Source organism: Bradyrhizobium sp. SBR1B (assembly GCF_014198205.1).
Classification (GTDB): Bacteria; Pseudomonadota; Alphaproteobacteria; order Rhizobiales; family Xanthobacteraceae; genus Bradyrhizobium.
Window position 1 is genome coordinate 168,143 of the sequence record NZ_JACIHC010000007.1, and the last position, 110,476, is coordinate 278,618.

The 110,476-nt window shown below is 64.9% G+C and carries 106 protein-coding genes, 3 tRNA genes and 1 riboswitch (2 of these 110 cut by a window edge); of the genes, 53 read left to right on the forward strand and 56 right to left on the reverse strand.

Annotated features, from left to right (window positions below; translation table 11 throughout):
- Positions 1 to 46 carry the end of a YggS family pyridoxal phosphate-dependent enzyme gene (locus GGD61_RS20055; RefSeq protein WP_092251309.1) on the forward strand. Its footprint begins 644 nt before the window's first position, so only the last 46 of its 690 coding nucleotides appear in the window; the start codon falls outside the window, past its left edge; its stop codon occupies positions 44 to 46.
- A gap of 162 nt (positions 47 to 208) precedes the next feature.
- On the opposite strand, the gene GGD61_RS20060 is transcribed toward GGD61_RS20055, so the two are convergent.
- Positions 209 to 994: a 2-keto-4-pentenoate hydratase gene (locus tag GGD61_RS20060; protein WP_092251308.1), complete on the reverse strand. Its 786-nt coding sequence runs from the start codon at positions 992 to 994 to the stop codon at positions 209 to 211.
- Between the two features lie 6 nt (positions 995 to 1,000).
- Positions 1,001 to 1,594 (reverse strand): L,D-transpeptidase family protein, encoded by a 594-nt coding sequence (locus tag GGD61_RS20065; RefSeq protein ID WP_092251307.1) that lies wholly within the window; start codon positions 1,592 to 1,594, stop codon positions 1,001 to 1,003.
- A gap of 179 nt (positions 1,595 to 1,773) precedes the next feature.
- Here GGD61_RS20065 and GGD61_RS20070 point away from each other — a divergent pair, with 179 nt between their 5' ends.
- The gene (locus GGD61_RS20070) at positions 1,774 to 2,460 is read left to right on the forward strand and encodes a response regulator transcription factor (protein WP_007598630.1); all 687 of its coding nucleotides are present in this window, start codon (positions 1,774 to 1,776) and stop codon (positions 2,458 to 2,460) included.
- Positions 2,461 to 2,518: 58 nt separating this feature from the next.
- Entirely contained in the window at positions 2,519 to 2,962 is a 444-nt protein-coding gene (locus tag GGD61_RS20075; RefSeq protein ID WP_018323556.1) for a cyclic nucleotide-binding domain-containing protein, read from the forward strand.
- A gap of 31 nt (positions 2,963 to 2,993) precedes the next feature.
- Here the strand turns inward: GGD61_RS20075 and xth are convergent, their stop codons facing one another.
- From xth to GGD61_RS20120, 9 genes are all read right to left on the reverse strand, one after another.
- On the reverse strand, positions 2,994 to 3,809 hold the full coding sequence (gene xth, locus GGD61_RS20080; RefSeq protein WP_092251306.1) for an exodeoxyribonuclease III: 816 nt from the start codon (positions 3,807 to 3,809) through the stop codon (positions 2,994 to 2,996).
- Positions 3,810 to 3,962: 153 nt separating this feature from the next.
- Positions 3,963 to 4,718 (reverse strand): outer membrane lipoprotein carrier protein LolA, encoded by a 756-nt coding sequence (locus GGD61_RS20085; protein ID WP_092251305.1) that lies wholly within the window; start codon positions 4,716 to 4,718, stop codon positions 3,963 to 3,965.
- Positions 4,719 to 4,869: 151 nt separating this feature from the next.
- The gene (locus GGD61_RS20090) at positions 4,870 to 7,347 is read right to left on the reverse strand and encodes a DNA translocase FtsK (protein ID WP_018323559.1); all 2,478 of its coding nucleotides are present in this window, start codon (positions 7,345 to 7,347) and stop codon (positions 4,870 to 4,872) included.
- A 9-nt stretch (positions 7,348 to 7,356) separates the two neighbouring features.
- Entirely contained in the window at positions 7,357 to 8,571 is a 1,215-nt protein-coding gene (locus GGD61_RS20095; protein ID WP_183231038.1) for an aminotransferase class I/II-fold pyridoxal phosphate-dependent enzyme, read from the reverse strand.
- Between the two features lie 315 nt (positions 8,572 to 8,886).
- On the reverse strand, positions 8,887 to 9,291 hold the full coding sequence (locus GGD61_RS20100) for a GFA family protein (protein ID WP_092251902.1): 405 nt from the start codon (positions 9,289 to 9,291) through the stop codon (positions 8,887 to 8,889).
- Between the two features lie 218 nt (positions 9,292 to 9,509).
- Positions 9,510 to 10,958, reverse strand: a complete 1,449-nt coding sequence (locus tag GGD61_RS20105; RefSeq protein WP_018323562.1) for an ammonium transporter — start codon at positions 10,956 to 10,958, stop codon at positions 9,510 to 9,512.
- Between the two features lie 38 nt (positions 10,959 to 10,996).
- Positions 10,997 to 11,335: a P-II family nitrogen regulator gene (locus tag GGD61_RS20110; RefSeq protein ID WP_008142813.1), complete on the reverse strand. Its 339-nt coding sequence runs from the start codon at positions 11,333 to 11,335 to the stop codon at positions 10,997 to 10,999.
- 310 nt (positions 11,336 to 11,645) lie between these two features.
- On the reverse strand, positions 11,646 to 12,809 hold the full coding sequence (locus GGD61_RS20115; protein ID WP_183231039.1) for an ammonium transporter: 1,164 nt from the start codon (positions 12,807 to 12,809) through the stop codon (positions 11,646 to 11,648).
- 131 nt (positions 12,810 to 12,940) lie between these two features.
- A complete protein-coding gene (locus tag GGD61_RS20120) occupies positions 12,941 to 13,279 on the reverse strand; it encodes a P-II family nitrogen regulator (RefSeq protein WP_018323564.1) in 339 nt (112 codons plus the stop codon).
- A gap of 236 nt (positions 13,280 to 13,515) precedes the next feature.
- Here GGD61_RS20120 and GGD61_RS20125 point away from each other — a divergent pair, with 236 nt between their 5' ends.
- Both GGD61_RS20125 and GGD61_RS20130 read left to right on the forward strand, forming a co-directional pair.
- Entirely contained in the window at positions 13,516 to 14,415 is a 900-nt protein-coding gene (locus tag GGD61_RS20125) for a DUF4339 domain-containing protein (protein ID WP_018323565.1), read from the forward strand.
- 32 nt (positions 14,416 to 14,447) lie between these two features.
- On the forward strand, positions 14,448 to 15,317 hold the full coding sequence (locus GGD61_RS20130) for a DUF4339 domain-containing protein (RefSeq protein ID WP_092251300.1): 870 nt from the start codon (positions 14,448 to 14,450) through the stop codon (positions 15,315 to 15,317).
- On the opposite strand, the gene tesB is transcribed toward GGD61_RS20130, so the two are convergent.
- Positions 15,314 to 16,177, reverse strand: coding sequence for an acyl-CoA thioesterase II (gene tesB / locus GGD61_RS20135; protein WP_018323567.1), 864 nt, complete (start codon positions 16,175 to 16,177; stop codon positions 15,314 to 15,316). The genes GGD61_RS20130 and tesB overlap by 4 nt on opposite strands.
- Before the next feature lie 137 nt (positions 16,178 to 16,314).
- Between tesB and GGD61_RS20140 the strand changes: the two genes are divergently transcribed.
- On the forward strand, positions 16,315 to 17,535 hold the full coding sequence (locus GGD61_RS20140) for a ubiquinone biosynthesis hydroxylase (RefSeq protein ID WP_092251299.1): 1,221 nt from the start codon (positions 16,315 to 16,317) through the stop codon (positions 17,533 to 17,535).
- Between the two features lie 230 nt (positions 17,536 to 17,765).
- Here the strand turns inward: GGD61_RS20140 and GGD61_RS20145 are convergent, their stop codons facing one another.
- Positions 17,766 to 17,963 (reverse strand): Trm112 family protein, encoded by a 198-nt coding sequence (locus GGD61_RS20145; RefSeq protein ID WP_007598651.1) that lies wholly within the window; start codon positions 17,961 to 17,963, stop codon positions 17,766 to 17,768.
- Between the two features lie 58 nt (positions 17,964 to 18,021).
- Positions 18,022 to 18,552 carry a TetR/AcrR family transcriptional regulator gene (locus GGD61_RS20150; protein ID WP_177236833.1) on the reverse strand — a complete coding sequence of 177 codons (531 nt, stop codon included), beginning with the start codon at positions 18,550 to 18,552 and terminating at the stop codon, positions 18,022 to 18,024.
- Positions 18,553 to 18,645: 93 nt separating this feature from the next.
- On the opposite strand from GGD61_RS20150, the gene GGD61_RS20155 reads away from it, so the two are divergent.
- The 5 genes from GGD61_RS20155 (at position 18,646) to GGD61_RS20175 (ending at position 23,769) form a co-directional block, all read left to right on the forward strand.
- Complete coding sequence (locus GGD61_RS20155) at positions 18,646 to 18,996, forward strand: hypothetical protein (RefSeq protein WP_092251900.1); 351 nt, start codon at positions 18,646 to 18,648, stop codon at positions 18,994 to 18,996.
- 104 nt (positions 18,997 to 19,100) lie between these two features.
- Positions 19,101 to 19,949, forward strand: a complete 849-nt coding sequence (locus GGD61_RS20160; RefSeq protein ID WP_092251297.1) for an SDR family oxidoreductase — start codon at positions 19,101 to 19,103, stop codon at positions 19,947 to 19,949.
- A gap of 183 nt (positions 19,950 to 20,132) precedes the next feature.
- Entirely contained in the window at positions 20,133 to 20,411 is a 279-nt protein-coding gene (locus GGD61_RS20165; protein ID WP_018323571.1) for a PepSY domain-containing protein, read from the forward strand.
- Positions 20,412 to 20,471: 60 nt separating this feature from the next.
- Entirely contained in the window at positions 20,472 to 21,065 is a 594-nt protein-coding gene (locus GGD61_RS20170) for a cytochrome b/b6 domain-containing protein (RefSeq protein ID WP_177236832.1), read from the forward strand.
- Between the two features lie 199 nt (positions 21,066 to 21,264).
- Complete coding sequence (locus GGD61_RS20175) at positions 21,265 to 23,769, forward strand: EAL domain-containing protein (RefSeq protein ID WP_092251296.1); 2,505 nt, start codon at positions 21,265 to 21,267, stop codon at positions 23,767 to 23,769.
- A 12-nt stretch (positions 23,770 to 23,781) separates the two neighbouring features.
- Here the strand turns inward: GGD61_RS20175 and GGD61_RS20180 are convergent, their stop codons facing one another.
- Both GGD61_RS20180 and trxA read right to left on the reverse strand, forming a co-directional pair.
- Positions 23,782 to 24,459 carry an LON peptidase substrate-binding domain-containing protein gene (locus GGD61_RS20180; protein ID WP_018323574.1) on the reverse strand — a complete coding sequence of 226 codons (678 nt, stop codon included), beginning with the start codon at positions 24,457 to 24,459 and terminating at the stop codon, positions 23,782 to 23,784.
- 35 nt (positions 24,460 to 24,494) lie between these two features.
- Positions 24,495 to 25,418, reverse strand: a complete 924-nt coding sequence (gene trxA, locus GGD61_RS20185) for a thioredoxin (RefSeq protein WP_018323575.1) — start codon at positions 25,416 to 25,418, stop codon at positions 24,495 to 24,497.
- Between the two features lie 275 nt (positions 25,419 to 25,693).
- Here trxA and GGD61_RS20190 point away from each other — a divergent pair.
- Positions 25,694 to 25,768: transfer RNA gene (locus tag GGD61_RS20190), tRNA-Gly, on the forward strand.
- Between the two features lie 142 nt (positions 25,769 to 25,910).
- On the opposite strand, the gene GGD61_RS20195 is transcribed toward GGD61_RS20190, so the two are convergent.
- Positions 25,911 to 26,561, reverse strand: a complete 651-nt coding sequence (locus GGD61_RS20195; RefSeq protein ID WP_244550556.1) for a nucleotidyl transferase AbiEii/AbiGii toxin family protein — start codon at positions 26,559 to 26,561, stop codon at positions 25,911 to 25,913.
- A gap of 3 nt (positions 26,562 to 26,564) precedes the next feature.
- Positions 26,565 to 26,825, reverse strand: coding sequence for a hypothetical protein (locus GGD61_RS20200; RefSeq protein WP_018323579.1), 261 nt, complete (start codon positions 26,823 to 26,825; stop codon positions 26,565 to 26,567).
- A gap of 166 nt (positions 26,826 to 26,991) precedes the next feature.
- On the opposite strand from GGD61_RS20200, the gene GGD61_RS20205 reads away from it, so the two are divergent.
- The 3 genes from GGD61_RS20205 to GGD61_RS20215 all read left to right on the forward strand — a co-directional run bounded on the left by GGD61_RS20205 (position 26,992) and on the right by GGD61_RS20215 (position 30,434).
- Entirely contained in the window at positions 26,992 to 27,978 is a 987-nt protein-coding gene (locus GGD61_RS20205; protein WP_183231040.1) for an NAD(P)-dependent oxidoreductase, read from the forward strand.
- Positions 27,979 to 28,352: 374 nt separating this feature from the next.
- Positions 28,353 to 29,633 (forward strand): sorbosone dehydrogenase family protein, encoded by a 1,281-nt coding sequence (locus tag GGD61_RS20210; protein ID WP_018323581.1) that lies wholly within the window; start codon positions 28,353 to 28,355, stop codon positions 29,631 to 29,633.
- Positions 29,634 to 29,840: 207 nt separating this feature from the next.
- The gene (locus tag GGD61_RS20215; protein ID WP_183231041.1) at positions 29,841 to 30,434 is read left to right on the forward strand and encodes a cytochrome c; all 594 of its coding nucleotides are present in this window, start codon (positions 29,841 to 29,843) and stop codon (positions 30,432 to 30,434) included.
- Positions 30,435 to 30,623: 189 nt separating this feature from the next.
- Here the strand turns inward: GGD61_RS20215 and panE are convergent, their stop codons facing one another.
- The 4 genes from panE to GGD61_RS20235 form a co-directional block, all read right to left on the reverse strand.
- Positions 30,624 to 31,547, reverse strand: coding sequence for a 2-dehydropantoate 2-reductase (panE, locus tag GGD61_RS20220; protein WP_092251894.1), 924 nt, complete (start codon positions 31,545 to 31,547; stop codon positions 30,624 to 30,626).
- Positions 31,548 to 31,669: 122 nt separating this feature from the next.
- On the reverse strand, positions 31,670 to 32,278 hold the full coding sequence (locus GGD61_RS20225) for a 2-hydroxychromene-2-carboxylate isomerase (RefSeq protein WP_026202951.1): 609 nt from the start codon (positions 32,276 to 32,278) through the stop codon (positions 31,670 to 31,672).
- Between the two features lie 103 nt (positions 32,279 to 32,381).
- The gene (locus GGD61_RS20230; protein ID WP_177236831.1) at positions 32,382 to 33,731 is read right to left on the reverse strand and encodes an MATE family efflux transporter; all 1,350 of its coding nucleotides are present in this window, start codon (positions 33,729 to 33,731) and stop codon (positions 32,382 to 32,384) included.
- 84 nt (positions 33,732 to 33,815) lie between these two features.
- Positions 33,816 to 34,412 carry a DUF2239 family protein gene (locus GGD61_RS20235; protein ID WP_092251291.1) on the reverse strand — a complete coding sequence of 199 codons (597 nt, stop codon included), beginning with the start codon at positions 34,410 to 34,412 and terminating at the stop codon, positions 33,816 to 33,818.
- Between the two features lie 165 nt (positions 34,413 to 34,577).
- On the opposite strand from GGD61_RS20235, the gene GGD61_RS20240 reads away from it, so the two are divergent.
- Positions 34,578 to 35,243: a glutathione S-transferase family protein gene (locus tag GGD61_RS20240; RefSeq protein WP_018323586.1), complete on the forward strand. Its 666-nt coding sequence runs from the start codon at positions 34,578 to 34,580 to the stop codon at positions 35,241 to 35,243.
- A 135-nt stretch (positions 35,244 to 35,378) separates the two neighbouring features.
- Here GGD61_RS20240 and ggt read toward each other — a convergent pair whose 3' ends face one another.
- On the reverse strand, positions 35,379 to 37,130 hold the full coding sequence (gene ggt, locus GGD61_RS20245) for a gamma-glutamyltransferase (RefSeq protein WP_092251290.1): 1,752 nt from the start codon (positions 37,128 to 37,130) through the stop codon (positions 35,379 to 35,381).
- Positions 37,131 to 37,230: 100 nt separating this feature from the next.
- Here ggt and GGD61_RS20250 point away from each other — a divergent pair, with 100 nt between their 5' ends.
- Positions 37,231 to 38,616 (forward strand): MFS transporter, encoded by a 1,386-nt coding sequence (locus GGD61_RS20250; RefSeq protein WP_092251289.1) that lies wholly within the window; start codon positions 37,231 to 37,233, stop codon positions 38,614 to 38,616.
- 115 nt (positions 38,617 to 38,731) lie between these two features.
- Here the strand turns inward: GGD61_RS20250 and purH are convergent, their stop codons facing one another.
- The 3 genes from purH to GGD61_RS20265 all read right to left on the reverse strand — a co-directional run bounded on the left by purH (position 38,732) and on the right by GGD61_RS20265 (position 43,712).
- Entirely contained in the window at positions 38,732 to 40,324 is a 1,593-nt protein-coding gene (gene purH / locus GGD61_RS20255; protein WP_092251288.1) for a bifunctional phosphoribosylaminoimidazolecarboxamide formyltransferase/IMP cyclohydrolase, read from the reverse strand.
- 25 nt (positions 40,325 to 40,349) lie between these two features.
- A riboswitch (ZMP/ZTP riboswitch) is annotated at positions 40,350 to 40,431 on the reverse strand.
- A 58-nt stretch (positions 40,432 to 40,489) separates the two neighbouring features.
- Complete coding sequence (locus GGD61_RS20260) at positions 40,490 to 42,208, reverse strand: heparinase II/III family protein (protein WP_183231042.1); 1,719 nt, start codon at positions 42,206 to 42,208, stop codon at positions 40,490 to 40,492.
- A 157-nt stretch (positions 42,209 to 42,365) separates the two neighbouring features.
- Positions 42,366 to 43,712: an RsmB/NOP family class I SAM-dependent RNA methyltransferase gene (locus GGD61_RS20265; RefSeq protein ID WP_092251286.1), complete on the reverse strand. Its 1,347-nt coding sequence runs from the start codon at positions 43,710 to 43,712 to the stop codon at positions 42,366 to 42,368.
- A 189-nt stretch (positions 43,713 to 43,901) separates the two neighbouring features.
- On the opposite strand from GGD61_RS20265, the gene GGD61_RS20270 reads away from it, so the two are divergent.
- On the forward strand, positions 43,902 to 44,111 hold the full coding sequence (locus GGD61_RS20270; protein WP_092251284.1) for a DUF1674 domain-containing protein: 210 nt from the start codon (positions 43,902 to 43,904) through the stop codon (positions 44,109 to 44,111).
- Positions 44,112 to 44,161: 50 nt separating this feature from the next.
- Here the strand turns inward: GGD61_RS20270 and cysC are convergent, their stop codons facing one another.
- The 4 genes from cysC to GGD61_RS20290 form a co-directional block, all read right to left on the reverse strand.
- Complete coding sequence (gene cysC / locus GGD61_RS20275) at positions 44,162 to 46,057, reverse strand: adenylyl-sulfate kinase (RefSeq protein WP_092251282.1); 1,896 nt, start codon at positions 46,055 to 46,057, stop codon at positions 44,162 to 44,164.
- A complete protein-coding gene (cysD, locus tag GGD61_RS20280) occupies positions 46,057 to 47,019 on the reverse strand; it encodes a sulfate adenylyltransferase subunit CysD (RefSeq protein WP_092251892.1) in 963 nt (320 codons plus the stop codon). Before cysD ends, cysC begins: the two co-directional genes overlap by 1 nt.
- Before the next feature lie 5 nt (positions 47,020 to 47,024).
- Positions 47,025 to 48,044 (reverse strand): sulfotransferase family protein, encoded by a 1,020-nt coding sequence (locus GGD61_RS20285; protein WP_092251280.1) that lies wholly within the window; start codon positions 48,042 to 48,044, stop codon positions 47,025 to 47,027.
- 155 nt (positions 48,045 to 48,199) lie between these two features.
- Entirely contained in the window at positions 48,200 to 49,918 is a 1,719-nt protein-coding gene (locus GGD61_RS20290; protein WP_183231043.1) for a methyl-accepting chemotaxis protein, read from the reverse strand.
- Positions 49,919 to 50,100: 182 nt separating this feature from the next.
- Here GGD61_RS20290 and GGD61_RS20295 point away from each other — a divergent pair, with 182 nt between their 5' ends.
- Positions 50,101 to 50,691, forward strand: coding sequence for a thermonuclease family protein (locus GGD61_RS20295; RefSeq protein WP_092251278.1), 591 nt, complete (start codon positions 50,101 to 50,103; stop codon positions 50,689 to 50,691).
- A gap of 56 nt (positions 50,692 to 50,747) precedes the next feature.
- On the opposite strand, the gene GGD61_RS20300 is transcribed toward GGD61_RS20295, so the two are convergent.
- Together GGD61_RS20300 and acs are read right to left on the reverse strand one after the other, a co-directional pair.
- Positions 50,748 to 51,263: a L,D-transpeptidase gene (locus GGD61_RS20300; RefSeq protein ID WP_092251276.1), complete on the reverse strand. Its 516-nt coding sequence runs from the start codon at positions 51,261 to 51,263 to the stop codon at positions 50,748 to 50,750.
- A gap of 435 nt (positions 51,264 to 51,698) precedes the next feature.
- Positions 51,699 to 53,645, reverse strand: coding sequence for an acetate--CoA ligase (gene acs, locus GGD61_RS20305; protein WP_179732414.1), 1,947 nt, complete (start codon positions 53,643 to 53,645; stop codon positions 51,699 to 51,701).
- 400 nt (positions 53,646 to 54,045) lie between these two features.
- Between acs and GGD61_RS20310 the strand changes: the two genes are divergently transcribed.
- The gene (locus GGD61_RS20310) at positions 54,046 to 55,215 is read left to right on the forward strand and encodes a DNA topoisomerase IB (RefSeq protein WP_183231044.1); all 1,170 of its coding nucleotides are present in this window, start codon (positions 54,046 to 54,048) and stop codon (positions 55,213 to 55,215) included.
- Positions 55,216 to 55,328: 113 nt separating this feature from the next.
- On the opposite strand, the gene GGD61_RS20315 is transcribed toward GGD61_RS20310, so the two are convergent.
- A complete protein-coding gene (locus tag GGD61_RS20315; protein WP_018323601.1) occupies positions 55,329 to 55,784 on the reverse strand; it encodes an SRPBCC domain-containing protein in 456 nt (151 codons plus the stop codon).
- Positions 55,785 to 55,885: 101 nt separating this feature from the next.
- On the opposite strand from GGD61_RS20315, the gene GGD61_RS20320 reads away from it, so the two are divergent.
- Positions 55,886 to 56,980, forward strand: a complete 1,095-nt coding sequence (locus tag GGD61_RS20320; protein ID WP_183231045.1) for an adenylate/guanylate cyclase domain-containing protein — start codon at positions 55,886 to 55,888, stop codon at positions 56,978 to 56,980.
- A gap of 89 nt (positions 56,981 to 57,069) precedes the next feature.
- Here GGD61_RS20320 and GGD61_RS20325 read toward each other — a convergent pair whose 3' ends face one another.
- From GGD61_RS20325 to tsaD, 3 genes are read right to left on the reverse strand one after another with little or no spacing between them, the layout of a single operon-like run.
- Entirely contained in the window at positions 57,070 to 57,483 is a 414-nt protein-coding gene (locus tag GGD61_RS20325; protein ID WP_183231046.1) for an EVE domain-containing protein, read from the reverse strand.
- Between the two features lie 2 nt (positions 57,484 to 57,485).
- Entirely contained in the window at positions 57,486 to 58,466 is a 981-nt protein-coding gene (locus tag GGD61_RS20330) for an NAD(P)H-dependent glycerol-3-phosphate dehydrogenase (RefSeq protein ID WP_183231047.1), read from the reverse strand.
- Positions 58,467 to 58,468: 2 nt separating this feature from the next.
- Complete coding sequence (gene tsaD, locus GGD61_RS20335; protein WP_183231048.1) at positions 58,469 to 59,542, reverse strand: tRNA (adenosine(37)-N6)-threonylcarbamoyltransferase complex transferase subunit TsaD; 1,074 nt, start codon at positions 59,540 to 59,542, stop codon at positions 58,469 to 58,471.
- A 150-nt stretch (positions 59,543 to 59,692) separates the two neighbouring features.
- Between tsaD and GGD61_RS20340 the strand changes: the two genes are divergently transcribed.
- The 6 genes from GGD61_RS20340 to GGD61_RS20365 all read left to right on the forward strand — a co-directional run bounded on the left by GGD61_RS20340 (position 59,693) and on the right by GGD61_RS20365 (position 65,963).
- Positions 59,693 to 60,439: a uroporphyrinogen-III synthase gene (locus GGD61_RS20340; protein ID WP_092261502.1), complete on the forward strand. Its 747-nt coding sequence runs from the start codon at positions 59,693 to 59,695 to the stop codon at positions 60,437 to 60,439.
- Between the two features lie 65 nt (positions 60,440 to 60,504).
- Complete coding sequence (locus GGD61_RS20345) at positions 60,505 to 61,716, forward strand: COG4223 family protein (protein WP_183231049.1); 1,212 nt, start codon at positions 60,505 to 60,507, stop codon at positions 61,714 to 61,716.
- A 36-nt stretch (positions 61,717 to 61,752) separates the two neighbouring features.
- Positions 61,753 to 63,501, forward strand: a complete 1,749-nt coding sequence (locus GGD61_RS20350) for a heme biosynthesis protein HemY (protein ID WP_183231050.1) — start codon at positions 61,753 to 61,755, stop codon at positions 63,499 to 63,501.
- A 100-nt stretch (positions 63,502 to 63,601) separates the two neighbouring features.
- A tRNA-Thr gene (locus GGD61_RS20355) sits at positions 63,602 to 63,677 on the forward strand.
- A 111-nt stretch (positions 63,678 to 63,788) separates the two neighbouring features.
- A complete protein-coding gene (locus GGD61_RS20360) occupies positions 63,789 to 65,453 on the forward strand; it encodes a hypothetical protein (RefSeq protein ID WP_183231051.1) in 1,665 nt (554 codons plus the stop codon).
- A 108-nt stretch (positions 65,454 to 65,561) separates the two neighbouring features.
- On the forward strand, positions 65,562 to 65,963 hold the full coding sequence (locus GGD61_RS20365; RefSeq protein WP_183231052.1) for a hypothetical protein: 402 nt from the start codon (positions 65,562 to 65,564) through the stop codon (positions 65,961 to 65,963).
- A gap of 68 nt (positions 65,964 to 66,031) precedes the next feature.
- Here the strand turns inward: GGD61_RS20365 and GGD61_RS20370 are convergent, their stop codons facing one another.
- Complete coding sequence (locus tag GGD61_RS20370) at positions 66,032 to 67,087, reverse strand: polysaccharide deacetylase family protein (RefSeq protein WP_092261497.1); 1,056 nt, start codon at positions 67,085 to 67,087, stop codon at positions 66,032 to 66,034.
- Positions 67,088 to 67,340: 253 nt separating this feature from the next.
- Between GGD61_RS20370 and GGD61_RS20375 the strand changes: the two genes are divergently transcribed.
- The gene (locus GGD61_RS20375; RefSeq protein ID WP_183231053.1) at positions 67,341 to 67,679 is read left to right on the forward strand and encodes a hypothetical protein; all 339 of its coding nucleotides are present in this window, start codon (positions 67,341 to 67,343) and stop codon (positions 67,677 to 67,679) included.
- A gap of 171 nt (positions 67,680 to 67,850) precedes the next feature.
- On the forward strand, positions 67,851 to 68,066 hold the full coding sequence (locus tag GGD61_RS20380; RefSeq protein ID WP_018318984.1) for a cysteine rich repeat-containing protein: 216 nt from the start codon (positions 67,851 to 67,853) through the stop codon (positions 68,064 to 68,066).
- A 39-nt stretch (positions 68,067 to 68,105) separates the two neighbouring features.
- Here GGD61_RS20380 and GGD61_RS20385 read toward each other — a convergent pair whose 3' ends face one another.
- Positions 68,106 to 69,800: an MFS transporter gene (locus tag GGD61_RS20385; protein WP_092261494.1), complete on the reverse strand. Its 1,695-nt coding sequence runs from the start codon at positions 69,798 to 69,800 to the stop codon at positions 68,106 to 68,108.
- A 146-nt stretch (positions 69,801 to 69,946) separates the two neighbouring features.
- On the opposite strand from GGD61_RS20385, the gene GGD61_RS20390 reads away from it, so the two are divergent.
- The 7 genes from GGD61_RS20390 (at position 69,947) to GGD61_RS20420 (ending at position 77,745) form a co-directional block, all read left to right on the forward strand.
- Positions 69,947 to 71,320, forward strand: a complete 1,374-nt coding sequence (locus GGD61_RS20390) for a hydrolase (RefSeq protein WP_092261493.1) — start codon at positions 69,947 to 69,949, stop codon at positions 71,318 to 71,320.
- 35 nt (positions 71,321 to 71,355) lie between these two features.
- Complete coding sequence (locus GGD61_RS20395) at positions 71,356 to 72,726, forward strand: cytochrome P450 (RefSeq protein WP_092261492.1); 1,371 nt, start codon at positions 71,356 to 71,358, stop codon at positions 72,724 to 72,726.
- Positions 72,727 to 72,775: 49 nt separating this feature from the next.
- The gene (locus GGD61_RS20400; protein ID WP_092261491.1) at positions 72,776 to 74,185 is read left to right on the forward strand and encodes an adenylate/guanylate cyclase domain-containing protein; all 1,410 of its coding nucleotides are present in this window, start codon (positions 72,776 to 72,778) and stop codon (positions 74,183 to 74,185) included.
- A 237-nt stretch (positions 74,186 to 74,422) separates the two neighbouring features.
- A complete protein-coding gene (locus GGD61_RS20405) occupies positions 74,423 to 74,911 on the forward strand; it encodes a TerB family tellurite resistance protein (protein ID WP_018318970.1) in 489 nt (162 codons plus the stop codon).
- 225 nt (positions 74,912 to 75,136) lie between these two features.
- On the forward strand, positions 75,137 to 75,916 hold the full coding sequence (locus tag GGD61_RS20410; protein WP_092261490.1) for an SDR family oxidoreductase: 780 nt from the start codon (positions 75,137 to 75,139) through the stop codon (positions 75,914 to 75,916).
- A 121-nt stretch (positions 75,917 to 76,037) separates the two neighbouring features.
- Complete coding sequence (locus GGD61_RS20415) at positions 76,038 to 76,832, forward strand: glutamine amidotransferase (RefSeq protein ID WP_183231054.1); 795 nt, start codon at positions 76,038 to 76,040, stop codon at positions 76,830 to 76,832.
- A gap of 100 nt (positions 76,833 to 76,932) precedes the next feature.
- Complete coding sequence (locus tag GGD61_RS20420; protein ID WP_018318967.1) at positions 76,933 to 77,745, forward strand: enoyl-CoA hydratase; 813 nt, start codon at positions 76,933 to 76,935, stop codon at positions 77,743 to 77,745.
- Between the two features lie 101 nt (positions 77,746 to 77,846).
- Here GGD61_RS20420 and GGD61_RS20425 read toward each other — a convergent pair.
- Positions 77,847 to 77,922, reverse strand: a tRNA-Ala gene (locus GGD61_RS20425).
- Between the two features lie 204 nt (positions 77,923 to 78,126).
- Here GGD61_RS20425 and GGD61_RS20430 point away from each other — a divergent pair.
- Genes GGD61_RS20430 through folD form a run of 3 tightly spaced genes read left to right on the forward strand, consistent with a single transcriptional unit; the run spans position 78,127 to position 79,672 of the window.
- Positions 78,127 to 78,417 carry a YggT family protein gene (locus tag GGD61_RS20430; protein ID WP_018318966.1) on the forward strand — a complete coding sequence of 97 codons (291 nt, stop codon included), beginning with the start codon at positions 78,127 to 78,129 and terminating at the stop codon, positions 78,415 to 78,417.
- A 15-nt stretch (positions 78,418 to 78,432) separates the two neighbouring features.
- Entirely contained in the window at positions 78,433 to 78,777 is a 345-nt protein-coding gene (locus tag GGD61_RS20435; RefSeq protein WP_092261488.1) for a DUF167 domain-containing protein, read from the forward strand.
- 10 nt (positions 78,778 to 78,787) lie between these two features.
- Positions 78,788 to 79,672 (forward strand): bifunctional methylenetetrahydrofolate dehydrogenase/methenyltetrahydrofolate cyclohydrolase FolD, encoded by an 885-nt coding sequence (folD, locus tag GGD61_RS20440; protein ID WP_092261487.1) that lies wholly within the window; start codon positions 78,788 to 78,790, stop codon positions 79,670 to 79,672.
- A gap of 110 nt (positions 79,673 to 79,782) precedes the next feature.
- Here folD and ppa read toward each other — a convergent pair whose 3' ends face one another.
- Both ppa and GGD61_RS20450 read right to left on the reverse strand, forming a co-directional pair.
- The gene (gene ppa, locus GGD61_RS20445) at positions 79,783 to 80,319 is read right to left on the reverse strand and encodes an inorganic diphosphatase (RefSeq protein ID WP_018318963.1); all 537 of its coding nucleotides are present in this window, start codon (positions 80,317 to 80,319) and stop codon (positions 79,783 to 79,785) included.
- Between the two features lie 176 nt (positions 80,320 to 80,495).
- The gene (locus tag GGD61_RS20450) at positions 80,496 to 81,005 is read right to left on the reverse strand and encodes a GNAT family N-acetyltransferase (protein WP_018318962.1); all 510 of its coding nucleotides are present in this window, start codon (positions 81,003 to 81,005) and stop codon (positions 80,496 to 80,498) included.
- Positions 81,006 to 81,272: 267 nt separating this feature from the next.
- Here GGD61_RS20450 and GGD61_RS20455 point away from each other — a divergent pair, with 267 nt between their 5' ends.
- Genes GGD61_RS20455 through GGD61_RS20470 form a run of 4 tightly spaced genes read left to right on the forward strand, consistent with a single transcriptional unit; the run spans position 81,273 to position 84,371 of the window.
- Positions 81,273 to 82,172, forward strand: coding sequence for a dienelactone hydrolase family protein (locus tag GGD61_RS20455; RefSeq protein ID WP_092261486.1), 900 nt, complete (start codon positions 81,273 to 81,275; stop codon positions 82,170 to 82,172).
- A complete protein-coding gene (locus GGD61_RS20460; protein ID WP_018318960.1) occupies positions 82,169 to 82,636 on the forward strand; it encodes a DUF2269 domain-containing protein in 468 nt (155 codons plus the stop codon). Before GGD61_RS20455 ends, GGD61_RS20460 begins: the two co-directional genes overlap by 4 nt.
- 8 nt (positions 82,637 to 82,644) lie before the next feature.
- Positions 82,645 to 83,964, forward strand: a complete 1,320-nt coding sequence (locus GGD61_RS20465) for an SDR family oxidoreductase (protein ID WP_177237397.1) — start codon at positions 82,645 to 82,647, stop codon at positions 83,962 to 83,964.
- Positions 83,964 to 84,371 carry a thiol-disulfide oxidoreductase DCC family protein gene (locus tag GGD61_RS20470; RefSeq protein WP_183231055.1) on the forward strand — a complete coding sequence of 136 codons (408 nt, stop codon included), beginning with the start codon at positions 83,964 to 83,966 and terminating at the stop codon, positions 84,369 to 84,371. Before GGD61_RS20465 ends, GGD61_RS20470 begins: the two co-directional genes overlap by 1 nt.
- Before the next feature lie 175 nt (positions 84,372 to 84,546).
- Here the strand turns inward: GGD61_RS20470 and GGD61_RS20475 are convergent, their stop codons facing one another.
- From GGD61_RS20475 to GGD61_RS20505, 7 genes are all read right to left on the reverse strand, one after another.
- Positions 84,547 to 85,794, reverse strand: coding sequence for an NAD(P)/FAD-dependent oxidoreductase (locus GGD61_RS20475; RefSeq protein WP_183231056.1), 1,248 nt, complete (start codon positions 85,792 to 85,794; stop codon positions 84,547 to 84,549).
- A gap of 148 nt (positions 85,795 to 85,942) precedes the next feature.
- On the reverse strand, positions 85,943 to 87,769 hold the full coding sequence (gene typA / locus GGD61_RS20480; RefSeq protein ID WP_018318956.1) for a translational GTPase TypA: 1,827 nt from the start codon (positions 87,767 to 87,769) through the stop codon (positions 85,943 to 85,945).
- Between the two features lie 237 nt (positions 87,770 to 88,006).
- Positions 88,007 to 88,288 (reverse strand): hypothetical protein, encoded by a 282-nt coding sequence (locus tag GGD61_RS20485; RefSeq protein ID WP_092261482.1) that lies wholly within the window; start codon positions 88,286 to 88,288, stop codon positions 88,007 to 88,009.
- Positions 88,285 to 88,506, reverse strand: a complete 222-nt coding sequence (locus tag GGD61_RS20490; RefSeq protein WP_092261481.1) for a hypothetical protein — start codon at positions 88,504 to 88,506, stop codon at positions 88,285 to 88,287. The genes GGD61_RS20485 and GGD61_RS20490 overlap by 4 nt, the downstream gene beginning before the upstream one ends.
- Positions 88,503 to 89,948, reverse strand: coding sequence for a radical SAM protein (locus GGD61_RS20495; RefSeq protein ID WP_183231057.1), 1,446 nt, complete (start codon positions 89,946 to 89,948; stop codon positions 88,503 to 88,505). The genes GGD61_RS20490 and GGD61_RS20495 overlap by 4 nt, the downstream gene beginning before the upstream one ends.
- Positions 89,945 to 90,661 carry a prolipoprotein diacylglyceryl transferase gene (locus GGD61_RS20500; RefSeq protein ID WP_092261479.1) on the reverse strand — a complete coding sequence of 239 codons (717 nt, stop codon included), beginning with the start codon at positions 90,659 to 90,661 and terminating at the stop codon, positions 89,945 to 89,947. Before GGD61_RS20500 ends, GGD61_RS20495 begins: the two co-directional genes overlap by 4 nt.
- A gap of 82 nt (positions 90,662 to 90,743) precedes the next feature.
- The gene (locus GGD61_RS20505; protein WP_092261478.1) at positions 90,744 to 91,508 is read right to left on the reverse strand and encodes a Crp/Fnr family transcriptional regulator; all 765 of its coding nucleotides are present in this window, start codon (positions 91,506 to 91,508) and stop codon (positions 90,744 to 90,746) included.
- 178 nt (positions 91,509 to 91,686) lie between these two features.
- Between GGD61_RS20505 and GGD61_RS20510 the strand changes: the two genes are divergently transcribed.
- The gene (locus tag GGD61_RS20510) at positions 91,687 to 92,070 is read left to right on the forward strand and encodes a response regulator (protein WP_092261477.1); all 384 of its coding nucleotides are present in this window, start codon (positions 91,687 to 91,689) and stop codon (positions 92,068 to 92,070) included.
- A 3-nt stretch (positions 92,071 to 92,073) separates the two neighbouring features.
- Here GGD61_RS20510 and GGD61_RS20515 read toward each other — a convergent pair whose 3' ends face one another.
- The gene (locus tag GGD61_RS20515) at positions 92,074 to 93,615 is read right to left on the reverse strand and encodes an alkaline phosphatase (protein ID WP_092261476.1); all 1,542 of its coding nucleotides are present in this window, start codon (positions 93,613 to 93,615) and stop codon (positions 92,074 to 92,076) included.
- A gap of 162 nt (positions 93,616 to 93,777) precedes the next feature.
- Positions 93,778 to 95,223, reverse strand: coding sequence for a TAXI family TRAP transporter solute-binding subunit (locus GGD61_RS20520; protein ID WP_092261475.1), 1,446 nt, complete (start codon positions 95,221 to 95,223; stop codon positions 93,778 to 93,780).
- 148 nt (positions 95,224 to 95,371) lie between these two features.
- On the opposite strand from GGD61_RS20520, the gene GGD61_RS20525 reads away from it, so the two are divergent.
- Positions 95,372 to 95,668 (forward strand): 4a-hydroxytetrahydrobiopterin dehydratase, encoded by a 297-nt coding sequence (locus GGD61_RS20525; RefSeq protein ID WP_283806132.1) that lies wholly within the window; start codon positions 95,372 to 95,374, stop codon positions 95,666 to 95,668.
- Positions 95,669 to 95,764: 96 nt separating this feature from the next.
- Positions 95,765 to 96,160 carry a YkvA family protein gene (locus tag GGD61_RS20530; protein ID WP_092261474.1) on the forward strand — a complete coding sequence of 132 codons (396 nt, stop codon included), beginning with the start codon at positions 95,765 to 95,767 and terminating at the stop codon, positions 96,158 to 96,160.
- A gap of 154 nt (positions 96,161 to 96,314) precedes the next feature.
- On the opposite strand, the gene GGD61_RS20535 is transcribed toward GGD61_RS20530, so the two are convergent.
- From GGD61_RS20535 to GGD61_RS20545, 3 genes are all read right to left on the reverse strand, one after another.
- On the reverse strand, positions 96,315 to 97,475 hold the full coding sequence (locus tag GGD61_RS20535) for a TAXI family TRAP transporter solute-binding subunit (RefSeq protein WP_183231058.1): 1,161 nt from the start codon (positions 97,473 to 97,475) through the stop codon (positions 96,315 to 96,317).
- 18 nt (positions 97,476 to 97,493) lie between these two features.
- The gene (locus GGD61_RS20540; RefSeq protein WP_183231059.1) at positions 97,494 to 98,354 is read right to left on the reverse strand and encodes a hypothetical protein; all 861 of its coding nucleotides are present in this window, start codon (positions 98,352 to 98,354) and stop codon (positions 97,494 to 97,496) included.
- 317 nt (positions 98,355 to 98,671) lie between these two features.
- Positions 98,672 to 99,646 (reverse strand): NADPH:quinone oxidoreductase family protein, encoded by a 975-nt coding sequence (locus GGD61_RS20545; protein ID WP_018318945.1) that lies wholly within the window; start codon positions 99,644 to 99,646, stop codon positions 98,672 to 98,674.
- A 218-nt stretch (positions 99,647 to 99,864) separates the two neighbouring features.
- Here GGD61_RS20545 and GGD61_RS20550 point away from each other — a divergent pair, with 218 nt between their 5' ends.
- The 7 genes from GGD61_RS20550 (at position 99,865) to GGD61_RS20580 (ending at position 107,714) form a co-directional block, all read left to right on the forward strand.
- Positions 99,865 to 100,704, forward strand: a complete 840-nt coding sequence (locus tag GGD61_RS20550) for an SDR family oxidoreductase (protein ID WP_092261473.1) — start codon at positions 99,865 to 99,867, stop codon at positions 100,702 to 100,704.
- Positions 100,705 to 100,821: 117 nt separating this feature from the next.
- On the forward strand, positions 100,822 to 101,469 hold the full coding sequence (locus tag GGD61_RS20555) for an invasion associated locus B family protein (RefSeq protein WP_018318943.1): 648 nt from the start codon (positions 100,822 to 100,824) through the stop codon (positions 101,467 to 101,469).
- Between the two features lie 231 nt (positions 101,470 to 101,700).
- On the forward strand, positions 101,701 to 102,903 hold the full coding sequence (rlmN, locus tag GGD61_RS20560) for a 23S rRNA (adenine(2503)-C(2))-methyltransferase RlmN (RefSeq protein WP_183231060.1): 1,203 nt from the start codon (positions 101,701 to 101,703) through the stop codon (positions 102,901 to 102,903).
- Positions 102,904 to 103,067: 164 nt separating this feature from the next.
- A complete protein-coding gene (locus tag GGD61_RS20565) occupies positions 103,068 to 103,562 on the forward strand; it encodes a hypothetical protein (protein WP_018318941.1) in 495 nt (164 codons plus the stop codon).
- An 82-nt stretch (positions 103,563 to 103,644) separates the two neighbouring features.
- Positions 103,645 to 104,421, forward strand: a complete 777-nt coding sequence (locus tag GGD61_RS20570) for a phosphatase PAP2 family protein (protein WP_018318940.1) — start codon at positions 103,645 to 103,647, stop codon at positions 104,419 to 104,421.
- Between the two features lie 93 nt (positions 104,422 to 104,514).
- A complete protein-coding gene (gene argG / locus GGD61_RS20575) occupies positions 104,515 to 105,852 on the forward strand; it encodes an argininosuccinate synthase (protein ID WP_018318939.1) in 1,338 nt (445 codons plus the stop codon).
- Positions 105,853 to 105,956: 104 nt separating this feature from the next.
- Positions 105,957 to 107,714, forward strand: coding sequence for an alkaline phosphatase (locus GGD61_RS20580; RefSeq protein ID WP_092261471.1), 1,758 nt, complete (start codon positions 105,957 to 105,959; stop codon positions 107,712 to 107,714).
- A 66-nt stretch (positions 107,715 to 107,780) separates the two neighbouring features.
- Here the strand turns inward: GGD61_RS20580 and GGD61_RS20585 are convergent, their stop codons facing one another.
- The 3 genes from GGD61_RS20585 to GGD61_RS20595 form a co-directional block, all read right to left on the reverse strand.
- Positions 107,781 to 109,898 carry an OmpA family protein gene (locus GGD61_RS20585; RefSeq protein WP_018318937.1) on the reverse strand — a complete coding sequence of 706 codons (2,118 nt, stop codon included), beginning with the start codon at positions 109,896 to 109,898 and terminating at the stop codon, positions 107,781 to 107,783.
- 186 nt (positions 109,899 to 110,084) lie between these two features.
- Positions 110,085 to 110,327 (reverse strand): hypothetical protein, encoded by a 243-nt coding sequence (locus tag GGD61_RS20590; RefSeq protein ID WP_026202099.1) that lies wholly within the window; start codon positions 110,325 to 110,327, stop codon positions 110,085 to 110,087.
- A gap of 84 nt (positions 110,328 to 110,411) precedes the next feature.
- Positions 110,412 to 110,476, reverse strand: partial view of a VOC family protein gene (locus GGD61_RS20595; RefSeq protein WP_092261470.1) — the 3' end only. Its footprint extends 322 nt past the window's final position; the window shows 65 of its 387 coding nt (coding positions 323–387); its start codon lies beyond the right edge, outside the window; its stop codon occupies positions 110,412 to 110,414.

The following is a 110,476-nucleotide window of genomic DNA, read 5'->3' on the forward strand; positions in this document are numbered from 1 at the left end:
TGCCACCCATGTGCGCGTGGGGAGTGCGATCTTCGGGCATAGATAGTTGTTGTCGTCCCTGCGAACGCAGGGACCCATACCGCGTGATCTCCGATTGATAGGTGGTCTTCGTACCGACGAAACTCAGGTAACTCCCAATCCTCGCCAAACTTCTCCCTGGGGTTATGGGTCCCTGCGTTCGCAGGGACGACGGCGGAGTGGGTCGGGCCTACACAAACCCCACCGATACCTTCCCGAGCACGCCAAAGTCCGCCGCGAGATGATCGCTGGCCTGGATCGGCAGCGGCGGATGGCACGTGCCTGTGGTCACCACCTCCCCTGCCCGCAAGGTCAATCCAAGTCCGCCCAGCTCATTGGCGAGCCAGGCGAGCGCTACGCGGGGATCGCCGAGCACGTTCTTGCCGTGGCCGACATAGCGCTCGCCGCGCAGCGTGATCTGTGGCCGTTCCTCGACCAGATCCATCCCACGCCAGTTCGCAGTCGTCGCCGCGCCCAGCACGAACAGATGCGCGCAGGCATTGTCGGCGATCAGCTGCGCCTCGCCCGCTCCAGCGAAATCGGCAAACCGCGAATCGGGAATTTCGATCGCAGGATGGAAGGTGTCGACGGCGGCGAGCACCTCATCGACGCTGTAGGGCGTTGCACGCGGCGGCAGATCGCGTCCCATGCGGAAGGCGAATTCAGGTTCGCCGACGCGCATCTCGTTGCCCTTGATCGACGCAGTGCCGCCATCGGCGATCACGGTGTCGCTCATGATGCGGCCGGCCAGCGGTCCGGTGACGTTGATGTGCTTCTGTCCTGATACGCTCGTGGCCGCGATCTTCCAGCCGAACAATGTCCCGTGCGACAGTGTTTCGAGCCCGGCCTGGATAGCATAGCCCTCCGTGCGGCTCTGCGGCCGCAGCTGCGACTCCAGCACCTCAAGCTTGGTGCCGTCGCGCCAATGTTGAACGAGGGTGCGCGAGGCGGCCGCGATCTGATCCCTGTCGAGCATGCATCCTCACCCGATGATGATTCTTGTTCGTGGCCCCAATCGCCGCAGCAATTGCAGCATCGCAGATTTCGTCATGGAGACGCAGCCCGCGGTCGGGCCGAAATTGTCGCGGGCCAGGTGCAAGAATACCGCGCTGCCGCGGCCGGCGACCCGCGGTCGCGTGTTGTGGTCGATTTCGATGATGAAGTCATAGAGATGGTCGGCCCGCTTGAGCCGGTCACCGCCCTGCCCCTCGTCGAGCCGGATTCCCTGGTTGTAATGGCGATCCCTGGGGTCCTCGCACCAGGCGTCTTCTGCGGTGATGATCCGGGCGGGCAGGAAGCTCTGCGGACGGCTGTGCCGGTCACCCCGCCACCACAAGCGCCTCGGACGGAAGCTGCCCCTGGGGGTGCCGCCGTCGCCCTCGCGCTTGTTGGCCAGGATGCCGCCCCGCCCCAGCGCAACCGGTATGGTCAGCGATCCCGCCGTCAGCCAGCCTCGGCGCGGATTCCCGGCCGCAGGCTTAACGCGGATCACAGAGAGCGGTCCGGCGCTTCGATTCTTGGTGTAACTAACTGAAGCTGCTTTATTTTTCATGTGAACGTGCAATGTCGAATTCATTACAGGACATTCATCAAACCGGCCTGCTATTCTGAGTTAGAGTGCTTCCGGCTTGTGAATCGGTAACAGCCCACTACTTCAACACGAACAACAATAATAACAGCGACCCCTAAACTTCCCCTCACGGCTGGGTGCAGCATGGATGCGCGCCGAGCCGGACCCCAAAAGGATGACCCCCTATGGCCAATGCCCGCAAGATCCTGATCGTGGATGACGATACCGATCTGCGCGACACGTTGGTGGAGCAATTATCGCTACACGAAGAATTCGAAGCTTCCGCGGTCGATACCGGCGCCAAAGGCGCGAGCGCGGCCAAGGCCAATGCTCCCGATCTCGTCCTGATGGACGTCGGCCTGCCCGACACCGACGGCCGCGAGGTGGTCCGCTCCTTGCGCAAGGGCGGCTTCAAGGCTCCGATCATCATGCTGACCGGGCACGACACCGATTCCGATACGATTTTGGGGCTTGAATCCGGCGCCAACGACTATGTGGCAAAGCCCTTTCGTTTCGCCGTTCTGCTGGCCCGCATCCGCGCCCAGCTGCGCCAGCACGAAGCCAGCGAGGACGCGGTGTTCTCGGTCGGCCCCTACTCCTTCCGGCCCGGCTCCAAGATGCTCACCGCCGCCAATGCGCGCAAGGTGCGGCTGACGGAGAAGGAGACCGCGATCCTCCGCTTCCTCTACCGCGCCGGCCAAATGCCGGTCTCGCGCGAGACCCTGCTCCAGGAGGTCTGGGGTTATAATTCCGGCGTCACCACCCACACGCTGGAAACCCACATCTACCGCCTCCGCCAGAAGATCGAGAAGGATGCCGCCAACCCGGAAATCCTGGTCACGGAAGCCGGTGGCTACAAGCTGGTGCCGTGATACGCTCGAAGGGCGTGCGAATCGTTTTAGATCGCATGCCTTTGAGCCTCGGATCTGAATGTCAATCGACGACGACGTAGCGCTTCTCGAGCGTGTCCCGACATTGCGCCTGTTGGGAGACGCCTCGTTGCGCATGCTGGCGATCGGCTCCGAGCAGCGTAACTTCGTCCGCGGCGATACCCTGTTCAATCTCGGCGACGACGCCGATGCCGGCTTCGTAGTCCAGCGCGGCGCCTTTCGGGTCGATGACGGCGCCGGCGCCGAGATGATCGCAGGTCCCGGCGCGCTGATCGGCGAGCTTGCGCTGGTGGTGCCGATGAAGCGGCCATCGAGCGCGATCGCGTTGGAGCATTCCTCCGTCATTCGCGTCGCACGCAGCCTGTTTCAGCGCGTGCTCGAAAGCGACCCCGCCGCAGCGGTTCGGCTGCGCGATGAATTCGCGGTCCGCTCCAGCCAGATTGCCAGCGATATCCTGATGGCGGGTGCGAAGCTGACGTCGTGAGAGGTTGTCGCTCCATCCGGGCTACGGGAGGTCACACCTCCAGCGTCACCGTCACCGGGACATGGTCCGACGGCCGCTCCCAGCTCCGCGCATCGCGCAGGATCCTGAAATCGCTGACCGCATCCTTCAACGCGCGCGAGACCCAGATGTGGTCGAGCCTGCGGCCGCGATCGCCGACGGTCCAGTCGGCGGAGCGGTAGCTCCACCACGTGTAGACTTTTTCCGACATCGGAATCCGCTCGCGCGCGACGTCTACCCATTCGCCGGCGGCCAGCGCGGCCTGCAGCTTTTCGGTTTCGATCGGCGTGTGCGAGACCACCTTCAGAAGCTGCTTGTGCGACCACACATCGTTCTCGTGCGGGGCGACGTTGAGATCGCCGACCAGGATGTGGCGATCCTCTCCGCGCGGATGCAACGGCTCGCACGCCTTCATCTCGTCGAGGAAGCGAAGCTTGTGGTCGAACTTCTCGTTCAGTGCGGGATCGGGAATGTCGCCGCCGGCGGGCACGTAGAAATTATGCACGACCAGCGGCTTTGCGACGTTGGCCTTCTCGCCGAACGATACGGAGATGTGACGCGAATCCACCTTGTCGCAGAAGGTGCGGATGTCCGTCGATTCGAACGGAATCTTCGAGACGATGGCGACGCCGTGATAGCCCTTCTGCCCGTTCAGCGCGACGTGCTCATAGCCGAGCCGCTTGAAGCGCTTCAGCGGAAAGGCATCGTCGATGCACTTGGTCTCCTGCAGGCACAGCACGTCCGGCCGCGCGCTCTTGAGGAATTTCGCGACCAGATCGATGCGCAGCCGCACCGAATTGATGTTCCAGGTTGTCAGGGAAAAACGCATGGGGGATGCGTCTTAGCATGGATTAACGCGGGGAAAATGCTTGTCCACAGCGCGCTCTCGTAGGGTGGGCAAAGCGAAGCGTGCCCACGTGCCTGCCATGAGGCGAGAGATCGTGGGCACGGCGCAAGTGCGCCTTTACCCACCCTACGAGACCTATCCCGGTGCCGGGCCGTAATTGGTGAAATCGATCTTGAACATGCCGGGATCGAGCTTCTTGCTCGAGTCCAGATTGTAGACCGCGATCGTGGTGTCGTAGCCCTGCGGATCGGTGACGGTCCATTGCTTCAACTGACCGTCCTTGGCGCCGAACATCAAGAGGAGGCGGCTGGTGCCGACCAGCGCCTGCTTCTCCTCGATGGTGACGCTGACGAAGACGTCGTCGGCCGAGACGCCAACGACATTGGTGTCCTTCATCAGGTCGATGCGATCCGACAGCAGGAAACGCAGCGGCGTCTGCGACAGCGGATAGACGTCCTGGGTCGCGAGCTTGCGGTCGCGCACCACCAGCGAGGATCCGTCGGCGACGATGTCGATCGGGCTCGGCGCGTCATATTCGAAGCGCACCTTGCCCGGTTTCTGGATGTAGAAATCGCCTTGCGTCTTGCTGCCGTCGGGGCCGACCTGGACGAAATTCCCGACCAGCGTCGACAGCGACGACAGATAGGCACTGACCTTGGCCGCCTGCGCCTTCTGGTTGGCATCGAAGGTCTGGAAGATGCTGCTAGGCACGTTGCGGCGCGGATCCGGGATCACCGGATTCGGCGGCGCCTGAGTCGCACCGGTGACAGCGGGCCCGCCGGCGGACGTTCCGCCGTCGCGGCCCTTCGGCGCGGGTTTCGGCACCGGAACGTTCTGCGCGAACGAGGACGCCGTCACCATCGCAGCGGTGACGAAAAGCACGCCGGCCACGCGCGCGCTTCGCGCAGCGATGGTGGCAGCGAATCGAATGTCCGGATGTCTGATCAACGCGTCGTCCTAACGTGGCTGGGCGTCTTTTAGCGTGATTTCGGGCAAAAGCAGATAACGATTTCGCGTGAAATGATGTCTGGAGGCGGCTGCCTCACATATGGCTGTCTTCTTCCTCGACCAGAATCTCGCGCTTGCCGGCGTGGTTGGCGGGTCCGACGATGCCTTCCAGTTCCATGCGCTCCATCAAGGATGCGGCGCGGTTATAGCCGATCTGCAGGCGACGCTGGATGTAGCTGGTCGAGGCCTTGCGGTCGCGTTTGACGATCGCAACGGCCTGCTGGAAGAGGTCGCCGCCGCCATCGCCGCCCATGCCGGTGGCGTCGAACACCGCACCGTCCTCGTCCTCGGTGGGCTCTTCGGCCGTGACGGCTTCGAGATATTCCGGCTGGCCCTGCGTCTTGAGGTGACGCACCACCTTCTCGACTTCGTCGTCGGAGGCGAAAGGTCCGTGCACGCGGCTGATGCGGCCGCCGCCCGCCATGTAGAGCATGTCGCCCTGGCCGAGCAGCTGCTCGGCGCCCATCTCGCCCAGAATGGTGCGGCTGTCGATCTTGGACGTGACCTGGAAGGCGATGCGGGTCGGGAAGTTCGCCTTGATGGTGCCGGTGATGACGTCGACCGACGGACGCTGCGTCGCCAGGATCACGTGCAGGCCGGCGGCGCGCGCCATCTGCGCGAGGCGCTGCACCGCGCCTTCGATGTCCTTGCCGGCGACCATCATCAGGTCGGCCATTTCGTCGACGATGATGACGATGTAGGGTAGCGGGTCGAGCGAGAGCTTTTCTTCCTCGTAGATCGCCTTGCCGGTTTCCTTGTCGAAGCCGGTGTGAACCGTGCGCGTCGGCTCTTCGCCCTTGGCCTTCAATTCGAGCAGGCGCGTGTTGTAGCCGTCGATGTTGCGCACACCGAGCTTGGCCATGTTCTTGTAGCGCTCCTCCATCTCGCGCACGGCCCATTTCAGCGCGACCACCGCCTTCTTCGGATCGGTCACGACGGGCGTGAGCAGATGGGGAATACCGTCATAGACGGAGAGTTCGAGCATCTTCGGATCGACCATGATCAGGCGGCACTGGTCCGGACGCAGCCGGTAGACCAGGCTGAGGATCATGGTGTTGATGGCGACCGATTTGCCGGAGCCGGTGGTGCCGGCGATCAGCATGTGCGGCGTGCGCGCGAGGTCGATGATCACAGGATCGCCGCCGATGGTCTTGCCGAGGCAGAGCGGCAGCTTCGCCACCGTTTCGGTGGCTTCCTTGGCGATCAGCAGCTCGCGCAAATAGACCTTTTCGCGGTGCGCGTTCGGCAGCTCGATGCCGATGGCGTTGCGGCCGGGCACGACCGCGACGCGCGCCGACAGCGCGCTCATCGAGCGGGCGATGTCGTCGGCGAGCCCGATCACGCGCGACGATTTGATGCCGGGCGCCGGCTCGAGTTCGTACAGGGTGACCACGGGGCCCGGATTGGCTTTGACGATCTCGCCGCGCACGCCAAAGTCCTGGAGCACGCCTTCAAGCGAACGCGAATTGGCTTCCAGCTCGGCCTTGCTGAGCGGCTGGCGATCGCCGGCCTTGGGCGCGGCCAGCACGGAGACGGACGGAAGCTCGAACTTGTCGGAGGATTTCTTCGCGGCGGCTTTCGGGGCAGCCTTCTTGCGCGGGGCGCGCGCGGCAGGCTCCTCCTCTTCCTCCTCGTCTTCTTCCTCTTCCTCGTGCTGATCCTCATAGTCCTCGTCCTCGGACTGCGGCGAGATCGAGGGGGCCGCGCGGCCGCCGCCTAGATTCGGCTCCTGGCGGCTGAACGCGACGGCCTTGGTCTTCGGGCCGCTCGAGACCAGCGAGCGGTAAGCGGCACCACACAGCCAGATCAGCCGCGCCTTCGTGCTCATCAGCGCATGGAACAGCCAGCCCAGCGACACCGAGCCGCGATCGTTCTCCTCGTCCTCGTCGAGCGGCTTGTCGTCGTCCTCGATCTCCGAGAGCTCGTCGTCGTGCTCGCGGGCGCCAAGACCGCATGCGATCAGGAATGTCGCGGCCATCGCAGCGAACAGGATCGTGCCCAGCACGATGCGATAGATCGTGCCGGCCGGCCCGAAAATCACTGCGGGCGCGCGTACGAGCGCATCGCCGACCACGCCGCCGAGGCCGGTCGGCAGCGGCCAGGCGCCGCCATGCGGCCAGCAGCTGACGAAGCCTGCCGCGATCACCGTGCAGAGAATCCAGGAGCCGAGCCGCAGCGCCTCGCGGTCGAACGGGCGGTGGGTCATCATGCGCCAGCCCCAGACCGCGACGGTCAGGACCAGCATGATGGCGCCGAGCCCGAGGATCTGCATCGCAAGGTCGGCGCCGATCGCGCCGGCATAACCGAGAATGTTGCGGATCGGCCTCGAGGTGGCGTGACTCAGGCTGGGGTCCTGCACCGACCAGGTCATCAGCGCTGCCGAGGCAACGCCCGACAACGCGATCAGGCCGAAGCCGGTGAGCTCGCGCACGCGCCGCGCCAGCCCCTCACGGATCGAGGGCGGCAGATGGCCGACCAGTGGAATGACACGTTCGATTGCCGACATGCTCATGGGCCCCGCCTAACCCAGAGTCTCGACCAGCCGGTGCAGCGCCTGCGCCGTGGTCTCGCCATCCTGCACCAGCGCCAGGCGAATATAGCCTGCACCGGGATTGAAGCCGTCGGGCTGTTGCCGCGCCAGAAAGCTGCCGGGCACCACACGCACGCCTGCTTCCTTGAAGAGTTTCAGCGTCACCGACACGTCATCTCCAATCTCGGACGTGTTGAGCCAGACGCAGAAGCCGGCATCAGGCCGGCGATAGCCGTAGCGGTTGCCGATGATCTGGTCGGCGAGATCGAACTTGATCCGGTAGAGCCGGCGGTTCTCCTCGACATGCGCCTCGTCGCCATAGGCAAAGGTCGCGACATGCTGTAGCGGCACCGGCACCTGCGGCGCCGCGATGTTGCGCAGCTCCAGGAACAGGCCGATGAATTTCTTGTCGCCGGCGGCAAAGCCGACGCGCAGGCCCGGCAGGTTGGAGCGCTTCGACAGTGACTGGAACGCAGCCACGCGGGTGAAATCGGGGCCGGCGCATTCGAGCGCACTGCCCGGCGCTTCGCGGGTATAGATCTCCGAATAGCATTCGTCGCTGAGGATCATGAAGCCATAGCGATCGGCGAGGCTCTTCAGGCGCGTGAAGTAGTCGCGCGAGGCGACCGAGCCCTGCGGATTGGCCGGCGAGGCCAGATAGAACGCCACCGTGCGCGCCAGCGTCGCCTCGTCGATGGCATCGAGGTCAGGCAGGAAGCCGTTCTCGACCGTGGTCGGCAGATAGACCGGCTCGCACGCTGCAGCACCCGCGCCGGCGCCGTAGACCGGATAGAACGGGTTCGGCATCAGGATCGCCGGTTTGCCGGGGCGCGGGCCGACATAGCGGACGGCCGCGATCGCGGCGAGGAACAGCCCCTCGCGGCTGCCATTGAGGACGAGAATCTCGCTCTTGGGGTCGAGCGGTCGCGGCAGCTTGAAGCGCGATGATAGCCAGGTGCTCGCGGCCTGGCGGAACGGGTCGGTGCCCTGGTTCATCGGATAGCGGCCGAAATCGGCGATATGCTTGGCCAGCACCGGGCCGACGAAATCAGGCACGGGGTGCTGCGGCTCGCCGACCGCGAGCGAAATCAAAGGCTTGCCGGGTTGATGCGGCGCCAGCAGCTCGTTCAGCCGGACGAAGGGCGAGCGTCCGGTATCGGAGCTTCCACTGGCCTGTGGCGCACGGGATGAAGCGGTCATGACCATTCTGGGCGCCAGCACTCTCGGAACAGCCGGTCGCGCGAAGGCCCCGGCGGGAAGCGGTTCAGTTCACCATAGATAGGGCGAGGTTAAGACGCGATTAACCATCGGCGGGCGGGTCCGTCCAGAGCAGGAATAATGAGGCCGGATAACAACGGGATGCGAGGCCCCCGACCTCTCCCGCTTGCGGGAGAGGTCGGCGCGTAGCGCCGGGTGAGGGCTCTCTCCTCTTGGGGGTTCTCGCCCGCGGAGGCACCCCCACCCCGCCCTCCCCCGCAAGCGGGAGAGGGAGCGCACCGTCACCTTGGTTTGATTCGAACTTCAGCGCCCCGGCAGCTTCTCGAATGTCTTCATGCCCGCCGGGATCGCATGAAACTCCTGGATGTCGCAGGTGTAGATCGCCATCTGCGGATGGAACTGGGTCGGATCATCCAGCGTGCCGACTTTCACGACCACCGCCGGCAGTCCGGGAACCTTGGTCACCAGATGGGTGCCGCACTCGGCGCAGAATTCGCGCGTGACGGCGCGTTCGAGATCCTTGCGCGTGAACTGCTTGGGCTGCCCCAGGGTGTAGCTGAAGCCGGCCGCCGGCATCGCGATGAAGGTGTTGGGTGCGCCGCCCGAGATGTACTGGCACTCGCGGCAATGACACTGGGCCTGCATCATCGGATCACCTTCGGCTTTGTAACGCACTTCGCCGCAATAGCATCCGCCTTCCAAGCGCATGACGACCTCCCGATTATCGTTTCTTGTGGTCGATATTTCTGCGCCGGCGGTGCGGAATGGCAATCCTTTTCTTGGCTGTGAAATCAAAAAGCACCCTGCCAAAAAGAAAGGGGCTCCAGCTTGCGCTGGAGCCCCTCAACGGTCAGGGCATTGCCGGGTATGTGCCCGAACCGTAGTTCTGGACGTGGTCTCCGAGGAGACCACGCCCGGGAGGAGACTTACATGTTGTAGGCGCGCTCGGTGTGCTCGGTGATGTCGAGGCCTTCACGCTCGCTCTCGACATTGGTCCGCAGCCCAACGATCACGTCGACGACCTTGTAGAGGATCGCCGAACCGATGCCCGACCACACCAGCGTGGTGCCGACGCCCCAGATCTGGGACATCATCTGCGCCGCGAAGTCGTAGTCGCCGACCTTCGGCGGGATCGCGGTGTAGTCCATGACGCCAGCGCCACCGAGGGCGGGGTTGACGAGGATGCCGGTGCCGATGGCGCCGACGATGCCGCCGACGCAGTGCACGCCGAACACGTCGAGGCTGTCATCGTAGCCGAGTGCGTTCTTCACGACGGTGCAGAAGAACAGGCAGACCACGCCGACGATGAGGCCGAGGACGATCGCGCCCATGACGCCGGAGTAGCCGGCCGCAGGGGTGACCGCCACGAGGCCCGCGACAGCGCCGGAGATGACGCCGAGCACCGACGGGTGACCCTTGATGATCCACTCCGCGAACATCCACGACAGCGCGGCGGCTGCGGTGGCGACGAAGGAGTTGGTCATGGCGAGGGCGGCGCCGCCGTTGGCTTCGAGGTTGGAGCCGGCGTTGAAGCCAAACCAGCCGACCCAGAGCAGCGAGGCGCCGATCATCGACATGGTCAGCGAGTGCGGGGCCATCAGCTCCTTGCCGTAGCCGACGCGCTTGCCGATCAGGAGAGCGCCGACGAGGCCTGCGATGCCGGCGTTGATGTGCACCACGGTGCCGCCCGCGAAGTCGATCGCGCCCTTCTTGAAGATCCAGCCGGCGTCGGCATTAATCTCGTCGAGCTTGGCCTGCGCCGCGGTCTTCGCGGCCGCATCAGTGGCGGCAGCGAGCGCCTTGGCCGCATCCTGGATCAGGTCCGGACCCTGCCAGTACCAGACCATGTGCGCGATCGGGAAGTAGATCAGCGTGACCCAGAGCGGGATGAACAGGGCGATCGCCGAGAACTTCATGCGCTCGGCGAAGGCGCCGACGATGAGGGCGGGCGTGATCGCCGCGAAGGTCATCTGGAAGCAGACATAGATGAGCTCCGAGATGTTGGCGTCGACCGAGAAGGTCGCGGCCTTCGTATCGGTGGTGACGCCCATCATGAAGGCCTTGGAGAAGCCGCCGATGAAGTCGGAACCGCCGGTGAAGGTGAGGCTGTAGCCGTACACGGCCCAGATCACGGTGACGACGCAGACGGTGTAGAACACCTGCATCAGGACGGAGAGCATGTTCTTGGAACGGACGAGACCGCCGTAGAACAGCGCGAGGCCGGGGATCGTCATCAACAGCACCAGCACTGTCGATGTCAGCATCCAGGCGTTGTCTCCCTTGTTGACCGTTGGCTCGGCGTAGGCTGCGGTCGCAGCGAACAGGCCGACTGCGAGAGCCGCCAATCCCGCGCCATAGGGACGCTTGAACGTCATATTATTCACTCCTGATTGGATAAAGGTTGAGCGCGAAATCAAAGGGCCGCGGCATCGGCCTCGCCGGTGCGGATGCGCACCGCGTGGTCGAGGTTGATGACGAAGATCTTGCCGTCGCCGATCTGTCCGGTTTTCGCGGCGGACGTGATGGCGTCGATGGTCTTGTCGACCTGGTCGGAGGCGACAGCGACCTCGATCTTGATCTTGGGCAGGAAGCTCACGGCATATTCGGCGCCGCGATAGATTTCCGTATGGCCCTTCTGGCGGCCATATCCCTTGACTTCCGTCACCGTGAGACCGTGAACGCCGATGGCGGTCAGGGCGTCACGGACTTCTTCCAGCTTGAATGGCTTGATAATCGCCATAACAATTTTCATGGGTCCTATCCCCGCTTGGGCCCGGTCCGGACGTGGCCGGGCGTTCTCGACTGGTTCGCCACGAGGGAGAAAGTTCACTACGCGGGCACAGCCTGGACCGTTAGAATCAAATGCCGTGCCAGATCGGGCGCGTTGCCTAACGGGCTATGAAAACGGGTGTTTTCGCGATGAACGCGCATTGCGGCGCAGTGCGCTATTCCGTCGCGCCCAAAACGTGGTCATGCCTGCTCAAAATGCGAGCATGACAGGCTGCCGACACAATATTGCTCATGCGTCGGGCAGTGTAGAGGTAATTAAGTAGCGTCACCGCTTATTGCAGGGCTTCGCCGTGCTGCGAAATATCGAGCCCCTCGAGTTCGTGCTCACGGGATACGCGCAAGGGCACGAACAGGCCGACCAGCTTTAGCAGGATGAAGCTCAGGCCAGCCGACCAGACAAAGGTGACGGCGACGCCATAGAACTGGATCAGGAGCTGCTGCGGGTGGCCCTCCAGCAGGCCGGCGGTGCCGCCGATGGCGCTGGTTGCGAACACGCCGGCGAGCAGGGCTCCGGTCAGGCCGCCGATGCCGTGGACGCCGAACACGTCGAGCGAATCGTCATAGTTGAAGCGATGCTTCAGCCAGGTGCAGGCCCAATAGCAAACCGCCCCCGCAATGATGCCGATGACGATGCCGTGCCAGGGTGCGACGAAGCCGGAGGCCGGCGTGATGGTGCCGAGCCCGGCCACCGCGCCGGAAATCATGCCGAGCACGGACGGCTTGCGCCGCGTCGACCACTCGATCGCGCCCCAGGTCAGCGCGCCGGAGCAGGCGGCAAGATGGGTCGCGATGATCGCCATTACGGCGCGTGAATTGGCCGCGCCCGCCGAGCCGCCGTTGAAGCCGAACCAGCCGACCCACAACAGGCCGGTGCCCATCACCGCGAGCGAAAGATCGAACGGCGAGAGATTTTCGGTGCCGTAGCCGTGACGGCGCCCCATCACCTTTGCCGCAACGAGGCCGCCGGTGCCGGCCGACAGATGCACCACGAGACCGCCGGCGACCAGCGCCACCGTGATGATGGCAAACGTCATCTGATACAGCATGAACAGCGCTTCCGGGATGGTCTTCGCGGCCGGGTTGACGCTGTCCATGGTCATGCCGGCGAGAAACCAGCGGTCGAGCGTGCCGATCCACGGGCCGTCGCCGACGAAGCACAGCGAATAGCCGAACGCGACCCAGAGAATGGAGATCAAAGTCACCGCGGCGAGGCTCTGCGCCATGGTGGCGAGCACGTTCTTCTTGCGCACCATGCCGGAATAGAACAGCGCCAGGCCCGGGATCGTCATCATCAGCACCAGCGCGGTGGCGACGATCATCCAGGCGGTGTCGGCCGTGTTGATCTCGGAGGCCGCGGCGCGCGCCGGCGAAGCCATGATCGACACAAGTCCGATCGGCGCAGCCATGGCAGCTGCGCGGCGCAAATATCCCGCCATGTCGTTCCCCCCGGCATCAATTGGCGTCGCACATTGTGGCGTCGTTGCCCGGTGCGATCGAAGAAGATCAAAGCGTTTTCAAGCGAAGTGGATATCGGTTCGCGTGAAGAAAACGCGTCAAAAACTAAGATCTAGAGCGCGTCGCTGTCGGTCTCGCCGGTGCGGATGCGCAGCGCGTGGTCGATCGGCGTGACGAAGATCTTGCCGTCGCCGATCTGCCCGGTGCGCGCGGTCGAGGTGATCACGGCGACCGCCTTGTCGGCGACGTCGGAGGCGACCGCGATCTCGATGCGCAGCTTCGGCAGGAAGTTCACGACATATTCGGCGCCGCGATAGATTTCGGTGTGGCCCTTTTGCCGGCCATAACCCTTCACCTCGGTCACGGTCATGCCGTGGACGCCGATCGCCGTCAGGGCCTGGCGGACCTCATCGAGCTTGAAAGGTTTGATGATCGCGACGACGAGTTTCATGGTCAGGCCTATTCCCCGGGATGCGCCGCGCCGTATGTCCCCGGCGCAGCGTCAATCTGGCATCTTTCCGGGCAAATGGCACAAAAAAGTTGCAGACTGAAGCGGAAAAACGTTTGAGCTTATGAACGGCCGCCTCTGTACAGGGCATCCGTTCATCCTTCACAATGCATTTTTGGCATGGATGCGGTGAACCCGCGCCTGCCAAGCGGTACATAAGTATTTTGAGGGGACGCTTCATGGCGAGTTGGTTCTACGCATCCGAGGGCAAGCAGCAGGGGCCCTTTCCGGAAGGGCAATTCCGCGATCTCGTCGCCCAGGGCGTCGTGCGCCCGGATACGCTGGTGTGGACCGAGGGCATGGCCGGCTGGCAAAAGGCCGCCGAAATCCCCGGCCTGGTCGGGGGCGGCGGCGCGCCGCCAATGATCCCCGCGGGCGGCCCGCCGATGATGGGCTCCGGTGGTTATGCCGGCGGCGGAGGCGGAGTGGCGGGATCGCTGGCGGTCGATTTCGGCGTCCTCGAGTTCACCTGGCGCAGCATCGTCTTGATGATCGGAATGATCTTCGTCATTCCGGCGCCGTGGGCGTTCGTCTGGTACACGCAATGGATCGTGTCCTGCGTCAAGGTCCCGGGGCGGCCGAACCTCAGCTTCACCGGGAGCGCGATGACGCTGGTGCCGTGGTATTTCGGCTTCATCGTTCTCGCCATCGCGCTCGCCTTCGTCGGCAGCCAGCTGCTGAGCAATCTGCTCTTCATCGTCCAGATCGTCCTCTACTGGCTCCTGATCAAATGGATGGTCGCGAACCTCGCCTCCAACGGACAGCCGCTGGGCTTGAGCTTCACGGGTTCGATCTGGGCCTATATCGGCTGGAGCCTGCTGTTCGGGATCTCCATCATCACCATCATCGGTTGGGCCTGGGTTGCCGCAGCCCAGATGCGCTGGTTCTGCCGCAGCATCGAAGGCACGCGGCGCGAAATCGTGTTCAAGGGCAGTGGTCTCGGCATCCTGTGGCGCGGCATCGTCGCCGCGATCCTGTGCAGTCTGATCATCCCGATTCCGTGGGTGTATCGCTGGATCATGAACTGGTTCGCGTCGGAGACCGTTCTTGCGCCGCGCGGGTCGCAGGCGGCCATGTAATGGCTGCTGGCCGCTTGTAGCGAACGGACAAGATGTCGAACCGCATCTGGTTTCACGCGTCGGGCAGCCAGCAGAAGGGGCCGTTTCCCGAGCCGCAGTTTCGCGACCTCATCGCCCAGGGCATCGTGCGCGCCGATACGCTGGTCTGGGCGGAAGGGATGGCGGGTTGGCAGAAAGCCGGCGAGGTGCCGGGCATCATCTCCGGCGCCGCAGCGCCGCCGTCATTGCCGGTCGGTGGAAGTCCGGGCAGCGACAGCGGCGGTCCGCTATCGGTGGACCTGCCGGTCTGGTCGTTCACGGGATGGTGGATCCTGGTGATGATCGGCAGTCTGCTGGTGATCCCGTCGCCCTGGACCGGGACAGGATATTATCGCTGGCTGTTTCCGCGCATGCACGTTCCGCAGCGGCCGAACCTCGCCTTTACCGGACAGGTTGGAGACATCTGGTACGTCTTCATCGCGATGGGACTGGCGGGCTGTCTGGGCTATATCGACAGCCTCCTCCAGATTTTCGGAGTGCTAGTTCAGGCCGTTTTATCCTGGGTGCTCATTCGCTGGGTGGTCGCCAATATCAGCTCGAACGGTCAGCCGATGCGGATGACGTTCACAGGCAGCGTCTGGGGCTTCGTCGGCTGGCAGATCCTGACGTTCCTCGCGGTCTTCACGATCATCGGCTGGGCTTGGGTCATGGCCGCGTGGACGCGGTGGATTTGCCGCAACGTCAGCGGGACGCGCCGCGAGATGGTCTTCACCGCCACCGGTCTTGATCTGCTTTGGCGCACAGTCGCGTTTTGCCTCGGCTGTCTTTTCATCATTCCGATTCCGTGGCTGCTGCGCTGGTACTTCACCTGGACCATGGCGCAATTCGTGCTCATTGAGCGCAGCACTGCCGCCAATGCCTAAGACTTCCGTTCGCGCACGGAGCCTTCCTGCGCGACAGAGGCGACCAGCGTACCGTCCGGCTTGAAGATCGAGCCGCGGGTCAGGCCGCGGCCGCCGCGCGCACTCGGCGAATCCTGCGCGTAGAGCAGCCATTCGTCGGCGCGGAACGGGCGGTGAAACCACATCGCGTGGTCGAGACTGGCCGGCATCATGCGCTTGTCGAACAGCGTGCGGCCATAGCGTGCCATAATTGCATCCAGCAGCGAGAAATCCGAGGCGTAGGCGAGCGCGCACATGTGCAGCGCTGGATCGTCAGGCAGCTTCGCGGCGGTCTTGATCCAGACGTGGATGCGGCCGTCGTCGATCTTCTGGCCGAAATAACGGCCGAGCTCGACCGGACGCAGCTCGATCGGACGATCGGATTCATAATAGCGGCGGATGAACTCCGGCATCTCCTTGAACATCGGCTGCTTCGCCACCTCCTCCGCCGTGAGCTTCTCCGGCGGTGGCACGTCGGGCATCTTGTCCTGATGGTCGAACGCACTCTCCTCTTCGGCGTGGAACGACACCATGATCGAGAAGATCGCGTTGCCGTGCTGGATCGCCGTGACGCGGCGGGTCGAATAGCTCTTGCCGTCGCGCAGGCGTTCGACCTGGTAGATGATCGGGATCTGCGGATCGCCCGGCAGGACGAAATAGCAGTGCAGCGAATGCGGCAGCCGGCCCTCGACCGTGCGGCAGGCCGCGACCATCGCCTGCCCGATCACCTGGCCGCCGAACACCCGCTGCCAGCTGGTCTTCGGGCTGTTGCCCCGGAACAGATTCACCTCGAGCTGCTCGAGGTCGAGGATCGAAATGAGGTCGATCAGGCTTTTGGACATGGAGTGAGCTTTCTCGCCGTCGTTCCGGGGCGGATGGTCCGGAATGACACAATGGGCCGTTCCGCCCTTGTTTCACCGCACTGTTTCGCCCACCTCAAGTCTGCTAGCAAGACCAGGATTTGACCGGGAATTTGGGTATGTCGGTACAGGGTAGCATTGTCATTGGTGGCGGCGCGTTTGCAGGGCTTGCTCTGGCCCTGGCGCTGCGACAGGGGCTCGGGCCCGAGATTCCCGTCATCGTCGCCGATCCCGCCCTCGCCACGCGGCCGAGCCGCGACCCCCGCGCCACCGCGATCGTGGCGGCCTGCCGCCGCCTGTTCGAGGCGATCGGCGCCTGGGACGACGTCAGGAGCGAGGCGCAGCCGATCCTCCACATGGTCGTCACAGACTCGAAACTCGAAGATGCCACTCGTCCGGTCTTCCTCAATTTTGCCGGCGATGTCGCGCCGGGCGAGCCCTTCGCGCACATGGTCGAGAACCGCCGCCTGATTGATGCGCTGGTGGTGCGTGCCGAGGCCGAGGGCATCGATCTGCGCGCCACCACGGTCGCATCCTACGATGCGCGCGCCGAGGGCATCGACGTGACGCTCGGGGACGGCAGCGTCATCGCGGCCAGCCTGCTGGTTGCCGCCGATGGTGCGAGGTCAAAGCTGCGCGAGCGCGCCGGCATCGCCACCCATGGCTGGGAGTATGACCAATCCGGCATCGTCGTCACGGTCGGCCATGAGCGTGATCACGAGGGCCGCGCCGAAGAGCATTTTCTGCCGGCCGGCCCATTCGCGATCCTGCCGCTCTCGGGAAAACGCTCGTCGCTGGTGTGGACCGAGCGGCGAGCTGAGGCCGCGCGCATCATTGCTCTCAGCGACGAAGAGTTTCACGCCGAGCTCGAGCAGCGTTTCGGCCTGCATCTCGGCGAGGTGAAGGCGCTCGACAAGCCGCGCGCGTTTCCGCTGTCCTATTTCGTCGCGCGCTCCTTCATCGCCACCCGCCTCGCGCTGGTCGGCGATGCCGCCCACGTCATCCATCCCATCGCGGGCCAGGGCCTCAACATGGGCCTGAAGGATGTCGCCGCGCTGGCCGAGGTCGTCGTCGATGCCGCGCGGCTCGGCATGGATCTCGGCGCCGCCGACGTGCTCGAGCGTTACCAGCGCTGGCGCCGCTTCGACACCATGGCGATGGGCGTTGCGACCAACTCGCTGAACTTCCTGTTCTCCAACCAGTCGACGCTGCTGCGCACCGTCCGCGACATCGGCCTCGGCCTCGTCGACCGCGCCCCGCCGCTGAAGAACCTCTTCATCCGCCAGGCCGCGGGATTGACGGGCGAGGTGCCGCGGCTGCTGAAGGGCGAGGCGTTGTAGGTTTTCGCTGGCGCCACACACCCCGTCGTCGTCCCGGCGAAGGCCGGGATCCATACTCCGCAGCAAGAGTGTTGCGAGGACTCGGAGTTACCAGCGCGTACAACAACGCAATTCGGTGGTTATGGGTCCTGGCTTTCGCCAGGACGACACCGAGGATGTTGCGCGGCTATCGCACACCAACTTCGTAGCCCGGATGGAGCGAAGCGTAATCCGGGGCAGTCGTCACGACCTCAATCGATCTTTCTTGCCTCTTCCGGCAGCATGATCGGGATGCCGTCACGGATCGGATAAGCCAGCTTGGCGCTGCGCGAGATCAGCTCCTGCTTTGCGGAATCGAACTCCAGCGGGCCCTTGGTCAGCGGGCAGACCAGAATCTCCAGCAATTTGGGATCGACGCTGGCTTCGGGACGTTCGGTAGGCGCGTTCATTGGGGTCTCCGGCATCGCTTGCCTCTAGCACAGAAATTCGCGTCCGCCCATCGCGGGCTCAGGCTGCGATCATCGTCAAGACCTCGTCGAGCAGGGCCTGGAGCCGTGCTGCCGGCACCGGCGGGCCCGACAGGGCAAAGCCGAGAAAAGTCCAGTACAGGATCTGCGCCCGGGCCTGCGCGGTTGCCGGGGTGAGCCCGCGTTTTTCCAGCAGCCCCTCGATATAGTCGAGCCGGCGGCGGTCGATTGCGCGCACGGCCCCTTGCGCGGCCGCATCGAAGGCCGCCCAATTGCGTACCGCGCGCTCGAGCTCGAGCCGCGCGCCGAATGACCTCCGCAGCAGCGCCTTGAGCGGTTCGTCGCCGGCGGCTTCGACATCGGCGATGATCTGCTCGGCCGCGATCTCGCGCCAGCGCTTCAGCACGGCGGCCTGGAACGCGCCGAGATCGGCGAAATGCCAATAGAAGCTGCCGCGCGACACGCCCATGGATTTTGCCAGCGGATCGGCCTTGAGCGCGGTGAAGCCGCTTTTGGCGAGCGCCTTGAGACCTTCCTTGATCCAGTCGTCGGCGGAGAGCTGTTCGGTCATCTCGGGTTCCCGGAGGCGAACCATACACTAGTGTATTGACAGGCCGCAGGCCAGCGCCTATCTCACCATACATAACTGTATGGAGAGATGATGATGCGTGATCTCTTGCTGCAATCCGCCGGCCTCGCCACCATCGCCGTAGCCCTCATTCATGGCGTCCTCGGCGAGACCAAGGTCTTCGCCCATGCCCGCATCGAGCCTGAACGGCTCCGCACCCTGATCCGCCTGGTCTGGCAGACCTCGACCGTGGCGTGGATCGGCGGCGGCGTCTTGCTGCTCGCGACTCCCTGGATGGCGTCCGAGCCCGCGCGGCACTGGATCGTCATCACGCTCGCCTGCGTGCTCGGTTTCGCCGCCTTCGCCAATGCCTGGGCCACGCGCGGCCGGCATTTCGGCTGGATGGCGCTCAGCGCCGTCGTGGCGATGACGGTCGCCGGCTACTGAGCGCCGAAACGACAAGCCACGCATGACTGCGACCCTGGGCTTCGAACCCGGTACCACGCATTCGCGGCGTCTAACCGCTGCGCAGGATCGATGGGAATAGAGGCATGCCACTGACACTCGTCACCGGCGGCACGGGGCATCTCGGGCAGGACGTCGTCGATCGCCTCCTTGGCGACGGACATCGTGTCCGGATTTTCGCGCGGTCGCGGGGCGCGCGGTCGGATGTCGAATGGGCGATCGGCGATCTCGCTACAGGCGCCGGCTTGCGCGAGGCACTGCGTGAGGTCGATACGGTCATCAATGCGGCGACGGATTCGCCGATCGCACGGCGGGGCGGCATCCGTCCGATGGACTTCTTTAGATCGCCCTCCGCCGTGGATGTTGCGGGTACGGAGCGGCTGTTGTCGCTTTGCGGGGAGGCCGGGGTTCGGCACTTGCTGCACGTTTCGATCGTCGGGCTCGACCAGGCGACCCTGCCCTACGCCCGGGTCAAGCTCGCCGGCGAACGGCTGGTGCGTGCGTCTGCGTTGTCCTGGTCCGTCGTTCGCGCGATGCCATTCTATTACCTGCTCGACCGCTTGCTCGCGGGCCTCGCCTGGCTTCCGGTGTGGCCTGTGCCAACGGCGCTGTTCAATCCCGTCGATACGTCGGACGTCGCGGATCACGTGCTGGCTTGCGCGTTCGACGGGCAGCGCGGCATACGTGCGGAGATCGGCGGCCCCGAAGCTCTCGATCTCGTTGCCTTCGCCCGGCAATACCAGGCGGCGAGGAGATTGCACCGGAAAATCCTGCCAATCGGCCTGTCCGAGGCGAAGGCGCGCGGCATGGGCTTTGTCGTCAGCCAGGGCGTGCGCGGGCGTCTCCGCTGGGCGGACTGGCTGCAGCGCAGGTACCCGGAATGCGAAGTGCGGCCTAGCGCAATTGGCAAAGTCGGCGGTTCATCCCGGCCGTGAGGCGTAAGGCCGCATCGCCCCTGCGAAGGCGGGCTGCGTGCGGACAGCGCTGATCTTTTGGCGGTCGTTAGAACAACTCTAAATCCAATTGGCCCCGTACCGGATTGACTTCACCATCACCTTTGCTTCCTTCAGTCCGGCTTCGCGGCTCGCGTAGCGCGCACGACAGAGGAGGAGACGTTCGTGAAGGTCATTCGTGTTGTTGCCATTGCACTGACGGTTGGAATGGGCATGGGGTCGGCGGCCATGGCCGACGGATTCAAGGACTGCACCAAGCTCGACAAGGCGTCATGGAAGCCGGCCAGCGAGGCCGAAGCCAAGGCCAAGGCGCTCGGCTACGAGGTGCGGCGCTCCAAGATCGAAGGCTCCTGCTATGAGGTCTATGGCGTCAAGGAAGGCAAGCTTTACGAGCTGTTCTACAGCCCCGAAGATCTCAGCCTGAAGCACACGATCGCCAAGTAAACCGCGAAGTAAACTGCGCGAGTTGATCCGCGCAAAGCAAGGCTTGAGGATGGTCTTCGCTTGATCGAAGAAGCGATGCCAAAAGCGCGCGGGGTGTCCGACCGGACCCCCGCGGATCGAACCGCTTCGCGGACGGTCGCGGTCTGGGACCTCCCGCTGCGCCTCTGGCACTGGGCTCTCGCGGCTAGCGTTCTGGCCGCGTGGTTCACGCCGACCGTTTACGACCGGACTCACCGCATCGTCGGCTATGCGGTGCTCGGACTTCTCGCCTTTCGCCTTGCCTGGGGGTTTTGGGGAAGTCGCTATTCGCGCTTCCGCATGATCAGAGTGAGGCTTCGGGCGGCGCCAAGCTATCTCTGGAATCTGCGCCGCGGCATCACCGGCCGCTATATCGGGCTCAATCCCGCCGGCACCCTGATGCTGGTCGCGCTGCTGGCCTCGCTCGCCGTCTCGACGATTACGGGCGCGATGTCGGTTACCACCACCTTCTTCGGCGTCTGGTGGGTCGAGGACACCCATCATTATTCATCGGATGCGGTCATCGTCCTGGTCGTGCTGCACGTGCTCGGTGTGGTGCTGATGGGGCTACTCCAGCGCGAGAGCCTGGTCCGCGCGATGATCACCGGGCGCAAGCGCATCCGCGGCCATTCCTAAATATCATTGCCGATCGTTGCACGCGTCCTGCACCCGGCTCGGGCACGGTCGCCGCATGGCCTCAGGCCGTTCGTCAGATCAAGTTGTACGAGCACCGTTAACATGCCGGTAAGCATGCAATCATGCACGGCACAAAATTAACGTGAATGGCGTCTAGCCGATCCACCATCGATAACAATCGACGATGGAGCGCTGCTGAATGTTCCGCGTTTTCTCCTGCCTTGCGGTCGAGCACGATTGGCGGCTCGTTGTACTCGCTGGTCTGGTCTGCTTCGCTGCAAGTATTGTCGCGGTCAGCATCTTTCATCGTGCGATCGCGACGCGCGCAAGAAGGCGGTGGATCTGGATCACGATTGCCGGCGCGGCCATCGGATACGGCATCTGGGCAACGCATTTCGTCGCGATGCTCGCCTACGAGCCGGGCGTTCCAACGGGCTACGGCATCGTGCCGACCGCGTTTTCTCTCGCTGCGGCAATGCTCCTGACCTCGGTCGGTTTCGGCGTTGCAGTCGGCACCTCCGGCCTGTGGCGCGCGATGGCAGGGGGCATCATCATCGGCGGCGGCATTGCCAGCATGCACTATCTCGGAATGTGGGCACTTGAAGTGCCGGGTCGAGTCGCCTGGTCGGTGGACCTCGTGTTCGTCTCGATCATTCTAGGTATGTGTCTCGGCTGCGCCGCGCTGGCTGTCGCGCTCAGGTACCAGGGCTACCGGGGCACGCTTGCGGCGGCAGTCCTGCTGACACTCGCCATCGTATCGCATCATTTCACGGCCATGGGGGCGGTGCAGATCACGCCAGATCCAACGCGAGCGACGACGGATAGCCTTTCGCTTTCTCCGGCCTTCCTCGCGCTTGCTATCGCCGGCGTGGCGCTGTCCGTGCTGGGAATGAGCCTGATCGGCGTGCTGGCCGATCGTCGCCTGGCGACCCGGACCGCCAGGTTCGAGGAGATCATCAACCAGCTTTCGGTCGCCCGGCAGCAGCTCGAAGGCTCGCAGAACGAACTGCAGGACCAGAAGCTCAGGCTGGATACGGCCATCAACAACATGGTCGAGGCTCTCTGCATGTTCGATGCGGAGAAGCGACTTGTGGTCTGCAACGAGCGCTATGCCCGGCTCTATCGGTTGCCGCCGGAACTGCTGACAACGGGGACCCCGCACGCCGACATCATCAGGCATCGCGTCGTGACCGGCATTCTCAAGAGCGACACCAGCGAGGGCGCAGCCGAGCAGTTCCTGTCGAAATTGGCAGCGTTGCCGTTCGATGCAGTCTCGAGCAGAATCGACGAGTTCGCGGATGGCCGGTTGATCTGCGTGACGCGACAGCCAATGGCCGGCGGCGGGTGGGTGGCCACGCATCTTGATGTCACCGAGCAACGCCGGTCCGAGGCCAGGATCGCTCATATGGCGCAACACGATGCGTTGACCGATCTGCCAAATCGCGTGCTGCTCAGGGAGCGGATGGAGCACGCCATTGCGGTTACGCGTGGCGGCGGCGTCGATCTGGCCGTGCTCATGCTCGACCTCGATCGCTTCAAGGAAGTCAACGACACGCTCGGACATCCGGCGGGCGATTCCCTGCTGCGCGCCGTTTCCGCGCGTCTGCGCGAATGCACCACGGAAACCGCGCTGATCGCGCGACTGGGGGGCGACGAGTTCGCGGTGATCGACTACGTGACCAACCCGGCCGTCGAGGCCGCCACCCTCGCCGAGAACATCAGAAAGGCGCTTTGTGAACCCTTTGATCTCGGCGATCATCGGGTCACGGTGGGCACCAGCATCGGCATTGCCATCGCGCCGCGCGATGGCAGTGATTCCGACGTTCTGATGAAGAGCGCAGATCTCGCCCTCTACTCGGCCAAGAGCGGTGGACGTGGCGCATTCCGCTTCTTCGAGCCGGAACTCGACCAGCTCATGCATGCGCGACGCAACCTGGAGCGCGACATGCGGGATGCGCTTGCTGGTCGCGAATTCGAGCTGCACTACCAGCCATTCGTCAATACCGCGACCGGCGAGATCCGCGGCTTCGAAGCCCTGCTGCGCTGGCATCACCCGAGGCGTGGTCTGGTCTTGCCCGGCGAATTCATTCCGCTCGCGGAGGAGGCCGGCTTGATCGTGCCGCTGGGAGAATGGATCTTGAGGACGGCGTGTGCGGAAGCCGCCAAATGGCCTGCCCATCTCAGGATCGCGATCAACCTGTCTCCCGCTCAATTCAGGAGCAAGGAGCTTGTTCCGGTCATTGTCGATGCACTGGCGAACTCGGGAATTGCGCCACACCGGCTCGAGCTCGAGGTCACCGAGACGGTGATCATGCATGACAGCGAAGCCGTATTCGCGGCACTTGGTCAACTGCGCGAGCTCGGCGTGCGAATCGCCCTGGACGACTTCGGCACCGGCTATTCGTCGCTGAGCTTTCTGCAAAGATTTCCGTTCGACAAGGTCAAGGTCGATCGCAGCTTCGTCAACGAACTGTCCAGCGCAAGGGCTGACGCGCACCATCTCGCGCGAGCCGTCGTTCGCTTCGCAGTCAGCCTCGGCAAGACGACCACCGCCGAAGGCGTCGAAACGAAGGAGCAGCTGGACGTCCTCCGTGAAGAGGGGTGCGTCGAAACGCAAGGCTACTATTTCGGTCGGCCGATGCCTGCATCCAACATTGCGAAAATGCTGAGGCGAGGTACCCAGGCAGCCGTCTGCGCTGCGTGAGTACCCGCATCCTCACTGCAGCGGAGGATCGCCGCTGGTGCGCTTCTTGGCGAGATCCATCTCCGTGACCGCGATCAGAATCTCGGCGCGGGTCTTCAAGTCGGGCGCTTCCAGCATGGCCTGCTTCTCCGCGGGGCCATAGGGCGACATCATCGCCAGCGCGTTGACGAGTGCTTCGTTGGGCGCGCTTTCGACGCCTTCCCAGTCAACCTTGAGATTGTTGGCCTTCAGGAAGTCCGCCAGCACGGCCAGCAGCGCCTCGCGGTCGACCTCGTCCTCGCCCATGCGCGCGGTGAAGTCGTCGACGAAGGCGAAGAAATCCACCTTGCACTGCCGGTAGGCGGTGAGCACCTCGAGCTCCTCGACCACCTTGAAGCGCGAAACGCCGGTGAGCTCGAGGATGTAGCGGCCATCGCCGGATTCGGCGAGCTGGGTGATGCGGCCGACGCAGCCGACGCGGAACAGCGTTGGCTTGTCGGAATTCTTCGGCGAGTGCGCGACATCAGGCTGGATCATGCCGATCAGGCGATGGCCGTCGCGGAAGGAATCATCGACCATCGACAGGTAGCGCGGCTCGAAGATATTGAGCGGCATCTGGCCGCGGGGCAGCAGCAGCGCGCCCGGCAGCGGAAACACCGGAATGATCTCCGGGAGGTCGGCGGGTCCGCGATATTCGATGTTGATCGGCATCTGGTCCCGGTCCCCGCTGACTTGGTCAACCGCGCCTACGAAAACAGGATCGTCGACAAGCGCTTGCGCCCCTCGACGGTTGCATCATCCGTGCCGCCCCAGGCTTCGAAGAACTGCACCAGCTGCTTGCGGGCGCCGTCGTCGTTCCATTTGCGGTCGCGCTTGACGATCGCGAGCAGCTGCTCGGTAGCGGCCGCACGATTGCCTTGCGCGTTCAGCGCGGTCGCGAGGTCGAATCGGGCCTGATGATCGAGCGGGTTTGCGGCGACTTTCTGTTCCAGCTCGGCGACCGGTCCGAGCGATTGCGCCTGCTCGGCGAGATCGATCGCGGTCTGCACGGCCTTCACCGCGGGGTCGCTGCGCTTGGATTCCGGCACCATGGCGAGCGTCTGCTTGGCTTGCTCCATCGCGCCGGAGACGGCATAGCATTTTGCGAGGCCCGCGAGCGCCGCGATGTTGGTGGCATCATGCTGGAGCACCTCGGCGTAGATCTGCGCTGCTGCGGCCGGGTCGCCCTCGGCGAGCACGGCTTCAGCCTCCTGCAGGATCTCGGCGATATTGGGCTCGCCCGGCGCGGTCACGCCTTTTGTCAGCTTTTCGATGAAGGCGTTGAGCTGGCTCTCGGGCACCGCGCCCATGAAGCCGTCGGCGGGCTGGCCGTTGACGAAGGCGATCACGGCCGGGATCGACTGGATGCCCATCTGGCCCGGGATCGCCGGATGCTGGTCGATGTTCATCTTGACCAGCTTGACCTTGCCCTTGGCCGCCTTGACCGCCTTTTCGAGCAGGGGGGTGAGTTGCTTGCAGGGGCCGCACCACTCCGCCCAGAAATCGATCAGCACCGGCTGGCGCTTCGATTCCTCGATGACGTCCTTCACGAAGGTCTGGGTGGTCGTGTCCTTGATCAGATCGGCCGCAGCCGGGCCCGCCGCTCCGTTACCCTGGTCGATGATCGTCACGGGGATCCCCTCGTCTATGTCCGGAATGGCGGGTCTTTAGCACGTTGCCATTTCATATGCTTCGCTGTCGGCTCCTAAATTGGGCCGGGCCGGCCGAATTTCAATCCACCGAGGCCGATTCGCCAGTTCCGGGGCAGTTTCGGGCCATTTGGCCGCATTCAGGCTCCATATGGGGTCCCAAGAACCGAATCTAGGTCGCCGGTAGCTGTTGCATTCCCCTCCCGCTTTTGGCATACGACAGCCGTTGCCGGCGCGTCACGCGACCGACACAGGATGCGGGTGTAGCTCAGTGGTAGAGCACGACCTTGCCAAGGTCGGGGTCGAGGGTTCGAGCCCCTTCGCCCGCTCCAATTTTTCCCAAAGCATCCGAAAGGAATGGGCGATTCCCGTCGGGGCGAGTCGACGCACTGTTTTGTCCCAGGCTGTGAGGGCTGCTCCAGGTCCCAAGGCTGGATTGGGCGCCAATCCGGAATTCAGGGTGGCCGACCCCAGCTATACAGCGCGCGGCAGCTCTTTGGTCCTTTCCAGCGCTACATCCGCGGTCAGCCTATATGGATCTTTGATCGAGAGTTGATTGATCGCCGCACTCACGAAATCAGGCTTCAGGTTTTCGATTGTGGCCAGCGTATTTGAGACGCTGTCGCGATAGCCGGCCAACTCCCTGATAACCGATTCCGCGTGTTTGTCGCTGCCAGCTGCGATGTCAAATATGTCGCGCGGGGCAATGCTCTTGCCCCGGTAATGGATTTTCTTTGCAATGATCTCTGGGATCGTCTCCAGCAGCACCGCTTCGCCTTCAACTGTTGCTCGCGTTGTCGGTGAGGATGTCAGCGACGGTGCGACGATGAAATCGATCTCGCCAAATTCGAAGCCAAGCTTCAGGAGGCGTGCGCCGTCTCCCCTGTAGTCAGTAGGTCTGACCTCGAAATCGAAGTCATGCTTCTGTGGATCCAGGAACGGAAGAACTTGAGGATCCGGGAGAAAGATATCGACATCGTGGCTTATCCGATGATCGATTTGCAGCATCATCGCCGTGCCGCCGCCGAACGTCCAACGATCGATGATTTCTTGTTCGGCGTTCACCTGCCGAATCATCGCGACGGCAATGCGAAACAGTTGCGCCCAATCTGATTGAGCGCTCACCGGCTACGCCGCAAGCGGATAGGTTTGTCCCGAAAACTCTGCAAACGCCTTCGCCGCGGCAACCAATTGCTCGTGGCTGATGCCATGCATCTCAGCGAAGGCGACTTGCAAGTCGGGGTGGACATCCCCAAAAAACGATGACATCGGACCGCAGGCGGCCTTCGCGGAAGAGTGGTCCAGCAGGCAATGAACAAGCTCCTGCACGCTCAGCCTCTTGCGATACGGCGCATTCACGGTTGCCATAACCAGGACGGGGATATTCATCTGCGTCACTATCTGATTGCCTGGTCAATATAGGATCGACTGAACGGGCTTGGCAATCGATTGGTTTCCTCTTTGTTCCGTCCGCAGGGGTGGCTGGCAGCGCGCCTCGCCAGAATTCCTCAGCGGAACGTCCTTCCGCCGTTCAGATAGGGGCAGTTGGGATCACATGACAATTCTGGTCACCGGCAGTGCCGGCCATCTCGGCGAAGCCATCCTCCGCACCCTGCGCGGGCGCGGTTCCCCAGCGCGCGGGATCGACCTGAAGCCCTCGCCCTTCACCGACGCGGTCGGCTCAATCGTCGACCCCGGCTTCGTGCGCAGCCAGATGGACGGCGTCACCGCCGTCATCCACAGCGCGACGCTGCACAAGCCGCATGTGGCAACCCTCGGCAAGCAGGACTTCGTCGATACCAACGTCACCGGCACGCTCAACCTGCTCAAGGCGGCGGCGAGCGCCGGCGTGCGCAGCTTCGTCTTCACCAGCACCACCAGCGCGTTCGGCTCGCAGCTCCGCTCCGGGGCCGGGCAGGCGGCGGTCTGGGTCACCGAGGATCTGCCGCCGGTGCCGAAGAACATCTACGGCACCACAAAACTGATGGCGGAGACCCTGTGCGAGCTGTTCTATCGCGAGCGCGCCCTGCCGGTCGTCGTCTTGCGGACCTCGCGCTTCTTTCCGGAAGAGGATGACGATCCGGCGATGCGCTCGGCTTACACGCTGGAGAACGCGCAGGCCAACGAGCTGCTCTATCGCCGGCTGGATATCGCGGACGCCGTGAGTGCGCATCTGCTCGCCGCCGAACGCGCCCCGAAGATCGGCTTCGCCCGCTACATCGTCTCCGCCACCAGCCCGTTCGAGCTGCGCCATCTCGCCGCGCTTGCGCGCGATGCGGCCGGTGTCGTGCGCGAGCTCTACCCGGATTGCGCGCAGCTTTACGCGGCGCGGGGCTGGAACCTCCTCCCCGAGATCGACCGTGTCTATGTCAACGAACGCGCGCGGCGCGAGCTGGGCTGGCGGCCGGAATTCGATTTCGCGCATGTGTTGCACAGCCTGCGCACGGAGCGCGATTTCCGTAGCCCGCTGGCGCGTGAGATCGGCTCGAAGGGCTATCATGACGCGGTGTTCGACGACGGACCCTACCCGGTCGCCTCTTAGGCGCCGGATTTGCTGTTTTGCTCGACGCGTCAGATGTCTGTCTGGTCTCGCCGGGAGCAAGCCGCTTGAGCCGTTCTACTGTGCATGGGGTTGTTTTCGCGTTTTTGTAGGTCCACCCCCTCCTGCCGGCTGCGAACGATCCGCGCGCCAATTGATTCCGCGCTGCAGCGAGAGCGGTGTCGCGGCGTTCGTCCGTTGACATTCCGTCTCAATTTTTCCGGAGCGCAACGGCGGCGCACGCGGCGCGCTTCTCACCGGTCGCAGATGTGCTAACCTTTTTGCGTCTGTCGTGCCGTCGGACTTAAAACTTCGCCTCTCGACTAGCAAAATAAAATAATGCGCAGCCCTGACGGCTGCCTTAGGGGAGTGACGCGATGAAATTCCATCGATCCGTCTTTCAATCCGTTCTGGCGCTTGCAGCGGTTGCCTTTCTCGCGGGGACCAGCGCTGGCAATGCGCAGCAGCAGGACAAGAACCGGGCGCTGAAGAAATACGAATCCGGCACCAAGGAGTTCTGGACCCATCCGCCCGATGACTGGTTCCTCGGCGACGAGACCGAGGCGCAGAAGGGCCTCGCGCCGCCCTCGGGACCGCCGACCGGCGCGTCCGATGCCGAGCTCGCCAACATCGTCAAGAAGATCAAGCTGCCGGCAGGCTTCAAGATCGAGGTCTACGCCTCCGGCGTGCTGGCCGCGCGGCAGATGGCCTGGGGTGACAAGGGCACGCTGTTCGTGGGCTCGTTCGGCCTCGGCAACGTCTATGCCATCAAGGACAACAACGGGAAGAAGGAGGTCAAGACCGTCCTTAAGGGCCTGAACATGCCCACCGGTCTCGCCTTCAAGGACGGTGCGCTCTACGTCATCGCCGTCGACAAGCTGATCCGCTACGACAATGCGGAGGCCAATCTCGACAAGCTCGGCGACGGCAAGGTCGTCTATGACGACATGCCGTCCTATGCCGCGCATGGCTGGAAATACATCGCGGTCGACAAGGAAGGCTGGTTCTTCCTGCCGTTCGGACCTCCCTTCAACGTCGGCATCCCACCGACCAGCGTGTCGCAGATCCGGCGTGTCGATCCCAAGACCGGCAACGCCGAAATCTGGGCGCTGGGCGTCCGCAACTCGGTCGGTGGCGACGTCGATCCGCGCACCGGCAAGCTCTGGTTCACCGAGAATGCCCGCGACTGGATCAGCGATGATCTGCCCTCGGACAAGCTGAACATGATCAACCGGATCGGCGAGCATTTCGGCTATCCCTATTGCCACCAGGGCAACCTGCCGGACGACAAGTTCGCCATGGGCCACAAGTGCTCCGAGTTCACGCCGCCGGTGCTGAATCTCGGCGCGCATGTTGCTCCGCTCGGCATGAAGTTCTACACCGGCAATCAATTCCCCGCCGATTACAAGAACAACATCCTGATCGCCGAGCACGGCTCCTGGAATCGTCACAAGTACCAGGGCGCGCGCATCGTGCGCGTAATCGTCGGGCCCGACGGCAAGAATCCCAAGCAGGAGATCTTCGCCTCCGGCTGGCTCGAGGGTGACCAGGGCTATCTCGGCCGTCCCAATGACATCCTGCTCGACAAGGATGGTTCGATCCTCGTCGCGGACGACTGGGCCGGCGCGATCTACCGCATCAGCTACAGCAAGAAGTAGCACGGGTACGATACGAGGCTGCGGTGGCCGGAAGGTGCCGCAGTCTCTTTCATTTCAAAGCCACGCTGTCGTTCCGGATTGCGCGCCAGCGCAAGTCCGGAACCCATAACCACGAATCGGGGTTATGGAGTCTGAGATGCGCAATTGCGCATCTCAGCTCGTGCTTCGCACGCCCTGGAATGAGCTAGATAGATCGGAATTCCCACGATGCGCCGCCAGTTTTCTTCGTACGCCATCGGCGCGCTTTCGCTTGCAGCGCTCGCATTCGTCCCGGCTCAGGCTGCGGACAACGCTGCGATCAAGGAGAAGGCAGCCGTCTGCTCCGGCTGTCACGGCGAGAACGGCATTTCGCAGACCGAGAACATCCCCTCGCTGGCCGGCCAGCCTGATCAGTTCATCCAGTGGCAGCTCGTGTTCTTCCGAGCGGGCTCGCGCAAGAACGACCAGATGCAGCCGATCGTCGAGGAGATCACCAATGAGGACATCCGCAATCTCGGCGCCTATTTCTCGCAGCTGACGCCGCCGAAGGGACCGGAGGACAGCGATCCGGACCTGTCGAAGAAAGGTGCGCAAGTTTCCGCCGGCCGTCGCTGCGCCTCATGCCATACGGACAGCTTCGCCGGGACCAAGGGCGTGGCGCGACTGGCTGGCCAGCGCGAGGAATATCTGGTCAAGGCGTTGCGCGACTACAAAGCTGGCCAGCGCGTCGGCGGCGGCGTCGCCGCGATGGCCGATGTCGCCTATCACATGAGCGACGAGGAAATCACCGCCGTCTCGCACTATCTGTCGCATTTGAAATAGCGCGGAGCCGTTGCCACAAGCTCCGCTGTCGTCCCGGACAAGCGAAGCGCAGAGCCGGGACCCATACCCACAGGATGCTGTTTTTGGGAAGAGTCGGAGTGGGAGGGTCGCGTCACACTGCTCCGTCTGGTGGGTCCCGGGTTCGCGCTTAGCGCGCCCCGGGACGACAGCGGAGTGTGTGCCTGCGACCTACCCCGCCCGCTGCTTCTCATAGGCCTTCAAATGCGTGTAGGCGATGCGCAGCTTGGGCACCGGCACCTTGGCGGCATCGGCGCGCGCGATGAGATCACCGATGACGTGATCGGCTTCGACCGACAGCCCCGCCTTGATGTCGCGGAACATCGAGGCCGTCATCGGCGAGCCCTCGGCGGTGAGGTTGCCCTTCACCCGCTCGAAGAACGGCCCGCCCGGCGTATAGCCCGACGCGGTGGCGATGGCGGTGGTCTCGTCCAGCATGCCGAGCAGGAAATCGCGACCGCCGGGCGCGGCGAGGATGTTGCCGACAGAGGTGCGCATCAGGCTGGTGGAGGCCGCAAGCGAGGACAGGAACACCCACTTCTCCCACATGTCCTGCATGATGTTCTGGCTGGCGGCGGCGCCGGTGATGCCGCTCTTGAAGGCCTCGTCGATCGCCTTGACGCGATCTGACAGCTTTCCGTCGCGCTCGCCGTAGTTCAGCGACTGCATCGGTTGGAGCTGCACCACCTCGCGCTTCTCGTTCAGGGTCGCCGCGATGGCGCAGAGGCCGCCGAGCACGCGCTCCTTGCCGAATTTGGCATCGAGGATATCGAGATGCTTCATGCCGTTGAGCATCGGGATGATCGCCGTGTCAGATCCGACCGCCGGCGCAAACGATTTGATGGCGTCGTCGAGATCGAATGCCTTGCAGCTCAAGAGCACGACGTTGAACTTGTCCTTGAGCGCGTCGGCCTGCACGGTCGGCGGATTCTTCAAGGTCACGTCGCCGTTCGGGCTCTTGATGACGAGGCCGGCGCTTGCGAGCTCGCCGGCGCGGCGCGGCCGGACCAGGAAGGTGACGTCGCGGCCGGCCTGCAACAGCCTGCCACCAAAATAGCCGCCAATGGCGCCGGCGCCGACCACGAGGATACGCATGGGATACTCCATTGTTGCTCTTGATTATTGCTGTTGGCGGCCACTTATAATCGTCATTGCGAGCGAAGCGAAGCAGTCCAGAATGTTGCGGCGATCACATTCTGTCGCCGGAGAATGAGCGGCTAGGTCCCGAGCACCATCTCCTCGACCTCGCGCAGCTGCTCCTTGCCGAAGAACATCTCGTTGCCGACGAAGAAGGTCGGCGAGCCGAACGCGCCCCGGGCGACCGCTTCCTCGGTGTTCTTGATCAACCTGCCCTTCACCTCGGGCTCTCCGGCACGGGCAAATAGCTTCTGGGCATCGAGGCCGGAGGACGCCAGCGCCTTCGCCGCGATCTCGGGATCGTCCATCTTCTTCGGCTCGCGCCACATGTGGTGGAAGGCCGCCTCGACGTATCTTTCGAACACGCCCTCGAGCTGAGCGGCGATCGCCGTGCGCATCAGGTTCAGCGTGTTGACGGGGAAATGCGGATTCCAGACATAGGGCTGGACATGGAAGCGCTTGATGAAGCGCTCGGTCTCGACCTGCTGGAATTCACGCTTGTTCTTGATGCCCGCGAGCGTCTCGGCGGGAGACTTGTTGTTGGTCGACTTGAAGATGCCTCCGAGCAGAATCGGGACGTATTCGAACTTGACGCCGATGCGCTGCTCGATCGCGGGGATCGCGAGGTGGCTGAGATAGGCATTCGGGCTGCCGAAATCGAACAGGAACTGCGGGGCTGTGCGGGGCAAATCGTTCTCCGTGACCTAACTTTTTTGATCTGGCTTTTCCCGCATTGTGACGCAGCGTGCCCTGCGGGTCTACCGTTTAATGATGAGCATAATACTTTGGGAATCAGGCCAGCCGCCGGATCGCCCGCTTGCGCCAGACCAGGAGGTAATAGCCCATCTGCAAAACGAACATGGCGCAGAACACGATGGGATAGGCGGCCCACACGCCCGCAAGGCCGATCGTGTGGCTCAGGATCACCGCGGCCGGCAGCTCGATCGCGAGGATCGCGAAGATCGAGAGCAGCATGGGCGTCAATGCGACGCCGGCCGCGCGCATGGCACCTGAGAACACTGTGGCGAGGCCAAACGGCACCGAGCTCCACAGGGCGATGTCGAGCAGGCCTCTTGCCAGATCGACCACGGCGGCATCGGTGATGAAGATGCCGAGGATCGCGCGCGGCGCGAGATAGATCAGCGCCACGAGCCCGCCGGTCAAAACGAAGTTGAAAGCGAGCCCGGTCCGCACAATGCCGTCGAGCCGGGCCCTGTCGCCGCTGCCGACAGCCTGCGCGCCGAGGATCGAGACCGCGATCGAAATCGACATCGCCGTGAACTGCGTGTAGCCCATCACCTGGTTGACGGCGCCATAGGCCGCAGTGGCGTCCGATCCAAACCCGTTGACGAGGCCGAGCAAGACCAGCTCTGCGATCGCCATCACCACCATGCCGATGGCGCTTGGCAATCCGATGCCGAGAATCTTTCCGAGCATGGCGCGGTCGAGTCGCAGGTGACGCAGCAGCGCCGCGTCCGGCGCGAGCGCGTGTTTCTTTCGCAGCAGATAGAACGCCAGCACGATCAGCGTGAGCGCGTTCGATATCGCCGCCGCCCACGCCGGGCTGGTGATGCCGGCCGCCGGCAGTCCGAACGACCCACGGATCAACAACGGTGTCAGGATCAGGCCGATCGCGGTCGACAACGCCAGCGCCAGCAGCGGCGTCAGCGCGTCGCCGACCCCGCGGATCATCGCCGTCATCAGCAGGAAGACGAAGCCGAGCGGCATCGTCAGCAGCATAATCTGCGCATACGCGCTGGCCTGGTCGAGAATGTCCGCGGGCGTGGCGAGCGCCATCATCAGCTGACGGCTGAAGAGCCCGCCGATCAGCGCCACTGAGATTGAAAGCAGAAGGCCGATCGCGAGCGTCGTGCCTACGACGCTCTTGATCCGGCCATGCTCGCCCGCGCCAAAGGCCTGGCCGATCAGCACGGTCGCGCCGGTGCTCAGCCCCATGACGAAGGCGAACAGGAAGAACATCACCGGGAAGAACGTCGAGGCAGCTGCGAGCGCATCAATGCCGATCATCTGGCCGAGATAGACGTTGCTGACGGTGCCGAACAGCGATTGCAGCGCGTTGCTCAGCATCAAGGGTGCGAGGAAGCGGAGGAATGTCGTCCAGAGCGGCTTGGGGGCAGACATGGATTGGCCTTTCATCAGGGCGTGCGAAGCCGTTGCCGCGCAATGCGCGGCTCGGCCGTCGATGGGAACGCGAGACAGAGCGCCTTAAGCGCGGTCGCTGTAGGCGAGCTTGACGATGTGGTCGCGGATATCGGTCGGCCAGTCCGCGATCAGTCCGGTGAAGCGTCGCCGGTCATCGGCAAACAGCGCGCGCGAGGCTTCCTCGAACTGCGGCAGGTTGCCCGCCATGGTCGACATGAAGTGATAGGCCGCATCGCGCGCCTGCCGTTCGCGGTCCTTGTCGCCGCTGGCGCGCCTGGCCTCATCGACGAGCTTGCGCAGCGCGACCGAGGCGCCGCCCGCTTGTGCGTTGAGCCACTCCCAGTGTCGCGGCAGCAACGTCACCTCGCGCGCGACCACGCCGAGCTTCGGCCGCCCGCGCCCGCGCGGCTCGCTCGGCGGCGTGCTCTCCTCGACCGGCGGCGGCACAAGCTTCGCCAACCGCGCCAGGACCTCGCGATCCCCGCCGCGCAGATCGAAGTCGATCGATCGGCCTGTGCCGTCCTCGAAGATAATGATGGGCTCGTCCGGCCGCGTCGCCACCCGCTTGACGACCAGCGCGACCTCGCCTGCCGGCCCGGACACCAGGCGGCGCTGCCCCTGGAAGGCGGTGAAATTCTTCTGCATTGGAATCATTGCCATTTTGACGACGTTGGGCCATTTAATACCCGGGTAAATTATCGACGTCAATATACCCGGGTGAAAATATCCGTCCTGATGGCTCGACATTGTGATCTCGGGCTGGCACGAACGGCGCCGCCGACCGACCACGCCTAGCCACCACGCCTAGCCCCGGGGACCTCGCCAATGCTGACCGTTCACCACCTCAACAATTCCCGCTCGCAGCGCGTGCTGTGGCTGCTCGAAGAGTTGGGCGTGCCCTACGAGATCGTGCGCTATCAGCGCCAGCCGGACATGCGCGCGCCGATGGAGCTGCGCGCCATTCATCCACTCGGCAAGTCGCCCGTCATCACCGACAACGGCAACACCATCGCCGAGTCCGGCGCGATCATCGAATATCTCATCGCGACCTATGGCAACGGCCGGCTGATTCCGCCGCCGAACACGCCGGAGCGGCTGCGCTTCACCTATTGGCTGCATTATGCCGAAGGGTCTGCGATGCAGCCGTTGCTGCTGAAGCTGCTGTTCACGCTGATGCCGAAGCGCGCGCCTGCGCTGCTTCGTCCGCTGGTGCGCAAGGTCTCGAACCAGGCGCTCACCACGCTGGTCAACCCGCAGCTCAAGCAGCACATGGATTACTGGGAAGGCGAGCTCGGCAAGAGCGAATGGTTTGCCGGCAACGAATTCACCGCAGCCGACATCCAGATGAGCTTTCCGCTGGAAGCGGCGCAAGCGCGCGGCGGGCTCGAGCAGGGCCATCCCAAGGCGATGGCGTTTCTCGAGCGCATCCACGCGCGCCCGGCCTATGCGCGCGCGCTTGAAAAGGGCGGGCCATACCAGGTGGGACGGTAGTTAGTCATGCCGTCGAGCGCCTAGCCCGCCGCGTAGGCCCAGTACGTCCGGCGCTCCGGCGTGTTCATGTCGCGATAGCACGCGTGACAGCGAGAGCTAGCGGATCCGCGCTCCCGTGCCATGCAGATGACGTTGTTACTGCCCCGCAGCTTCTGCGCCCCGCGTGCGCGGATCGGGCGCGCCGAGCGGTCCGTTGGGTGTCACGACAATCGAATTGACCGACGTCTGCCCCATCGGCTCGACGATGACGTGGCCCATCGCCTTCAGCTTATCCAGAACATCGCTGGGAAAGCCGCTCTCGACACGCACTTCATCGGGCAACCATTGGTGATGCAGCCGTGGCGCTGCGACGGCGGCCGCAACATCCATCTTGTAGTCGAGCACGTTGACGACGACCTGCAACACGCTTGAAATGATGCGGCTGCCGCCGGGCGAGCCCGTCACCAGCACCGGCTTGCCGTCCTTCAGCACGATGGTCGGTGACATCGAGGACAGCGGCCGCTTGCCGGGGCCCGGCAGATTGGCCTCGAAGCCAACGAGACCGTAGGCATTGGAGGCGCCGATTGCGGCGGTGAAATCGTCGAGCTCGTTGTTGAGCAGCACGCCGGTGCCGTCGGCAACGAGGCCCACGCCGTAGCTGAAGTTCAGCGTATAGGTGTTGCTGACGGCATTGCCGCGTCCATCGACGACGGAGAAATGCGTGGTGTTGCTGCCCTCGCGCGGCGAGGGAGCCGCGGAAACGAGCTCCTTTGACGGCGTGGCGCGCTCGGCGGAGATGCCGGCGCGCAGCTTGGCGGCGTAGTCCTTCGCGACGAGCGTCTCGATCGGTGCGTTGACGAAGGCGGGGTCGCCGAGATAGCGCGCGCGATCCGCATAGGCGCGCTTCATGGCCTCGATCAGAAGATGCAGCGATGCCGGCGATCCCTGCTTCAGATCGGCAAGCTGAAAGCCCTCGAGGATGTTGAGCGTCTCCACCAGCACGACGCCGCCCGACGAAGGCAGCGGCATCGACACGATGTCATAGCCGCGATAGGTGCCGCGCACCGGCGTGCGGGTCACGGCCTGATAGGCCTTCAAATCGGCTGGCGTCATGATGCCGCCGGCGTCCGCCACGGCCTTGGCGAGCTTATCCGCGACCGGTCCCTCATAGAAGCCGCGTGGCCCCAGTGCGGCGACGGCCGACAGCGTTTCAGCGAGATCGCCCTGCACCAGCCTGTCGCCTTCACCGATCGGCGTGCCGTCGGGCCGCGAGAAGATTTTGGCCGAAGACGGCCAGCGAGCCAGCCGCCGGTGCCAGGCCGGCATCGTGTCGGCCATGTCGTCACCGACGACGAAGCCGTCGCGGGCCAGCGCGATGGCGGGCGCGAGCAATTGAGCCAGCGTGAACTGGCCGGAGCCGTATTTTTCCAGCGCGAGGGAAAGACCGGCAACCGTGCCGGGGACGCCGACGCCGAGCGCGGAATCCCGTGACTTCGCAATATCGGGCTTGCCGTCGGCGCCGAGGAAGATTTGCGGCGTGGTCGCCGCCGGCGCCGTCTCGCGGTAATCGATCGTGATGTCTTCGTTGCGGTCCGCGGAATGGATCACCATGAAGCCGCCGCCGCCGATATTGCCGGCACGCGGATAGGTCACGGCCATTGCAAAGCCGGTCGCGACCGCAGCATCGACCGCATTGCCACCGCTCCGCAGGATATCGGCACCGATCTGCGCGGATATCTTCTCCTGCGCTACGACCATGCCGTGCTCGGCGGCGACGGCGCGTACCGTGTCAGGCGCGGCTGGGACATAGGCCCGTCGCGCATCCTGGGCGGCTGCCGGTGACAGACCAAACGCCAGGGCGGCTATGAAGGCGAAAAATGTCCGCCTTGTCGAATATGACGACATCATCAAGCTTCCGCCGTGGCTTCGAACCAGTTCACATGCCTCGCTGCAATGCTATACGGTTTGCCCCAAGAGAGGCAAAACTGTTCGTGATGAGGACTGCGCGATGACGACGATCGCCCCGGATGTGCGCATGGCCGGCGTGGCGCGGACCTATCCGCCGCGCGCCGCCGTCGTCAGCTGGATTTTCTTCGACTGGGCCGCGCAGCCGTATTTCACGCTGATCACGACCTTCGTGTTCGCGCCCTATTTCGCCACCAGCATTGCGCCGAACCCCGCCACCGGCCAATCGCTGTGGGGATTTGCGATGGCGGCCGCGGGCCTTGCGATCGCGTTGATGTCGCCGGTGCTGGGGGCCATCGCGGACGCCTCGGGCCGCCGGAAGCCGTGGATCGCGGGGTTCGGTGCGCTGCTGGTGGCGGCATCCTGCACGCTGTGGATCGGCAAGCCCGGCGATCCCTCCATCATTCCGCCCCTGCTCACCGCAGTCGCGCTCGCCAGCGTCGGCGCGGAATTCGCCACCCTCTTCAACAATGCGATGATGCCGACGCTGGTGCCGCCGGAGCGGATCGGACGGCTCTCCGGCACCGGCTGGGCCACCGGCTATGTCGGCGGGATCGTCAGCCTGATCATCGTGCTCGGCTTCCTCGCGGCCAACCCGCAGACCGGCCGCACATTGCTGGGCTTCACGCCGCTATTCGGGCTCGATCCGGTCAGCCATCAGGGCGATCGCATTGTGGGGCCGCTGACCGGGCTGTGGTTCATCGTCTTCGTGACACCGCTGTTCCTGTTCACGCCGGATTATCCGGCGAAGCGCCCGGTGCGCGAGGCGTTGCGCGAGGGGCTGTGGGAGCTGAGGCAATCGATCAGAGGCTTGCCGCAGCAGAGATCGCTGGCGGCATTTCTGCTCGCCAATATGATCTATACGGATGGTCTGGTGTCGCTGTTCGCCTTCGGCGGCATCTATGCCGCGGGCACCTTCGGCTGGCACACCATCCAGATCGGCACCTTCGGCATCATGCTCGCGATTGCCGGCGCATTTGGCGCATGGTTCGGCGGCAAGCTGGATGATCGTCTCGGGCCGAAGCGCGTCATCGCCGGCAGCTTGCTCGTGCTGCTGCTGTCCGTGGCGGCGATTCTCCTGGTCGACAAGGACAGTGTGTTGTTCATCAAGGTCGCGCCGCCGCAAGCAGACGCTCCCTTGTTCTCGAGCGCGGCCGAGCGCGCCTATCTCGTGCTGGGCTGCTTCATCGGTGCGGCCGGCGGCCCCCTCCAGGCGGCCTCACGCACGCTGCTGATTCACCTCGCTCCGAAGGACCGCATCGCGCAGTATTTCGGCCTGTTCGCGCTGACCGGAAAGGTGACGTCCTTCATCGGACCGTTGCTGATCGGCACGATCACGGCGGTGACCGCGAGCCAGAAGGCCGGCATGGCCGTGCTGGTGGTGTTCTTCGTCGCTGGGCTGGGGCTGTTGATGCGGGTGCGGGATTAGCCGCGGGCCTTCGTAGCCCGGATGAAGCGCAGCGCAATCCGGGAAACCTGTTTCCGTAGAGGCGCTGACCCGGATTTCGCTGCGCTCCATCCGGGCTACGCTTGTGGTGAAAGGCTCAGTGCCGGAAATGCCGCGTGCCCGTGAACACCATGGCGATGCCGTGCTCGTCGGCGGCCTTGATCACCTCGTCGTCGCGCATCGAGCCGCCGGGCTGCACCACCGCGGTGGCGCCGGCCTCGATGCAGGCGAGCATGCCGTCGGCGAAGGGGAAGAACGCATCTGACGCCACCACCGAGCCCTTGGTGAGCGGCTCGGCGAGCTTCAGCTCGCTCGCCGCATCCTGGGCCTTGCGCGCGGCGATGCGCGCCGAATCCACCCGGCTCATCTGGCCGGCGCCGATGCCGACGGTGGCGAGATCCTTGGCGTAGATGATGGTGTTGGACTTGACGTGTTTTGCGACCCGGAACGCAAACTTGAGGTCACGCATTTCAGCGTCGGTCGGCGCACGCTTGGTCACGATCTTGAACGTCATGTCGTCGACGACGGCGTTGTCGCGGCTCTGCACCAGCAGGCCGCCGGCGACCGTCTTGGCGGTGATGCCAGGCGCGCGCGGATCGGGCAGGCTGCCGGCGAGCAGGAGGCGGAGGTTCTTCTTGCCGCCGATGATGGCGATCGCCTCCTCGGTGGCGTCGGGCGCGATGATCACCTCGGTGAAGATCTTTGTGATCTCGCGGGCCGTATCTGCGTCCAGCGGACGATTCATCGCGATGATGCCGCCGAAGGCCGAGGTGGAATCGCAGGCCAGCGCCTTGCGATAGGCGTCGACGAGGTTCGATCCCTCCGCGACGCCGCAGGGGTTGGCGTGCTTGACGATGACGCAGGCGGCGGTGCGTCTGGCGTCGAACTCACCGATGCATTCATAGGCGGCGTCAGTGTCGTTGATGTTGTTGTAGGAGAGCTCCTTGCCCTGGAGCTGCCGTGCGGTGGAGACGCCCGGGCGCTTGTCGGGGGTCGCGTAGAAGGCCGCGGTCTGGTGCGGGTTCTCGCCGTAGCGCAGCGACTGGATCAACTTGCCGCCGAAGGCACGGAAGTCGGGCGCGTCGATCTCGAGCTGGCGATTGAACCAGTTCGAGATCGCGGCATCGTAAGCGCCGGTGCGCGCATAGGCCTTCGCGGCAAGCCGCCGCCGCAGTTTCAGCGTGGTCGCGCCCTTGTTGGCGGCGAGCTCGTCGAGCACGGCCTTGTAGTCATCTGCCTCGACGACAACGGCGACGTCATCATGGTTCTTCGCGGCGGCGCGGATCATCGCGGGGCCGCCAATGTCGATATTCTCGATGCAATCCTCGAAGCCGGCGCCTTTGTCGACGGTCGCCTCGAACGGATAGAGATTGACGACGAGAAGATCGATCGGCGCGATGCCGTGCGCCTTCATCGCGTCCGCGTGCTCCTTATTGTCGCGGATCGCGAGCAGGCCGCCATGCACCTTCGGATGCAAGGTCTTGACGCGACCGTCCATCATCTCGGGGAAGCCGGTGAGGTCGGAGACGTCCTTCACCTTGAGGCCGGCCGCGGCGATCGCTTTTGCCGTGCCGCCGGTCGAAACCAGCTCGACATCATGGGCGGCGAGCGCCTTTGCGAATTCGATCAGGCCGGTTTTGTCGGAGACGGAAAGAAGCGCGCGGGTGACGCGGCGGGGATGGTCAGTCATGAGCAAGATCCTCTGTCGTAAGGAGTGTCTATGCCCAGGCGCGCGGCAGATATGTGTCGCGCTTCCCGATGGTGCTCCATCCAAGGTCGCCAGTCGCGCGAGCGAGGGCTCGATAGCAGTTTTCGGCGTGCTTCACAACGATCAGATAGGGCTGAATCCGTGCGTTTACAGCGGAAGTTCCGGTTCGCGCCGGGCGTTGCGGCGGGCATTGGTGACGGTCGGCGATGCCGTGGAGCGGACAAAGCTCCAGCGGATCGAAGGCGCCTGCCTCGCGTCCTGCCGGATCACGATCTGGGCAGTGCGGCGCGGCCCGTCATTGCCGGCCAGGAACACGCTGTCCTCGAGGTCGACCTTGTCGTCGAGCGCCTCGAAGGTCCAGACGTCGCGGTTCGGCAGCACCAGCATGACGCCGCGCGCATCCGACAGCCGGCTCGCCTTCACTGCCGGATGCAGATGGAAGCGCAGCGCAAAGTCAGCGTCGGCGCCCTTGAAGCGTCCGCCCTGCGGCGGCGACAGCGTGTCCTCGCCGTCGATGCGCGCACCATCATTGGCGATCATCAGCACGCGGCGGTGGATCGCGCCGAATTTGGAAAGATAGCCGTCATGCGAGGTCGTCAGCAGCGTGCCGTTCTGCACGATCTCGCGATAGCTCTCGACCCCGACGGGCCCGCTCGTGACCGGCGAGCCGTGCAGGAGCCGCTTCATCGCCGACATCTCGACGAACTGGCACGACGAAGTATCGTGATAGGTCAGCGTCGAATGCGCCGCGGTGCCGCGGGCGAACGGCCGCCAATTGTCGCGGCCCGTGGTCGGCATGCCGCAATTGGTGACGATGCGGCTGATGCCGGAAGACAGTTCGAACGACAGGCAGCCGGCGTGGGCATCGTGGCTGACGCCGGCTGGCGGCGGCGGGCCGGTGTCGATGATCACAGTGGTCTGGCCGGCATCGAGGCGCTGAAAGCCGGTATGCGGCATGTTTGCCATCGGCGCGCCGTGGGTGTCGTCATAGGCGAGCAGCGTTGCGAGCAGGTCGGACGATGTCGCGCTCATGCCGTTGAACAGCGCGAAATTTCCGTCGCCGTGGCGGAAGAAGCGCAGCATCGGCATCATGCGGTCGATCGCGTTGAGCAGCGCCGGTGGCGGTGCGATGTTGCGCGCAGCAAACGTCTGCCGCAGCGGCAGCAGGTCGATCAGGAGTTCAATCAGCGCCCCCGGATTGCGCGAGATGTGTCCGCCGTCGGGCAGGATCTGCCGCTGCAATTCGTCCGACAGCTTCTTCGATGCGCTGCGGATTTGGCCCGCCTGGTTGGCAAGGCACAAGGCCGCGTAGCACAGCGCCATCAGCACCTGGAGCTTCGGCACCCCGTCGGGAATGTTGACCATGGTGTAGCGCAGGAAGCGGATCTCGCGCGCGAGGGCGCGCAGGTAACGGCGGTAGAACTTGTTGTCGGTCTCGTTGAGCACCAACGGCGCCTGCGACAGCAGCGAGATCACGCGCCGGGCCAGCACGTCGGCACGTCGGGCGACCGGCCGGCGCTTGTTGGCGGGGTTGGCGATCCAGTCCTCGATCAGCGCGCGCGCATTCGCCCGTGTCAGCGCGGTGTCGGCGGCGCGCAAATGGCGCAGCCAGCCGAAGCCGAGCAGCGCGACTTCCCAATCCTCCGACGGCGGCTCGAGATCGAAGATCGAACGGCCGTGGCAATTGACGATCTTGCCGGCGAAGACGAAGCGGCCGGCATAGATTTCAGCGGCGCGAGTCGCATCCGCGGTGCGCAGATCATGCGGCGCGATGATCAGCCGGTCGGTGCGGCCGGGCCAGACCCGCGACAGCGCAACGGAACCGCCGCTCGCGCGCGCGAGCATGTTCCGCGCGAAGCGGTTCATGACCAGCGTCGAGATACGTCTGCGTTGAGCGACCGACACGCTTTGCCTTGAAGGGGGAGAGGATTCCGACGAATCCCTATTAATCCCAAAATCGGACGTCTGACACCACCTTGAACGTGTGCGAATCAGCGTCGCGGCCGCAAAATCCGGTGCAAAATCAGGATTTAATGAGCCGGGTCGCGAAAAACCCGTCGAGCCCGCCGAGCTTGGGATCGGCGTTCGGCAGATGGCTGGGCAGGGTGCGCAGATCGCCGTCCCCTGTGATGATTTCGTCGAGGCCCGCGACTTCCGACGCCTCGATCGGGACGCGGCGAAGCGCGGGTTCGCTTGCCAGCAGCGTGGCCACGGCCTGCTCGCCCTCTTCGGGTTCCAGCGAGCAGGTACAGTAGACCAGCGTGCCGCCCGGCTTGAGCAACGATACCGATTTTCGCAGCAGCCGCTGCTGCAGCACAGTCATGGCGGTGACATCGGATTCCTGCCGCAGCCATGCCACATCGGGATGACGGCGGATCGTGCCGGTCGAGGTGCAGGGCGCATCGATCAAAATACCGTCGAAGCCTTCGGCAGGGCCGGCCCATTCCACGGCGTCAGCGACGACGGTCTCGGCCTGGAGCGACAGCCGCGCCAGGTTTTCACGCAGCCGCGTCACCCGGGCTGGCGAGCGGTCAATCGCCGTGACATGCGCGCCGGCATGCACCAGTTGCGCGGTCTTGCCGCCGGGGGCGGCGCAGAGATCGGCAATGGACTTGCCCTTGACGTCGCCGAACAGCAGGGCCGGCAGCGCGGCGGCGGCGTCCTGCACCCACCATTGTCCCTCGGCAAAGCCGGGCAGCATGGTCACCGAGCCGTGCAGCAGCATCCGCACCGTCCCGGTCGGCAGCGTCTCGCCGTGCAGGCGGCTCGCCCATTGCGCGGCATCGGATTTCACCGTGAGATCGAGCGACGGCTCGTGGCCGAGCGCCAGCGCCATCTCCCTTGCGGTTGCTTCGCCATAATGCGCGCTCCAGCGCGCGAGCAGCCATGGCGGCAGATCCAGCGATTGCGCGGCGACCTCCTCGACCAGCGCCGTGCCCTCGCGCGCGCAGCGGCGCAGCACGGCATTGACGAGGCCGGCATAGCGCGCGGCGCGCCGGTCGGATTGCACCAGGCGAACGGAGAGGTCGACGGCCGCGTGATCCGGCACGTCCATCCAGAGGATCTGCGCCGCGCCGATCAGGAGCGCGCTTTGCGCGCGCGGCGCATCGGAGGGGATGCCCTTGTCGAGCAGGCGGGACAGCACATGGCCGAGCGTGCCGAGCCGGCGCAGCACCGTGGCGACCAGGCGCCGCATCAGCGCGCGGTCGCGGTCGGCCAGCGTCTTCAGTCCGGGATGGGCGCCGCTGCCGTCGAGTTGGTCATCGAGCGTGCGGTGCTTGTGCAGCACGCCGTCGACGATGTCGGCGGCAATCCGTCGCGCCGCGAGACCGGGCACTTCGGACGGAGGGGCGAAACGTTGAGATGGCATGCGGAAGCAAGGTTCTGAGCGAGCGGCAGTTCCGCCGCAATGGGCGCATGCCTTGAGAACCCAATCTCTGGCACGCGAATATGCCAAATGTAAGAATCGCTTCCGGCTTTTTCAGCCCTTCCGGGCCGATTTCAGGAATGCGTTATTGGACATCGCGTTGCGGCTCGTCCTGCGCTAGAAAGCCTGACGATGAGTGACCAGTCTCCCGTTTCCGACCGCAAACAGCTCACGCCGGCAGCCAAGCGCGCGCTGGCCGAAGCCGAGGCGCGCCGGCAGGCCGCGGCCGTGCAGGCCAAGGAGGACGGCAAGGCGGCGCCGAAGGAATTGCAGGGGCCCAAGGGACCCGAGCCGACCCGCTACGGCGACTGGGAGCGCAAGGGCATCGCCTCCGACTTCTGAGCGATCGCCGGTCCGAAGGCTGTCCGCCTTTGCTGCTAAAGGTCTTGCCACTAAAGGTAATCATTCTCCCTGAGATAGCGGATGATGCGCTCGCAGGCCGCGTCAGTCGACATTTCTGACGTGTCGACGGTGATCTCCGGCGCCTGCGGCGTCTCGTAGGGATGATCGATGCCGGTGAACGACGGCAGCTCTCCCGCCCGTGCCTTGCGATAGAGCCCCTTGGGATCGCGATGCTCACATTCGGCGAGCGGGGTCGCGACATGGATCTCAATGAACTCGCCTGTCTCGACCCGCCCGCGCGCCAGCTCGCGCTCGCTGCGGAACGGTGAGATCAGCGCGACCAGCGCGATCATGCCGGCGTCGACGAACAGCGCCGCGATCTCCGCGGTGCGTCGGACGTTCTCCGCCCTGTCCGCGGTGGAGAAGCCGAGGTCGCGGTTGATGCCGTGACGGAGATTGTCGCCGTCGAGCAGTACGGCGTGGCGTCCGAGTTCGGCAAGCCTGCGATCGACGAGATCGGCGATTGTCGATTTGCCGGCACCGCTCAGCCCTGTGAACCAGAGCACGCAGGGCCGCTGCTGCTTCAGCCGCGCCCGCACGGATTTGTCGACGGCAAGCCGTTGCCAATGAATGTTGGTGGCGCGGCGGAGCGAGAGGTCGATCATTCCCGCTGCGGCGGTGCGGTGGCTGATCGGATCGACGAGAATGAAGCTGCCCATGTCGCGGTCGTCGCGATAGGCCTCGAACACCAAGGGACGGTCGAGGCTGAGATGGGCGTAGCCGATCTGGTTGGCGTCGAGCGTGGCGGCGTTTTCATGCGCCATGGTGTCGATGGCGATGCGGTGCTTGAGCGTCGTGATCACCGCGCCGGTCGAGGCCGCGCCGCATTTGAGCAAATAGCGACGGCCCGCGACCATGGCCTCGTCGTCGAACCAGACCAGATGCGCCGCCAGTTGATCGGAGACCTGTGGCGCGGGTCCCGCCGTCAGAACGTCGCCGCGACTGACGTCGATCTCGTCGGTCAATGTGAGCGTCACCGATTCGCCCGCCGCAGCCCGATCGCGCTCGCCGCCGGGCGTGAGAATGCGCGCGATGCGCGTCTGGCGGCCCGAGGGCTGCACGGTGATGGTCTCGCCGGTCGCGATCGTTCCGCTGGCGATCCGGCCGCAGAAGCCGCGAAACTCCGCATGCGGCCGGTTGACCCATTGCACCGGCAACCGGAACGGCCGCTGCGAGACATCGCCGGAAACGTCGACCGATTCCAGATAGGCCGTCACCGTCGGCCCGGTGTACCAGGGCATCCGCGCGCTGGCCGTGACGATGTTGTCGCCGTCGCGTGCGACGACCGGAATGCACTGGACCTGCGGGATTCCGAGCTGTCCGGCCATGGTCAGGTATTCGGCAGTGATGGCCGCAAAGCGATCCCCGTCGAATCCGATCAGGTCCATCTTGTTCACGGCGAGCACGACGTGACGGATACCCAACAGCGACAGGATGTGGCTGTGGCGCCGCGTCTGCGTGATCACGCCCTTGCGGGCATCGACCAGCACCACGGCAAGTTCGGCGTTGGAGGCGCCGGTCGCCATGTTGCGCGTGTACTGCGCATGCCCCGGCGTGTCGGCGACGATGAAGCGGCGCAGCTTGGTCGCGAAGAAGCGGTAGGCGACGTCGATCGTGATGCCCTGCTCGCGCTCGGCCTGCAAGCCGTCGACCAGCAGCGCGAAATCGAAATCGCCACCGGTGGTGCCGATCGTCCGGCTTTCGGACGCCAGCGCGTCGATCTGATCGTCGAGCAGCGTCTTGGAATCGTAGAGCAGCCGGCCAACCAGCGTGCTCTTGCCGTCGTCGACGCTGCCGCAAGTGACGAAACGCAGCGTCGGACGATCATCCTGTTCGAGCCGCGGCGCATCGGAGGCGGCGATCGTGGGGGCCTCGTGATAGGACATCAGAAGTAGCCTTGCGCTTTCTTGCGCTCCATCGATGCGGGACTGTCCCGGTCGATCATGCGTCCCTGCCGCTCGGAGGTGCGCGACGCCATCATCTCGAGCACGATCTCTGGCAATGTTGCCGCGGTCGAGACCGTGGCGCCGCTGAGCGGATAGCAGCCGAGGGTGCGAAACCTGACGGAGCGCCATCGCGGCTCTTCGCCTGCAAGCAGCGGCATCCGTTCGTCGTCCACCATGATCAGCGCGCCGTCGCGCTCGACCACCGGGCGCGAAGCCGCCAGATAGAGCGGAACGATCGGGATGTCCTCGGCGAGGAGGTAGTCCCAGACGTCGAGCTCGGTCCAGTTCGACAGCGGAAACACCCGCATACTCTCGCCGGGCGCCAGCATCGTGTTGTACAGGCTCCACAGCTCGGGCCGCTGGTTCTTCGGATCCCAGCGATGTGCCGCGCTCCGGTGCGAGAACACGCGCTCCTTGGCGCGCGATTTCTCCTCGTCGCGCCGCGCGCCTCCGATCGCGGCGTCGAAGCCGTGGAGGTCCAGCGCCTGCCGCAACGCCTGCGTCTTCATAACGTCGGTGTAGCGGGCTGAGCCGTGGGTGAAGGGGTCGATGCCCTGGCTCAAGCCGTCATTGTTGGTATGGACGATCAGGTCGATGCCGAGTTCGCGCGCGCGGCGGTCGCGAAACGCGATCATCTCGCGGAATTTCCATGTCGTGTCGACATGCAGCAGCGGAAACGGCGGCTTGCCGGGATGAAAGGCCTTCATCGCCAGGTGCAGTAGCACCGAGGAGTCCTTGCCGATCGAATACAGCATCACCGGCTTGCGGAATTCGGCCGCCGTCTCCCGCAAGATGTGGATGCTTTCCGCCTCCAGGCGCCGGAGATGGCTGGCGGCGTGAAGCGGCTCGCGGCCGGTTCTTTCAAGGAGGGCGGGCTCGGTGCTCGTGGGAATGTCCAGCATGCTGATCACGCGGCCTCGGCGAACCATTCGCCGAACAGATGCGCCGACGTTGCGGCATTCAGGCCGAGGTCGCGGACGCACGCCGCGACCGAAGCTCGATAGGCGTCATTGACCCCGCAGCGCTCCAGAATCTCCAGCTGAGCTTCGCTCATCGAGGCCGTCGCGCGACGCTGGTAGCGATAGGCGCTATCGGAGGTGTGCAGATTGGGCACCTTGTAGATCGTCGCTTCGCTCGGGAAGATGACGCGCGCGTTGTTTGCTTGCGCGTCTCCCGGTTCCTGCCATGACGTCACGGCATTCTCGGTAAAGCTGTTCGAAAGGCCGAGGCGGTCGAACAAGACGCGCACCGACGACAGCGCCTCCTTGCTTACCTCGTAGACGTAGTGCGTGACGGGAACGCCGTGTTGTTGCGCGTAACTTGCGACGCGGGCCGCGCTCAGTGCGGCAACGACATAGTGCCGCAGCAATGTGTCTTCGGGCGCGCGCGAAATCAGCTTCTCGAGCCATGACGCCAGCGAACTCGCCGGCTCGCGGTCGAGCATGATGAGATGCAGACGGTGGCGCGGATAGCCTGCCTCGACCAAGAGCTGCAGCGGATTGAACAAGCTCTCGGCAAGGACGTAGGGCCCGATCGTTTCCTTGCTGAAGATGTGCGGCTCGTCGCTTGCCGAGGGGATGATCCAGGGCGCCAGCGGGCGGCCGACGAGCGCGTCGCGCAGGATCGCCTTCAGCGGTTGATAATATGAAGGCATGCCGGTCATGCCGAACAGATTGCTGAGGGCGGTCGATCCGACTCTGGCCTTGCCGCATGCAAAATAGAGCATCGGAAAGTCCTGCGCCGGACGATGCAGGAAATCCTCGGCGAGGCAGTCCGTCACTTCACGCATCAACGTCGCGAGCGCGACGGCTCTGGTCTGGAATTCGCCCACTGGGGACAGCAGCATGGTGTCGAGGGAACTGTGCTGCTGCCGAACGAGATCGGCCATTCGTTCGAGCGAATCGGCGGAAATTGCGTCGATGTTCATGTCGGGGGCCCACTGCAGGGAGTTCCACGAGCGATTGCTCGTGAGATCTCTTCCAACCTACAGTTGTCCATGGTGCCGGACAATTCCGGGGAATCCCGGAGGCGCTATCCATATGCGACGAGCATTGAAGAACTGCTCGTCGCCGCTACGCCGTTTCATGCCGCGCGCACGGTGGTGAGGAACTTCTCGACTTCCGTCTTCAAGAGGCTGCTTTCACTCGACAGCGAGCGCGCCGATGCCAACACCTGCCCCGACGCCGCGCCGGTCGCGCTCGCGCCATGACTGACCTGGGCGATCTTGTCTGCGACTTCGACGGTTCCCTTGGCGGCTTCGCTGACGTTGCGCGCAATCTCGGCCGTCGCTGCACCCTGTTCTTCGATCGTCGCTGCAATGGTGGACGAAATGTCTGAAATGCGGGCGATGGTCGCGCCGATTTCCTTGATCGCTCCGACGGAGTCCTCGGTTGCCGATTGCATGCCGGCGATCTGCGCGCTGATCTCTTCGGTCGCTCGCGCGGTTTGCGCCGCGAGCGCCTTCACCTCGCTCGCCACGACTGCAAAGCCGCGGCCGGATTCGCCGGCGCGCGCCGCCTCGATCGTTGCGTTCAGCGCCAGGAGGTTGGTCTGTTCGGCAATCGCGGTGATCAATTTGACGACGTCGCCAATTCGGCCCGCCGCCTTGAGCAGTTCATTGATCCGGACGTCGGTGCGCTCCGCCTGCCTGACCGCTTCGCTGGCGATGCGGCTGGAATCGTGGACCTGGCGGCCGATCTCGACGACCGAGGTGCTCATTTCCTCGGCGGCGGACGCGACCGCTCCGACATTGGTGGAGGCTTCCTCCGAGGCCGCCGCGACCATTCCGGAGAGTTGCTGGGTCTCTTCCGCGGTTCCCGACAGCGTACCGGCGGCTGCCTCGAGCTGCTGGGAGGCTGCTGACACGGAGTCGATGATGCCGCCGACCGCGGCTTCGAACACGCCGGCGAGCTGGGCCATTTCTTCCTTGCGCTGAGCGGCCGCAGCGGCTTCCTGATTCTTCTGTTCGACCTCCATCTGCTCGATACGGATCAGGTTTTCCTTGAAGGTCTGAGCCGCGCGAGCGTTGTCGCCGACCTCATCGCCGCGGCGCGTGTAGGGAATCTCGACCGCCTTGTTGCCGCCGGCGAGCTGGAGAAGCACGTCGCCGATGCGCCGGATCGGCCGGGCGATGTTCGACACGGAAAAGACGGCGGACCCGATCAACGTCAGAACGACGAAGACGCCGACGATCAATGCGAAGGTGACGACGCGGTCGAGTTCGGCCAGCATCTCGCCCTTGCGGCGCGCCGCGAATTCGTTGGCAACGCCGACCAGATCGTCGATCCGTTTGCTGACTTCCAGGGCTGCCGGACGCATACGCTCTGCGAGAATGGTTGCCTTCGTCGAGTCTGCCGCAGTCCTGGCGCCGCCGGAGGGGGCGCCAATGACGGACTTTTGCGCCCCCGCCAGTTCAATGCCGCTGGCCAGATACGCATCGACGAATTTCTTGGTCTCACGATAGGCGTCCTGGGTGACCTTGCGGGTCGCCCGGTCGGTCGCCGCATCGATTTCCGCGCCGGCTTCGCCTGCTCGCGCGCGGAGATTCTCGAGGAGCTTGTCAACCTCTCCGGCTGACGAGGCGGAGCTGATCTCGAGAGCTGCGAGCTGCGCCCGCGCCATTGCCGTCTGCGCCGCTTGCGCATTGCCTTTGTTGAGATAGTTGATCGTGACCAGGCGATTGGATTCGGCGATCGACCGGTTGCCGAGCATCTGGTTGGTCAGCATGCCGCAGACCAGCACAACGCTCACGCCGGTGACGATGCCGAGCTTTGTTCCAATGCGAAACCTGAATGACCCCACCGCTCATCTCCTCGCTTTGCTGTATAACAGGTATTCGCAACCAATGATTGAGATTTGGGTAATATTCGCGGATCTCCAGTAGAACTACGGCCGACGTATCCGACAATGGAATTTTCCTGCATGGTTCCGCTATGTGCGCGCTCGTGCTTTGAGTTCCCCCGACTCTGTCCTAGCGTGAGTTGATGCGTTTCCAGGACCGACCCAATTCCTATCGGCCGCAATTCGGCGGCTCGCCGTTCGGTCGGCGCTTCTCCGGATTATTGCCGTGGATGTTCGTGGTGGGCATCGCGCTGGCCGTCGTGCTCACCTTCCGCCACGGAATGGGCTGGCTAATTCCGGACACGGATGGCGATCGCACGCGGAACGCCGAGATCGTTCTCGAGCAAGCGCGCCATCCCGATGTTCGCGAGCCGGTCGACGTCATTCGCACCGTCGACGGCGACACCTTTCTCGCGCGGGTTCGTCAGCGCGGCGGCCGCGATCTCGTCGTGCGGGTTCGGTTGCGCGGCATCGACGCGCCCGAGATGAAAGCGTCTTGCCGGGAGGAGCAGGACAAGGCCGAAGCCGCGGCCCGCGCATTGCGCGATCTGCTCGGTCAGGGCGACGTGACGATCGCCAATCTCGGCCCTGACAAATACGGCCGCGTTCTCGCCGACGTCGCGACCCGGCGGACTGCGAACGTTTCGGCGGCATTGCTCGCCGGCGGTTTTGCGCGAAGCTACAACGGCGGCCATCGCGACGGCTGGTGCGCGCGCAGCTGGCGCTTCTGGTAACGAAAAAGCCGCGTCTCCGGACGCGGCCTTTTCTTGTCTTGCCTTGATCCCGGCGATCAGCGCGTCACGACCACCGTCGTGCCGACGGAGACGCGGCCATAGAGATCGGTGATGTCATCGTTGAGCATGCGGATGCAGCCATAGGAGACGAAACCGCCGATCGAGCCCGGCACGTTGGTGCCGTGGATGGCGTATTCACCGCCGGCCAGCGTCATCGCCGCGACGCCCATCGGGTTGCGCGGCGAGCCGCCGGGAATGACGTCAGGGATGCTCGGCTTGTCGCGCTTCACCTCGGCGGGCGGCGACCAGGCCGGATTGCGGTACTTGCCGTCGATGCGGGTGGTGCCGGCCCACTGCTTGCCGGACTTGCCGACGCCGACCGGATAGCGCACGGCGTGTCCGTTATCGAGGACGAGATAAAGCCGCCGCTCGCTGGTTTTGACCACGATCGTGCCCGGAGAATAGTCGGCCAGATGTGCCCCAACCATTTCCGGCCGCGCCTGCGCCGCCGTCGACATCAAGACCCCAGCCCCGATGGTGGCGACGAGCGCGACTACAATCCTAATCGACATCGATTTTCCCCTAGCCCGAACGGATCGTCCAAAATTACGCAGAACCGGCAATCGCCAGCTGGCCACGTCCTTGTCAGGGGACATTCTTAACCGCGCCCGTTAACCGGTTGGTTTCCACGCACGGCTGCCAAGGGCCAGTCAGCAGGGGGAACAAAGGAAATGTTCGGAATAAAGTAAATGACCTGAAAACAACACTCGGCGGGAAAGATGCGGCCGCACCGGCCCGCCCGCTGACGAGTGCGTGAGGATGTGAACGGCCGTTGTTTTGGGGCCTCGGTGTGAAAGGCAGTCTCGTGTCCCGGACAAGGCGCAGCGCGCAGCGGTGCGCCGCAGAGCCGGCACCCAGTTCTTCTCTTCGTGCGCGGCTCGATGGGCCCCGGCTCAGCAGCGCACCGCGAAGTGCGCGCTGCGCTGCGTCCGGGGCACGAGCTTGCCTTACGCCGGCTTCCGGTTCTGCCGGTTCTTGACGAGATCATCGACCACGGCGGGATCGGCCAGCGTCGAGGTATCGCCCAGGCTGCCCGGTTCGTCCTCGGCGATCTTGCGCAGGATGCGGCGCATGATTTTGCCGGAGCGGGTCTTGGGCAGACCCGGCGCGAACTGGATTTGATCCGGGGATGCGATCGGGCCGATCTCCTTGCGCACCCAGGTGACGAGCTCCTTGCGCAGGTCCTCGGTCGGCTGCACGCCGGCCATCAAGGTGACATAGGCGTAGATGCCCTGGCCCTTGATGTCGTGCGGGAAGCCGACCACTGCAGCCTCCGAGACTTTCTCATGCGCCACCAGCGCGCTCTCGACTTCCGCGGTGCCCATGCGGTGGCCGGACACGTTGATGACGTCGTCGACGCGGCCGGTGATCCAGTAATAGCCGTCGGCGTCGCGGCGGCAGCCGTCGCCGGTGAAGTACTTGCCCTTGTAGGTCGAGAAATAGGTCTGCTCGAAGCGGGCGTGATCGCCGTAGACCGTGCGCATCTGGCCGGGCCAGGACCGCGTCAGGCAGAGATTGCCCGAGGTCTCGCCGTCCAGCACCTTGCCGTCGGCGTCGACGATCTCAGGCGCCACGCCGAAGAACGGCTGCGTCGCCGAGCCCGGCTTGAGCTTGGTCGCGCCCGGCAGCGGCGTGATCAGGATGCCGCCGGTCTCGGTCTGCCACCAGGTGTCGACGATCGGGCAGCGGTCGTCGCCGACGACGCGGTGATACCACTCCCACGCTTCCGGATTGATCGGCTCGCCGACCGAGCCGAGCAGGCGGAGCGAGGCGCGCGATGTCTTCTTCACCGGCTCGTCGCCGGACTGCATCAGCGCGCGGATCGCGGTCGGTGCGGTGTAGAAGATGTTGACCTTGTGCTTGTCGATGACGTTCCAGAACCTGGAATTATCCGGGTAATTCGGCACGCCTTCGAACATCAGCGTGGTCGCGCCATTGGCGAGCGGCCCGTAGAGGATGTAGCTGTGGCCGGTGACCCAGCCGACATCGGCGGTGCACCAGTAGATGTCGCCGTCGTGATAATCGAAGACGTATTGATGCGTCATCGAGGCGAACACGAGATAGCCGGCGGAGGTGTGCAGCACGCCCTTGGGCTGGCCGGTCGAGCCTGAGGTGTAGAGGATGAACAGCGGATCCTCGGCATGCATGTGCTCGACCGGGCATTCCGTCGTCACCATCGCCGCCGCCTCGTGATACCAGAGGTCGCGCGTCGGGTTCATGTCGATCTTGCCGCCGGTGCGCTTGACCACCACGACCCAGTCAACGTCGTCGGCCTTCGCGAGCGCGGCGTCGACGTTGGCCTTCAGCGGCACCTTCTTGCCGCCGCGCAGGCCTTCGTCCGCGGTGATGATGACCTTGGATTTGCAGTCATTGATGCGCTGGGCGAGGCTGTCCGGCGAGAATCCCGCGAACACCACCGAGTGGATCGCGCCGATGCGCGCGCAGGCGAGCATCGCATAGGCCGCTTCCGGAATCATCGGCAGGTAGATGGTGACGCGGTCGCCCTTCTTGACGTTGCGGGTGCGCAGGATGTTGGCCATCCGGCAGACCTCGTCGTGCAGCTCCTGATAGGTGATATGCTTGGACTGCGAGGGATCGTCGCCTTCCCAGATGATCGCGGTCTGGTTGCCGCGCTTGGCGAGATGCCGGTCGATGCAGTTGTAGGCGACGTTGAGGATGCCGTCCTCGAACCATTTGATCGAGATGTTGCCGGGCGCGAACGAGACGTTCTCGATTTTCGTCGGCGCGTGCATCCAGTCGATGCGCTTGGCCTGCTCCGCCCAGAAACCGTTCGGGTCCGAGATCGAGCGAGCGTACATCTCCTTGTACTTGGCCTGGTCGATCCAGGCGCGCTTCGCCCACTCCGCCGGGACGTCGTAGATCTTCTCGGACATGCTTCCCTCCACATACGGCAGGCCGAACGCTGGCGACCGGCGAGCCGACTTGATCATTGACTGATTATGCGTCGGGCTAACCGGGCCCGACAAGGAGCACAAGCTGGACCTTCGGCGGGCGGCCGGCCATGCGGAGGATCAAGCCCGCCTGCTGCGACTGTCGCAGATATGAAACAAGCCGGCGGGCGGCTTTCGGGGCCTTGATCCAGCTCCGCGGAATAGGCGGCGCAGGGGCCCCATGCATCAGTAGAGGTATTTGGAAACCGCCTCTCACTGATTCGGGACTCGCAATACGGTTCGGAACACCCTAAATGGCCAACCCGGGTCCAAAGAGGCCCTTCGGAACAAAAATCAGAACAGCGGCATTGACCGGTAACAGACAGGGCTAAGGCATAAGGCTATGATGGATCAGCAGAATCTCGGGACGATACGGCCCGCTTCAGCCGATCCTGCAGCTATTGCGCTGGCCAAGGCCCTCGGACAATGGCCGAAACCGGCCCCTTTCAGGCGTCCGAGCCCGAAGAAGGCCTTCGACACGGCGCCCGCGGCGACGGTCGAAGCGCTCGCCAGGGAGCTCGGCCTGCGGCTCGGCGACCAGAACGAGCTGACCATTCGCCGCGTCCGGCGCGGCAAGGGCTATTCCTTCGTGTGTCCCAATGGCGCACATATCCGCGACGCCCGCACCATCCGCCGGCTGCACGCCATGGCGGTGCCGCCGGCCTATCGCGAGGTGCGCTATTCGTCCGATCCGAGCTCGCATCTCCAGGCGGTGGGCCGCGATGCCGCGGGCCGGCTGCAATATCGCTATCACGCCGATTGGGAAAAGGTCCGCGAGCACCGCAAGGCGCATCGGCTGGAAAAGCTCGTCGGCGCGCTGCCAAAGATCCGGCGCAAGGTCTCGGCATTCCTGTCGGGCGACGAGCCGACGCGTGAATTCGCGCTCTCGGCCGTGATCGAGCTGATCGCGCGCACCGCGATCCGTCCCGGCAATGAATCCTATGCCCGTCTCAACGGCACCCGCGGTGCGACCACGCTGCTGAAGTCCAACGTCACGCTGGAGGACGATTGCTTCGTGCTGACCTTCAAGGCGAAGGGCGGCAAGGCGGTGCGCAAGGAGTGCGACGCGGCCAAGCTGGTGCGCGCCATCGGCATTTTGCAGGAGGTCCCCGGCAAGCGCATGTTCCAGTATCGCGATGCCTACGGGATCGTGCGCGCGGTCAACACCACGCAGGTGAACGCGTTCTTGCGCGAGATCGCCGGCATCAAGATTTCGCTGAAGGATTTCCGTACGCTGATGGCGTCTGCCGTCGTCGTGGAATCGCTGTCGCGGATCACGCCGGCGACCAGCCAGCGCGGCCGCAAGAAGCAGGTGCTGGACGCAATCCGCGCCGCTGCCGACAAGCTCTCCAACACGCCGGCGATCTGCCGCAAGAGCTACGTCCACGACACCATCGTCACGGCGTTCGAGGACGGCATCCTCGAGCGCTTCGCCGCGACCATGAAGGGCCAGCGCTCGCAGGCGAGGCGCGAGCAGTTGCTGGCGCAGGTGGTGGCGACCGCCGCGGTGTAACGACACGTCGCGCTGCCGTAGGGTGGGCAAAGCGCAAGCGTGCCCACCATTTGCTCATGGTGAAAGGTGGTGGGCACGGCGCGAAGAGCGCGCCTTTGCCCACCCTACGAGAGCTACTTCTTATCTGACACACCCATGTCGGGACCGGGATCGCCGCCTGCGGCTGCGGTCGTGAGCCGTTCCATATAATGGGCCCACCCCGTCGCGTGCGCGGCGGCCTGCGCTTCGCTCGGCAGGCCGCTATGGGTCATGCGCAGCAGCGTGCCGCCGTCGCGCTCGATCAGGTCGATCTCGATGAGGCTTGAGCCGGGCGGTACTTCCTGGCCGCCTTCCCATCCGAACGTGTAGGCCAGACGATGCACCGGCACGACCTCGCGGAAGGCGCCGCGGGCGACGCCGCCGCGCGGGCCGACGCCCTTGAGCAGATAGAGCCCGCCCGGATGCGGCTCCGTGGTGGCATCGGAGCCCATCCAGCTGAGGATTTTCTCGGGGTCGGTCAGGTAGGCGAAAACGGTGGCACGTGGTGCCGCGATCTGGGTCTCGCGTCGCACTATGAACGGTTCGGTCATCGGCGATCATCCCTTCGCTGACACCAGGACATGGCGGCGCCAAAGCGGCGCGTCAAGGATTGCCCGTGACAAAGGCCGCCTGCCTTCGCCATGATCGAGCCATGCAGCTCTCCCCGACCCTCGCCTGGCTCGTCGATGCCGCCTCGGATAGCGCCGGAGCTGATCGCCTGCTTGCGGAACTCGGCGCCTATCTGGTCGCCGACGGCGTGCCGCTTGCGGCGGGCGCCCTGACGTTGGAGGTGCCGCATCCTCTGATCGCAAAGCGGACCTGGCTGTGGCGTGCAGACAGCGGCCAGGTGATCGAAGCACTCGGTTTCGCGCCGAGCGGATTGGCGCCCGATCCGCCCAACGATGCCGGCCGCCGCTGGCTGCGCGACATCGCGCGGGGCGAGGTCCACGAAGACGTCATCGGGCGGCCCGATGGGCCGCAGCTTTGTTGGATCGGGCCGCGTCCCTTCACTGCCGACGACATCGGGCAATTGCGCCAGGCCGCGCGTTTTGCAGCGACGCCCCTCGCCGTGCTCGCCGCGCGCGCCACGCTGCGCGCGACGTTAGACGCATATCTCGGCAAGCGCAGCGCGGAGCGGGTGCTGGCGGCACCTCTGCGCCGCGATCTCGGCGAGACCATTCAGGCCGCGCTGCTCTATGCAGACCTCCGCAACTTCACGACGTTGTCGGAAACCTCACCGCCTGCACAGGTCATCGCCGCGCTCGATGCCTGGTTCGACCGCATCGCCGGTGCCGTTCACGCCTTCGGCGGCGAAGTGCTGAAATTCATCGGCGACGGCGTGCTCGCGATCTTTCCGGTGGTCGATGCATCGCCGCGCCGCGCCTGCGAGGCCGCCCTGCGTGCCGCAGGCGCAGCGGAGGCCGGCATGGTCTATCTCAACAAGGAGCGCGGCGCTCAAGGGTTGCCGCCGCTGGCATTCGGCGCTGCGCTCCATCTGGGCGAGATGCTGTGGGGCAATATCGGCGCCGCCAACCGGCTCGACTTCACGGCGATCGGTCCCGCTGTCAATCTCGCCAGCCGGCTCGAAGGATTGTGCAAGCCGCTGGGGCGGGCCGTGCTGGTGTCGGGAGCGCTCGCCGCGGAAACGGACATGCCGCTGGTCGCGCTCGGATCGCATTCGCTGCGCGGCATTGCTGCGCCATGCGAGGTGTTTGCGCTGGCGGAGACGCAGAACCGGACATCGTAGCCCGGTTGGAGCGCAGCGTAATCCGGGATCGGTGCATACGGAAAGACTGTCCCGGATTTCGCCGCGCTCCATCCGGGCTACGGCAGCGCCTACATCCCGCCCATCTTGCAGACGAGCTTCCACTCCTCCGCTGTCACCGGCTGCACCGACAGGCGCGAATATTTCACCAGCGCCATGTCGGCCAGCTTCTTCTCGGCCTTGATCGTGGCCATCGTCACCGGCGTCTTCAACGGCTTGTCGGCCTTGATGTCGACGCAGACGAATTTCTCGGTCTTGTCGGTCGGATCGGGATAGGCCTCCTTGATGATCTCCGCGATGCCGACGATCTCCTTGCCCTCGTTGGAATGATAGAAGAACGCCTTGTCGCCCTTCTTCATGGCGACAAGGTTCTGGCGCGCGGTGTAATTGCGCACCCCGGTCCAGGCCTCGCCCTTGGCGCCCTTCGCCACTTGCTGGTCCCAGGACCACACCGATGGTTCGGATTTCACCAGCCAGTACGCCATGTTTATTCCTCTGACTTGAAGGGGCGCGTCAGCAGCCCCGAGATAGCCGCGTCGATCGTGCTTCGGCCGCTCAGGATCGACGCGACCGCTTCTGATACCGGCAGCTCGATGCCCTGCGAAGCTGCGAATTCGATCAGCACCGGCGCGGTGAACTCACCCTCGGCAAGCTTGCCGGCAGGCGGTTGCTCGCCGCGGCCGAGTGCAAGGCCAAGGGCGAAGTTGCGTGACTGCGGGCTCGCACAGGTCAGGATCAAATCGCCGAGACCGGAGAGGCCGGCGAGTGTCTCGCTGCGTGCGCCGAGCGCGCGGCCGAGGCGCGTCAGCTCGGCAAAGCCGCGGGTCGTCAGGGCAGCCTGGGCGGAGGCGCCGAGCTTGCGCCCGACCGCGATGCCGACTGCGATTGCAAGCACGTTCTTGGCCGCGCCGCCGATCTCGACGCCGCGAATGTCCGTGGAGTGATAGGGACGGAACGTCGGTGAGCCCAGGGCCTGCACCAGTGCGCGCGCCAACGTCTCATCGCCTGCCGCCAGCGTCACCGCCGTCGGCAAGCCGCGCGCGACATCGTCGGCAAAGCTTGGACCCGACAGGATCGCCGGCTGGGCGTGCGGCGCGGCCTCCGCGATCACGTCGGTCATGAATTTGTGGGTGCCGTGCTCGATGCCCTTGGCGCAGGCGACGATCGGCATCGGCCTTGTCAGATGCGAGGCCAGCATGTTGACGGCACCGCGCAAATGCTGCGCCGGTGTTGCGATCAGCAACATGTCGGCGCGCGCGGTGAGCGCCAGATCGCTGGTCACGACGATCTCGGGCGCGATCTGCACGCCGGGCAGTCGCGGATTATCGCGTGTCGAGGCGATCCGCCCGGCATGCTCGGCATTGCGCGCCCAGAGCGTGACGCTCCGTCCCGCCCGGGCCGCCACGGTCGCCAGCGCCGTGCCCCAGGCGCCAGCCCCGATCACCGCGACGGATTGGAACGTGGTCATGGCTAGAATCCCGCCCGGGTCTTGCCGTAGCCGGCCGGCGCCGTTGCATTGGCATCGAGCAGCCAGCGCGCGCGGGGCTGCGCTTCCATCGTGTCGGTCAGGCCGAGCGCGAGGCGTTCGGCACCGGCCCAGGCGATCATCGCGCCGTTGTCGGTGCAGAGCGCGGGCGGCGGCATGATCAGTTGCGTCCCGGCTTGCTGTGCGACCTCATCGAGGGCGCCGCGGATCGCCTGATTGGCGGCGACGCCGCCGGCCGCGACCAGGGCGCGCGGCGCGCCGAATTGTTCGCGGAACAGCCTGAGGCCGACGCTCAGCCGGTCGGCGGTCGAATCCAGCACGGCAGCCTGGAAGCTCGCGCAGAGATCGCTGATGTCCTGCGGCGTGATCTCACCTAGCCGGCTCGCTTCAGTGCGGACCGCCGTCTTCAATCCCGACAGCGAGAAATTGGCATCGGGACGTCCGTGCATCGGCCGCGGAAACGCAAAGCGCGTGGCATCGCCGCCTGCCGCCGCGCGCTCGACCTGCGGGCCGCCGGGATAAGGCAGGCCCAGCATCTTCGCGACCTTGTCGAAGGCCTCGCCGATCGCGTCGTCGACGGTGGTCCCGAGCCGTACATACTGACCGACGCCGGTGACCGCGACGATCTGGGTATGGCCGCCCGAGGCGAGGAACAGGCAATAGGGAAATTCGATTCCGTCCGTGAGGCGCGGCGTCAGTGCATGCGCCTCCAGATGGTTGACCGCGACCAGCGGCGTGTCGTGCACCATTGCGATCGCCTTCGCGGTGGTGAGCCCGACGATGACGCCGCCGATCAAGCCCGGCCCCGCCGCGGCCGCGACGCCGCCCAGCTGGGCGAAGCCGACGCCGGCCTCCTGCATCGCGCGCTCGATGATGCCGTCGAGCAGGTCGACATGAGCGCGGGCGGCGATCTCCGGCACCACGCCGCCGAAGCGGGCGTGCTCCTCGATCTGCGACCGTACGATGTTGGACAGGATCCTGCCGCTGCCGTCGCCCGCGCGTTCGACCACCGCCGCGGCGGTCTCATCGCAGGTTGTTTCGATGCCCAGTACCAGCATTGGCGAATTGTTATCCAATTTGCGCCCTTGCGCTCATCCGGAAAGCGGAGTTCTGGTACGTCCGGTAGCATTCCGGGGCCAGATTGCGCAATCGCCACGCGCGGCGTCCTCACGAATGCGTCGCCGCCATTTGGTTCGGGAACACCAGCGATGTCCATTCTTGTCACACGGCCGCATCCCGACAATGAGGCGACGGCAGAAAGCCTGCGTGCGCGGGGGCTTGCGGTGCTGCTTGCGCCGGTGCTGAAGTTCGAGCCGGTCGCCTTCCATGACGAGAGTGAAGCTCCGTACGGTGCCATCCTCGTCACATCGGCCAACGCGATCCGTGCCGTCGCGCCACAATTGCGGGATCTTGGTCTGTTGGAGCTGCCGTTGTTTGCTGTCGGCGAGCACACGGCTGCTGCGGCGCGCGATGCCGGCTTTGCCGAGGTGATCGTCGCCGGCGGCGATGCGGCGTCCTTGCGCGACAAGGTGATGCAGAGCGCGCGCGACAAGGTGTTGAAGAAAAAGAGCACGCTGCTGTATCTCGCAGGCGCGGATCTGTCGCGCGACCTCGGCGGCGAGCTCGGTGCGGAGGGGTTCAGCGTGGTCACGCAGACGACCTATCGCATGGCGCCGGTCAAGCATCTGCCGCGCGAGGTCTGCGAGGGCTTTGCCGCCCACGGCGTCGAGGCGGTGCTGCACTACTCCCGGCGCAGCGCCCGGGCGTTCCTGGATGCGGCCAGGGACGAGGGCGTCGAAATCTCGGCGCTGGCGATACCGCAATGCTGCCTGTCCGAGACCGTTGCCAGCGTGCTGCGCGATGCCGGCGCGTCGCAGGTTCTGGTGGCTGCGACACCGGACGAAAATGCCTTATTTACCACCTTGGAGCGTGCGTTGCGTACCCGTTTGGCGTAAGAGGTCGGGCCGAATCCGACGTAATCGGGTCCGTCCCGCGTATGGAAGTGTGAGGAACCGTCACGATGGCCGACGACAAGCCTGAAGACGCAGGATTGGCTCCTGAGTCCGGCCGTGCCAAGCGCACTCCGCCCACCATCGACCTCGAAGCCACCGAAGTCTCGACCCAGCCGCAGGAGCCGGCGGTTGAGCCCGAGGCCCCGCCGGCGCCAGAGCACGGCGAGCCTGAGCAGGCAAAATCCGACCAGATTGACGCAGAGCCGGAGCGGACCGAACCGCAGGCCGCGGTTGCGCCGGCTCCCGTGTCCGCGCCGATGTCGCCCTGGGTCATTGCGCCGTTCTCCGGCGCTGTCGCAGCGGCGGTCGTGATCGCGGTCGGCTGGATGCTGGGCTGGCCCGCCGTACAGGCGCCGCCGGCCACGCCGCAAGTCACGAGCGCGACGGTCGATGCGCTGAGCGGTCGCGTTGCGGCAGTCGAAGCCAAGGCCGGCAAGCCCGCCGCCGATCCGGCGATGGCGGCGCGGATCGACGCGCTGGAGAAATCCGCAAACAGCTTGCGCAGCGACGTCGCCAATCTGCGTACGCAGTTCGACAAGACCGCGAGCACATTGAACGATGCGAAATCTGCCCCCCGCGCTGCCGCACCCGACCTCGCCGCTCTGAGCGACCGCATCGCCCAGCTCGAGCGCGCCAGCAAGGCTGAACGTGCCGAGCTCGCGCAGCAGGGCGAGAAGATCGCCGATGCGAAGACGTTGGACGACAAGCCGCTGCGCCATGTGGTGGCGGCGGCCCTGCTCGACGTCGCCGTTCGTCACGGCGATGCTTACGAGTCGCAATTGGCCGCAGCGCGGGCGATGGTGACAAAGCCCGATATGCTGAAGCCGCTCGACACCTTTGCCGCGTCAGGCATCCCGACGCCGGTGGCGCTGAGCCGCGAGCTGCTCAACATCGTGCCGAAGCTGTCGCCGCCGGCGGAAGCCCAGACCAGCGGCACCGGCATCGTCGAGCGTCTCCAGGCAGGAGCCTCAAAGCTGGTCCGCATCGAGCGCACCGACGGGGTCGGCAACGATCGTGGCGCCATCGTCGCACGGGTGACGGCGGCGGCGCTCCGCAATGATTTCGTGGAAGCGCGGCGCGAGCTCAAGACGCTGGCCGAGGCCGATCGTGCGCCGGCGCAGGCCTGGCTCGACAAGGCCGATGCCCGCGACGCTGCGCTCGCCGCTTCCCGCAAGTTCGCCGACGATGCCATGGCGGATCTCGTCAAGCCTGCTCAATAAAGCTTCGCGCAATACTAAGCGCGTATAGGGATCGCCATGCTTCGCATCGTCCTCTTCCTTGTCCTGATCGCGCTGGCGGCGGCCGGCGCGGCCTGGGTTGCCGACCAGCCCGGCGATCTCGTCCTGACTGCGGGCAGTTTCCGCGCCTCGACCACGCTTCCCAAATTCGTGTTCCTGCTTGGCCTGTTTGCCGCGGCCGTCGTGCTGGTCTGGAGCATCGTGACGACGATCTGGCGCACGCCGGGGCGTCTGCGCCGCCGCCGCCACGACAAGCGCCACGCGCGGGGCCGCCACGCCATCACCCACGGCCTGCTCGCGATCGGTCATGGTGATACCGCACTCGCCCGCCGGCACGCGGAAACGGCGCGGCGGCATGCGCCGAATGATCCGCTCGCGCTGCTCCTGCATGCGCAGTCGGCGCAGCTCGAAGGCAATCGCGACGAGGCGCAGCGCGTCTTCCGCGCCATGGCCGAGCGCGAGGACACGCGCCTGCTCGGCCTGCGCGGCCTGTTCATTGAGGCGCAGCGCGCCGACGATGCGGTCGGCGCCGTGATGATCGCGGAGGAAGCGATCAAGCTGTCGCCGTCCTCGACCTGGGCCTCGCAAGCGGTGCTCGGCTTCCGCTGCGCGCGCGGCGACTGGAGCGGCGCGCTCGCGATCCTGGATTCGAATTTGTCCGCAGGCCTGATCGACAAGCAGGCCTATCGCCGGCAGCGCGGTGTGTTGCTCACGGCGCGCGCGCTCGAATTGCAGACGATGGACCGCGACGTCGCGCGCGAGAGCGTGATGGAGGCGGTGAAGCTTGCGCCGACCTTGGTGCCTGCGGCCGTGCTCGCGGCAAAATTCGACAGCGAGGCACATCAGGTGCGCCGCGCCATGAAGCGGGTGGAAGCTGCCTGGCTCGCCAATCCGCATCCGGATCTCGCGGATGCCTATGCCCATGTGAAGCTCGGCGATACCGCCTGGCACCGCTTGCAGCGTGTCGAGACGCTGGCGGCGAAGACGCCTGCCGACAAGTCCGGCCATATCGAGGGCCAGCTCGCGATCGCGCGTGCCGCGATCGACGCCTCCGAGTTCGCCCGCGCGCGCGAAGTGCTCGCGCCTTATCTCAGCGATCCGACCCAGCGCGTCGCGCTGCTGATGGCCGAGATCGAGCGTGCCGAGCATGGCGATAGCGGCCGCGCCCGCGCGTGGACCCTGCGGGCGGTGCGCGCCCGTCACGATCCGGCCTGGACTGCGGACGGCTACGTTAGCGACCATTGGCGCCCGGTCTCGCCGGTCACCGGCCGGCTCGATGCGTTCCAGTGGCAGACCCCGGTCGCGAGCCTGCCTTCGGACAAGGGGACCACGATCGAATCCTCGGCCTTCGAGGAGGCCATGCTGGCGGCCCCGCCGCCGAAGCGGGTGACGGTGGCTCCCAGCGAACGCCCGGCGGAACCGGCCGCGACAGCACCGGCACCAGCACCGGCGCCAGTGCCGGCCGCGCAGGACAATTCGCCCCCGATGGCCAAAGAAGAGCCGGTCGTTGTGACCGCCGAACCGGTCCAACCGGCCCCGGAGCCCGCCGAATCACCGCCGCCGGCGGCGACACCGGTGTTCCGGAGCCGCGCCGACCTCGGCAAACCGGCGCCAGCGCCGATTCCCGCGGTCATCCCGATCGTCCGGGCCCCCGACGATCCCGGGATCGATGACGAGGGTCCGAGTGATGAATTTACGGAACAAATCGGTACACCCAAAGCCCAGGCCGGCGGCTGGCGCGGATTCTGGTCCCGCTGGGGCGCGTGAGCCGCATTTCGAACCCGGCTTGTCCTTGCCAATTCGGGCCATGCCCGATATCAGGAGCGCGCGTATCGGGGCCGGCATCGCCTTGGCCCCGGCAGGGTTCGCCGCAATAGCTCAGTTGGTAGAGCACGTCATTCGTAATGACGGGGTCGGGGGTTCGAATCCCTCTTGCGGCACCAGCGCCTCAACTCATCCGATCCAAGAAGCGCGAGCCCAGTCCCGGCCATTGCATCCGGCGCATTGCGCGCGATGCTGGCGTCTCTACGATGCGCGCTGGCGGGGTGTGGGCAATGGGGCAGGCAGGGGCATCGCGAACGGAGCCGGGCTCCGCGGATCGGAGCGACTGGGTCCGGCGGCCCGGCCTCGTCATCCTTGCGGCGTTGATCACCGCCATCGTCGCTTCCAAATCGCTCGACGCGTCGCGGCTGCACAGCCGGCTGTCCGTTCCCCCGCTCTATGACGACGTCGCCTATTTCGAAGACGCGGTCAGATGGGTGAATGCCTTTGGAAGCCGCGGCGTCGCCGGCAGCGTCTGGGACTTGCTGCATCACCATGCGCCGTTTTCGACGCTGGTGGCGGCCACCGGTTTTTGGTCGTTTCCCGGAAGCTATGTCGGTCCCTATCTCGTTCATGCCGTGATCGTCTTCGGCTTCCTGCTCGGGATCATCTGGCTGGTTCGGCGACGGCCGGTTCTCGAGATCGCATCGTGTCTGGTCGCAGCAGTGTGCGTGCCGGTGCTGTGGCACACGATCACCGAGGCGCGTCCCGATCTGCCCTCGGGACTTACCGTCGGCCTTGCCGCCGGTGCTATCGTCTACCGCGGCGTGCTCCGGCGCAGCATCCGGTCGTTGGCTGGCCTCGGCATTGCCTGCGCACTCGCCGCCTGCATCAAGCCGACATCGTTCCCGGCTGCGCTCGCTCTGCTCGGCAGCGCATTCGCGATCCGGCTGGTCGTCGATTGCATCCAGGCCGGCGGATTGCGCCTGTCGATCAGGACTGCGCTCGGCGCGCTCGCGTGGTTTGTGCTGCCGCTGATCGCGACCACGGCCGTGCTGATCGGACCCGCATTGGTCGAGACCGTCACCTACATCCTCATGGTGTTCGTCGGCCAGCGCGACCTCTGGACGACGGGCGAAGGATTCTGGCCCGGGCTGCTACGTTTCTCCATCGGTGGAGAGGGACAGTTCGGCCTGCACTATTGGCTCGCTATCGGGTTGGCCTTGATGCTGTTGCGCTTCGTGCTCGCTGCGATCCAGGGCTCGGCCGCGGTGCTGGATGCGGTCGTTCTGCTCGCCACCGTGCTGATTGCCTACGCCATTCCGTCCGTTGCCGAGATCAAGACCTATTTTTTCGGCGCAATGTTCTACGGCGTGTTCATCGTCGCGATGGTCCTCAATGGCTGCGCCAGCATGGCGTCCATGGAATCACTGCTTGCGCGCACGGCCCTTGCGAAAGACATCCGTCGCCATCTGCTGACGGCAGGCCGCGTGCTTGCGCTCGCAATCGCCCTCGCGCTGTTCGTCAAGCACGTCGTGATCGGTCAGCTCAGCGTGGCGACGCCGCTGAGCGCGCAGCAGCAGGACAGCATCCGCGCATCGACCGAGCGTCTCTGGTCGCTTCTGCGCGACGTCAAACCGCCGCCGTCGGGCCCGCTTTACATCGGCTTTTCGAGTCCCTACCCGGTCACGCCCGCCACCATTCAGTTGTATGCGGCGCAGGCGCGGATGAATCTCGTCGTCCGCGGCGAGATGCTGCATCGAACGGCAGCGGCCACCGCAGAAGCGCTTCTGCAGTCGAATATCCTCGTCGTATCGAACTCGATCCAGCATACGCTGGTCGGACCGCGGGTCGGCGATGAGCTCATCGCCCGCATGGACGCGGAAAAGGGCGTCTGCCTGCTCGACAGCATGAGCTTTCCGGACGTGACGCTGCGGGTCTATCGGCGGGGGTGTTGATCGCAGCCGGCCGGTTCGAAATTGCGCCGCGATTGTGTGAGGCCAATCACTTAACCCAGGACACCTTCCCCGTAACGTCCCGGGTACGCCAACACGGGGAGATTTCACATGCGCAAGCTCATTCTGGTTGTCGCCATGGTCCTGGTTTCCGCCTCTGCCCAGGCAGACGGCTCCCGCAGCCTGTCGCTGTCCGCGGCGGGCGCCCAGGCTCCCGCTGCACTGACCACGCCAACCTCGGCGACCACCTCCACGCCGCAGGCGAGCGAAGCTGCGCCGGCCACCGAGGCGCCGAAATATTCCGATCGTCCGCCGGCAGTGTCGCTCTCTGCGCCGGCCGCCGCGGCCACTCCGACCGCTCCGGCGGCGACCACGCCCACGACCACCCCGGCGCCGGTCGCGACAACCAAGCCCGCCACCAAGAAAACGGCAAGGGCGGACAAGCCGAAGTCCAAGCGCTGGACCGAGCGCCGCATCATCAGCGAGCTGCACCGCCACGGCATCTATTGGTAAGCCGCTCGCCCAAAGCAAATGGCCGGGCAGAAGCCCGGCCATGCGCAATCTTGAAGTGGTGGTCGAGCTTACTGCGACACCGTCTGCACCACGCTTCCGATCGGACGCGTGTTCGTGCTCGCGGTCGGCACCTTCATGTCCTTCATGATCGCTTCGTCATATTCCGGCAGCGTCTGCAGCGTCGTCTTGGCCTTCATCTGCACGACCTTGTAGCCGCCGGCCTTCAACCGCGCGAGCAGCGTCGGCAGGGCTATGCCGGTATTCTTCTGGAAATCGTGCATCAGGATGATGCCCTTGCCGAGCTTGTCCAGCCGGGTCATCACCGTCTCGATGATCTTTTCCGGCGTCGCGCCCTTGCGGAAGTCGAAGGAGTCGACGTCGGTCGAGAACATCGCGACGTTGCGGGTGCCGAAATAGCTCACGATCGCCGGATTATGCTGCAGCTGCGGAAAGCGGAAGAACGGCGCCGGGTTGGCACCGAGCGCGAATTTCACCGCGCTGATGCCCTTTTCGACCTCGTCCTTGGCCATCTGCTCCGTCATCTTCTTGCCGTTCAGATTGACGTGCGACCAGGTGTGAGTGCCGACCGTGTGGCCCTGGGCCAGCACCTGGCGCAGGATTTCCGGATGATAGGTCGCGTGCTTGCCGACCGAGAAGAACAGGCCCTTGGTGCATTCATCCGCCAGCGCCTTCAGCACATTCGGCGTGTTCACGGGCCAGGGACCGTCGTCGAAGGTCAGCACGACCTCCTTGTCGGTGAGGAAGTCGAACTGCTTGAAATGATCGAAGCCGAAGCCGGGGCCGCCGGTGGTGTCGATCTCGACCACGCGGGAGACGCCCAGCGCGTTCGGATTGGCGCAGGTCGATTTCTGCTGAACCGGCATGGCCGGGGCGGGCGCGGGTGCCTGAGCAACCGTCGTCGGCCTGGCCGCGATCGTCGCGGTGGTCTCGACGTCATCCCTGGCGGCGAGCTTCGCCGGTGCCGGCAATGGATCGGCGGCACGGGCGGCAATTGTCTTGGGAGCGGCCTGATCGGCGCGCGAGGAATAATAAAACCAACCGCCGGCGGCGATCACGACCGCCGCAACTACACTGGCCAACATCAGGCCCAACGCATTACGCATCGCTACTCTTTCCAATTACGCAACCAAACCGGCGGAATTTCCCGCGCGACGAGCCATTAATGCGAAGTAACAGTTAACGTGACACCAACACGACGGCGGTTGTGGAGGAATTTCAGGGAGGTGCGCCAAAGTGACCGACGTCACAGTCGGGGTGCAGCCCGTGACCATCATCACAGTGGAAACTGTTTTGCTGGAGCATCGTAGTTCCCATCAACAACGGGCACCGTTGCGACGGCGCCAATGGGAGCTTCAAATGACCAAGTCTCTTGACACCAAGTCTCTTAACACCAAGCCTCTTGACACCAAGTCCTTCTTTGCCAGTCTCCGCGACACCAGCCTGGCGCTCGGTTTTGCCGCCATCGTCTCGCTCGTCGCGACGAGTTCGAGCTTCGCCTTCTCGGCCGAGGCGCAGCAGCAGTGCACCGGCGACGCCTTCCGCCTGTGCTCGTCGGAAATCCCCAACATCCCGAAGATCACGGCGTGCATGATGAAGCATCGCTCGGATCTCAGCGCCGGCTGCCGCGCGGTGATGGACAAGGATCTCGCCAAGGGCGCGTCGCGCAAGGTCGCTGACGCCCAGGACAAGCAGTAAGAGCACGCAACACTGCAATCGTTGCGTCGGTTAGCTCCCCTCGCGATACGCCCCGGCGTCAAGCCGGGGTCACGCGGCAGCGCCATGCAGCCCGCCAATAAAGCCGTTGCGGCTGAGGGATCGTCGCACTAGCTTCGCCCGCACATTCTTCCGGGTAAGAGGCATTACGCGATGACCAGATTTCTTTTCATACTTCCTTTGCTGCTCGGCGCATCGGTCGCATCCGCGCAGCAGCAGCCGGGCCACGATGCCTGCGCGCGCGACGTCACCCGCTTCTGCCGTGCCGTGATGAACAATGGCGATGGCGCCGTGCTCGCGTGCCTGAAGCAGCACCGCACGAAGCTGAGCAAAGGCTGCGACAAGGTGCTGACCGAGCACGGGCAGTAAGAGTTCTCGTAGCCTGGATGGAGCGAAGCGTAATCCGGGCTACGGTCTGACACTGCTCCCCGCCGCGGTCGCGACCACCGGCAGCACCTCGGCACTGGCACGATCCGGCGTCTCCTCCTTCCAGCGCACCGAACCGAACGGACGCTCCAGCATGCGGCGGATCCGCACCGGCTCGGGACCGATATGGAAATCGATCGCCTGCTGATGCAGCGCGCGTTCGGACTGGGTCGAGCGGTTGCGCTGGCGTAAGTAGTCGAACCAGGTCGGGCAATGATAGCGCTCGGTCCACAATTCGGGGTCGGCGATGTCGCGGGCGATCGACCAGCCATAGGCGCCGTTGCGCTGCCGGGAGAGCTGCACGTCCTGCATCACGTTGTGGAACGCGCGCGCGTTCTCCTGAGCGACGCGATATTCGATCTCGACCACCAGGGGTCCGCTGCGCCCCGTCAGGGACAGCTTCACCTCGGGATCGGCCAGCACGTCGGCATCCTCGTTGCGGGCACCGACGCGCGGCATCGTCAGCCAGATTCCGAGCAGCGGCGAGATCAGCATCAGGCCGGCCGCGGTCAGCAATGCGACCTCGACGCCGGCATAGTCGGTGAGATGGCCCCAGCCCCAGGCACCGATCGCGATGCCTCCGGAAATCGAGGCCTGGAATGCCGCGAGCGAGCGGCCGGCGACCCAGCGCGGCGCCGAGAGCTGCACGCCGATATTGAACAGCGCGATCGCGGCCATCCAGACCGCCCCGGCCAATACCAGCGCGGTCGCCGTCAGCACCGGCTCGGTGCTCAGGGCAAGGGCGGCCATCGCAAAGGCCATCGAGATGGTGCAGGCGCGGATCGCAGCCTCGCCGCTCATGCGCTTGCGCAATTCGTGGATGTTGAGCGCACCGATCACGGCGCCCATGCCGAAGGCGCCCAGCATGATGCCGTAAGTCTGCGCACCGCCATGCAGCAGGTCGCGCGCGACCAGCGGCATCAGCGCCATGATGGCGCCGCCGATCAGGCCCATCACCAGCGTGCGCAACAGCACGATCTTGATCGGCGGTGAATTGGTGATGTAGCGGAAGCCCGAGACCATGGCGCGGTTGAGCTTTTCCCGCGGCAGGCGCGAGGGCTCGGTGCTGCGCCGCCACAGCAGCAGCACCACCAGCAGCGGCAGATAGAGGATCGCGTTGCAGGCGAAAGCGGCCACCGCGCCGAGCGAGGCGACGATGACGCCGCCGACCGCGGGACCGAAGCTGCGCGCGATGTTGTAGCTGATGCCGTTCAAGGCGACGGCCGAAGGCAGCGCATCGGGCGGCACCTGTTCGCTGACCGAAGACTGCCACGCCGGGCCGAACAGCGCGTTGCCGCTGCCCACCACGAAGCAGAAGGCGAGCAGCGTCTCCGGGGTGATGAGATTGAACCCGGCCAGCACCGTCAGTACCGTCGCGCCGGCGAGCGCGACCATCAGCGAGACCAGGGTGACGATGCGGCGGTCATACATGTCGGCGATGGCGCCGGCCGGCATCGAGATCAGCATGATCGGCAGCATCAAGGCAGTCTGCACCAGCGCCACCTTGTCCGCCGAGGCCGCCATCTGCGTCATCGCCCAGGCCGCGCCGACGCCCTGGATCAGGAGGCCGAGATTGGAGAGCAGGCTGGCGAGCCAGATGCGCCGGAACACCGTGTACCGCAGAGGCGCGGTGATGCCGTCGGCGGCGATTTTCTGGCGGTTCGTCTGCTCGGTCATATCCCCTTCCAAACGGGCTGGCAGAATGGTCTTGGAGTGATCCTGGGCGATTCCGGCCAATTCAGTGATGCCCGCGAAAGTCCTTCGCTGTCCAGTGGTTAGGCCGCTATAAGCGGTGCAAAGAGTTGGTTTGCCGGGAGGAACAAATGAAGCTGTCGCGACGGACGATCCTGCAGGGGGCCGGCAGCTTGCCTTTCGCAATTGCGAGCTTGCGGACCGGCGCATCGGCCCAATCCGCGCCCGCTGCGGCGCCGGGCACCGAGGTGCCGCCGATCCTGTTCGTCCACGGCAATGGCGACTACGACGCGCTCTGGATGACGACCTTGTGGCGGATGGAATCCAACGGCATCGCGCGCGATCGCATGATGGCGATCAATTTCACCGATCCCAACGCGCGCAGCGACGACAAGGTCGAGCAGGCGAACCGCTCCTCGACCGAGGACCAGCGCCGCGAGCTCGCCGCTGCCATCGCTGAGCTGAAGCGCCGCACCGGCGCGGCGCGCGTGGCGCTGGTCGGCAGCTCGCGCGGCGGCTATTCGATCCGCAACGTGACCAAGAATGGCGGTGCCGGCGACGTCAGCCACGCGGTCTTGTGCGGCACGCCCAATCACGGCGTGTTCGCCACCGACGACCAGCCCAACAACGAGTTCAACGGCCGTGGCGTATTCCTGCGTGGCCTGAACGAGGGCGAGAGTGAGGTGACGCCGGGTGTCGCCTTCCTCACCTTGCGCAGCGACGGCATGGACAAATACGCCCAGGCCGACGGCCGCTTCATCGGCAAGCCCGGTACGCCGACCGGTGTCACCAATGAAGGGCCGGAGCTGAAGGGCGCCACCAATCTCGTGCTCGGCGCGCTCGACCATCGCGAGGTGGCATTCCACCCGCGTGCCTTCCGCGAGATCTACAAATTCATCGCGGGACGCGAGCCCGCGCGCATCGCGATCGTGCCGGAGCCAAGCGTCCGGCTGAGCGGCCTCGTCACGGGGACGCCGGGCGGCGTGCCGACCAATCGCCCGGTGGCGGGCGCAACCGTCGATATCTTCCGCGTCGATCCTGATACCGGAGAGCGCAAGGGCGGTGCGCTCCACAGCGCGAAGACCGGTGCCGACGGCCGCTGGGGGCCGGCTCAGGTCGACCCCGCCTGGTCGCTCGAATTCGTGCTGGCATCGCCCGACACGCCGACGACGCACATCTACCGCTCGCCCTTCCCGCGCTCATCCGATGTCGTGCATTTGCGGGCCGCGCGCCCACTCGGGCCGGCCGACAAGGACGCAGCCGCGGTCGTGATCATGTCGCGGCCGAGGGGCTATTTCGGCCTGCCGCGGGACGTGGTGCTCTTCGACGGCAAGGAGCCGGCCGACGTCAAGCCAGGCGTGCCCACGGATGCGGCAGCAACCCTGCGGCTTCCCGCCAGCGAGGTTGGGCGTAACATTGTGGCCGAGTTCGGCGAAGAACGAATTGTGGCGCGCGCCTGGCCCGCCCAGGAGAACAGGATTGCGGTCGCCGAGCTGACTTATTAGCTATTTGCCTGCGTCACATCTTGCGGGAGAGAGCCATGAATATCGCCAGCGTGCGTAGGCCCATCATCCCCCCGGCTCCCCCGCGTGCGCCCGACGACATGTCGTTCTTCGGCCGGCTTGCCGTGATCCGGCGCAACATGATCGCGACATGGGGGCAGCCCGCTTATGAGGAAGAGGTCATCAAGGGCCGCTTCTTCCTTCGCAACAGTTTCATCCTGAATCAGCCGGATGCGATCCGGCACGTCCTGCTCAACAATTACGAGAACTATACGCGCACGCCGGCCGGCATCCGCATGCTGCGCCCGGTGCTCGGTGACGGGCTTCTGATCGCGGAAGGTCATTCCTGGACGTTCCAGCGCCGGACGCTTGCGCCGGCCTTCACGCCGCGCGCCACCGCCAACCTCGTGCCGCACATGACGGCGGTGCTCGACGAGACCATTGCGAAGCTCGATACGCAGACGGGCGCGCCGGTCGATCTGCGCGAAATCATGCAGCGCATGACGCTGGAGATCGCCGGGCGCACGATGTTCTCGTTCGGCATGGACCGGCATGGCGCGACCCTGCGCAATTTCATCATGGAATATGCGTCCCGGCTGGGACGGCCCTACTTCCTCGACATGCTGCTGCCGGTGTCGTGGCCGAGCCCGATGGATTTTGCCCGCGCCCGCTTCCGCAAGCGCTGGACCGAGTTCGTCGCCATGCTGATCGCCGAGCGGCGCGCCGCCGGCAAGAAGGACGGCGCGCCGCCGCGTGATCTGTTCGATCTCATGGACGCGGCGCGCGATCCGGACACCGGCAAGGGCTTTTCCGACGAGCAGCTCGTCGACGAGGTCGCGACCATGATCCTGGCGGGTCATGAGACCACGGCGACGGCGTTGTTCTGGGCGCTCTATCTGCTCGCACTCGATCCGGAGACGCAGGAGGAGGTGGCGTCCGAGACAAGCGGCGAGCATCTCGACAGCATGGCCGACATCGATCGCCAGAAATTCACCCGCGCGGTGATCGACGAGACCATGCGGCTCTATCCGCCCGCCTTCCTGGTCGCGCGCGCCGCCCGCGAGAAGGACAATGCGGCCGGCGTCGAGATCGCCAAGGGCGACATCATCATGATCGCGCCCTGGCTTTTGCACCGGCACGAGAAGCTGTGGGATCAGCCGAACGCGTTCATTCCAAAGCGCTTCATGTCGACGGAGGCGCCCGATCGCTTCGCCTATCTGCCGTTCGGCGCAGGTCCACGCGTCTGCATCGGCGCACCGTTTGCGCAAGCTGAATCCGTGCTGGCGCTGGCCCGGCTGATCGGCGCGTTCCGCGTCGAGCTCGCCGATCAGGCGGATCCCGTGATCCCGCTCGGCGTCGTCACGACCCAGCCGGACCACTCACCCATGTTCCGTATCACCCGTCGGTGACAGGCGATTGCCTGGCCGATGGCGTGATTCAACCAGCAGAGTTTCCGCGATGAGCGACATCCAGGCCCAGTTCTCCGTTCTCAAGCAGACCGCCGACGCGAAGGTGGTCGATGCGATTGCGCGTCTGATCGAGGACGGCCAGGATCACGAGCTCAATCGCGTCAATGTCCTCGACTTCGCGACGCACCATGCCGTCGACGAAGAGCACGCGATCTCGGCGTTCCTGCACGCAGCACGGCTCGGGCTGTTCGATCTCGGCTGGAACGTGCTGTGTCCAGGCTGCGGCGGCGTGCTCGGCGCGCACACGACGTTGAAGGCGCTCAAGCCCGACGACTATCACTGCGCGCTCTGCGCCTGCGGCTACAAGGCCTCCGTCGACGATCAGGTCGAGGTGTCTTTCACCGTGAATCCGCGGGTCAGACGCATCGCGGCGCATGACCCCGACACGCTGCCGGTGTGGGAGTATTTCAAGCAGGTGTTCTGGAGCTCCGGCGTCGACTTCAACAAGGAATCGTTTGCGACGCTGGCGAACGAGGTGACGCTGGATACGATGGAGTTGCCGGCCGGCGAGAAGGCGACCATGTCGCTGCAGCTGCCGAGTGACTTTGTCATCATCTTCGAGCCGGTCACGCACGCCGCCCATTTCATCGACGTCCAGGGCGAGCCGACCAAGGATCGTCAGCAGCTCGCCATCATGTACAACAAGGTGCAGGCCCCGACGGGGACCACGACCATGCGGCCGGGTCCGCTGCGGCTGTCGCTGGAGAACCAGGCCGGCGTGCGCGTGCTGCCGTCGGTGTTCATCGCGGCCGAGGCACTCCATCATCTCATCGGCAAGCGCAAGCCGTTCCTCACCGCCAAGCGGATGCTGTCGAACCAGACCTTTCGCGATGTCTTCAAGGCGGACAACCTCAGTCTGGACCAGCGGCTCCAGATCACGTCCCTCACCTTCCTGTTCACCGATCTGAAGGGCTCGACGGCGCTTTACGAGCGCGTCGGCGATCTCGCCGCTTTCGATCTCGTGCGTGCGCATTTCCATGCACTGCTCGAGATCATCTCCTCCGAGAAGGGCGCCGTGGTGAAGACGATCGGCGATGCCGTGATGGCGACCTTCATCCGTCCCGAGCATGCCATCGTCGCGGGCCTGCGGATGCGCGCGGCGATGGACCAGCTCAACAAGCGGCGCGGCACTGATGATCTCATCGTCAAGATCGGCATCCATGAAGGTCCCTGCCTCGCGGTGATGCTCAACGAGCGGCAGGATTATTTCGGCCAGACGGTCAACATCGCCGCCCGCGTGCAGAGCCTGTCGACCGCGCAGGAGATTCACATCACCGGCCCGGTGCTCGATGCGCCCGCGGTTGCCGAGGTGCTGGAGCAGCGCGCGATCAAGCCGATCCAGAAACAGGCAGCGCTGCGCGGCATCGCCGACAAGATGGTGGTGTACGAGATTCCGTGAGAGATCATTCGTCATTCCGGGGCGCGCGCAGCGCGAACTATGGTGCGCAACTGCGCACCTGAGAATCTCGAGATTCCGGGTTCGATGCTGGCGCATCGCCCCGGAATGACGGTATCCAGATTGCCGAAACGTAATGCAGCGCGCGGAACTGACGCACGTTGCGCCGGTTGAGTTTCCTGCTCATATAATGCTGGTAACGGCCGCGCCTCGCGGCTGTATCGATTTCGGTAGGATCTTATGCTCGACGGCCTGCGCCAATTCATCGCCGATATTGTTGCCCCCAATGACCAGAACCGCACGTTCGGTGACAGCGATTATCGGTTGGCGGCCACCGCGCTGCTGGTCCACGTAATCTCGCTCGACGGCCAGCCGAGCGCGGCCGAGCAGCGCAAGCTGCACAGCCTGATCGAAAGCCACTTTAAGCTCGATCGCGGCACTGCGGATCGTCTGATCGCGGACGCCACCCAGGTCGAGGGCGAGGCGGTGGACCTCTATCACTTCACCAGCGTCATCATGCGCTCGCTCGACGAAGAGGGCCGCAAGCGCATCGTCCGGATGATGTGGGAGCTGGTCTATGCCGACGGCCAGGTCTCCGAATTCGAAGACAACGTCGTCTGGCGCGCCTCCGACCTGCTCGGGATTTCCCAGCGCGACCGGATCGACCTGAAGCATACAGTGGCGGAGCGCGCCGGTGGTCAGGTGACGGACAGCGCCGTCGGCGGCTGATCCGCGCAAACCGGCGGATGGCCGGTTGTGCGGATCACATGACGAAACTTTAATGTAGCTGCCGGCCGTCCGGCTCCGGATTCATCCGTAAAAACCCGGCTTTCCTGCGCCTCCTGTCGCCCGCTCAGGCGGCCATGCGGCCGACGCCGCTTGCCTGTCGCGCACGGCTTATGCTCTCGTTCCGTCATTGCGGGGCCAAATACTTCAATTCAAGAGACTTCGATCGTGGTTGAGCGGGTAACGTTGATCACCGGTGCTTCGGCGGGCATAGGTGCGGAGCTGGCGCGCGTGTTCGCCGCCAATGGACATCGTCTCGCTTTGACAGCGCGGCGCGCGGACCGTTTGGAGGCGCTCGCGAACGAGCTCGCCGCCAAAGGCGGCAAGAAGCCGATCGTGATCGCCTGCGATCTCGAAGACCCCGACGCCGGCGACACCATCGCGGCGGCGCTCGCCGCCGAAGGCGTCGAGCTCGATCACCTCGTCAACAATGCCGGCTTCGGCGTGTTCGGCGATGCCATCGAGCGCGATCGCGACGAGCAGATCGGGATTGTCGATGTCAACGTGCGGGCTCTGACCGATTTGTCGCTGCGATTCGCCGATCAACTCATCAGGAACAAGGGCGGTCTTCTCAATGTCGGCTCGGTCGCGGGCTTCCTGCCCGGCCCCGGCATGGCCGTCTATTACGCGTCCAAGGCCTACGTGATTTCCTTCACCGAAGCGCTGCGGGCCGAGCTCGCGCCGCGCGGGGTTCGCGTCACCGTGCTTTGCCCGGGTCCCGTGCCCACCGAATTCCAGGCGCGCGCGGGCGTCGGCTCCGGACATGATACGGCCCTGCTCAATGTTTCGGCCGCCGATGTCGCGCAGGAGGCCTATCGTGGCCTGATGGCCAACAAACGGGCAGTGCTGCCTGGTCTCGGCATCAAGATTGTGCCATTCGCGCTGCGCTTCTTCCCGCGGGGCTTCATCCTGGCTGCCACCAGCAGATTCCAGAGGCAGAGGCATTAGCCCTCGAAGCTCCCGTATTGGCCCGGAGCTTGCTTCGGCTTCGATGTGTGCGCGAACTCACACGAAATTAACGATCGCTTAGTTATGCTGACGGTCTGAACCGATAGCACTCGCAGAGGCCATGTCGTTCCGGACGGACAGGTTTGGTAGCGCAGAAGTGGTGCCCTTCCCGAGAAGGACGCCAAGTGCCGTCGCCTCCGAAACCCAGTTGCCGGTTCTGATCATCCTGCACCAGGAATCCTCGACGCCGGGCCGTGTCGGCAATGCGCTGCGTGCGCTTGGCCATCGGCTTGACATCCGCCGTCCCCGCTTCGGCGATCCCCTGCCCGAGACGCTCGATCAGCATGCCGGCGCCGTGGTCTTCGGTGGTCCGATGAGCGCCAATGATTCCGACGACTATATTCGCCGCGAGATCGACTGGATCGAAATTCCGCTGCGCGAGCAGCGGCCATTCCTCGGCATCTGCCTTGGTGCCCAGATGCTGGCGATGCAGCTCGGCGCCCGCGTCGCGCCGCATGCCGATGCGCTGACCCAGATCGGCTACTACCCGATCCGCCCGACCGCTGCGGGCCACGCCCTCTGCCCGGCCTGGCCGGTCCAGGTCTATCACTGGCATCGCGAGGGATTCGAGCTGCCTGTCGGCGCCGAGCTGCTTGCAGAAGGCGACGATTTTCCGGTGCAGGCGTTCCGCACCGGCAATGCCTTCGGCGTGCAGTTTCATCCCGACGTGACCTACGCGATGATGCATCGCTGGACCACGCGCGGCTATGACGGCTTCAGCGCGCCCGGTGCGCGGCAGCGACATCATCATTTCGCCGATCGTGCCGTATACGATGTCGCAGAGCGCGCCTGGCTCGATCATTTCATCGACGGCTGGCTGGCGCGCCGGCCGGTGCTGGCGCAAGCCGCCGAGTGATCCGCGCGTTCGCGCGAAGCCCTTGCCTCATCCCTGGATATGCTAGGCTCGCTCCCCAACGAGCGCGCGAAATTGCGCCGGCAGACAAAGGGAGAGCGTCATGGCCTACGAGCACATTCTCTATGAGGTGAGCGACAAGATCGCGACCATCACGCTCAACCGTCCCGATCGCATGAATGCGTGGACGCCGACCATGGAGCGCGACGTGCGCCATGCGATGGAAGCGTCAAGCGCCGATGACAATGTCCGCGTCATCATCCTCACCGGCGCGGGCCGCGCGTTTTGCGCCGGCGCCGATATGGATGCTTTGAAGGGGCTCGACCCCGACGACGTCCGGCGCGCGTCGAACCTGCCGCCGTTCGACATGAACCGCCGTCCGGATTGGCAGACGCGCTACGGTTTCTATCCGTCGATCAAGAAGCCTGTGATCGCCATGCTCAACGGTGCGACTGCCGGCATAGGGCTCGTGCACGCGCTCTATTGCGATCTGCGCTTTGCCGCCGACAACACGGTGTTCACGACGGCCTTCGCGCGGCGCGGCCTGATTGCCGAGCACGGCATCAGCTGGATGCTGCCCCGCATCGTCGGTCATGCCAATGCGATGGATCTGCTGCTCTCGGCGAGGCGCGTGCCGAGCGACGAGGCGCTGCGGATCGGCCTGGTGAACCGGCTCTGCCCGCCTGAGAAGCTTCGCGAGGAGACCTATGCCTATGCGCGCGATCTCGCCGATTTCGTCTCGCCGAGCGCGATGGCCGTGATCAAGCGCCAGCTCTACGAGGTGCCGTTCCAGACGCTCGCCGAGGCAACCATCGAAGCCAATCGGGAGATGATGGTGGCGCTCGCCGGCAGCGACTTCCGGGAAGGCGTGGCGAGCTTCATGGAAAAGCGGCCGCCGCGGTTTACGGGGAGGTAGGGGGAGCTTGGAAAAGTCCGTCTTCGCCCTGCGGGCTTCGCAGCGGCAGCCTTCGCCACGAAAGGGCTTGCCGAGCCGAAGCTGGCGAAGCCAGCGAAGGCTGGTGGAGCCAGGCGGGATCGAACCGCCGACCTCGTCATTGCGAACGACGCGCTCTCCCAGCTGAGCTATGGCCCCTTTGCTGGCCGCTCTGGTAAACGCGGCCGACAACCGGGCGCCATTTAAGTCCCCGCCAAGGTCAAGTCAAGGACGGGTGTCACCCGGTTTTAGCCATTCGGGGCGCGGACTTCCCTTGTTTGGGCGGGGGGGAACCGATATCTAGCAAAAGGCGTCAATCCCGACCGCAGCCAACGTTTTCAAAAGCCAGAGGCTTCAAAAGCCATGCGTGCCGTTCTCGACATCGTCATCATCGTGCTCGACCTCTACGTCTGGCTGCTGATCGCCTCCGCGATCCTGTCCTGGCTGATCGCCTTCAACGTCGTGAACACCCGCAACCAGTTCGTCTCGGCGGTGGCGGAGTTCCTGTACCGGATCACCGAGCCGGTGCTGGCGCCGATTCGCAATTTCCTGCCCAGTCTCGGCGGTCTCGACATCTCGCCGATCATCCTGATCCTGATCATCATGTTCATCGAGCGGGTGATCCTGTACTACATCTACCCCAACGTGATCTGAGCGGGCTGGAGCGCCTTGGTTGCCAACAAAGCTTGTAAGGAACCCTGGCGCTACTCGGCCGCAGGAATCAGCATCGCGCTGCGGGTGACGCCGCGCGGCGGTCGCGACGGCATCGACGGGATCGAGCAACTGGCCGACGGCCGCAGCGTGCTCAAGGTGAGGGTGCGCGCCATCGCCGATGGCGGCGAGGCCAACAAGGCCGTTTTGGTCCTGCTGGCGAAATCGCTGGGCGTCCCCAAGGCCGGCGTAAAGCTTCTGTCCGGCGCCACCTCGCGGCTGAAGCAGATCGCGGTCGACGGCGATCCGGCACGGCTCGGCGAAGCCCTGCGCCAGCTCGTCTCGGCCCAATCGAAAGACTGAGGGAACTGACATGACCGCCAAGATTATCGATGGAAAAATCATTGCCGCGGAACTCCGGGCCCGCGTCGCGGACGAGGTCGCCCGCGTCAAGCGCGAGCACGATCTGGTGCCGGGGCTGGCGGTCGTGCTGGTCGGCAGCGACCCCGCCAGCGAGGTTTATGTCCGCTCCAAGCACACCCAGACCCAGGCCGCCGGCATGGCCTCGTTCGAGCACAAGCTGCCGGCCGACGTCTCGCAAGGAGACCTCCTGGCGCTGGTCGCGAAGCTCAACCGCGATCCGGCCGTGCACGGCATTCTGGTGCAGCTGCCGCTGCCGAAGGGGCTGAACACCGAGGCCGTCGTCAACGCCATCGACCCCGCCAAGGACGTCGACGGGCTGCATCCGAACAATGCCGGCCGGCTCGCCGGCGGTTTCGAGGCGCTGTCGCCCTGCACGCCGCTCGGCTGCATCATCCTGACCAAGAGCGTGCATGCCTCGCTCGAAGGCAAGAACGCCATCGTCATCGGCCGTTCCAATCTGGTCGGCCGGCCGCTGGTGCAATTGCTGCTGAACGAGAACGCCACGGTGACGATCGCGCATTCGCGCTCGCGTGACCTGCCCGGGCTCGTGAAGCAGGCCGATCTCGTCTATGCCGCGGTCGGAAGACCTGAGATGGTGCGCGGCGACTGGCTGAAGCCAGGGGCGACCGTGATCGACGTCGGCATCAACCGGATACCCAAAGAAGACGGCAAGACGCGCCTCGTCGGTGACGTCGCCTATCAGGAAGCGCTTGGGGTGGCCGGCGCGATCACGCCGGTGCCGGGCGGCGTCGGCCAGATGACCGTGGCGTGCCTGCTGGTCAACACGCTGCGTGCGGCCTGCGCGATCGCCGAGCTACCGAAGCCGGCGGTGTAGTCAACGCAGTCGTTCCGGGGCGCACGAAGTGCGAGCCCGGAACCTGGAGATTCTCAGGTGCGCAATTGCGCACCATAGTTCGATGCTGACGCATCGCCCCGGAATGGCGATTAGCCCTTCTTCTTCTTCTCGCGATCCATGCCTTCGAGGATCAGCTTGTGTGCGTCCTCCGGGCCGCCCCAGCGCAGGATCTTCACCCATTTGCCCTTCTCGAGATCCTTGTAGTGCTCGAAGAAGTGCTGGATCTGCTGCAGCGTGATGTCGGGCAGGTCGGAGTACGACTTCACCTTGTCGTAGCGCTGCGTCAGCTTCGACGACGGCACCGCCAGAATCTTCTCGTCGCCGCCGGCTTCGTCTTCCATGAACAGCACGCCAACCGGGCGCACGCTCATGACGGCGCCGGGAATGATGGCGCGGGTGTTGATGATCAGGACGTCGCAGGGATCGCCATCATCCGACAAGGTGTGCGGGATGAAACCGTAGTTACCGGGGTAACGCATCGGCGTGTAGAGGAAGCGGTCGACCACCAGCGTGCCGGCCTCCTTGTCCATCTCGTATTTGATCGGTTCGCCGCCCACGGGGACTTCGATGAGGACATTGACTTCGTGAGGTACGTTCTTCCCGATCGAGATCGCATCGATACGCATTCAAGGCTCCGTTATTGCCGAGGATAAATCGCGCCCGGCAGCGATTTGGCGCTGTCATACGCGGGCTTGGCCCGCTGATCCATCGCGTTTTTGTGAAATAATGAATCCGGAAGTCACCGGCTCAAAGGCAACGGTATCGACGGAAGGAAAACGCTGCCGCCTAGGCTTTCAGCAGCTCAATTGGTCCAAGCGAAGGCAACCTTGTCGAGCGACTTCGGCCCGAACCGCTCCGAGGAGCGGGCCACCATACGGCCCCCAAGCGCCCGGTAGAACTCGGTCGCGGGGTCGTTGTCCGAGAGCGCCCACACCACCATGCTCTTCAGCCCGCTCTGCATCAGGTCGCGGCGGGCGGAGGCGAACAGGCGGCGGCCGAAGCCGAGGCCCTGGAATTCGGGGCGCAGGTACAGCTCGTAGATCTCGCCGTCGAAATGCAGGCTGCGGGCGCGATTACGGCCGTAATTGGCGTAGCCCGCGATCTTGTCGCCGAACACCAGCACGCTGACGCGGCTGCCCTTGCGGATCGCGCTGTCCCACCATTGCGGGCCGCGGCGGTTGATGAGCTTTTCCAGCTCGGCGCCGGGAATGATGCCCTGATAGGCGGAGCGCCAAGCTTCGTCATGAGTCGACGCCACCGCAGTCGCATCTGCAGCTTTGGCCGGCCGGACCTCGATCAGGGTTGTGCTCATGGGCGCAATCAAACCAAGTCGCCGCGCCGGCGGCAAGACCTATCGTTAATTATCGGTTAACGTGTGGACTTTGTGCATCAGTATCTGAGCCATGTTGTACCGAAAAAAGACAGGACGCCGACGCGAATGGCACCGGCGTGCCGTGTGTCGGTGCAAAACTCCCTCTGCGGCAACGAATGAAGGGCGAGGGCCACGCAGAAAGTCCGCCCATAGTGATTCGTTCCTACTAGTGTGGCTGTCGCTGTTCGTGCTCGTCCTCGGCCATTCATGCGGCTTCTCAACATCTTCGCGCTTCTGACTCTGCTGGCCTTGCTGACAGCGCCGCCTCTGTGCGCTCAGGTCACGTTTGGCCCATCGGGTGAGGAGGGTGAACCGTTTCGCCGACAAGCGTGGCGGGTGCCGTCGCCGGATACCGACATCGCTGCGCGTGCCCTGCTGTTTCGCCCCGCCGGCGCAGGTCCGTTCCGGCTTGTGGTCATCGCACACGCCTCGACGCAGAATGGCTTGCGTCGAGCGCAAATGCCGCAGCCGGAATATCGTCCGCTCGCCGCCTATCTCGTCGCGCGCGGGTTTGCCGTGCTGGTGCCGGAGCGGCTCGGCCATGGTGCGACCGGCGGCCGCTATATCGAGGACCAGGGCGGCTGCGATGAGGCCGACTATGCGCGTTCGGGCCGTGCAACGGCCGAGGAAATCCGGCTCTCGCTGGAGTTCTTGCGAAAGCAGGATTTTATCCGCAAGGACGCTGCCATCGTGATCGGCCATTCCGCCGGCGGCTGGGGTGCGCTGGCGCTCGCCAATGCCGATCCGAAGGCGATCGCCGCGATCACAGTGTTTGCGCCGGGGCGCGGCGGCCATGCCAATGATGAGCCGAACCGGATCTGCGCGCCACACACGCTTCTTGCCGCCGCTGCAGAGTTCGGCAAGGGCGCGCGCATTCCTGTCACATGGCTCGTTGCGACCAATGACAGCTATTTTGCGCCGGCGTTTTCAAAGGGCCTGGCCGATGCGTTTCGCGGCAGCGGCGGCAAGATCGACTTCCGCACCTTGCCGGCCGTCGGCAGCGAGGGGCACTGGATGATCGAGAGTGAGGCCGGCGTCAAAGCCGCGAGCCGGGAGCTCGTGGGTGCGCTGAACCAAGGCAGGCCAACCGCGACCAAGAAGCCATGACGCTGTATTTCCTGGTCAAGTTTCTCCATGTGCTCGGCGCCATCGTCATCCTCGGCACCGGAACCGGCATCGCCTTCTTCATGCTGATGGCGCATCGCACCGACGATGCGGAGTTCATCGCGCGCACCGCTTCGGTCGTCGTCATTGCGGACGCAATCTTCACACTGTCGGCCGTGCTCCTCCAGCCGGTCACGGGCGGCTTGCTGATGTTGCTCTCGGCGATGCCGATCACCGAGCGCTGGCTGCTCGCCTCGCTCGTGTTGTATGTTGTCGCCGGCCTGTTCTGGATTCCTGTCGTGTTCATGCAGATCGAGATGCGCGATCTCGCGCGAAAGGCCGCGGAGCAGCACCGTGCATTGCCACAACGATACTTCGTCCTGTTTCGCCGCTGGTTCGCGTTCGGCTTCCCCGGCTTCGGCGCGACGATGCTGATCCTCTGGCTGATGGTCGCAAAGCCGTTTTGAGAGCCGTGATGAACCAGCGAACCATCCTGGTGCTCGGCGCCTCCGGCCTGATCGGCCGCTTCGTTACGGACGATCTTCGCGCGCGTGGCTTTCGCGCGCTTGGCGTGGCGCGCAGCCTGTCGGCGGCGCAGAAGACGAGCGCGCTCGACATCGAGCTGCCGATCCTCTCGCTCGACGCGACCATGCTGACGCGGCTGTTGCGCGAGCATGCGGTGGATGTCGTCGTTAACTGTCTCGGCGTGCTCCAGGACGGCCCCGGCAGCGACACAGGTGCCGTGCATCGCGATTTCGTCGCGCGCCTGCTTGCGGCGATCACCGACAGCGGCCGCGCGATCCGACTGGTGCACATCTCGATCCCCGGAGCGGCCGAAGCCGATCGCACTGCGTTCGCAACGACCAAGCGCGAGGCCGAGCGCCTCATCGCGGCCTCAGGCATTGCGCACGCCATCCTGCGGCCCGGCTTCGTGGTCGCACCATCCGCCTATGGCGGCAGCGCCATGCTCCGCGCGCTCGCTGCCTTCCCGCTCGACCTGCCCGACAAGGAGATGGCGACGCCGTTCCAGCCCGTTTCAGTCGAGGATATCTCGGCCACCATCGCCTGGCTCACCGTGCGCGACATCGACGATGCCGCTGTCAAAGCCGTGAGCTGGGATCTGATGCAGGCTGAGCCGGTCACCATGGCCGGCGTCATCAAACAGTTCCGCCTTGCGTTCGGCACGGCCACCTGGCCGCATGTCGCGATGCCGTCCTTCGTGCTCGATCTTGGCGCCAGGATCGGCGATCTCGCCAATTATCTCGGCTGGATGCCGCCGATGCGCTCCACCGCCATCGCCGAGCTGCGCCGCGGCGTGCGAGGTGATCCCTCCGCATGGATCGCCGCCACGGGCATCGCACCGAAGACGCTGGTCGATATGATTGGTCGTCATCCCGCGACCGTCCAGGACAAATGGTTCGCGCGGCTGTTCCTGGTCAAGGCGCTGATCTTCGCCAGCCTCGTCGTGTTCTGGCTCGTCTCCGGCTTCATCGCGCTGTTCGTGTCCTACCGTGCCGCCGCCGACATCCTGACGGCGCACGACTTCCCGGCCGCGCTGGTCGATCCCATCACCATCGGCACCAGCCTGATGGACATGAGCATTGGCGCGATGATTGCCTTTCGCCGCACCGCGGCGGCCGGGCTCGTTGCTGGCATCACCGCCTCGCTCGGCTATATGTTCGGCGCGGCGGTCCTGACGCCCGATCTCTGGATCGAACCGCTCGGCGCGCTGGTGAAGACGGGGCCGGCGATCGTGCTGATGTTGGTGGCGCTCTTGACGCTGGATAACCGCTGATGAGCAAATGGCCCGATGACGACGTGATCCTGTTCGACGGCGTCTGCATCTTCTGCTCGCGCTGGGTCCGCTTCGTCGCGCAGCGCGACACGGCGAAGCGGTTTCGCTTCACGCCGATCCAGTCGGAGTATGGCGCCCGGCTCGCGCGGGCGTTCGGCATCGACCCCGATGATCCCGACACCAATGCCGTGGTTCATGGCGGTGAGGTGTACATGAAGTCGGATGCGGCGTTGACGGTGCTGTCGCGACTCCCGGGCTGGGGTTGGGTGCGCGTGCTGTTCACCGTACCGAAGCCGCTGCGGGACCCCGTGTACAGCCTCATCGCGCGCAACCGCTATCGCATCTTCGGCAAGTATGACGCGTGTTTCGTGCCCGATGCGGATTTGCGGGCGAGGGTGATCGAGTGACGCGACAGCGGCACCACAAGATTGGTGTCGTCCCGGCGAACGCCGGGACCCACCACAGAGCGGAGTTTGGCGAAGACTGGAAGTTAGGGTCAATCCGCGGTACGCGCACCACGCGTGACTGAAAGATCACGCGGCATGGGTCCCGGCGTTCGCCGGGACGACATTGGTGGGGAGGTTAGCGCTTCCCGATTGCCGCCAGCACTTCCTTCGCCGCCCGTTCCCCGCTGTCCCGCGCCCCATGCGCGGTCGTGAAGAAGGTTGGCGACGTCGCCTCGCCGGCAAAGAACAGCCGGCCATCGACCGGCGCGGCCAGCACGGCGCGGTCGCCGGCATGGCCAGGCAGCGCGTGCGAGTATGAGCCGCGGGCAAACGGATCATGCGCCCAGCGCGACTCGGCGAGCGGCTTCAGTTTGCGGCGGATGTCGTTGCCGAGAAAGCCGGCGATCTCGTCGATGCTATGGGCGGCGATGGCGCCGTCGCCGGAATCTTCCAGCGCGCGGGCGAAGCTGCCGCCGAAGAAGCCTTCGATGCAGGGCTGGCCGAACGGGCGGATATGGTAGGTGCCCATCGCGGTGCGCATGGTGGCGCCGCGCAGGTTTGCTTCCTTGGGAAAGGCTTCGGCGTCCTCGAGCGCGAGCGTCACCTTGTCGTCGACGCCGAGCGGCAGGCCCGCTGCCGCGTCGACCTTGGACCGTAACGGCGGCGAAAAGCGGATCGTCTCATCGGCGATCAGATTGGTCGGCACGGTGACGATCACCTTGTCCGCGGTCAGCGTGCCCTGCGACGTCTCGAGGCGGACCCGCGGGCCGGAATGATCGATCAGCGCGACGTTGCAGTTCAACGCCACCGGACAGGGCGCGCCAAAGGCCGCAACAAGCGCGCCATAGCCGCGACGGACGCGCCAGTTGAGACCAGAATCCTCATAGGCATCCCAGTCCAGCGTCGACATGTCCTTGAGTTCGCAGCCGTTGATATAGGTCGAGATCGCGTCGATCATGGGATTCCAGCGATTGCCCATTTCGAGGCTCCGGCTCGCAGGCTCGTCCTTGCCCGTCTGCGCGGCTTCCCAGAGGCGCTCATAGAACGCGTCCATCGCGCCCATGAAATCGTCGCGCTCGCCTTGCGGAAACGCGTTGCCATAGGCGCGCTCGCGCCAGGGCGGCAGGTCCTTGTTGAGCTCGAAACCGAGCCGCTGCGCGATCGAAACGAAGCAGTTCTTGTCCGCCGAGTGCAGCCAGCCGCAGCCGACGTCGAAGGTCACGTCAGGTGAGGCCTGTACGGTCCAGGCGCGGCCGCCGAGCCTGTTCCGTGCCTCCAGTACGATCGCGGAGAGACCGGAGCCCGCCAGCGCATGTGCAGCGCCGAGGCCGGCGGCACCGGCGCCGACGATCGCGACGTCCATGGAGGAGGGGAGGGAGGTCATGGGCGGGCTCTAGCACGTTCGCTGGGTGTGCTGAAGCCGGACGGGCAAACGCTTTTGTAGGGTGGGCAAAGGCGCTCTTGCGCCGTGCCCACCATCGTCCATTGGTGGGCACGCTTGCGCTTTGCCCACCCTACGGAGAGCGGTGGCCTTACGCCACCGCCTCCTTGGCCTTCTCCGCGCGCTTGCGCTCGTTCGGGTCGAGGTGCTTCTTGCGCAGGCGGATCGACTTCGGCGTGACCTCGACGAGCTCGTCGTCCTCGATATAGGCGAGCGCCTTTTCCAGCGTCATGCGGATCGGCGGGGTCAGGCGCACGGCCTCGTCCTTCGAGGTCGTGCGGATGTTGGTGAGCTGCTTGCCCTTGAGCACGTTGATCTCGAGATCGTTGTCGCGGGTGTGCTCGCCGACGATCATGCCCTTGTAGACCTTCCAGCCCGGCTCGATCATCATCGGGCCGCGGTCTTCCAGCTTGAACATGGCGTAGGCCACCGCATCGCCCTGGTCGTTGGAGATCAGCACGCCGTTGCGGCGGCCCTGGATCTCGCCCTTGTACGGCGCGTAGCCGTGGAACAGGCGGTTCATGATCGCGGTGCCGCGGGTGTCGGTGAGCAGCTCGCCCTGGTAGCCGATCAGGCCACGGGTCGGCGCGTAGAACACCAGGCGCTGACGGTTGCCGCCCGAGGGCTTCATCTCGATCAGCTCGGACTTGCGCTCGCTCATCTTCTGCACGACGACGCCGGAGTGCTCCTCGTCGACGTCGATCACGACTTCCTCGATCGGCTCCATGGTGGCGCCGGTGGCTTCGTCCTTCTGGAACACGACGCGCGGGCGCGACACCGAGAGCTCAAAACCCTCGCGGCGCATGGTCTCGATCAGGATCGCGAGCTGCAATTCGCCGCGGCCCGAGACTTCCATTGCGTCCTTGTCGGAGGCTTCGACGACGCGCAGCGCGACGTTGCCTTCGGCTTCGCGCAACAGACGGTCGCGGATCATCCGGCTCGTCACCTTGTCGCCTTCGGTGCCGGCGAGCGGGGAGTTGTTGACGATGAACGACATCGACACGGTCGGCGGATCGATCGGCTGCGCCGGCAGCGGCACTTCGACGGTCGGATCGCAGAAGGTGTCGGCGACGGTGCCCTTGGTCAGGCCGGCAATGGCGACGATGTCGCCGGCTTCGGCTTCATCGAGCGGGGTGCGCTCGAGACCGCGGAACGCCAGGATCTTGGTGATGCGCCCGGATTCGACCAGCTTGCCCTCGGCGTTGAGCACCTTGACCTGCTGGTTCGGCTTGAGCACTCCGGAGGAGATGCGGCCGGTGATGATGCGGCCGAGATAGGGGTTGGCCTCCAGGATGGTGCCGATCATCCTGAACGGACCTTCCTCGACCTTCGGCGGCGCGACGTGGCGCAGGATCAGGTCGAACAGCGGCTCCATGCCCTTGTCCTTCGGACCCTCCGGGCTGTCAGCCATCCAGCCCTGCTTGGCCGACCCGTAGAGGATCGGAAAGTCGAGCTGCTCCTCGCTGGCATCGAGCGCCGCGAACAGGTCGAACACCTCGTTGATGACTTCGGTCGGGCGCGCGTCGGGGCGGTCGACCTTGTTGATGACGACGATCGGCTTCAGGCCGACCTTGAGCGCCTTGGAGACCACGAACTTGGTCTGCGGCAGCGGGCCTTCGGCAGCGTCCACCAGCACCAGGGCGCCGTCCACCATGTTCAGGATGCGCTCGACCTCGCCGCCGAAATCGGCGTGGCCGGGGGTGTCGACGATGTTGATGCGGGTGTCCTTCCACTGCACCGAGGCCGCCTTGGCCAGGATGGTGATGCCGCGTTCGCGCTCCAGATCGTTGGAGTCCATGGCGCGATCGGTCACCTTCTGGTTCTCGCGGAACGTGCCGGACTGCTGGAGGAGTTTGTCGACCAGGGTCGTCTTGCCGTGGTCGACGTGAGCGATGATGGCGACGTTACGGAGGTTCATGAGTGAGCTTCTTTGGTTCGAACAATGGGTTAAGCGCGATCTCGCCGGTCGGACCGGGACCTCTTCTCGAAACAACGCTGGAAGACTGGAAACGGGGCGCTTTCCGCCCAAAAAGGAAGCCCGGCCATATCGACCGGGCAGCCTACGCGTTGCGGCGCAATATATGCAAAAAACGCCAAAAAACAATGCGTTCTTTGGACCTTGGTTGACTGAATTTTGCCCGGGAATCTCCGGGGGTTAGCTGCCGTTCCGTGCCGGCGGGGCCTTTCGTCCCATGATGGCCGCCCAGATCAAGACGACGCCTCCGATGCCGATGACTAGTCCCAAAAACACCAGCGACGCGATGTCGGAGGGGATCTGGCCACCCTCGACCACCGACATTCCGCCGAACAGGAGCGCGCAGAGCCCCGGCAGCAGCATGAAGATTCCGGCGATCGCCATCAGCGCGGTCAGGCAGCCGCCGCGCTGTTGCTGGTTCTGCGGAGGCACTGCCGGTGGGGTGTGGCCGGAATCGCTCATGGTTTCTTTCTCGCGGCCCTGATCAGCATCACGCCGGCGAATGCCACCAGCAGTGTGAGGACGAGGACGGGGACGAAACGGATATCCAAGGGGATCGACGAGTCAGCGATGAAGATCAAGGCGCAGATGCCGGGCAGCAACAGGATCACCCCGAACATCACCATCAACGCGGTGACAAGTCCGCTTCGCGATGGTGGAGTTGGAGGCGTCTCGCTCAACGAGGCATCTCCTCGCGCTGCGTGGTTTCCCGATAAGTGTCGCCGTGCAGCGCCGCGCGAATGCCGTCGATCTTGCCGTTGCGGTAGAACAGATTGTAGGTGTCGAAAGGTATGATCGCGCCTTGCTCCGTCACGAAATGGATGCAGCTGCGCTTGACGTTGCCGACGCAGAAATTGAAGCGATCCAGAAACTGCACGACGGTGACGCGGAAGACGTTCTCGTAAGAGAGCCCCTCCGGCACCTGAAAGCTCGGCAGGCAGCACAACAGCTCGCAGACGCGCTCGGAGGTGTTGAGGGGGCCCGACGACAGCGAGAACAGATCGACGAACTTTTCCCGCAGCACCGGATATTTCTCCGGGCTGATGGTGTTGGGCATCACCGCGACCAGCTGCTCCTGCGGGATCAGCGAGGTCAGCGGCAGCACCCTCTCGCCATTGCGCAGGCCATAGCCGATCGAGATGCTTTCGGGATTGCAGGGCAACGGGATCATGTCCTTGTCACCGAACACGCCGGTCTCGATCACGCGCTTGCGGATCTCCGACAGCATGATGCGGTCGGTTTTCTCGTCGAAATTCTCGTTGCGGCCGGCGTCCTGCACCGGCTGCAGCGTGACGCCGCGCACGCATGTCCAGGTCAGGGCGTGGCGAACGATGTCGCCGATCTCGGAATCATTGACGCCGCGTTTGATGGTCGCGACCAGCGTGGTCGACACGCCAAAATGCTCGAGATTCTCCAGCGCCTGCTGGCGGATTTTTCGCAAATCCGCGCCGCGCAGGTCGATCAGCGCATCGCGCTGCAGTGAATCGAACTGGAGATAGACCTCCAGCCCGCGCCTGTTCTCGGCGAGCCGCGCCACGAAATCCTTTTCGCGGGCGATGCGCAGGCCGTTGGTGTTGATCATGACGTGCCGGATCGGGCGGGCGCGCACGGCATCCAGGATCTCGAAGAAATCGGGATGCAGCGTCGGCTCGCCGCCGGAAATCTGCACGAGATCGGGCTCGCCCTCGCTTGCGACCAGCGCGTCCAGCATCTTCTCGATCGTCGCGAGCGGCGTGAATTTCGTGCGTGCCGGCGAGGATTCCGCAAAGCAGACCGGGCAGGTGAGGTTGCAGTGCTCGGTGATCTCGATCAGCGCCAGGCAGGAATGCTGCTCGTGGTCGGAACAGAGACCGCAATCATAGGGACAGCCGAATTCCGTGCGCTGCTGGAATTGCAGCGGCCGGTCGCCGGGTTTGATGAAATCCTTGCACAGGCGCCAATAGGCGGCATCCGTCGACACCAGCGTCGACTGGACGCCATGCTCCTTGCAGCGCTTTTCGTACCAGACCTCGTTGTCCAGGATCTGGATCTTGGTTGGCACCAGCTTCAGGCAGGTCTCGCAAAGAGATTGGGTCTGGCCCCAGAAAATATAGGGACGCGACTTACGCAACGGCGCGTTCATGCAAGTATCTCGTTTTGTAAGCGTCTCGCTTTGGGCGCCGTCGCCAGCATGACGCCGGCGTAGAGCAAAATGGACAGCGACAGCAGGTGAAACAGGGTGAAGGGGCCGATCAGCGGGCCGTAGGGCTTGAGGAATTCCCAGACGAAGCGTTGCGCTCCATAATAGACGAGAACCAGGTAGAAACCATTGGTGATCACAAAGGCGTTCCGGTTCACGGCCGCCAGCACATAGAGCAGCGCGAATACGACCATGGCCGCGCTCTCGTAGAGCTGCACGGGATGGCGCAGGATGCCGTCGCCGAAATCATGGGCCCATGGCAGCGTCGTCGGCGTGCCATAGGTGAAATCGTCGAGGCCCGCGAAGTAGCAGCCGAGCCGGCCGATCGCGATGCCGAGCGCCAGCGGCAGCGCAAAACGGGCACCGGTTCGCGCGGCGATCCCCGCGGACCATTTGTAGAGCTCGATCGCCACGATGCCGCCGGCCAGCGCGCCCTCGACCGAGCGCGCAATGCCGCTCTCGCCCGACAGCCACAGATTGGCGGAGCCGAACAGGTAGGCCCCGAGGCCCGCGCCGAACACCAGCGCCGCGATATAGGGCAGCTCGAAGGATTGCGCCGGAAACTGCAGGCGCTGCCGCGACAGCCAGTAGACGGCCGCCGCCGCCGCCAGCCACGCCAAGACGTCGAAGATGGTGTGTAGGAAAGCCCCGCTCATGCCGGGGGATATTAGCCCAGGTTCCGGCCGTGCGGGATAGTGCGCCTGCTCGTTCTCCACGCCGGGGAAGCGAGGCGGACCGCTAGCCGGCCTCCCGCTCCTCGGTCGGGTAGACGCCGCGCAGCACCTCCTCGAAGTGCATTTTCACCGCGTCGTTGCACAGGCAGGCGCGAAGCCTCAGGCCGTCGCGGTTGCGAACCAGGATCGATCCGCGCCTCGTGTCGAGAATCCGTTCCGCCTTGAACGATTGAAGCACGCGGCTGGCATAGCTGCGACCAACGCCGAGCAGCGTCGCAAGCTGTTCGTGGGTCAGCGGCACGCTGTCCTCGTCGCCGGTGCGCTCCATCGCCGCCAGGATCCATTTGGCGGTCCGCTGTTCGATCGAATGGATGGCATTGCAGGCGGTCGACTGGAAGATCTGCGCCAGCATGCAATCGGCGTAGCGGGCAAAGATGTTGCGCAGCGACGCCGAGCGCAGCTTGGCCGCTTCCAGCTTGGCGACATGAACGCGCGCAAACGGGCCGCCGAATTTCACGCAGATCCGGGTATAGGCCGGCAGGAATCCCTCGCTGACGATACCGCCCACCGCGCCTTCGCGACCGACCAGGATGGTCTCGACGTCTCGGCCATCCTCGTTGGGGACCAGAAAGGTCGCGAGCGCCGGTCCGCAGGGGAAGTGGACGACCTGGACGTCGTCACCGGGGCTGTAGAGCAGCTGGCCGGCTGCGGAGTTTTCGACGGCCACGTGCGGTGCGAGCAGGGCGTAGTCTGGTTGGCTCAAACGCCGCAATAAATTGTTGGCCGGACGGCTCTCGACCTCGGTCATCTTGCTGATACGCGCATCCATCGTGAACTCCGATCTTCCTCCCCACCTTAACGAGTTCCTTGCATTCCCTGTGTGCACAAGTGGACAGACTAGAGAACGGCAATGTGGTGGGTTTCGTTCCGGGAACCCTCCGATGCGCTGTGCGCAGGCATCGTGTCGCGGCAGTCCTGATCCGAACCCCCACACACAAGATGCGATCATGACACCCGCACTTTCCAATGGCTCAAGCTGGCCGGCCGACGTTCTGATCGTCGAGGACGATCCGATCATCGCCATCGATTTCGAGGACCGTCTGCTCGGGTTTGGAGTGCCGGGCGTGCGGACCGTCGGGTCGGTGACGCAGGCGCTCGGCGCCATCGCCAACCGCGCGCCCGATTTCGCGCTGCTCGATGTCGAGTTGATCCGCGAGACGAGCTTTGCGGTCGCGGAGCGGCTGGCTGCGCTGAAGATCCCGTTCGTCTTCGTCACCGGCTATGGCGCCGAGGCGCGCATTCCGCCTGAATTCTCCAGCCAGCCGCGGTTGCAGAAGCCGTGCTCGAGCGACGCGCTGGAGGCGGCGCTGAAGGTGCGCGCCCTCGACTAGCGATCAGGCCTGCTTCGGATCGAGCGTGGTCGACCACAGCGCGACGTCGGTGCGGTCGCGCAAGGTCACCGTCATCTGGCCCGAGGCGCCGTCGATCTTGACGTGACCGAAGAACTGCATGCCGGCGGAGGGCGGCAGGTTCTGGCTGTCCTTGCCCGGCGCCTTGACGAAGCGCACCTCGGGTCCAAAGGTGTTGTCGAGCGCGTTCGGACCGAACGTGCCGGCATGCAGCGGGCCCGAGACGAATTCCCAGAACGGCTCGAACTCCTGGAATTGCGCCTTGTTCGGATCGTAATAATGCGCGGCGGCGTAGTGCACGTCCGCCGTCAGCCACACCGTGTTGCTGATCGGCGCCATCTTGATGAAACGCAGGATGTCGGCGATCTCGAACTCGCGGCCGCGGACCGGGCCGTCACCCTGCGCGATTGCTTCCGAGCCGCCCTTCGGCGTGTCCGCGACGACGAGGCTGAGCGGCATGTCGGAAGCGATCACCTTCCAGGTCGCGCGTGAATTGAGCAGGCCGCGCTTGAGCCAGGCGATCTGGTCCGGGCCGAGGAAGTAGCTGGCGGGGCCGTAAGCGGTTTCGAGATTGGCGCCGTTCGGACCGCGATAGCTGCGCTCGTCGAGCACGAACACGTCGAGATGCGGGCCGTAGGAGATCTGGCGATAGACCCGGCCCGGCTCAACGATGCTCTCGCGCATCGGATACATCTCGTGGAAGGCGCGGCCCGCGCGGGCGGCGAGCAGGGCGATGTCGCGCTCCTTGTAGGCGGCCGGTAATTCCTTCGAGAGCGACCAGTTGTTGGTCACCTCGTGGTCGTCCCATTGCACGAAGATCGGCACCTCGGCATTGAAGGCGCGGAGGTTGTCGTCGGTGAAATTGTATTTGTGCGCGGCGCGGTACTCGTCCAGCGTCTCGGCGACCTTGGCCTTCTCGGGGATGGTGACATTCTTCCAGATCTTGCCGTCGGCGAGCTTCACCTCGGATACAATCGGGCCGTCGGCATAGATGGTGTCGCCCGAATGCAGGAAGAAATCCGGACGGTGCTTGCGCATCGCCGAGAAGGTGAACATGCCGCCGTCATCGGGATTGATACCCCAGCCCTGGCCGGCGACGTCTCCGCCCCAGACGAAGCTGACGTCGCGGCGGTCGGCCGGCGCGGTGCGGAAGCGGCCGACCACTAGCTCGCCCTCGATGGCGCTGTGGGAGAGATCGCGGAAGCGGACGCGGTAAAAGATGTCCTGGCTAGCCGGCAGATTCTCGATCAGCATCTTCGCGGTAAAGTCGCTCTCGGGGAGCGCTGCGATCGGCGGCAGCGCGCGGGCATCCCTGAATGACTCCGTCGTCGCCACCTCGACCAGCATCTGCGCGGGCCGATCGGTGCGCGCCCACACCACGCCGCCGTCGATAGTGACGTCGCCCGACTGGACGCCATGAGTGACCATCGGCCGATCGGCCGCGCGCGAGAGATGGGGCATCGCGACCGCGCCGAGCGCACCGGCGCCGGTGGCGAGGAAGCGGCGGCGGGAGAATCTGATGTTCATGCTTGGCTCGCTGTGCTGCGCGCATCTCGCGCCGTCATTCCCGGACGGTCCGAAGGATCAGAACCCGGAATCTCGAGATTCCGGATTCGCGCGTTGCGCGCCCCGGAATGACGGTGAACCTATATTGAGACAATGTGACGCAGCTATAACGCGCGCAAGCGTTCACGCGTTGCCGGCGGCCCTGAACTGGGCGCCGGCCCGCTGCAGGTTCTGCGGCAGGCTGAACAGCACCGCCTTGCGGTCGGCGACGGCGGCGTGGAACTGGTCGAGTGCGATGTTGAAGGCGGTGAGCGCGGCTTCCTCGATCGCGCCGTGATCGAAGCAGCGCAGCGTGTCGCGCAGGATCTCGTCGGCCTCGGTCTGCATCTGGTCGAGCTCTTCGGTCGTCTCGCATTTGCGTGCGGCGGCGATCATGTCGAGCAGCCGTTCGCGCTGATGGTTGTTGTTGTCGCGCTCGTCCTTCTTCAGATAGCCCGCGAACCAAGCGCCGATCGAGCCCATGGCGGACAACGCCATCAGGCTCCACCAGATGTAATCGCTGTATTTGTCGAGGAAGGTCTTTTCCTCGCCGTCGACGAAGGCGGCAGCGCCCGGATGCACCGGGATCACCGCGTCCTTGTCGGTGTCGGGTGTCTCGATCTTCGCCGCCAGCGGGAATTCCGTCACCAGCTGCTGGCGCACGGCGAAGAGCTGGCGCGTGAACGCCGCGATAGTGGTTTCGGACACGCCTTTGCGCGCCACGATGTGGTGCGAGAAGCTGATGGTCTTGACCTCGTCATCCGGGCGGGCGGGCGAGCCGCCATAGGTGCCGGCGGGAATCTCGGACGCTTCGTAGACCGGATGGTTCTGCGCGATCGCATCCGCGGACTCGATCGCGAGGAAGCTGGGCGCACCGAAATCCTTGGTGGAGGCGGCGATCGCGTCTGCCGTGATCTTGCTGTTGACCGGGCCGGCTGCGAGATAGACGTCGGCCTTCTGGGCCTTGATCGCTTCGGCGACCTCGTTGGCCGGGAATTGCACGATCTCGACCTTGGCGGGATCGACGTTATATTGCTGGAGGATCACCTTGAGCAGATTGACGTTGGCCTGGGTGCGGCCGACGACGCCGACGCGATGGCCGGTGAGTTGCGAGATCTTGGTGATCTTCGCGCCCCGCTTCTTGCCTTTGCTAGGCACGGACCACAGCACCACGACGTTCTTGCGCAGTGTCGCGACCGCCTGCGCGTTCTTGGGCACGTCGAGGTCGCCGCGCACGATGGCGAGATCGACCTTGCCTTCCGCAAGCGCATTGGCACTGGCGGTGGCGCCGTCGGTCTGGATCGGCCGCAGCCGCACTTGGCCCTTGCTCTGCGTGAAGGCCTGCGTCAGCGCCTGCACGACCTTGACGTCGTCGCTGTTGGCGGGACCGACCGCGATCTTCAACGTCACCGGCCGCATGGCGAAGTAGTAGCCGCCGACGAGCGCGCCGATGATCGCAAGCACGAGCGCAAGAGACACGAGCGCGGTCTTCCGCGCCGCGGATCGCGGCGAAGGCGGAGAGGGCGTTTCGGCCAGGTCCAATCCCCCGGTCATCGATCTCCCAAACAGGCGCTTCAGGCTCAGTTTCATCTTGGCCGGCGATTTACGCCCGCAATTGTAGCAAATTTCTTGTGCGGCGGGGTTACATCTCCGTCATGGTTAGCGGATGGCGGAAATCCCCGTATGAACCCGGGCGCCAGCGGGGTGTTAGGGTAAAGTTCCCCTGAAGGACGGAGACATGACCATGGCAGATCGGCTTTCGGCGGAGGCGCGCAGGCAGGCGCTGGGCGGACTACCCGGTTGGAGCGAGGTTCAGGGCCGGGATGCCATCGGCAAAACCTTTATCTTCAAGGATTTCAACGAGGCGTTCGGCTTCATGACCCGCGCTGCGCTGGCCGCCGAGAAGATGGATCACCACCCCGAATGGCGTAACGTCTACAAGACGGTGGACGTGGTGCTGTCGACCCACGACGCCGGCGGCGTCACCGCGCTCGACATCGCGCTGGCCAAGACGATGAACGCGATCGCAGGCTGAGACCGGGCCGACGTCTTGCAGGGATCGGCCACATCCCCATCTTGTGATCAGCCGGGATCGGGATCGTCGCCCGGCTGAACGGGGAGTTTGTCGAACATGGCTGCCGAACACAGCGTCGGTTTCGAGCCGGCCGATCGGCTCGCGGAAGATCGTGAGAGCGTACGCCGCCGCTTCTGGCGCAAGCTGAAGCGTGTCGCCGCGCAGCTGCCGTTCGCGGAAGACCTGCTTGCTGCTTATTACTGCGCGTTCGACCGGCAGACCCCGCGCCACGTCCAGGCCGCGCTGTTGGGTGCGATCGCCTATTTCATCCTGCCGTTCGATTTCGTCGCCGACGTGATGCCGGTCCTCGGCTTCGCCGACGACGCCGCCGTGCTCGCCACCGCCATCCGCATGGTTTCCGGCCACATCACCAATGAGCACCGCGAAGCCGCCCGTGCTGTGCTGAAGCGCGGGGTGGGTGAGGAGGGCGATGCGGACGTGGAAGCGGCGTAGTCAACGCGGATTCAACCACACATTCCGCTGTCATGCCCCGGCTTGATGTGTAGTCCGGGGACATGGCTGACACCTGTTCGGACACATCACTGACAGGTTGGCCATTGGTCAAGCCGGGCGATGACACTGAGTGTGTGGCGACGAAACGCGCTCGCTATTTCTTGCCCGCCTCCACCCGCGCCTTCTCCGCGTCCCATGCCTGGAATTGCTTGAACAGCGTTTCCCTGTCCGCGTCGGAGACCTTTGCGGCCGTGGGGCTCTGCTTCAGGAACGCCTCGAATCGTTGCCGTGTCACCGGCTCGACGCCGTGCTTGTCGAGCCATTGCTGCGCCACCGGCAATCTGTTCCAACCCGACAGGGGCGCCGCGAGCGAGACCTCCTTCCACTTGGGATGGAAGGGCGGGTTCTGGAGCGCCGGGAATTTCGTGAAGAACGCGTCCACGAACAGCGCGAGCTTGCGATAGCGTTCGGTGTTTGGCGCCCAACTATAGGCCGCGAGCACCGCTGGCACCGCGATGGTGTCCACGCTCTCGCCCTCCTTGATCAGGTTCGGATAGTCCTTGGTCGTCAGCGTCGCCGGCAGATAGTCGCTCTGGAGCGGCTTTGCATAGTCGACCTTGGCAAGATGGAAGCGGCCGTCATTGCCGAAGGTCGAGACGGATTTGTACGGCTTGCCGCCGACCACGATGACGGCGTCGATCTCACCGGCCTTCAGCTTTTCCATTGCGATGCGCTGCTCGACATAGACGAATTTCGCCTTGATGCCGATCCGCTCGAATACGGTGAGCGCGGTGACGAAGGTGCCGCCATTGGGCAGGTCGACGCTGACCGTCTTGCCTTCGAGATCCTTCAGCGTCGCAACAGATTTCGGCGCGATCACCTGCATCTCTTCGTTGTAGAGCTTCGTCACATAGGTGAATTGCTTCTTGATGTCCTTGGCAAAACCCTTGCGCTCGAGATAGTCGAGCGTATCGGCCCGCACGATGCCGAGATCGACCCCTTGCAGGAATAGGATGTCGGCGACGCTCTGCACCGAGCCACGGCCGACGATCGGCAGCACGCGGATCTTGTTGCCGTCGTCGAGCACCGAGGCGAGGTCGGCGCCGAATTGCACATAGGTGCCGCCGATCGTGCCGGTGATCAGCGTGACGGTGTTGGCGTTCAGCGCCTGCTTGGTCGAGGTCGAGCCGAACTGGAAGATGGCCTTCAGGCCGTCCGAGACCTTGGCCGGATCGTATTCGGTCTGCTCGGCGCCGGCCGTGGAGGCATAGATCGTCATGATGGCGGCAAGTGCCATTCCAAAAGCGTTACGCATGATGTCCCCTGAATAGTTCTAGTTCTGAATCCGGACGAGACGCTGGCGCGCCTCCGCCGATCCGAGTGATGCAGCCCGCTGGTACCAGTCACGTGCGGCGGATGCGTCGGCAATGACACTTCGCGCGTCGCTGGTGCCGAGCACCGTGGGATCATAGGTCTGCGCCAGCAGAAGCGCCGCCGTTGCATCTTGCGCATTGGCCGCGCGTTCGAGCAGCAGCCGCGCTGCGGCGATGTCACCGATTCTCAACAGGCTCTTCGCGCGCGTCATCAACGCTGCCAGCGTGTCGGCGTCGAGCGTCCTGACCGGTTCAGGCGGTGTAGGCTGTGCGGCGACGGGCTCCGGTGCTTGCACCGGTCCTTGCACCGGTCCTTGCGCTTGCAGCGCAACCTGATAGGCGGTCGCTATCGCTTCGCGGCTTGGCACCGTCGGTGCAGGGAGGTCCCGTGCGTCGGCGCTCGCCAGCGTCGTGTTGGACACGCGGGCCGGATCCTTGAGCGGGGTCTGTGGTATCGCCGGCGCGTTGGCCGACGCCATGGCCATGTCCGGCGCGAGCCCCACCCAGCTACCGGCATTGGCAGTGAAGAAGCCGCGAAAGTCGGACTGAAACAATACGGCCAGAACTGCCAGGGTGGACGCCGCCAGAGCAGCCGCGAGAACACGCGGCACAATTCTGGAACGCAACTCCACCGGCGTATATTCGCTTGGGTCCGGCGCGCCGAGCGGATCGGACAGGAACAGCGGAATCGGATCGTCCTGCGAAAGATCGGCCCGTGCGGCGCGCGCACGGACAAAGGACGCGGTCGGCGGATGTGATGCGGCTCGATTGAAGTCGAGCGCACTCGACTCCTTGGACGGGCGGTACGCCGTCGTCTCCATGGTGATGCTCCCCATTACTAACGCAACGCAGGGGCATTCCCGGCTTCAGTCTTTTTATTGTTGTCCAGAGGTACCCCGCAAACTGGAACCGGTAAATCGCCGTCTGAATCAGCCCAAAAAACGACGACGATTTGCGCGAATCGGGAGAGATTTGGGTTTGATTGCGGCAAAGCAGGGGAATGCACCGCAATTTTGGCGGGAATGGTTGAGGGCTCATTACCAAGCGACGGCGCACGAAAAAAGCTGGCGCAGCTTCAGCGACGCCAGCGATTCGAGCGGTGACAGTTTTGTATGTGGCGATGGCGACGCCTACATCCTCACGGATGCAAAATCACCTTGCCCATGGCCTGACGTCCCGCGAGCACCTTCAGTGCATCTGCTGTCTGCGCCAGCGGGAAGGTGCGGTCGACATGCGACGAGATCTTTCCTTCCGCCGTCCACTTCACGAGCTTCTCGAGATTGGCGCGGTTCTTCTCCGGGTTCTGCCGCGTCCAGGCACCCCAGAACACGCCGCGGATGTCGCAGCCTTTCAGCAGCGCGAGGTTCAGCGGCATCTTCGGAATGTCGCCCGCGGCGAAACCGATCACGAGGAAGCGGCCTTCCCAGGCGATCGAGCGCAGCGCCTGCTCGGCATAGGCACCGCCAACCGGATCGAAGATGATATCAACGCCCTTGCCGCCCGTGAGTTTTCGCAAACCTTCCTTGAGGTCTTCCTTGGCGTAGTTCAGCGTCAGCTCGGCGCCGTGCGCCTTCGCGAACTCGAGCTTCTCGTCCGACGAGGCGCAGGCGATCACCTTCAGGCCCATCAGCTTGCCGAGCTCGCAGGCGGCAAGGCCGGTGCCGCCGGCCGCACCTAACACCGCGAGCGTCTCGCCCGGCTTCGGGCTGGCGCGATCTTCCAACGCATGCAGCGCCGTGCCGTAGATGATGATGATGCCGGCCGCGCGGTCGTAGTCGAGATTGTCGGGGATCTTCACGATCGACGCCGCCGGCAGCGCGATCTTCTCACGCGCGCCGTTGTGGCCGCAGGAAGCGACGACGCGATCGCCGACTTTCAGATCGGTCACGCCGGAGCCGATGCTCTCGATCACGCCCGCGACTTCGGCGGCCGGCGAGAACGGGAACGGCGGCTTGATCTGATACTTGCCCTGAATCATCAGGATGTCGAAGAAGTTCAGCGCCGCCGCCTTGATCGCGATCACCGCTTCACCGGGACCTGCCACCGGATCCGGCACCTCAGCCAGTACGAGATCGTCAGGCTGGCAATATTGCGAGCAGAGGATGGCTTTCATAGCGGCACCTTGGGCGTTTTGGGTGGAATTATAGTTTGGCCGTTTCTGCCGGATTTACTGCGGCCGGACAATCCGGATTCTTTGTCTCGGGCGGCGCGAGGGCCTATCCTCGTCATCCGAGCGCAGCAAGCAATCCAGACTATTTCCGCCGGACGGATTCTGGATTGCTTCGCTGCGCTCGCAATGACGGAGCAAGAAGAAAAGGGAGGATTCAAACGATGTTTGAAACAGGCCTGCTGAGGGACAAGCGCATCCTCGTCACCGGCGGCGGCTCGGGCCTCGGCGCCGCGATGGGGCGCCGTTTCCTTGCACTCGGCGCCGAGCTCGTGATCTGCGGCCGCAAGCTCGACCGGCTGGAAGCAACCGCGAGCGAGATGCGCGCGCAGACCGGTGGCAAGGTCACGACGATCGCCTGCGACATCCGCGACGGCGCGGCCGTCGACAGCATGATGGAGCAGATCTGGCACGAGGCGCCGCTCGACATCCTCGTCAACAACGCCGCTGCGACGTTCATCGCACAGAGCGAGCATCTGTCGTTCCGCGCCGCCGATGCGATCCTGGCGCCGACGTTGCATGGCGCGATGTACTGCACGCTGGCCGCCGGCAGGCGCTGGATCGAGGACCAGCATGGCGGCGTCGTGCTCTCGATCCTCTCGACCTCGACCATCACCGGCCGCGCCTTCACCGTGCCCTCGGCGATGGCGAAATCGGCGCTGCTGGCGATGACCAGAAGTCTCGCCGTGGAATGGGGCCCGAAAGGCATCCGCACCGTCGCCATCGCCCCTGGTCCGTTCCCAACCGCGGGCGCGTCGGGGCAGCTCCGCCCCGAAGGCCGTGACGAAGGCTGGACCGCGCGCAATCCGCTTGGCCGGACCGGAGAGCACGGCGAGCTTGCCGATCTCGCCAGCTTCCTGGTCTCGGACCGCGCCGCCTACATCAATGGCGAGATGGTCGTCATCGACGGTGGCGCGCATTTGCGCAGTTCCGGCGCCGAGGATTTGTTACGTTGGACCGAGACGCAATGGGCCGACCAGCGCGCCGCGCGGTCCAAAGCTTAAGGCGCCGCTGATACCGCTAACTGCCTTCCCAAATTGGACTTTTCCGGTTATCCCTGCCGGGGGACAAAGCGCGGCCGGGCCATCTTCCAGTCACAATATTGAGGGAACCACTCCAGCATGTGGCGGGTGCTATCTTTAGCTTTGATGATCGGCATGATGACGTGCGGGATCGCCGATCTTGCGCGGGCGCAGACGACGCAACCGGCGCCGAAGGCCGCACCGAAGTCGGCGGCTCCGGCGGCCAATACGGCTGCAAAGAGCGCGGCAAAGCCCGAGAGCAAGCCTGCGGCCCCGCCCGCAGCGGTTGCGGGTGGCGCGGAGCCGACCCTGATCGGCCAGTTCGGCACCTGGGGCGCTTATTCGGCGACGCCCAACGGCAAGAAGGTCTGCTTCGCGCTGGCAAAACCCTCGTCGTCGAAGACCAATCCGCCGAATCGGCCGCGCGATCCCGCTTATGCCTTCGTCTCGACCCGTCCGGCCGAGAAGGTGAACAACGAAGTTTCGGTCATGATCGGTTACGCGCTGAAGCCAGGCTCGGAATCGTCGGTCGAGGTCGGCGGCGCCGCCTTCGCCATGTACACGCAGGGCGACGGCCTCTGGATCAAGAACGCGGCCGAGGAGGAGCGGATGGTCGAAGCCATGCGCAAATCCGCCGAGCTGGTCGTCAAGGGGGTCTCGGCCAAGGGCACCGAGACGACCGACACGTTCTCGCTGAAAGGCCTCGCCCAGGCGCTGGACAAGATCGCGCAGGATTGCCGGCGGTAAGGCTTAGTCCTTTAAGGCTAAGCGACAGCCACGGTCGCAATCGGCTGTTCCGGTTGCTATATAAGGCCGGTTCCAGATTTCTTCCGTCATTCCGGGGCGATGCGCAGCGTCGAACCCCGGAATCTCGAGCTTCCCCGGTGCGCAGTTGCGCACCTCAGGTCTGGTCCTCAGGGTCGCTTTGCGATCCCTTCGGACCATTCCGAAACGCCGCAAAACCTTTAGGTCCATTCAATGCAACCGACGACCGAGCCGCATAACGCAATCCTGGTGGAGAAGACGCCACTCGAGACCTATGTGCCGCCGGCGAGGCCTTCGCTGATCGGTCTGTCGCGCACGGAGCTTGCCGATCGCCTCGGCGAGGTGGGCGTCGCGCCGGCGCAGCGCAAGATGCGCGTGCAGCAGCTCTGGCACTGGCTCTATTTTCGCGGCGCCCAGAGCTTCGACGACATGACCTCGATCTCGAAGGGCATTCGCGCCGAGCTCGCGCAGCATTTTACGGTCGACCGGCCCGAAGTCGTGGCCGAGCAGATCTCCAACGACGGCACCCGCAAATGGCTGCTGCGTCTGCCGAGCGGCGACAATGTCGAGCGCGCTCATGAAGTCGAATGCGTCTACATTCCCGAGACCGATCGCGGCACGCTGTGCGTCTCCTCGCAGGTCGGCTGCACGCTGAACTGCTCGTTCTGCCACACCGGCACGCAGCGCCTGGTGCGCAATCTCACCGCCGGCGAGATCGTCGGACAGATCATGGTGGCGCGGGATCGCCTGAACGATTGGGCCGATCGCGAGGACGGCACACGCCGCGTCACCAATATCGTGATGATGGGGATGGGCGAGCCGCTCTATAATTTCGACGCGGTGCGCGATGCGCTGCTGATCGTCGGCGACAATGAAGGCATCGGCATCTCCCGCCGACGCATCACGCTGTCGACCTCGGGCGTGGTGCCGAACATCGTGCGCGCCGGCGAGGAGATCGGCGTCATGCTCGCGATCTCGCTGCATGCGGTGCGCGACGAGCTGCGCAACGAGCTGGTGCCGCTCAACCGCAAATATCCGATCAAGGAGCTGCTGCAGGCCTGCCGCGATTATCCCGGCGCCTCCAACGCGCGCCGCATCACCTTCGAATATGTGATGCTCAAGGGCGTCAACGATTCGCTCGACGATGCAAAACTGCTGGTGAAGCTGCTCAAGGGCATTCACGCCAAGATCAACCTGATCCCGTTCAATCCCTGGCCCGGAACCGCCTATGAATGTTCGGACTGGGACCAGATCGAGAAATTCTCCGAATACATTTTTAATGCCGGCTATTCCTCGCCGGTGCGCACCCCGCGCGGCCGCGACATCCTCGCCGCCTGCGGCCAGCTCAAGTCGGAGACCGAGAAGCTCAGCGCACGCGAACGGCAGGCACTGCGCGCCATGGCAATGACGGATTAGGTTGTCATGACCGCGCTCTCGCATGCTCGTCATTGCGAGGAGCGTAGCGACGAAGCATTCCAGACTGTGTCTGCAGACGTATCTCTGGATTGCTTCCGCCTTCGCCAAGGCTTCGGCGGACAAGTCGCTGCGCTCGCAATGACGACTACGGTGACTTCCTCCGCATGTCCCTGATCGGCCGCCTCATCGTCATCTTCATCGGCTTCCTCGCCGCCTGTTTCGTCGGCGGCATGATCGTGGTCGTCGCGCTGCTGTTTCCGGAGTTCGCCGATCTCGGCGCCGGCCCCGTCGATCAGGGCGCGATCGACATTTTGCTCGGCTTCGGCTTCATCTTCGTCTCCGGCTTTGCGCTGGTGCCGGCGGCAGTGATCGTTGCGATCACCGAAGCCCTCTACATCCGCAGCGCGCTCGCTTATGCCGTCGGCGGCGGCCTCGTCGGACTTGCCTGCTATCTCGGCCTCGTTCCCTTTCACTCCGACACGTTTCAGTTCGAAGGCATCGTGCGGCGCCATCTGGAGATCATGACCGGCGCGGGCATCGTCGCCGGCGTGGTCTACTGGCTGATCGCCGGCCGCAATGCCGGCGCCTGGCGCATCCCGCCGCCCCCGCGCCGACCGCCTCCGCCGCTGCCGTCGAATTCAAGGCCGGATGCAAGATGATGCTCTCTGACACCCTCCCAGGGGAGGATGGGCACCTTCACCGGGGTTTTCATGTCGTCGTCTCTCCGCTAAACCGCCCGCCATGAACCGGACTGGACTCTTCATCGCCCTGGCGCTGTGGCTCGTGATCGGCGTTGTTTTCGGCCTCTATCCCGAGCTCGATCTCAAGCTGGCGTCGCTGTTCTTCGACCCCCAAACCAAAACCTTTCCGCTCAAGCTGAACGACTGGGCGGGCTTTGCGCGTGACGCTGCGATGTGGGTCGCATGGGCCTTCGTGCTGCCCTCGCTTGTGGCGCTCGTGGTCAAGATGATCCGGCCCGACCGTCCCTTGATGGTGTCGGGTCGCGCGATCGTGTTCCTGCTGGTCACGATCATCATGTCGGCCGGCATCCTCACCAACCTCACCTTCAAGACCTATTGGGGCCGCCCGCGCCCGGTGGTGGTGACGCAGTTTGCCGGCGACCAGCAGTTCGTGGCGTGGTGGGATCCGCGCGGCGGCTGCGCGCGCAACTGCTCGTTCTTCTCGGGCGAGGGCGCGACCGCGTTCTGGACGCTGGCGCCGGCCGCGCTGGCGCCGCCGGCATGGCGCCCGCTCGCCTATGCCGGCGCGGTGGTGTTCGGCGCCGTCACCAGCGGGCTGCGCATGGCCTTTGGCGGTCATTTCTTCACCGATGTGGCGATCGCCGGTCTCGTCAGTTTCGTCGTGATCTGGTTTGCCTACGCGCTGATCTACCGCTGGCCACGGACCCGGTTCTCGGACGAGGCGGTCGATGCCGCCCTGACCCGGCTGAACATGCCCGCCTACCGGCTCCGCCGGCGCCTGTTCGGCGGCAAGACCGGTCCCGAACCCTCGGTTTAAGCCATTAAATGGGTGCCGAGCCCCGCGAAATTTGATATTCGCGCGGTCAACCCGTCCATGACATCAGCCCTTTGAGACCCGATTGGAAGCGCCATGACCACGATCCTGAAAAGCCTGCCCAAGGGTGAGAAAGTCGGCATCGCTTTTTCGGGCGGCCTCGACACCTCGGCGGCGCTGCTCTGGATGAAGCAGAAGGGCGCGCGCTGCTATGCCTACACCGCCAATCTCGGCCAGCCCGACGAGGCCGACTACAACGAGATCCCGCGCAAGGCGATGGAGTTCGGTGCCGAGAAGGCCCGGCTCGTCGATTGCCGCACGCAGCTGGTCCATGAAGGCATCGCCGCGATCCAGTCGGGCGCCTTCCATATCTCGACAGGCGGTATTACCTATTTCAATACCACCCCGCTCGGCCGCGCCGTCACCGGCACGATGCTGGTCGCGGCGATGAAGGAAGACGGCGTCAATATCTGGGGCGACGGCTCGACCTTCAAGGGCAACGACATCGAGCGCTTCTACCGCTACGGCCTGCTCACCAATCCCGGCCTGAAGATCTACAAGCCCTGGCTCGACCAGCAGTTCATCGACGAGCTTGGCGGCCGCGCCGAAATGTCGGCGTTCATGACCGCGCAGGGCTTTGCCTACAAGATGAGCGCCGAGAAGGCGTATTCGACCGACAGCAATCTGCTCGGCGCCACGCACGAGGCCAAGGACCTCGAGAGCCTCGACAGCGGCATCAAGATCGTCAACCCGATCATGGGCGTGCCATTCTGGCGCGACGATTGTGCCGTCAAGGCCGAGAAGGTCGTCGTGCGCTTTGAAGAAGGTCAGCCCACAGCGCTGAACGGCCAGACCTTCGCCGATCCCGTCGCGCTGTTCCTGGAGGCCAACGTCATCGGTGGCCGTCACGGCCTCGGTATGAGCGACCAGATCGAGAACCGCATCATCGAGGCCAAGAGCCGCGGCATCTATGAAGCGCCGGGCATGGCGCTCTTGCACATCGCCTATGAGCGCCTCGTCACCGGCATCCACAACGAGGACACCATCGAGCAGTACCGCATCAGCGGCATGCGCCTCGGCCGGCTGCTTTATCAGGGCCGCTGGTTCGACTCGCAGGCCCTGATGCTGCGCGAGACCGCGCAGCGCTGGGTCGCGCGCGCCGTTACCGGCGAGGTGACGCTGGAGCTGCGCCGCGGCAACGATTATTCGATCCTCAACACCGAGAGCCCGAACCTTACCTATGCGCCGGAAAGGCTCAGCATGGAGAAGGTCGAGGATGCCGCGTTCTCGCCGGCCGACCGCATCGGCCAGCTGACCATGCGCAACCTCGACATCGCCGACACCCGCACCAAGCTGAAGCTCTACAGCGACACCGGCCTTTTGTCGGGCAGCGAAGGCTCGCAGATCTTCCGGCTCGAGAGCGACAAGGGTTGAGGCCTTTTGCCGCCCGATCGGGCGATGCGCGACATAATGACGGTGTCATCCTCGGCCGTTAGGCTCCCCGTTTCCCCCGGAATGGGCATCGCGGAGCATCGAACATGGTCAAGGGATCGGCACTCGCCTCTCTCATCGTCTTGCTTTGGACAACGTCACTGTCGGCACAGACGATCTATCCGATCGATCGTGCCGAGATCCTGGCCGGAGCCCAATTCGACTTCAAGGTCGAATTCCCCGGGCCGGTCGATCCCGCCAAGCTGAAGGTGACGGTGAACGGCGCGGATTACGCGACCGCGTTCGGCCGTTCGGCGACCTTCATCGACCGCGAGGACGGCAAGGAGCAGTCGGCGCTGATCCTGCGCGACGTCACGCTGACCACGCCGGGCAGCATTGCCGTGGATGTGAGTGACGGCACGCGCCAGCGCAGCATCACGTGGACGGTCTACGACACGGGTCCGCGCAAGGCGAAGAACGTCATCCTGTTCATCGGTGACGGCATGTCGCCGGCGCATCGGGTCGCGGCCCGAATCCTGTCCAAGGGCATCTCGGAGGGCAAGAGCCGCGGCAAGCTCGCTATCGACGACATGCCTCACATGGCACTGGTGGCGACCGCGGGCTCGGACTCGATCATCACGGACTCCGCGAACTCGGCCAGCGCCTATGCGACCGGGCACAAGGCTGCCGTCAACGCCCTCGGCGTCTACGCGGACCGCACCGCAAGCCCGTTCGACGATCCCCGGGTCGAAACCATCACGAGCCTTGCCCGGAGGCGGCTCGGCATAGCGATCGGCGTCGTCACCAACACCGAGATCGAGGACGCAACGCCGGCGGCGATGGTCGCGCACACGCGCCGGCGCGCGGCCTATGACGAGATCGTCGAGCAGTTGTTCGCGGCCAAGCCGGATGTGCTGATGGGCGGCGGCAGCGCGAATTTCCTGCCGAAATCCGCCGCCGGCTCCAAGCGCAAGGACGAGACCGACTACATCGCGAAGTTTCGTGACGCAGGCTATCAGGTGGTGACCACCGCGGGCGAGCTCGGCGCTTCTGCCGCAAAGCCGGAGACCAGCAAGCTGCTCGGCCTGTTCGCCACCGGCAACATGGACGGCGCGCTGGATCGTAAATTCCTCAGAGGCGGCGGCGTGAAGAAATTTCCCGAGCAACCTGACTTGACCGAGCAGGTGCAGGCAGCGCTGAACATCCTGGCGAAGAACGAGGCTGGCTTCTTCCTGATGGTCGAGTCCGGAATGATCGACAAATACGCGCATTTGCTCGACATGGAGCGCGCCGTCTTCGACACGATCATGCTCGACAACGCGGTGCGCCAGACCCGTGAATGGGCGCGCGCGCGCGGCGAGGACACCCTCATCCTGGTGTTGGCGGACCACAATCATCCCAACAGCCTCGTCGGCACGGTGAATGACGACATGGGCACCGCGCCCAACGTGCCGCTGCGCGAGCGCGTCGGCGTCTACGATCAGGCCGGGTTTCCGAATTATCCGGCGCCGGATGCGGAGGGTTATCCGGCCCGCATCGACGTGAGCCGGCGGCTTGCCATCTTCTCGGCCAGCCTGCCGGACCATTACGAGACGTTCCGCCCGAAGCTCGACAATCCCAACGAGCCGACCGTGAAGGGTGCGGAGGACGGGACGTTCAAGGCCAACGACAGATACAAGGATGTTCCAGGCGTCGTGCTGCGCCCGGGCAATCTGCCGGCGATGATCGGCGCCAGTGTGCATTCGGGTGAGGACGTCATCCTGACCGCGACCGGACCTGGCAGCGAGCGCGTGCAGGGTTCGATGGACAATACGGAAGTGTTTCGCGTCATCGCGGATGCGCTTGGGCTTGCCGCCGCGCATTAAGGGCGAGACGCGCGCCAAACAAAAATGGCCGGGATTGCTCCCGGCCATTTTCTCGTTGCGAGGGACTTACTGCCGCGGCGGAGGCGCCGCGTTGGCCTGGCCGCCATTGAGCAGCGGCGTGATGTTGCGGATGGTCACGCGCCGGTTGATCAGGCTCGGCCCTTGCGACTGCTCCTTCAGATACTGCTCGCCATAGCCCTGCGACGTCAGGTTCTCCGCGGGCACGTTGAACTGCTGCGTTAGCAATTCGGCCGCGGACTGCGCACGACGGTCCGACAATGACAGATTGTCGACCTCGTTGCCGACCGCGTCGGTGTGTCCCTCGATCAGGAACACCGCGCGCGGGTTCTGCTGAATCGCCTGGTTGAGGCCGTCGGCGATCACCTGCAGCCGGGCCGCCTGGTCCGGCGGGATGGTCCACGATCCCGTCTCGAAGTTGATCGTGTTGACGTCGATGCTCGGCATCTGCATGCGAACATTGGGGCTGTAGCGGATCTCGTCGAGCGAGTAACGCCGATCGATCCGCTGTACCGGCGGTGCCACCATGGTCTGGTAGATCACGTCCGGCGATGCCTCCTGGGCGTCGACGATGTAGCGGTCGTAGGGAATGTTCACGACCGGCGGCGGCACGTCGACATAGAAGCCGCCGACTGCCCGCGGATCGCGGTAGGTGTTGTCGATGATGACGAGCTCGCCCCCGCGGGGGTCCCTGCGGATTCGCCGCCGCAGCGAACCGTCCGCACCGACCACGGTGATGATCTCGCTGCCGTCGGGACGGACCACGACGGTGCGGGTTTCACCGCCGACGGTGTCGGTGCGGATGTCACGGGCGCCATAGCGGAAGCGATAGAGGTCGTTGCCACGGACGTAAGCCTGCCCGCCCGGATCGCGGATGATGATGCGGTCCGGCTCGGTGTAGACGGTGCGGCCGCCTTCGACGACCTCGCGTCGCTGGCTGTGCATGTCGGCAATGGTGGCGCCGATCACGGCGCCGGCCACCACGCCTGCACCGATCGCGAGCGGGGTCAGGTCGCGTTGCTGTGGGCGCGGCGGAGGCGGCAAGGGCGCGGCGACCGTCGGCGCGGCCCGGAAGGCGGGCGCGACCGTCGGCGGCCTGTATTGTGCCCTGTCGGGCGGCGGCGCGGCGGCCGGTGTGCCAGGGACGACGGTCGGCGCGGCAGCGCCGGCGGGAGGCGCCGGCGGCCGGGGCGGGGCACCAGCCTGCGGGCCGGCAGGCGGGGTTCCGGCCGCGGGCGGCGTTGCACCCTGCTGACCAGGGGTTGGCGTCGCAGTCGGGGCCGGAGCCGCGCCGGGGCCCGGCGTTGCCGCACCCGGACGTCCGGGCGGTGGCGTCGGCGTGCTGCCGGGAGCCGGCGTGGCCGTCGGAGCGGGCGCGGCACCGGGAGCCGGCGATCCTGCAGCCGGAGGCGTGCCGGGACGTGCGCCGGGCGGCGGTGCGCCGGGGCGGCCCGCCGGCGGTGCGCCAGGCGTGCTGCCCGGAGCCGGCGTTGCAGTCGGCGCGGGTGTCGCAGTCGGGGCAGGTGTGGCGGTCGGAGCAGGCGCTCCCGGTCGCGCCGTCGGCGCTGCGGGTGCGGGAGAAGGCGTCGCCGCGGGGCCCGGAGCGGGGCGGCCCGGAGGCGTTGCAGCCGGCGGCGGCGCTGGTGGCGTCGGGGCCGGACGTGCTGCGGGAGGCGGCGGCGTGGGTGCGTGCTGCGGACCTGCAGCAGGCGGCGGTGCCGGCGGCGTGGGAGCCGGGCGTGCCGCAGGCGGCGGAGGTGGAGGTGTCGGGGCGTGCTGCTGCGGCGCCGCGGCCGGAGGCGGCGACGGCTGCTTCGGTGCAGCAGGCGGCGGTGGTGGCGGCGGGGGAGCCGGACGGGCCGCAGGTGGCGGCGGAGGCGGTGGCGGCGCGGCGGGACGCGGCGGTGCGGCAGCCGGCGGCGGCGCAGCGGGCGGGTGGGGCGGTGCAGCGGCGGGCGGCGGAGCGGCCGGGCGTGCGGGCCCAGCAGGCGGCGCAGCCGCGGGTCCCTTCGGCGGCTGCTTCGGTTTTCCGTCAGGGCCTGCATCTTGAGGCTGCGCCTGTGCGACCACGAGCGGCGGCGCACTTTGCGCTTGCGATGCGGAGCTTGCGAATTGCATCGCGGTCAGAGCCGTCGTCGCGAGCAGCACGAAACGAAGATTGGTCATGGTGGTGAACTTCCCCGGAAGGTTCTTTGACGAAGTGTTGGGATGAACAGCTACGCGTTAGGCCGGATTGTGGCGGGCGATGCGGTCGCGGCCCGATTTATTTCTGCACGGAAATCATGTCACTCCGGCAACGTTCATTGCGCATTCAGACGCTGGTTGCAATTGCCCCACATGTGATCGGCTGCTTCATGCGCGATCCCGCGGCGGAATTGCATCCGTCGCAGGGTTCGGCGTCAGCGGCCCGTTCGGCCCGCGCGATGGAATCTCTTCAGGCATGCGGCCCGGCAATTCGTCGGGCCGCGGTGGCGAGCCGGGTTCGCGCACCGGCGGCGTGATTTCAGGCTGCGGATTGCCCGGCGGAATGCCGGGCGGCGGTTCGGCTGGAGTCCCCGGAGTTGCCGGTGGAATCTCGGGCGGTTCGATCGGCATCGGCATCATCGGGATCAGTTGTCCGGAGAAGGACAACGATGATGCCGCGCCGATGTTCCCAGATCGCGTCGCGCTGGATCTGCCTTATTCCGGCGCGTGGCAGACGGCCTCGATGTTGTGGCCGTCAGGGTCGAGCACGAAGGCGCCGT

What these genes read in the sequence shown, in the direction of transcription:
- GGD61_RS20060 (WP_092251308.1), bottom strand. Translation starts at nt 994, where the DNA reads ATGCTCGACAGGGATCAGATCGCGGCCGCCTCGCGCACCCTCGTTCAA.
- GGD61_RS20065 (WP_092251307.1), bottom strand. Translation starts at nt 1,594, where the DNA reads ATGAATTCGACATTGCACGTTCACATGAAAAATAAAGCAGCTTCAGTT.
- GGD61_RS20070 (WP_007598630.1), top strand. Translation starts at nt 1,774, where the DNA reads ATGGCCAATGCCCGCAAGATCCTGATCGTGGATGACGATACCGATCTG.
- GGD61_RS20075 (WP_018323556.1), top strand. Translation starts at nt 2,519, where the DNA reads ATGTCAATCGACGACGACGTAGCGCTTCTCGAGCGTGTCCCGACATTG.
- xth (WP_092251306.1), bottom strand. Translation starts at nt 3,809, where the DNA reads ATGCGTTTTTCCCTGACAACCTGGAACATCAATTCGGTGCGGCTGCGC.
- GGD61_RS20090 (WP_018323559.1), bottom strand. Translation starts at nt 7,347, where the DNA reads ATGAGCATGTCGGCAATCGAACGTGTCATTCCACTGGTCGGCCATCTG.
- GGD61_RS20095 (WP_183231038.1), bottom strand. Translation starts at nt 8,571, where the DNA reads ATGGTCATGACCGCTTCATCCCGTGCGCCACAGGCCAGTGGAAGCTCC.
- GGD61_RS20100 (WP_092251902.1), bottom strand. Translation starts at nt 9,291, where the DNA reads ATGCGCTTGGAAGGCGGATGCTATTGCGGCGAAGTGCGTTACAAAGCC.
- GGD61_RS20105 (WP_018323562.1), bottom strand. Translation starts at nt 10,958, where the DNA reads ATGACGTTCAAGCGTCCCTATGGCGCGGGATTGGCGGCTCTCGCAGTC.
- GGD61_RS20110 (WP_008142813.1), bottom strand. Translation starts at nt 11,335, where the DNA reads ATGAAAATTGTTATGGCGATTATCAAGCCATTCAAGCTGGAAGAAGTC.
- GGD61_RS20115 (WP_183231039.1), bottom strand. Translation starts at nt 12,809, where the DNA reads ATGGCGGGATATTTGCGCCGCGCAGCTGCCATGGCTGCGCCGATCGGA.
- GGD61_RS20120 (WP_018323564.1), bottom strand. Translation starts at nt 13,279, where the DNA reads ATGAAACTCGTCGTCGCGATCATCAAACCTTTCAAGCTCGATGAGGTC.
- GGD61_RS20125 (WP_018323565.1), top strand. Translation starts at nt 13,516, where the DNA reads ATGGCGAGTTGGTTCTACGCATCCGAGGGCAAGCAGCAGGGGCCCTTT.
- GGD61_RS20130 (WP_092251300.1), top strand. Translation starts at nt 14,448, where the DNA reads ATGTCGAACCGCATCTGGTTTCACGCGTCGGGCAGCCAGCAGAAGGGG.
- tesB (WP_018323567.1), bottom strand. Translation starts at nt 16,177, where the DNA reads ATGTCCAAAAGCCTGATCGACCTCATTTCGATCCTCGACCTCGAGCAG.
- GGD61_RS20140 (WP_092251299.1), top strand. Translation starts at nt 16,315, where the DNA reads ATGTCGGTACAGGGTAGCATTGTCATTGGTGGCGGCGCGTTTGCAGGG.
- GGD61_RS20145 (WP_007598651.1), bottom strand. Translation starts at nt 17,963, where the DNA reads ATGAACGCGCCTACCGAACGTCCCGAAGCCAGCGTCGATCCCAAATTG.
- GGD61_RS20150 (WP_177236833.1), bottom strand. Translation starts at nt 18,552, where the DNA reads ATGACCGAACAGCTCTCCGCCGACGACTGGATCAAGGAAGGTCTCAAG.
- GGD61_RS20155 (WP_092251900.1), top strand. Translation starts at nt 18,646, where the DNA reads ATGCGTGATCTCTTGCTGCAATCCGCCGGCCTCGCCACCATCGCCGTA.
- GGD61_RS20160 (WP_092251297.1), top strand. Translation starts at nt 19,101, where the DNA reads ATGCCACTGACACTCGTCACCGGCGGCACGGGGCATCTCGGGCAGGAC.
- GGD61_RS20175 (WP_092251296.1), top strand. Translation starts at nt 21,265, where the DNA reads ATGTTCCGCGTTTTCTCCTGCCTTGCGGTCGAGCACGATTGGCGGCTC.
- GGD61_RS20180 (WP_018323574.1), bottom strand. Translation starts at nt 24,459, where the DNA reads ATGCCGATCAACATCGAATATCGCGGACCCGCCGACCTCCCGGAGATC.
- GGD61_RS20200 (WP_018323579.1), bottom strand. Translation starts at nt 26,825, where the DNA reads ATGAATATCCCCGTCCTGGTTATGGCAACCGTGAATGCGCCGTATCGC.
- GGD61_RS20205 (WP_183231040.1), top strand. Translation starts at nt 26,992, where the DNA reads ATGACAATTCTGGTCACCGGCAGTGCCGGCCATCTCGGCGAAGCCATC.
- GGD61_RS20210 (WP_018323581.1), top strand. Translation starts at nt 28,353, where the DNA reads ATGAAATTCCATCGATCCGTCTTTCAATCCGTTCTGGCGCTTGCAGCG.
- GGD61_RS20215 (WP_183231041.1), top strand. Translation starts at nt 29,841, where the DNA reads ATGCGCCGCCAGTTTTCTTCGTACGCCATCGGCGCGCTTTCGCTTGCA.
- panE (WP_092251894.1), bottom strand. Translation starts at nt 31,547, where the DNA reads ATGCGTATCCTCGTGGTCGGCGCCGGCGCCATTGGCGGCTATTTTGGT.
- GGD61_RS20230 (WP_177236831.1), bottom strand. Translation starts at nt 33,731, where the DNA reads ATGTCTGCCCCCAAGCCGCTCTGGACGACATTCCTCCGCTTCCTCGCA.
- GGD61_RS20235 (WP_092251291.1), bottom strand. Translation starts at nt 34,412, where the DNA reads ATGGCAATGATTCCAATGCAGAAGAATTTCACCGCCTTCCAGGGGCAG.
- GGD61_RS20240 (WP_018323586.1), top strand. Translation starts at nt 34,578, where the DNA reads ATGCTGACCGTTCACCACCTCAACAATTCCCGCTCGCAGCGCGTGCTG.
- ggt (WP_092251290.1), bottom strand. Translation starts at nt 37,130, where the DNA reads ATGATGTCGTCATATTCGACAAGGCGGACATTTTTCGCCTTCATAGCC.
- GGD61_RS20250 (WP_092251289.1), top strand. Translation starts at nt 37,231, where the DNA reads ATGACGACGATCGCCCCGGATGTGCGCATGGCCGGCGTGGCGCGGACC.
- purH (WP_092251288.1), bottom strand. Translation starts at nt 40,324, where the DNA reads ATGACTGACCATCCCCGCCGCGTCACCCGCGCGCTTCTTTCCGTCTCC.
- GGD61_RS20260 (WP_183231042.1), bottom strand. Translation starts at nt 42,208, where the DNA reads ATGAACCGCTTCGCGCGGAACATGCTCGCGCGCGCGAGCGGCGGTTCC.
- GGD61_RS20265 (WP_092251286.1), bottom strand. Translation starts at nt 43,712, where the DNA reads ATGCCATCTCAACGTTTCGCCCCTCCGTCCGAAGTGCCCGGTCTCGCG.
- GGD61_RS20270 (WP_092251284.1), top strand. Translation starts at nt 43,902, where the DNA reads ATGAGTGACCAGTCTCCCGTTTCCGACCGCAAACAGCTCACGCCGGCA.
- cysC (WP_092251282.1), bottom strand. Translation starts at nt 46,057, where the DNA reads ATGTCCTATCACGAGGCCCCCACGATCGCCGCCTCCGATGCGCCGCGG.
- cysD (WP_092251892.1), bottom strand. Translation starts at nt 47,019, where the DNA reads ATGCTGGACATTCCCACGAGCACCGAGCCCGCCCTCCTTGAAAGAACC.
- GGD61_RS20285 (WP_092251280.1), bottom strand. Translation starts at nt 48,044, where the DNA reads ATGAACATCGACGCAATTTCCGCCGATTCGCTCGAACGAATGGCCGAT.
- GGD61_RS20295 (WP_092251278.1), top strand. Translation starts at nt 50,101, where the DNA reads ATGCGTTTCCAGGACCGACCCAATTCCTATCGGCCGCAATTCGGCGGC.
- GGD61_RS20300 (WP_092251276.1), bottom strand. Translation starts at nt 51,263, where the DNA reads ATGTCGATTAGGATTGTAGTCGCGCTCGTCGCCACCATCGGGGCTGGG.
- acs (WP_179732414.1), bottom strand. Translation starts at nt 53,645, where the DNA reads ATGTCCGAGAAGATCTACGACGTCCCGGCGGAGTGGGCGAAGCGCGCC.
- GGD61_RS20310 (WP_183231044.1), top strand. Translation starts at nt 54,046, where the DNA reads ATGATGGATCAGCAGAATCTCGGGACGATACGGCCCGCTTCAGCCGAT.
- GGD61_RS20315 (WP_018323601.1), bottom strand. Translation starts at nt 55,784, where the DNA reads ATGACCGAACCGTTCATAGTGCGACGCGAGACCCAGATCGCGGCACCA.
- GGD61_RS20320 (WP_183231045.1), top strand. Translation starts at nt 55,886, where the DNA reads ATGCAGCTCTCCCCGACCCTCGCCTGGCTCGTCGATGCCGCCTCGGAT.
- GGD61_RS20325 (WP_183231046.1), bottom strand. Translation starts at nt 57,483, where the DNA reads ATGGCGTACTGGCTGGTGAAATCCGAACCATCGGTGTGGTCCTGGGAC.
- GGD61_RS20330 (WP_183231047.1), bottom strand. Translation starts at nt 58,466, where the DNA reads ATGACCACGTTCCAATCCGTCGCGGTGATCGGGGCTGGCGCCTGGGGC.
- tsaD (WP_183231048.1), bottom strand. Translation starts at nt 59,542, where the DNA reads ATGCTGGTACTGGGCATCGAAACAACCTGCGATGAGACCGCCGCGGCG.
- GGD61_RS20340 (WP_092261502.1), top strand. Translation starts at nt 59,693, where the DNA reads ATGTCCATTCTTGTCACACGGCCGCATCCCGACAATGAGGCGACGGCA.
- GGD61_RS20345 (WP_183231049.1), top strand. Translation starts at nt 60,505, where the DNA reads ATGGCCGACGACAAGCCTGAAGACGCAGGATTGGCTCCTGAGTCCGGC.
- GGD61_RS20350 (WP_183231050.1), top strand. Translation starts at nt 61,753, where the DNA reads ATGCTTCGCATCGTCCTCTTCCTTGTCCTGATCGCGCTGGCGGCGGCC.
- GGD61_RS20360 (WP_183231051.1), top strand. Translation starts at nt 63,789, where the DNA reads ATGGGGCAGGCAGGGGCATCGCGAACGGAGCCGGGCTCCGCGGATCGG.
- GGD61_RS20365 (WP_183231052.1), top strand. Translation starts at nt 65,562, where the DNA reads ATGCGCAAGCTCATTCTGGTTGTCGCCATGGTCCTGGTTTCCGCCTCT.
- GGD61_RS20370 (WP_092261497.1), bottom strand. Translation starts at nt 67,087, where the DNA reads ATGCGTAATGCGTTGGGCCTGATGTTGGCCAGTGTAGTTGCGGCGGTC.
- GGD61_RS20375 (WP_183231053.1), top strand. Translation starts at nt 67,341, where the DNA reads ATGACCAAGTCTCTTGACACCAAGTCTCTTAACACCAAGCCTCTTGAC.
- GGD61_RS20380 (WP_018318984.1), top strand. Translation starts at nt 67,851, where the DNA reads ATGACCAGATTTCTTTTCATACTTCCTTTGCTGCTCGGCGCATCGGTC.
- GGD61_RS20385 (WP_092261494.1), bottom strand. Translation starts at nt 69,800, where the DNA reads ATGACCGAGCAGACGAACCGCCAGAAAATCGCCGCCGACGGCATCACC.
- GGD61_RS20390 (WP_092261493.1), top strand. Translation starts at nt 69,947, where the DNA reads ATGAAGCTGTCGCGACGGACGATCCTGCAGGGGGCCGGCAGCTTGCCT.
- GGD61_RS20395 (WP_092261492.1), top strand. Translation starts at nt 71,356, where the DNA reads ATGAATATCGCCAGCGTGCGTAGGCCCATCATCCCCCCGGCTCCCCCG.
- GGD61_RS20400 (WP_092261491.1), top strand. Translation starts at nt 72,776, where the DNA reads ATGAGCGACATCCAGGCCCAGTTCTCCGTTCTCAAGCAGACCGCCGAC.
- GGD61_RS20405 (WP_018318970.1), top strand. Translation starts at nt 74,423, where the DNA reads ATGCTCGACGGCCTGCGCCAATTCATCGCCGATATTGTTGCCCCCAAT.
- GGD61_RS20415 (WP_183231054.1), top strand. Translation starts at nt 76,038, where the DNA reads ATGTCGTTCCGGACGGACAGGTTTGGTAGCGCAGAAGTGGTGCCCTTC.
- GGD61_RS20420 (WP_018318967.1), top strand. Translation starts at nt 76,933, where the DNA reads ATGGCCTACGAGCACATTCTCTATGAGGTGAGCGACAAGATCGCGACC.
- GGD61_RS20430 (WP_018318966.1), top strand. Translation starts at nt 78,127, where the DNA reads ATGCGTGCCGTTCTCGACATCGTCATCATCGTGCTCGACCTCTACGTC.
- folD (WP_092261487.1), top strand. Translation starts at nt 78,788, where the DNA reads ATGACCGCCAAGATTATCGATGGAAAAATCATTGCCGCGGAACTCCGG.
- ppa (WP_018318963.1), bottom strand. Translation starts at nt 80,319, where the DNA reads ATGCGTATCGATGCGATCTCGATCGGGAAGAACGTACCTCACGAAGTC.
- GGD61_RS20450 (WP_018318962.1), bottom strand. Translation starts at nt 81,005, where the DNA reads ATGAGCACAACCCTGATCGAGGTCCGGCCGGCCAAAGCTGCAGATGCG.
- GGD61_RS20455 (WP_092261486.1), top strand. Translation starts at nt 81,273, where the DNA reads ATGCGGCTTCTCAACATCTTCGCGCTTCTGACTCTGCTGGCCTTGCTG.
- GGD61_RS20460 (WP_018318960.1), top strand. Translation starts at nt 82,169, where the DNA reads ATGACGCTGTATTTCCTGGTCAAGTTTCTCCATGTGCTCGGCGCCATC.
- GGD61_RS20465 (WP_177237397.1), top strand. Translation starts at nt 82,645, where the DNA reads ATGAACCAGCGAACCATCCTGGTGCTCGGCGCCTCCGGCCTGATCGGC.
- GGD61_RS20470 (WP_183231055.1), top strand. Translation starts at nt 83,964, where the DNA reads ATGAGCAAATGGCCCGATGACGACGTGATCCTGTTCGACGGCGTCTGC.
- GGD61_RS20475 (WP_183231056.1), bottom strand. Translation starts at nt 85,794, where the DNA reads ATGACCTCCCTCCCCTCCTCCATGGACGTCGCGATCGTCGGCGCCGGT.
- typA (WP_018318956.1), bottom strand. Translation starts at nt 87,769, where the DNA reads ATGAACCTCCGTAACGTCGCCATCATCGCTCACGTCGACCACGGCAAG.
- GGD61_RS20485 (WP_092261482.1), bottom strand. Translation starts at nt 88,288, where the DNA reads ATGAGCGATTCCGGCCACACCCCACCGGCAGTGCCTCCGCAGAACCAG.
- GGD61_RS20495 (WP_183231057.1), bottom strand. Translation starts at nt 89,948, where the DNA reads ATGAACGCGCCGTTGCGTAAGTCGCGTCCCTATATTTTCTGGGGCCAG.
- GGD61_RS20500 (WP_092261479.1), bottom strand. Translation starts at nt 90,661, where the DNA reads ATGAGCGGGGCTTTCCTACACACCATCTTCGACGTCTTGGCGTGGCTG.
- GGD61_RS20505 (WP_092261478.1), bottom strand. Translation starts at nt 91,508, where the DNA reads ATGGATGCGCGTATCAGCAAGATGACCGAGGTCGAGAGCCGTCCGGCC.
- GGD61_RS20510 (WP_092261477.1), top strand. Translation starts at nt 91,687, where the DNA reads ATGACACCCGCACTTTCCAATGGCTCAAGCTGGCCGGCCGACGTTCTG.
- GGD61_RS20515 (WP_092261476.1), bottom strand. Translation starts at nt 93,615, where the DNA reads ATGAACATCAGATTCTCCCGCCGCCGCTTCCTCGCCACCGGCGCCGGT.
- GGD61_RS20520 (WP_092261475.1), bottom strand. Translation starts at nt 95,223, where the DNA reads ATGAAACTGAGCCTGAAGCGCCTGTTTGGGAGATCGATGACCGGGGGA.
- GGD61_RS20525 (WP_283806132.1), top strand. Translation starts at nt 95,372, where the DNA reads ATGACCATGGCAGATCGGCTTTCGGCGGAGGCGCGCAGGCAGGCGCTG.
- GGD61_RS20530 (WP_092261474.1), top strand. Translation starts at nt 95,765, where the DNA reads ATGGCTGCCGAACACAGCGTCGGTTTCGAGCCGGCCGATCGGCTCGCG.
- GGD61_RS20535 (WP_183231058.1), bottom strand. Translation starts at nt 97,475, where the DNA reads ATGCGTAACGCTTTTGGAATGGCACTTGCCGCCATCATGACGATCTAT.
- GGD61_RS20540 (WP_183231059.1), bottom strand. Translation starts at nt 98,354, where the DNA reads ATGGAGACGACGGCGTACCGCCCGTCCAAGGAGTCGAGTGCGCTCGAC.
- GGD61_RS20545 (WP_018318945.1), bottom strand. Translation starts at nt 99,646, where the DNA reads ATGAAAGCCATCCTCTGCTCGCAATATTGCCAGCCTGACGATCTCGTA.
- GGD61_RS20550 (WP_092261473.1), top strand. Translation starts at nt 99,865, where the DNA reads ATGTTTGAAACAGGCCTGCTGAGGGACAAGCGCATCCTCGTCACCGGC.
- GGD61_RS20555 (WP_018318943.1), top strand. Translation starts at nt 100,822, where the DNA reads ATGTGGCGGGTGCTATCTTTAGCTTTGATGATCGGCATGATGACGTGC.
- rlmN (WP_183231060.1), top strand. Translation starts at nt 101,701, where the DNA reads ATGCAACCGACGACCGAGCCGCATAACGCAATCCTGGTGGAGAAGACG.
- GGD61_RS20565 (WP_018318941.1), top strand. Translation starts at nt 103,068, where the DNA reads ATGTCCCTGATCGGCCGCCTCATCGTCATCTTCATCGGCTTCCTCGCC.
- GGD61_RS20570 (WP_018318940.1), top strand. Translation starts at nt 103,645, where the DNA reads ATGAACCGGACTGGACTCTTCATCGCCCTGGCGCTGTGGCTCGTGATC.
- argG (WP_018318939.1), top strand. Translation starts at nt 104,515, where the DNA reads ATGACCACGATCCTGAAAAGCCTGCCCAAGGGTGAGAAAGTCGGCATC.
- GGD61_RS20580 (WP_092261471.1), top strand. Translation starts at nt 105,957, where the DNA reads ATGGTCAAGGGATCGGCACTCGCCTCTCTCATCGTCTTGCTTTGGACA.
- GGD61_RS20585 (WP_018318937.1), bottom strand. Translation starts at nt 109,898, where the DNA reads ATGACCAATCTTCGTTTCGTGCTGCTCGCGACGACGGCTCTGACCGCG.
- GGD61_RS20590 (WP_026202099.1), bottom strand. Translation starts at nt 110,327, where the DNA reads ATGCCGATCGAACCGCCCGAGATTCCACCGGCAACTCCGGGGACTCCA.